This is a genomic window from Alteromonas sp. ABV2_168 (assembly GCF_056161165.1).
Map to the genome: position 1 here is coordinate 57,672 of NZ_JBSWYQ010000002.1, position 115,343 is coordinate 173,014.

Below are 115,343 nucleotides of genomic sequence, written 5' to 3' on the forward strand. Positions count from 1 at the left end.
TCTCCGGCATGTGGCGTTAAAATACAGTCATTAATGGTATACGCAGTGGCCTGACGGCTGAGCAAATTCAACGCATCGGCATCCAGCACCATCGGCTTCGGATGAGTCTGACAATGCTTCATCACCGTTTGAAATACGGTTTCTGCCCAGTCATCCTGCCCCAGACCGGGTCCGATCACCACGCAGGTCGCCCAGCTCAACGCATCTTCCAGATTTTCATCTGTCACCATCAGCTCCGGACGGCCGGCGCTGACCTGAATGGTTGACGCTTCATGGGTATAAACCCGCACCATGCCGGCACCGCTTCGCAGCGCAGCTTCACTTGACAGACGGATTGCCCCGGCAGTGCCTTTATTGCCGCCAACGCACAATAACCGGCCGTATGTACCTTTGTGACTGTGTACCGCACGTGGACCCATACCGCGAAACTGTTCGATATCCAGTAAGCTGGCTGACGAACGGGCGAGTTCAGAGAAGGCTTTACCGATTCCGAGGTCATCGTAAACTAACTTACCGCAGGACTGCTTGCCGGCACCGGTAGATAAACCGGGCTTAATACCCACGAATGTGACGGTGACATCAGCTTCAATACAGCGACCTAATGACTGACCGGTATTGGCATCGAGACCGGAGGGCACATCGATACTGACCACCGGAATAGCATGAGCATTGATAGCATCAATAATATCAGCAAATTCATTGCGGATATAACTGGTGATACCGGTTCCCAACATCGCGTCGACAACCAGTCCTGCTTTATCCAGCAAGCCTTTATCGAAGACTTCAATTTTTCCGCCGGCATCAAGCCAGCGTTTTTGTGCCCGGCCAGCATCGCCTTCAAGAATACGGTGAGGTTCGACGGCGCACACATGCACCTGCTTGCCTGCTTCTTTCGCTTTCAGTGCAGCGATATAACCATCGCCGGCATTGTTGCCCTGCCCTACCATCACAAGATAAACGTGGGTGTTTGGCAGCAGGCTCTGACACTGACGGAATACCGAAGCACCTGCACGCTCCATCAGGGTGGCCAGATCACAGCCGGACTGCTCCGCTGCGGCCTGTTCGTGTTCTCTTACCTGTTCGGCGCGAAAGAGTTTATGTGATAAGCTTGTCGCGAGTTTAGTATCCAGCATAGTTTCCATGTCCGCGTTGCAATCAATCGATCTCAATAGATTAACAAACGATATCAAGGCTTGGGGCCGCGCGCTAGGTTTTCAGCATGTGGGTATCAGTGATGTTGATCTCAGTCAGCATGAAGAGAAGTTGATGGCATGGCTGGAAAAGGGCTATCACGGTGATATGGAATATATGGCCGCGCACGGCACCAAAAGAGCCAGGCCCGCAGAGTTACTGCCCGGCACCGTGAGAGTAATCAGTGTGCGCATGGACTATCTTCCTCCGGATGCGTCTTTTGCCCGCCATCTTTCTGATGATCAGATTGGTTATGTCAGCCGGTACGCGCTTGGCCGTGACTACCACAAAGTACTGCGGCAACGTCTGAAACAACTGGGGGAAAAAATATCTGCGCAGTTTGAGGATGCGCAGTGGCGTCCTTTTGTCGACTCCGCACCGGTGCTGGAACACGCTATTGCTGAAAAGGCCGGTACCGGCTGGACAGGTAAACACTCCCTCACTATCAGTAAAGAAGCCGGCTCCTGGTTTTTTCTCGGCGAGTTGTTCATCAACCTGCCGCTGCCTGTAGACGAGCCGGTAGAAGAAGGATGCGGCAGTTGTACTGCCTGCCTGACGATTTGCCCCACACAAGCCATCGTCGCGCCTTATACCGTTGATGCCAGAAAGTGCATTTCTTACCTCACCATTGAGAATAACGGGCCGATTCCGGAAACATATCGCCCGCTGATGGGAAACCGCATATACGGCTGTGATGACTGTCAGTTGGTGTGTCCCTGGAACCGCTATGCAGCAATTACAGAAGAAACAGACTTCCACGCCCGCAAGCAATTGCACGGTCAGCCTCTGACCACCCTGTTTGCCTGGGATGAATCCACGTTCCTGAAAAATACTGAAGGCTCACCTATACGGCGGATAGGACACGAAAAATGGTTACGGAATCTTGCCGTCGCCATGGGCAATGCATCGGCCAGTGAAGCCATTGTGTCGGCTCTTGAAGGTCGTTCGGGAAGTGTGTCAGAGATGGTTCAGGAACACATTGACTGGGCGCTGGCCCAACAGGCAGGGAAGCAAGACAGGGAAACAGTCAGCAACCGGCAACAGCAGCGTCTCACCCGGGTAATAAAAAAAGGGCTGCCGCGTGATGCGTAGCCCTTTCCAAAAAGAAAAACAGCGTCGTTTTTATTTGTGGTACTGACGACTCAGACGGTGAACCGCATCAACAAAAACGCCGGCATGCTCAGGCGGCACGTCCAGATGGATACCATGGCCTAAATTAAACACATGCCCTGAGCCTTCACCGAAGCCGGCCAGAATGCCCGCCACTTCCTCTTCAATACGCGCAGGTGGCGCGTACAGCATGGACGGATCCATATTGCCCTGCAACGCGACTTTATCCCCCACGCGGGCTTTGGCATCTGCAATATCAATTGTCCAGTCCAGACCAACTGCATCACAACCTGTCGCAGCAATTGCTTCCAGCCACATGCCACCGTTTTTGGTAAACAGAGTCACCGGCACCCGGCGCCCTTCACTCTCACGGGTCAGCCCTTCGACAATACGTGCCATATACTGAAGAGAAAATTCCTTGTAATCCCGGGGAGAAAGTACACCACCCCAGGTATCGAAAATCATCACTGACTGCGCGCCCGCAGCAATCTGTGCATTCAGATAACTGGTGACAGAGTCGGCAAGCTTGCCCAGCAGCGCATGCAGTATCGCAGGCTCTGCGAATGCCATTTTCTTAATTTTCGTGAATGCCTTGCTTGATCCGCCTTCTACCATATAAGTAGCCAGCGTCCAGGGACTGCCTGAGAAACCGATAAGCGGTACTTCACCTTTTAATTCTCTGCGGATGGTGCGCACAGCATTCATCACATACTGAAGCTCCCCTTCGGGATCAGGGACACCAATTTTGTCCACATCCGCTTTTGACGTAACCGGATTTTTAAAACGCGGACCTTCTCCGGCTTCGAAATACAGACCTAATCCCATTGCATCAGGAATCGTCAGGATATCTGAAAATAAAATCGCAGCATCCAGAGGAAAGCGACGCAGGGGTTGTAAAGTCACTTCACAAGCCAGTTCTGCGTTTTTGCATAACGACATAAAGTCACCGGCTTCAGCCCGGGTTGCTTTATATTCAGGCAAATAACGACCGGCCTGTCGCATCATCCAAACCGGCGTTACATCAACAGGTTGCTTCAGCAATGCGCGTAGATATCTGTCATTTTTCAGCGCCGGACGCGCTGTGGAAGGGCTGTTAGCCGTCATGCATTTCCTCTGTTTTCAATACTGATTCTGGCGGGAGTATACCAATAAATAAGGTTGAAACGGCGGTCACAGATCAAGTAATCACAGTTTTTGACACCAAATGGCATAAAAATAACCAAAAGTATAAGACTTTAGTCTTGCTACTTAAGTACATGTCGATAATAATAGACACAACATAAAGAAGCCCTTTAATTTTGTTTAACATCATTAAAAGGGACCGACGCACAATCCTGAGGCCCCGCATCGCGGGGCTTTTTATTATCTGTTATCCTCCTTTGTGCTTATTCAACACTGCCTCAATAAGACGTCCTGCAATAGATAGTTTGGGCGGAATGTCCGGCAGTGCATCAATATCGAACCACTGCGCATCAACGATTTCTCCTTCTTCGGGCACAATGTCACCGCTTTCATATTCTGCCAGATAACCCATCATTAATGAGTGAGGAAATGGCCAGGGCTGACTGTCAAAGTAAGTGAGATTTTTCACCTTTACGCCCACTTCTTCTTCCACTTCCCTGTGTACCGCCTGCTCGAGGCTCTCACCACTTTCGACAAATCCGGCGATGGTGGAATACATATTGGTGTCCTTGTGCCTCACCCCTTTGGCCAGCAAAATCTGATTATGCCGGTAAATAGCAACAATAATACATGGCGAGATGCGTGGATAAACACGGTGCTTGCACTGATGGCACTGCATCGCCATTTCCCAGTCAACCTGTTCCATCTTAGCCCCGCACTGACCGCAATAGCGGTGTGTGCGCAGAAAATGCACATACTGCCAGGCTCTGGCCAGAACATTAAATTGCTCATCAGTACCAGCCGCCAGTAAGGTGCGCAGGGATGTCAGTTCCCAGTCATCCTGTTCAATGTGCTCTGCCCCCGTATCAATAATGTATACAGGCGCGCCCACAGCATGATGTTCTGAAAGCGGCGGCAGCTCCACAATGCTGGCCTGATGATGAGCAATAAATTCCAGTGCAGACCAGCCGCCCAGATAAAGTGAAGTAGTGGATTTAGGAACGAGTATTTTATCGCGGCTGAATATCAGCCAGTGTGCCTGAGCAGATTGCAACTGCCGGTCAGATACCGCTTTGATCATTGAACATACCCCGGTGAGAGCTGAGAATGCCGCCCAGTTTAGTTTTTTTACACAACAATTTACAGTAAATGCATTTCACTCAACGCGATATCATTGTTAAGGTACGGGCCAATGTTATACTGAGAATAGAAATCAGATGCATTGAACGCAGTCTGCTGTTTAATCGCATGATCACCAGACAAAAAAAAATCAGACGTTTGCCGGTAAAACATCATGAATAGTACTACCCTCATTAATAAAGCCCGTGCCTATTGTGAACAACGGGGAGCAAGATTCACCCCTCTGCGGGAAAAAGTATATGAAATCTTGTTGGGTAAACACGGGCCTATGGGGGCGTATGAATTACTTGATGCCCTCAAGGAAACGGAATCAAGCGCAAAACCGGCCACGGTGTACCGTGCACTGGATTTTCTACTGGAATTCGGTTTCATTCACCGGCTGGAATCGACCAATGCTTTTGTTGCATGTCATCATTTTGGTTGTCACCATCCGGTACAGTTCCTAATTTGCGACAGTTGCGGTGATGTTGCCGAGATACAGTCAGAAGGGCTGCAGGAAACGCTGGACAGTCAGGCAAAACAGCACGGATTCAAAGTATCAAAGCAAACAATTGAAGCTCACGGCCTTTGTGCAGATTGTCAGGATGCAGAAAGTGCGGAGCTTGAGGAAAAAAATCATGAATGTTGAGTTTGTTAATCCTTTCATCAATGGTTTACTGAATGTCATGGAAACCATGGCACAAACCACGTTAAAGCCCGGAAAACCCAAGAGAAAACAAAGTGATGTAGCTCAGGGTGATGTCTCAGGGTTAATTGGCATGGTGGGCCCGCAGGTAAAAGGGTCAATGTCGATTACGTTTGATGAAGGTCTCGCGCTGACCATTATGGAGCGTATGGTGGGTGAACGTCCGGAGAAACTGGATGCGGAAGTTGGCGACATGGTGGGTGAAGTAACCAACATGATTTGCGGCAACGCAAAACGGGATCTTGCTGAAAAGGGCTTTGATTTTGGTATGGCTACGCCTATCGTTGTATCCGGAAAGCAACATACCATCAGTCATCAGGTAGATGGTGCAAAGCTTATTATGCCGTTTATGTGTGATGCGGGTCTGGCGCATATGGAAATCTGCTTTGACAAGTAACTGGCATCAGCAGGAATTCTCTCTCCCCGCTTTCAGGCGGGGTTTTCATTTAATTACCTCCCACGTAGAGCGCGCCCTGCCTGAACTTCACAATGTAAAGATTGGGCAATTGCACCTCTGGCTACAGCACACCAGTGCTAGTCTGACCATTAATGAAAATGCAGATCCGTCGGTGAGAAGTGATCTGGAAGCGTGGTTTAACCATACTGTACAGGAAAGCACGGCATATTTTACACATACCTATGAAGGAAGTGATGATATGCCCGCACACATTAAGTCCAGTTTATTAGGATGTGAGGTAACAATTCCCGTTAAAAACGGGGAGTTACAACTTGGCACCTGGCAAGGCATAATTTTAGGCGAACATCGCAATTCTGGTGGCAACCGGCGCATCATAGCCACTTTGCAAGGAATTTGGCGATAATATTAGTTATTATCTATTTTATGCTCTTTTGTCTATTGGCACGGCGTGTGCTAAGAGCTATCATCCACTCGATTTTACTAATCACTCAACGTTATACAGGATGTGAAAATGAACAAAACTTTTAAATTTACTGCTCTTGCTTTTGCTGTTGCAGCATCTGCGAATGTAGCGGCTCAGGAAGACGGCAAGCCATTTGACAGCTGGTTAGGGCTGCATGGCATGTATTACAACACGGAAGAAACTAAGCCAGCACCGGATCTGATGGACGACGGTTTTGGTTTCGGTTTCGAATACGGCTGGCGTTTCGACGAGAGCTGGGCGGTGCGTGGTGAATATACTGTTTTGGATTTAGACTACCAACAAGTGCTGGGTTCAAAAGACAGCATATCTGGTCACATGTTCGGTGTTGACGCTTTATACTTCCTGCCAGACGACCTGTGGTACGTATTCGGTGGTGTTAAGCGCCAACTGTTAGACGAAAACTACAACCTTGCCAATGTTGGTATTGGTAAACACTGGGACATCAATGACGACGTTAAGCTGACAACTGAAATCGCTGCTTACCGTGATTTTGATGATTCTTACTACGATTACAGTGTAAAAGTAGGTCTGGCATTCCCGTTTGGCCAGTCTAAGACTTCAAGCTACAGCAAGCCAGCGCCTGTTGTAGACGGCGACAGCGACAATGACGGCGTACTGAACAGCATGGATCAGTGCCCTAACACGCCTGCCGGTACGCAAGTTGATTCTAAAGGTTGTGCTGTTATCGCGGACAGCGATAAAGACGGCGTAGCAGATGGTAAAGATCTGTGCCCTGACACACCAATGAACGACAAAGTTGATTCTGACGGTTGTACTGTATTTGATAAAGAAGAAGTAACCCACAACCTGCGTGTACTGTTCGCAAACGAAAGTGCTGAAGTTGCAGAACCTCACTCTGCTGACATCGAAGACTTCGTTGCTTTCTTCAAGCGCTACGGTAAAACTGAAGCGGTAATCGAAGGCCACGCATCTGCACCAGGTACCGAAAGCTACAACATGGAGCTGTCTGAGCGTCGTGCTGAAGCATTCAAAAATGTACTGGTTAACGAATATGGTATCGATGCATCACGTCTGAGCACTGAAGGTTTCGGTGAATCAGAACTGCTGATGGAAGGTAGCTCTGCAGAAGCTAACCGTGTAAACCGTCGTATCTCTATTCGCGTAACAGCGATTGTTGAAGTACCTGAAAAGCGTTAATTCAACAAATCAGATATGCAAAAGGCGCCTTACGGCGCCTTTTTTGTGTCTGTTTATCTGGCAAAGTAATTAAGCATTTCCGGTACGCACTCACCTTTCCCCGGGCTGATTAATACTCGTCATCAAATGCCGGACCGGCATAGTTATCAAAACGGGAGAACTGCCCCTGGAAGGTTAACCGGCTGGTACCGATTGGACCGTTCCTTTGCTTACCGATGATGATCTCAGCAATACCTTTATACTCACTGTTCTCGTGATACACCTCATCACGGTAAATAAACATGATTAAGTCGGCATCCTGCTCGATTGAACCGGATTCACGCAAGTCAGAGTTCACCGGTCGCTTATCAGCACGCTGCTCCAAACTACGGTTCAGCTGTGACAGCGCCACAACCGGCACTTCCAGTTCTTTTGCCAGCGCTTTCAGTGAGCGGGAGATTTCAGCAATCTCCAACGTACGGTTATCACTTAATGAAGGTACACGCATAAGCTGAAGGTAATCCACCATGATGAGACTGATCCCCCCGCGCTCTCTGGCCAGCTTACGGGCACGGGAACGCACGTCCATGGGCGTCAGACCGGAGGAGTCATCAATAAACAGGTTATCTTTATCTTTCAGCATAGCCATTGTATTGGATACCCTGGCCCACTCCTGATCGTCCAGCTGTGCTGTACGGATACGGGTTTGATCAACACGGCTGAGTGATGCGAGCATACGCATCATGATTTGTTCCGACGGCATCTCAAGACTGAAAACCAGTACAGGTTTTGTTTCAGCCATCATAGCGTTTTCACATAAGTTCATGGCAAATGTGGTTTTACCCATCGAAGGACGGGCCGCGACAATGATTAAGTCGGAGGGCTGTAATCCGCTGGTCTTCTTATCCAGATCACTGAAACCTGTGGTTACCCCGGTCACTTCTTTACTGGTTTCAATCAGCGACTCAAGCCGCTTGATAGTCTTATCCAGTACGGAGTCGACGTCACGGGGACCTTCATTTTCACCGGTACGCTTCTCGGCGATTTCAAATACTTTACTCTCGGCCATGTCGAGAATATCAGCACTGTCCCGGCCTTCGGGGTTGTATCCCACTTCTGCAATTTCGTGGGCTACACCAATGAGCTCCCGGGTAATTGCCCGTTCACTGACAATTTTCGCATAGGACGTCACGTTGGCAGAACTGGGGGTATTTTTGGCAAGCTCAGCCAGGTAAGCGAAACCACCGGCGTCTTCTAACTCATTGCGGTGTTCCAGGGCTTCTGAAACAGTGATCAAATCCACAGGCTGACTTTCGCCCAGCAATTTCAGAATAACTTTGAATATGACCTGGTGGGAATGATTATAAAAATCTGCGTCTGTGACCAGTTCTGCGACTTTATCCCAGCTCTCACGATCGATAAGCATACTGCCCAGCACCGCTTGTTCAGCTTCGATGCTGTGCGGCGGTACTTTCAGCTTTTCGACATTTTTGTCTTTTGAGGTGGAAACAGCTTTCACAATACGCACATCCAAAAATCAGGGATCTGATATTTTCCGTGAATCAGAGCGAAAAGCAATGCCTGAGGGCTTTTTATCCGGCGAATTGTTGCGGGTCAGGTCCGGCTTTTTCCATTTTAAAGAAAACTCCGTCCCACAGAGTAAACGCTTTGTCTTTACCGGCAACCAGTATTGACTGGCCGGGTACATGTTCGCCGTGGCAACTGACATCGAAACGGGCTACACGATTGGCAACAATGCCGAGTCTTTCAAACGACACATGATATTCGCGAAGAAAATCATCGCCGGACAGAGAGGTTTCTTTCCACTCAGCGGGACCACACTGCGTTTGTCCCAGGATCACGTTATCGGGGGTGTACTGAAATGACTGACCCAGCCACATTTCCGCCTGCTCAGGTAACATAGCACTAATGCCAGGTGTTACCGACGAGGTGATTACCCAGGTACCTTCCACGCTGGCAGGTTCCTTTACGGCACAACTCATCAGCACTGAGCCGGCAGTTAAGAATAAGGCTGCGAACCAGGCTACCGGTGACCATCCTCTTGCGCTTAATCGACGCGCTGTCATCTACTTCTCCATAATTTTCATACGTATACGAATATGGGGGTATAAAGTTCAACGACAAGCCGCATACCCTGCGGCTTATCGTCGTTTCCGGATAGTTAGTCTTTTAGCCAGAGGATTCGTTCAGTTTATTTACATAAAAATAACATCGTAGCCTTTACTCAACAATGAGTTCTCCATGAACCGTAGACATTTCTATTGTGGCTCTGCCCCCGTTTGCCGTAAATTCCAGCCATTCATTTGGACCATATTTCGCTGAAGATGGTTTATCTGCAGTGAGCCTGTTCACGATATCGCCACCGGCATGCGCCTGCATTTCTACCCTCGCTGACACACCTTTCTGCATTTTAAGATGCAGTGTTCCGCCAACTGACGAGGCATCCACATCCCCTTTCTCTGCCAGCGTTAAACTGGCAGTGATATCGCCGTTTACCGTAGTGAGAGAAAGCACGTCAATTTCAGACAGTTCCAGTTTGGCATCGCCGTTCACGGATTCCAGTTGCACATCAGGGCTGGACGTTTTCAGTTTGATATCACCGTTAACCGTGATGATCCGGGTGCTTTTATCCCCTTCATGATTGCCGGAAATGTTGCCATTGACGGTTTCGACCTGAAGCAGCCCTGAAATGTTATCCAGCTTAATATCTCCGTTTACTGATTCCAGTTTCACTTTACCGGCCAGATCCGACACATCGATATCGCCGTTGACCACATCGAACTGAACAGAATTAGTCAGCCTGCTGGCTTCCACATCCGCCACAACGGCGGTGTAAGACAAACCGGATTTAGCCGGTACAAAAATAGTTAAATCATCACCGTCGCCCGGATTTTTATCCCGCCAGTCAATTTTACGGTGGTTCGTTTCTACCTTCAGAATGACGTCATCGCCTTTTTTCTCGAAGATAAACGCTTCTGTCCGTTCGCCTAATTCGCCGGTCACTTTCACTTCGTTTTTATCCCAGCCGGTGATCGTTGCCTTGCCTGCCACATGCTCTATTTCAACAATAGGCGATGCGGAAGTGGTAAGCGTTTTATCCACCTTTTGTCCGGCCATTGCATTGAAACTGATTGCTGGTATTACCGCTAACAGAAATGTTTGTTTTATTGTGGGGTGTAAATGTTGAATTAACCGCATTGTCGGTCCTTTTATCAAATTTGTTGCCATTTGGGCGCGTGCACCCGCTCAATCAGTAACAGTTGTTGTTGATAAATATGCTGCAGCATACCCAGTAACGCTGTGTTGTCAGGATCCTGCTTCAGAGCAAGCTTTACTGCTGCTGCAGCATCTTCAAGTTCCTGAATTTGTGTCTGCCAGTCGTCAGTGACCGCTGTCTGGTCCTGAAAACGCACCAGCAGTTGTTGTTTTTGCTGTTCGTGTTGCCGGCTCAGTACATTCACCAGAGCCTGTCCCCGGGCATCTCCGGCGCCGCTGTCGCTGCCGAAATACTCAGAAGGCTTGATAAAGATAAACAGGGAGGTCACCAGTAAAAGGCTGGCAGCCATCGCCATATATCGCAACCGGTTCACCGGCGCCTTTCCGGAGGCTTCCTGCATTTCCATTTCTCCGGCTTCGATAGAAAGCGCAATGCCGGTCCACAGATCACGATCAGGTTTAATTTCCTGTGGCAGCCGCTTAAGCGCTTTATTAAGTTCAGACCCTTTATCAGACATCACTCTCTCCCATCCACGCTTCTAATAGCTGCCGCGCACGGTGAAACTGCGCTTTACTGGTGCCCTGTGCAATATTCAGCATTACGGCGATATCGTCGTGCCTGTAACCTTCTATGGCGTGCAACACAAACACTACCCGTGCCCGCTCCGGCAATTGCCGGATATATCGTTCCAGATCCACTTCGCTGCTGCATGATGTTACACCGGCCTCGTTGTCAATTTGCTCAATGGTATCGAATAGCCGCCGCATCCAGCTCTTTTGCTTACGCATATAACTGATAGTTACATTCGCGGTCACGCTGTGCAGCCAGGTACTGAACAGACTTTGTCCCTGATAATTACCGAGCTTCCGCCATACCTGTATAAAGACTTCCTGAGTCGCATCTTCAGCCAGCGACGTGTCTCCGGTTAGCCGGTAGCAAAGGGCGTAAACCCGGTTCACGTGTGTTTCGTAAATCTGACGATAGGCATCACGATCGCCGGCTACAGCCAATGCAACGAGTCTGTTTAATTGTTGTTGTTCTGAACGGGAGTGTGCTTCCGTTTCAGACTCTGCCATGTCCATATTCCGTTTTATCCGGTGTGTTTTCAGGTTAGTCGCAGACGACATGTAAAAGGTTTAAATACGCTGCAGTTTTTTTTAAAGTAACACGCTGACCCTTCTCTGTTGTGGAAACTATCATGCATATCGAAGCTTTATACGCAGCTAAACCGGTCCCCTTTGGTCCGCGGGGAGCGCCCAGCGCCATTCAGAAACAACCCGTTCCTTTTCTCACTGTACTGATGTCGGGTACTGAGGAAGACGAACAGGGTAATAAAAAGCTGCACGGTGGCCCGGAGAAAGTGCTCCATCAATTCAGTCACCGTGGTTATGAATGTTTATCAGAAGCGTTTCCTGAGGGTAACTTTGTCCCGGGCACCATTGGCGAAAACCTGATAGTTGAAGGCATGGACGACACTAACGTATTCATCGGAGACGTCTGGCAGATGGGTGAGATAGTTGTACAGGTTGGTGCACCCCGTGCCCCCTGTAATAAAATTTCCCAACGCTTCGATATAAAGAACCTTGATCGCTTCGTCGGAAATGAAGGCATTACCGGCTGGTATTTCCGAGTGATTGAAACAGGCACACTGAACACCGGCGATGAAGTAAAGCTGATTTCCAGAGCAGATAAAACGGTCAGCGTTGCTGATTTAATGACGGCCGTTTATGACAAGGGCAATCCTGAAAAAGCAGCAGAGTATATGCAACTGGATGTACTGGACGATGAGTGGAAGGGAAAATGCGAACGCGTAATTAAACGCGGACAATAGTATGAAGCAGGTTGTTCAGGGGAACGCCCCTGAACAACCTCTGGCAACATTAAGACTGAGATTTAATCCAGTCGTCTACCATCAGCTCCAGCGTGCTTAATGGCACGGCACCGCCCCCCAATACCAGGTCGTGGAATCCGCGGATGTCGAACTTATCACCCAGCGCAGTTTTTGCTTTTTCACGCAGCTCCAGAATTTTCAGCATACCGATTTTATAAGCGGTTGCCTGACCCGGCATGACAAAATAGCGCTGTACTTCTGATTTCGCCTGACCTTCAGAAATTGGCGAGTTATCAATGAAGTAATCTACAGCCTGTTGCTCTGTCCACTTTTTCGCGTGAATTCCGGTGTCCAGAACCAGACGGATTGCACGCCACATTTCAGAATGCAAACGGCCAAAGTTATTTACCGGTTCTTTGTAAGCGCCCATTTCGCTGGCAAGACGCTCTGCATAAAGTGCCCAGCCTTCCACATAACTGGTGAAGAACATTTGTGTGCGGAACGTGGGAATATCTTCCAGTTCCTGAGCAATGGCAATTTGCATGTGGTGGCCCGGTACACCCTCATGATAAGCAATCGCTTCCATTTCGCTTTTTGGCATCATGGTCATATCAATCAGGTGTACGTAGTAAACGCCCGGCGTCTTACCATCAGGAGAGCTGGGATAGTAATGCTGTGCAGCACCCGGTTGCTCGCGGAAAGGCTCAACCCGTTTCACCACAAGGTCCGCCTTAGGAAGACGGCCAAAGTAATCAGGCAGCATTTCTTTCATGTTGTTGATGTAGGTACGGGTATCACTCAGATAACCCTCACGGCCCTCATCGGTATTCGGGTAATAGAGACGTTCATCGGTTTTATCTTCACGGAAGTAATCAAACATCTCACGCAGAGAACCTTCAAATCCAAGCTCTGCTTTTACCTTTTCCATCTCCTTACGAATACGGGCGACTTCTTTTAACCCCAGTTCGTGAATTTCATCCGCAGTCATGTCTGTGGTAGTGGAGCGTGCAAGCATGGCATTGTAATAGGCTTCGCCGTCCGGCAGTGCCCAGACACCTTTAGCATTCTTATCCAGCGAAGGCAGATCAGCTTCAAACCAGTCAATCAGCGTTTGATATGCAGGCCCGAGCTTAGTGGTAAGCATGGTTTCGGCGTCTTTAAGGTAGCCGTCAGCCTGCTCCTCTGTCAGTTCACCGGCATCGACAAGAGATTGTGCTTTGGCTTTAAAATCTGCATACAGTGCGCTGTCGTTCTCAGAGTCATCAAAGGGCTTTCCGGAGATAATGCCCTTACTTTGTTCAATGACGCCCTGATAGGCAAAGTACGGTGATTTCACACCTTCATCGGCGTTGATGCGCGCGCGGTCGATTAACTGCTCCATCGCCCGACCGGTTTCACCCAGGCGGCTTACGTAGTCCTTTAAGTCCTGTTCGCTTTCCACTTTATGATAATTAATCAATACTGTAGGAAGAGACGTGTGCATACCGAACATCTGATTAAAGATATATTCACGGCGCTCAAAAGGCTTCATCAGCTTATCCTGTTCATAAGAGTAAACCAGGATATTCCATGAGATCTTTGCCGCATCATCCAGCTTGTCGTAATCGAAGGTGGATTTCATTTCTTCAACAGCGGCTTCCAGCATGGCAAAACGCTCTTCAGCAGCTTTTTCCGATGCATCATCAATTTCACCGTAGCGCTCTTTGCGGCCACGCATGGTTAAAGTGATGGGTGACATTTGCAGTTGCTTCTCATACTGCTCTTCAAACCAGGCATTAAGCCTTTCTGTTTCTGATTGCGCAGTTTGTTCCGCTGCAACAGGGGCAGTGGTTTCCTGCATCTTTTCGCTGGCAGGTGAACATCCGATGATAGATGCAGCTACCAGGCTCAGTGCAAAGCCTGCGAGGGTTTTCATATTGGGTTTCATTTCCGTCTCCGTGTTATTCATTATTATTTCTTATTGCGCTGTGAAGTCAGTGCAGATATGTGTTTTCGCACACGCACAGTAACACTATTTTAAAACACAAAGGATATCGTTAAACAGAGATTCGCGCCGGAAGAGTATGTAAGTAATTATGAATGGCAAATTGCAGGCACAAAAAAGCCCGGATTTACCGGGCTTTTTAAGAAAATAACGAGCAATTACATGCTAGCTTTTTCTACAACGTCAACCAGTGTCCAAGTCTTAGTCTTGGAAACAGGACGACACTCACGGATAGTGACTGTATCGCCTTCGTTAGCAACGTTGCTTTCGTCGTGGGCGTGAAGCTTAGTAGAACGCTTGATGAACTTCCCGTAGATAGGGTGTTTAACGAAACGCTCAACAACAACAGTGATAGACTTATCACCTTTGTTGCTAACCACACGACCTTGTACTGTACGAATTTTTTGCTCAGTCATTACGCATCAGCCTTTTGAGTCAGAATGGTTTTAACACGCGCGATGTTACGACGCACTTTCTTCAGCTGGTCTGTTTTTTCAAGCTGACCAGTTGAATGCTGCATGCGCAAGTTGAACTGTTCGCGTAGCAGGTTTAACAACTCTGCGTTCAGCTCTTCTACGCTTTTTTCTTTCAGTTCAGTCGCTTTCATTACATCACCGTCCGAGTTACAAAGGTTGTTTTAAATGGCAGTTTTGCCGCTGCCAGTTCAAACGCTTCGCGTGCCAGAGACTCAGGAACACCTTCCATCTCGTACAGAACACGGCCAGGTTGAATTTGGCATACCCAGTACTCAACGTTACCTTTACCTTTACCTTGACGCACTTCAAGAGGCTTCTCAGTAATTGGTTTGTCAGGGAAAACCCGAATCCAGATTTTACCTTGACGCTTAACGTGACGAGTCATAGCACGACGCGCTGCTTCGATTTGGCGTGCAGTCATACGACCACGGCCAACTGCTTTCAGGCCATAAGTACCGAAGCTTACTTTGCCACCAGCAATAGCAAGACCACGGTTACGACCTTTATGCATTTTACGAAATTTCATGCGTTTTGGTTGTAACATGATTTAGCCCTCTCGCTTAGCGTTGCGGCCTTTCTTCTTAGGTTGAGCTGGCGCAGCCGGCTCCTGGTTTGTAGGCAGACCGCCCAGAACCTCACCTTTGAAGATCCAAACTTTAGTACCGATGATACCGTAGGTAGTTAAAGCTTCAGAAGTCGCGTAATCGATGTCCGCACGGAAAGTGTGCAGAGGAACACGGCCTTCGCGGTACCATTCAGAACGTGCAATCTCTGCACCGCCCAGACGGCCGCTAACTTCAACTTTGATACCTTTGGCACCAAGGCGCATTGCATTTTGTACCGCACGCTTCATGGCGCGACGGAACATTACACGACGCTCCAGCTGGCTAGAGATGCTGTCAGCTACTAACTGTGCATCCAGCTCTGGCTTGCGTACTTCTGCAATGTTGATCTGAGCAGGCACACCGGCCAGCTTAGATACGTGATTACGCAGTTTTTCTACGTCTTCACCTTTCTTACCGATAACAACGCCCGGACGAGCAGTGTGAATAGTCACACGGATGCTCTTAGCAGGACGCTCGATCACGATTTTAGAAAGTGAAGCGTTTTTCAGCTGCTTAGTCAGATACTGACGTACCTGATGATCGTTATACAGGTTGTCTGCATAGTCTGCAGTATTAGCGTACCAGGTCGAAGTCCATGGTTTGCTGATACCCAGGCGTATACCTGTAGGATGTACCTTCTGTCCCATTTTCTACTCCTAGTTATCCGCTACAACTACAGTGATGTGGCTGCTGCGCTTAAAGATACGATCGGCACGGCCTTTGGCACGTGGCTTGATACGTTTCATCGTTGGACCTTCGTCAACGAAGATTTTCGCAACTTTCAGCTCGTCGATGTCAGCACCTTCGTTATGCTCTGCGTTAGCAATAGCAGACTCCAGTACTTTCTTAACTAATGCTGCGCTTTTCTTCGGGCTGTACGCTAAAACTTCAAGAGCTTTTTCAACGTGCAGGCCGCGAATTTGATCCGCAACCAAGCGTGCTTTTTGAGCCGACGTGCGGGCAAAGCGATGTTTAGCTAATGCTTCCATTTCCTACCCCTTAACGTTTAGCTTTCTTGTCCGCGACATGGCCGCGGTAAGTACGCGTTGGCGCAAATTCGCCCAACTTATGGCCGACCATTTCGTCACTTACGATGACAGGTACATGTTGGCGACCGTTATGGACCGCAATGGTCAACCCAATCATATCTGGGATGATCATCGAACGACGTGACCAGGTTTTAATTGGTTTACGGTCGTTCGCTTCCACTGCAGCCTCTACCTTCTTCAGCAAGTGAAGGTCGATAAATGGACCTTTCTTGAGAGAACGTGGCATGGTGAATCCTCGCTATTACTTGTTACGACGACGTACGATAAGCTTATCAGTACGCTTGTTGCTACGGGTTTTCTTACCTTTAGTAGGAACACCCCATGGAGTAACCGGGTGACGGCCACCTGATGTACGTCCTTCACCACCACCGTGCGGGTGATCAACCGGGTTCATTACAACACCACGGACTGTAGGACGAACACCACGCCAGCGAGTCGCACCAGCTTTACCCAGTGAACGCAGCATGTGTTCTGCATTGCCGACTTCACCGATTGTTGCACGGCAGTCAGACAATACTTTACGCATTTCACCTGAACGCAGACGTAAAGTAACGTAGTTACCTTCACGTGCCAGGATCTGAGCGTATTGACCAGCAGAGCGAGCGATTTGCGCGCCTTTGCCAGGCTTCATTTCGATAGCGTGTACTGTTGTACCTACAGGGATGTTGCGCATAGGCAGGGCGTTACCTGCTTTAATTGCAGCATCAGAACCAGACTGGATAGTGTCTCCAGCTTGCAGGCCCTTCGGTGCCAGGATGTACTTACGCTCACCGTCTGCATACAGTACCAGAGCAATGTTTGCAGAACGGTTAGGATCATATTCTAAGCGCTCAATTTTGGCAGGGATGCCGTCTTTGTTACGCTTGAAATCTACGATACGGTAGTGCTGTTTGTGACCACCGCCAATGTGACGTACGGTAATACGACCATTGTTGTTACGGCCGCCAGACTTGTTGTTCTTGTCTAACAGAGGCGCATAAGGAGCACCTTTGTGCAGATCAGGATTAACAACCTGAACAACGTGACGACGACCGGCAGAAGTTGGCTTAGCTTTCATTAATGGCATTTCTAATCCCCTTCTTATTCAGCGCCACCGACAAAGTCGATGTCCTGACCTTCTTTAAGCGATACATACGCTTTTTTCCAGTCGCTACGCTTACCGAAAGACATGCCGTGACGCTTGGTTTTACCCTTAACGTTCACAGTGCGTACGTCAGCTACTTCAACTTCAAACAGTTTTTCAACTGCTGCTTTGATTTCAGCTTTGTTCGCGTCTTTAGCTACTTTGAATACAACAGTGTTGCTGGCTTCAGCCGCCATTGTAGACTTTTCTGAAACGTGAGGTGCTTTCAGCACCTTCAGTAGACGTTCTTCGTTCATGCTAACGCCTCCTCAAGCTGTTTAACTGCATCAGCAGTAATCAGCACTTTTTCAAAAGCGATCAGGCTGACCGGGTCAATACCCGCAACGTCACGTACATCAACTTTGTACAGGTTGCGTGCAGACAGGAACAGGTTCTCATCAACTTCAGGAGTTACGATCAGAACGTCGTTCAGTTCCAGTTCGTTCAGCTTAGCTACCAGAGCCTTAGTTTTAGGCGCATCTACTGCGAACTTCTCAACAACAACCAGACGGTCTTGACGAATCAGTTCAGACAGGATGCTTTTGATAGCACCGCGGTACATTTTTTTGTTAACTTTTTGATCAAAGTCACGAGGCTTAGCAGCAAATGCGCGGCCACCACCAACCCAGATTGGGCTGCGGATTGTACCGGCACGTGCACGGCCAGTACCTTTTTGACGCCATGGCTTCTTACCACCACCACGTACTTCAGAACGCGTTTTTTGCGCTTTAGTACCCTGACGAGAACCTGCACCGTATGCTACAACTACCTGGTGAACCAGAGCTTCGTTGTATTCACGTCCAAAGGTCGCTTCGGATACTTCAAGAGCGCTTTGCGCATCTTTCAATGTTAATTCCATCACTTCACTCCCCAGACGTTACGCTTTAACAGCTGGCTTTACGATTACATCGTTGCCAGTTGCGCCAGGTACGGCACCTTTAACCAGGATCAGGTTATTTTCTACGTCAACACGTACTACTTCCAAAGATTGGGTAGTCACTTGCTTGTTACCAAGCTGACCAGCCATTTTCTTACCTTTGAAAACTTTACCAGGTGATTGGTTTTGACCAATTGAACCAGGTGCACGGTGAGACAAAGAGTTACCGTGAGTCATACGCTGAGAACTGAAGTTCCAACGTTTGATTGCACCTTGGAAACCTTTACCTTTAGAAGTACCAGTTACATCAATTTTTTTAGTGTCGTTGAAGATTTCAACAGTGATTTCACTGCCCACTTCAATTTCGGCACCTTCGTTATCTTCCAGGCGGAATTCTACCAGAGTGCGGCCTGCTTCAACGCCAGCTTTAGCAAAGTGACCTGCTTCAGCTTTGTTTACGCGGTTCGCTTTCTTAGTTCCAGCAGTAACCTGAAGAGCGCGATAACCGTCAGTTTCTTCAGTACGTAACTGAGTAACACGGTTTGGGGTCGCTTCAATAACAGTCACAGGGATAGACGTGCCATCTTCAGTGAAGATGCGGGTCATACCCACTTTACGACCGACTAGACCAATCGCCATTGTTAATACCCTCTCTTATTAGCCCAGGCTGATTTGAACATCAACGCCAGCAGCCAAGTCCAAACGCATCAGCGCGTCAACTGTTTTATCAGTTGGCTCGATGATGTCTACCAAACGCTTGTGAGTACGGATTTCGTATTGGTCACGCGCGTCTTTATTAACGTGCGGAGAAACCAGAACTGTATAGCGTTCTTTGCGAGTAGGCAGAGGAATAGGACCGCTTACCTGAGCACCAGTACGTTTCGCCGTTTCTACGATTTCAGCCGTAGACTGATCGATCAACTTGTGATCAAACGCTTTCAGACGAATACGAATTCTTTGATTTGGCATCGATTAAGCTCCAATCGAAAGAACAAAAAAATCATCTTCTCACTCCCTCTTTAGATGGGACGAAAAGATGTGCGTATAAACCAGTGATTCCCAATTGGAATCTTGTTCTTTGTTTCTGACACGCCCGCTACGTCACCGATTACTCGCTGTTGTAGCTTCGGCATCTACCCTAAAAGCAGTGTAGCTGCGGCCGAAACCATGCTCCTGTTACATGTTGTACAGGGCAAGTGGGCGCGAATTATACAGAATTATCGGTTAAGCGCAACTCACAAATGCGAAAAACTGATCTATTTTTATTCAACAGGGTGTGAACCGGAAAAGAATGGTGCGGCCCGGACTGTAATTAAGCGTAAATGTCGCTTCTGGTCTGACGGTCAAGTTGCCGCTTTGGTCATAAAGGGTTATTGTGAAACCTCTTTATATAGGTACCGGTTTTTTCTTTGTATACCGGTTCCGGGTTGTGCCGGGCAGCACTGCCTTTTTGTATTATAAGTCACAGACAGATACCTTATTTATGCTTGGAAATAGTAGTCAGCAGCTCGCTTTTGATAAAATTAATACGATTCTGGCGAAGCACTCGTCATTATTAGATGCTTTCAGTGAAATCGAACCCATCATTCTTGAGTTGTTCGATGCACAGCGAATGAGTATTTTCCAGCGCAGACGTCAGCACCAGGATCTGGTAGCACGGTTCAAAACCGGTAAAGCGACGCAGGAAATTAAAGTACCCATCTCGCCGCTGTCCATTGCCGGTTACGTGGCACTTGCCCAACGCCCCATCGTCATTGCAGATCCCTATAATAAAGAAGAACTCGAAGGCATTCATCCCCGCCTGCGCTTTGCAGATAAATTCGATAAGAGCAGTAACTTCCGGACCAACAACATTCTTTGTGTACCGGTATTAAATGCCGGCGTACTGCTCGGTGTCATGCAGCTTATAAATAAGCAGACCGGTCCGTTCAATGGCAGCGACCTTACCGTCGCGAAACAACTTACTGAGCTACTCGGCAATAAGTTCCGCTATGAGCTGGGTGGTACTAATCACCCCTTTGACTTATTACTGCATAAAAATCAGATAGCACCCGCTGCGCTCACAGACCTGTTGAACAGCACCAACGACCAGCGCACGATTGTGCAGCGTCTTATGTCTGAACACAGCATCCGTGAACACGATATCGGTAATACCCTTTCGGTGCATTATCAGGTTCCTTATATCTCTTATCTGCCGGAAAAGTACCATCTGTTTCAGAATGACAGCCGCCTGAACCTGTCTTATCTGAAACGTAACCTCGTTGCCGTGATTGCGGATGTTCATGAGCGCCCTATTGTTCTGATGGCAGAGCCGAATAACGCCGCCCTGCTCATGGAAATTGAAAGCGCCATGGGTATCGACAGTTACGAAATCGCCGTGGCGCTGCCTAATCAGGTTTTACAATACCTGGGTGAAGGCGGTGGCAATGGTGCGCCCGGCGAGATGAGTGAGATCCTCGATGAAATCAGCGCCGGTGATGACGAAGGCGAAGACCAGGTCGATGAGATGTCGGACGATGCGCCGGCTGTTGTCCGCCTTGTCAGCCGCGTACTGCACGACGCTAAACGACTGAATGCCTCCGATATTCACGTTGACCCCGAAAAAGGGGGCCCCACACGGGTCCGCATGCGCATAGACGGTGTGTGCCGGGATATGAGTCAGATACCTCAGTCTCACCACAGTGCGGTTATTGCGCGGATTAAAATCCTGTCCAATCTGAATATCGCAGAGAAACGTGTACCTCAGGATGGGAAACTGGCTTTCCGGATGAATGGTCAGCTGGTTGAAGTTCGGGTAGCAACCATTCCGACTGTGGCCGGTGAAGGCGTGGTAATGCGTATTCTTGCCTCCGGCGGCGCTATGCCCATCGATAAGATGAACCTGGCACCATCTAATATGAACCGGCTGGAGAGCATGATCCGCAAGCCTCACGGTATTCTGCTGGTAGTAGGCCCCACCGGTTCAGGTAAAACAACTACGTTGCACGCCGTACTCGGTTATCTGAACACCCCTGAAAAGAAAATCTGGACAGCAGAAGACCCGGTGGAAATTACCCAGGCCGGCCTGCAACAGGTGCAGGTGAGCCCGAAAATCGGATTTACGTTTGCTAATGCATTGCGGGCATTCTTACGGGCCGACCCGGATATTATTCTTATCGGTGAGATGCGTGATAAAGAAACGGCTCATGCCGGCATTGAAGCATCACTCACCGGTCACCTTGTCCTATCCACACTACACACCAACTCAGCCCCGGAAACGATAACCCGTCTGCTTGATTTGGGTCTTGACCCGGTGAACTTCTCTGATGCCTGTGTGGGAATTCTCGCCCAGCGTCTTATCCGCACCCTGTGTAAAAGCTGTAAGCAACAATATCCTGCATCGGAAAATGACATTGCGTTTATTAAACGTCAGTACGGTGAGAGTTATCTTAACGAATTGGATCTGCCCTCCCCTCTGATGCTGCATAAAGCGGACGGTTGTGAAGAGTGTGGCGGAACAGGTTACCGTGGCCGTACCGGCGTTCACGAACTGTTAGGGATGACGCCGGAACTTCGTGGCCTGATATATAAAGAAGGCAGTGTGTCTGATATGAAAGAACAGGCTATGAAAGATGGCATGCGCACGCTGGTGCAGGATGCCATTTATAAAGTCATTAAGGGCGACACCGATCTGGCGCAGGTCCAGATTGTCAGTGGTGCCGAATAATATTTCAGCAATTCCGGCAGACTTCACCGGCTAGCAATCAAAAATGCGGCAATCAGTTGCCGCTTTCTTCCGCCGCATCAGCATCAAATTGCCGTCTGGCAAACTGATAAGCTGAATGGGCAACAGCTTCTCCGCCTTCCCCGGCAACGGCTTCAGTTAAACTTTCATTACCACCGGTCACGTCACGGTTAAACAGCCAGTCGTAACCCAGTTCCCACAGGTTTGTGGTAATCGAACTGCCGGTAAACTCCTGCACGGTAAGGTTCGCTGCAGAGTACGCAAGGCCAGCCGGACCACCGTACATAAAGCTGCCAGCCAGATCAGATACCGCACTGATATTTGTTGACGATACCGACTGATACACATCGGCGACAATGGGTATATGATGCAGCAGATTCACCGCATCAAAGCCATCGTTCCAGTCGACCCCGTCCTCACCGAAAGCGGCATTCATGAAGCTGTCCCAGCCTGTTTCCCCGTCTGCCAGCGCAATACTTTCAGCCTCAGAATCTGAGGCCGCAGTCTCTCCGGTGTCTTCAGAGGATGCCTCAGATGAAGAGAGCAAATCAGCCTGCAACATAGCCAGAAATGCGTTCTGCATTTTTGCCAGCCCGGAGTCTGATGTCAGCGATGACAGCACGTCTTCATCCAGTCCCGGGATCCCCAGTGAAGAGGTGAACTGAGACTGAATATCCGCAATCGTCGCGTCCTGCGCCTGTGTTTGTGTGTCATCGTCAGCGGATGTGAGCATAGCCAGCATCGCAGTAAAGCCGTTACTGTCAGATACCACTTCCGCAGCGGTAGTTGCCACGTCTGAAACGGCCTGAGCGGACTCATCAGCTGTTGTAAAATAATCGCCAGTTGCATCGAAAATACGCATAAATCCCCCTACCCGGCAGGCATTTGTCAACATTGTAAAGGTTTCGCAAATCGCTCATGTTTGAGCGTGTTTTTACGAGTTTGTCAGTTAGTATTTGTTTCGAATCGCAAAGGACGGCGGCCATTTACTCCATATAAAACATAATAAATTTCGTGCACAGCAAGCACATTTGGTTAAACAGCTATGAAATTACAATGCCAGTATTTACTGATTTTCGCTTCTTTACATTTGGCTCTGGCAGGCTGCACATCAACCCTGTCTGAAGAAGAGGAAGTGGTGGCGTCCAGTCCGACAAATCCGAAAGTAAAACAGCGCGCCATTGATACCAGTCAGCAGGAAGTCTCCCAGGGGGAAGCCACTTTCCGTCCACCGCGCAGTCAGACTGTGTCAGTAGTCCGTGTTCCCACAGGTTCGCTGTTTGACCCGGACAATGCAGCGGGCTTGTACGAGCTGCATCACAACTTCCGTGTAGGCGATATGGTGCTGATAGAACTGGACGAACAAACATCTTCGCAAAAGTCTGTCGACTACAACGAAGACAAAAGCGCGAGCTTTCAGATCCAACCGCTTACTGTGAACGCAGGTCCGATACACATCAGCGATGACGATTTAAATGTTGACCATGAACAGGGCGGTGAATTTAACAGCTCTGCTAATGCCAGCCAGTCCAATACCCTGGAGGGCAAGATCACGGTTTACGTGGTAGAAGTACTCCCGAACAACAACCTGGTGGTGGCCGGTGAAAAGTGGATCACCATGAATCAGGGGAAGGAATTTATCCGTTTTTCCGGCGAGGTAAGGACTAAAGACATTGATGTGAACAATACCGTCAGCTCTGCAAAAGTCGGTAATGCGCTTATTGAATACAGCGGTAAAGGCGAGCTGCAGGATAATCAGAAACGCAGCCTGTTAAGCAAACTCTTTTCTATTTTCGGGTAGCTGTATGTATTTAATCCGCTGTTTACTTGCTGCCGCTACAATGGTTATGCTGTCTTGTCCCGTCTATGCAGAATGGGTTCAGGGCGAAGCAAAGCTGGCAGTTAAAAATGCACCGCTGGACGACGTTCGCATTATGGCCATCAAAAATGCTATCGCCGATGCATCGTTTAAATCAGGCAGTCTCATTACAGCTGAAGATGTGGTTTTAAACGGACTGCTCATCAGCAGCAAGGCCGAGATCCACTCTACCGGACGTATTCAGCGGGTCGAAATCATTGATGAAACATTAGAGGATGGCTACCTCACTGTTTCCGTGAAAGTGAATATCACACCTATATTTGCCTGTGACAGCGACAAATACAGCCGCTCAGTGCTGGTGACACAATTTCAGTTATTACGACCCAGACAGGCCGCCCACGGCGATATTTACGATTTTGGTCACCAAATCAGTAAACGGCTGGAGCAACAGCTAATCCGCCAGCAACAACAGCTCAATGTGCAGTTGCTGGACAAGGCGTTTGCCTCCACCAGCGCATTCAACTCACTGACGCCGCAGATTATTTATGACAAAGCCTCCTATCTGGCACAAACCCAGGGGCGGCAGTTCATTGTGTTTGGCTATATCCGCGACATCAGCCTGTTCGAACAAATCAACATTGAAGACGATGATGATGTATCAAGACGGCGAAATTTTACCCTGGATGTGTATGTTGTCGATGCCTTCAGAAACTCCCTGTTGTTTCAGGAAAGCTACCATGCCGAAGCGGACTGGAGCTACCCGGAAGGACAAAGTGTAGATACCAATAACAGCCTGTTCTGGCGCGGCGACTTTGGCCGTGTGGCACTGAACACTGTGAATGCTGCCGTGTCCGACATTACCAGTATTATCACCTGCGAGGCCACAGTAACGCAGGTTGTCGACAAGCTGTCAGGTGAACTGGTGATTGGTATGGGCAGTGCAGACGGCGTGGTCGTCGGAGACACCTTCGCCCTGCTGAAAAAGCGCACGTTAAGCAGAACAACCTACACCGGCCTTGCCATGCAAAATACACTGGGCGATGTGCTGTTTACCGTTGCAGAAGTGAACCCTCATGCGGCGCTGCTAAAGAGTGCTGCAGCGCAGTCTCCTGCGCTGGCGGACCTGTATGACCTTGTGATGCCCGCCCCTGCTCCGTAAACCATAATCCAACACCAGTTTTGATGGATCTCGTTAGACTAAATGATAAGATGAGGCCAATATTTCTTTATCTTCAAGTTGGTTAGATGCAATCTCCGTCACCTGAACAGCGTTATTTTTGGGTAGGTATTGGTGCCTCAGCGGGTGGACTGGAACCCATACAAAATCTGTGTGAGGAGCTCCCCGGCGATTCAAATATGATTTATATCATCGCCCAGCACCTGTCTCCTAAACACGAAAGTAAACTGACTGAACTGGTTCAGCGTAATACCCGGCTGAAAGTCAAAACCATTACCAACGGAATGCTTGCCCAACCCAACGTCATTCATGTCACGCCACCTAAATATGACGTCACCGTTCAGGGCGATAAACTGTATTTGTCAGATAAAGAAACTACTTCTCTGGCCAAGCCTTCGGTTAATGCACTTTTTGTCTCGCTGGCTGAAGCGAAAAAAGAGCATGCGGTTGGTGTGATTTTGTCAGGCACGGGGACTGACGGCGCTCATGGTATTAAGGTGATCAGAGCCAATGGTGGCATCACCTATGCGCAGGACGCAAGGTCCGCCGGTTATGATGGCATGCCCCGTTCGGCAATTGACACCGGATGCGTGGATTTTTGTCTTAGCCCTTCCGGGATCGGCAAACACCTTAAAGATCTCAGTACCAAGTTGCCACAGGAACTCAGAGTAAAAATTGAAGCCGACGAGGTACAGGATAAGTTCATCGACCTGGTCAATATTGTCAGGAAACAGTGCGGTGTATCATTCAAACACTATAAAAAGGCGACGCTACAGCGACGCATTGAGCGCAGAATGTTGGCCAGGAAGGTGGACGAGTTTAACGACTACGTGGAACTGCTGAGCCACGATTCAGAAGAAGTGCGGATGTTATACAAAGACATTCTCATCTCTGTGACCAACTTTTTCCGCGACCCCGCTACGTTCAGTCAACTGGCCCCTGTTCTTGAGGACATTACATCAGGTAAATCCTCCGGCGAACCGGTTCGCTTATGGGTGGTTGGCTGCGCTACCGGTGAAGAAGCTTACAGTCTGGCCATCATGCTGTCAGAAGCACTTGGCGGGCCGGATAAAATCAGTAGCGAAGAGCACCAGATATTTGCCTCAGACGTAGACACTGATGCACTGGCAGTAGCCAGACGCGGCCTGTACAGCGAAGCATCCATGGCGGATGTGCCGAAAGAATACAAAGAGAGATACTTCAAAAAGAAAGGAAATGCTTATGAGGTCATAGACGAACTCAAACGCATCATTCTCTTCTCCGGTCATAATATTATTGACGATCCTCCCTTCCTGCGCATCGACATGATCACTTGCCGCAACTTGCTGATTTACTTCGATCAGGAATTACAGAAGAAGGTGTACCGTATTTTCCATTACGCCTTGCGTGAACGCGGTCACCTGTTCTTAGGGAAATCTGAAAGTACATCACAGGTAACGGATATATTCCGTTCTGTGAACTCTCAGGACAAAATCTTCCAGAAGCGCAGCGTTACTTCGTTTAATCCGCAACGGTTCCATTTAAGCGGCAAATCTTCTGTATCTATCGGAGAGTTACCTCAGCGCGTTGCAGACACCTCCCGGCCGCCGAGCTTACCGGATGCACTGGTAGAGCAACTCGGCGATGCCTGTGTATTAATTAACGATAACCTGGATGTTGAGCACATATACGGTAACAGTGCCCACTATATTAAGTTTCCCAAAGGCAAACCCTCGTTTAACTTAAACGAGATTGTCATTGAAATGTTCCGCCATGAAATCCGGCCTCTGGTATATAAAGTGACCCGGACCAAAAAGCAGTCTGAAAGTCAGTTACGCCGCCTGACCATTGACGGTGAACCTTGCCAGGTGAGAATGAAGGTGATGCCGGTACAAATAGAAGAGCAGGATGAGAAGTTCCTGCTTGTCTGTTTTACCAGAACGGCTGATGTACAAAAGCCGGCAAGTCAGGAAATTCATGACGAATCGTCAGAGCGCATTAAAGAGTTGGAAGACGAACTTTCAATGGCGCGGGAGCACATCCAGACCGTAGTGGAAGAACTGGAGACATCTAACGAAGAATTGCAGTCCATGAACGAAGAATTGCAATCATCCAATGAAGAGCTGCAGTCCTCTAACGAGGAACTGGAAACCACTAACGAAGAGCTGCAGTCCACTAATGAAGAATTAGTGACGATGAACGACCAGTTAAATGACAAAACCACCTCACTGGAGCAGGTGACGAATCAACTGGTTAATATCAAGAATTCACTGCAGTTCCCGCTGGTATGTGTTGACAGTGATTCGAATGCTGTCAGGGCAAACCTGGCTGCCCGAAAGTTCTTCTCTTTAACAACGGATCTGGAACACTTCGCCGAACGTCTTCAGGAGCGGTTCGAGAGCTTTGATCTGCATAAAGTCATTAAACAAGTGGCGTCTACTGCCGGTACTCAAACCATCCAGGCAGAATATAAAGACAAACATTTCTGGGTGCACATCACCCCCTACTACGCAACCAACCAATCGATTGAAGGCGCGATCCTCAGTTTCATCGACAATACCGAACTGGTGCATCAGCAAAAAGAGCTGGATCTGAAACGGGAACAGGCTCAGAAAGCCAACCTGGCGAAGACAGAGTTTCTGGCTAATGTCAGCCACGAAATTCGTACACCTCTCAACGCTATTGTGGGTGTAAATGAAGTATTCGGCCTGCAAATTGATAATGAAGAAAAGCGGGCCAGGCTGCTCAAAATTCTCGATAACGCCACGAAGAAGTTACGGGATCTACTCAACGACTTGCTGGATTTTGCCAAGCTGGAATCCGGGCAGCTGTCACTGGAATATACGGAATTTTCGCCCAAAGCCATCATCCGCGATCTCATTGACTTGTATTCCATGGATAATGTGAACAGCAACCGCAAAATTTCGGCTGTTTTTGACAAAGATCTGCCAGACACATTTATCGGCGACCCGTTAAGAATACAGCAAATAGTCACTAACCTGCTGTCAAATGCCATTAAGTTCACTGAAAACGGCACAATAAAGATTATTGCTAAAGGTCACTGGGACAAACCGGTTTATCAACTGGTTCTGCAAGTTTCGGATACCGGAATTGGTATGTCTGAGCAACATATCAAACAAATATTCGATAAGTTCACGCAGGCAGATTCAAGCATTGCCAGACGCTTCGGCGGCTCCGGCCTCGGGCTGTCTATTGTCAAAGAACTGGTTAGTCTGATGGCCGGCAGCATCGACGTTGAAAGTGAAGAAGGCAAAGGCACTACCTTTACAATTAATCTGCCCTTGCAAACGCCCAAGGTGGTCAGGGAAGCCGTCACCAATGTACCGGTGAGCCAGCTTAAGCTTCGCAATACAGGCGACCATAGGGTACTCATTATCGAGGATAACGAAGCCAATATTTTCATTTTGTCGTCTTACCTGGATGAGCTGGGTGTGCAGTACGATGTAGCCCGCAATGGTAAAGAAGGCCTCAATGAAGTGAAAGACAGCACTTATGCACTTATTTTGCTGGATTTGCAGATGGACGAAATGGATGGCTTTACCTTTTTCGAAGAGTTTAAAAAACTCCCCGGTGACAAGCTTCAGAATACCCGGGTTGTAGCAGTATCCGCCCATGTTCATCAGGACATCATCAACCGCTGCAAACAGGCCGGAATGAGCGATTTTCTTCCCAAGCCCGTAGAAATAGCTAAACTTCATGGCTTGCTGGAGAAATATTTGGATGGAAAATCAAGTTGATAGCGTGGTCAGATACCCTGAGGTCAGTCCGGTATTTTTTATCGGCGCCTCATTAGGTGGCGTTAAGGCGTTTATTCATCTTGTGGAAAATCTGCCTGACGACTTTCCTGCTCCGGTTTTCCTGTTGTTACACCGGATAAAAAACAGCGATATCAAAGCCGGTGATATGCGCATGGTATTGCAGGCGAAAACCCTGCTGACCGTGGAAAACGCTGTTGAAGGAGAGGTTGTCAGATCAGGTCATATCTATCTGCCTCCGGATAATCTTCACATAGGGGTGGAGGACAACCGTATTAAGTTTTATGAAACCCCTGATGAGTCTTACTGGCGCCCAGCTATCGATGTGATGTTTAAATCTGCTGCGCGGGAGTATTCCGACAGAACGGTTGCCATATTGCTTACCGGGAATCTGGACGACGGTGTTCAGGGTTTACGGGAAACATCGGCACAGGGCGGTATCACCGTGGCACAGTCACCGGAAGATGCTTATGCTCCCTACCTGCCGCTGAATGCTGTGATGAACGACCATCCGTCACATGTGCTGCCGCTAAAAGACATCCCGAAACTAATGTGTGAGCTTACCCGTCATCCTCATTTTGACGATCAGGAAAGTGTAGCCTTTGAATCGGCAAAGGTTGCCAGGGAACTGAAAAAGAAAATGAAGTAGCAGTACGCCGCTGCTACTTCTTTTACCTGATTACTTCATCAGCGTAATTTTGCCAAACACCGATGCATCAATGAAACCCAGGTTCTTATCACCGTTAACCGGCGTAATTTCATGAGAACCCACAAAGTGTTCACGCTCAGGGCTGCCGTCGTTATCGCAGTAAGCCAGCATAAACCCCATTATCTTACCTTCTTCTAATGACAGCGGTTCGCCCGGCTTAGCGGTACTGAATGAATCATCATAAATATCAATCGCCACTTCCCAGGTAATGGTATACGGTGATGATTCATCGCGGTGCCACTCACTTTCCACATGATCGTTCAGCAACACCACGCCATTGCCATCATTTTCATCACCAAAGTCTGCAGCATTGCCATCCAGCGCAATATGATAGGCAAAGGCATTATAACTGTACTGGTGATTACCGCCTGATGCATCTTCGTCTATGAACACTTCCAGACAATCATCATCCCAGTATTTATCCTTTGGATCCGGATGGGTATCAATGAGAACATCATCCACAATTTCCACCAGCAGATAGAGCTTGCTTTCGTCCCATGCCAGTTTAAAACGACCGGAGAAATCCTCTTTAGATGGCATGCTTCCTACCATCAGATGCTCCAGCGGGTGCCATTGCGCTTCCTGCCACACAGCATCATCACCGGCACCATTTACAGTGACACCATTTTTGGCAAATGTGGCATCCATCGCCATGGCAACAGGAGAAAGTAAGCTGAAGCTTAACGCCCCCGCGGTGAGTAATCTTTTATACATACTGGTTCCTTGTGTGGAAAATACGCTTAACGTTACCGATAACATTCACAGAATTTTTACACGCTCCGCACAGAATGTGAACCCTGATCAGACGGTTTTATTCATTACGAATGAGCCGAATGATTGTAAGCAGCATTCTTTGTGAAGAAAAAACGCCGCGTGTCATAACGCGGCGTCTGTTCACAACAAAGCAGCGGGATTACAGATTATATCCGCGCTCTTCGTGGCTTGAGATATCCAGGCCTTTCTGCTCGGTTTCCATATCCACACGCAGACCGTTAGTCATGGCAGATACCACTTTAAGCAGTAACCAGGATATCACGGCTGTGTAAGCAAATACCGCCACAATACCAATCACCTGCACGGTTAACTGCTCAGAAATACTGGTGTTGCCGCCACCGAAACCAAAGCCACTGAACAGCCCTAAATCTGGTGAGCAGAAGATCCCGGCAAGGAACGTTCCCAGAATACCGCCAACACCGTGCACAGGGAAAACGTCAAGAGAATCGTCGATTTTCCATTTCTGTTTGATCAGGTTGGTGCAGTAGAAACAAATCACACCGGCAGATAAACCGATAACCAGACCGGCCGCAGGGCCAACAAACCCCGAAGCTGGCGTAATTGTACCCAGTCCGGCAACCATACCGGTGACAATACCCAGTACAGAAGGCTTACCGTATTTTTTCCATTCCAGTGTCATCCATGCCAGCGAACCTGCTGCCGCACTGATATGAGTCACCAGCATCGCCATTGCAGCATCACCGTTTGCAGCCACAGCACTGCCACCATTAAAGCCGAACCAGCCTACCCATAACATACCAGCGCCGCCGACGGTCATCGTCAGGTTATGAGGGATCATGGAAGCACTGCCGTAGCCGGTACGGTTTCCAATCACCAGTGCTGCCACCAGAGCCCCCACACCTGCAGTAATGTGGACGACGGTACCACCGGCAAAGTCCAGCAGTCCCATTTCAGCCAGCCAGCCGCCGCCCCATACCCAGTGACAAACTGGCAGATAAACCAGTACCAGCCACACCAGCGCAAATATCAGCACGGAAGAGAACTTCATACGCTCGGCAAAGCCGCCCACCATCAGCGCAGGTGTAATAACCGCAAATGTGAGCTGGAACATAAAAAATAATGCTTCAGGGATGGTGCCGGACAAACTGTCCTTCGTCACGCCATCTAAGAACATTTTTGAAAAGTCGCCGATGAAGCTGTTTCCTTCACCAAACGCCAGGCTGTAACCGGCAATCAGCCAGATAAGCGATGCGCCGCAGGCAATAGCAAAACATTGCATCAGTACCGACAGCACGTTTTTACTGCGTACCAGGCCAGCATAGAAGAAGGATAACCCCGGTAATGTCATAAACAGTACCAGTGCAGTTGAAGTGAGGATCCAGGCGGTATCGCCCGTATCGGCAGACGCCTGAGCAAATACCGGGCACGGCAAGAGTAAAGCAACAGCTAAAAGCCAGTTACGCATAATGTTGTCCTGATTTTTTAATGAGTTTGGATTTATCGCGCCTTTGTGGCGTCTTTTATTTCCATATCGTAGGTTGCAACCCCGTGCCGGATTACCGGATCGGAAACGCCTCCTTGTCGCGCTTATTGCTTTTATTTTTTGCGAGACGCATTTTTATCAAAAATATACCTGACCTTCGTATTAGTAAAAAGTCTAAATTAATGAATATTTATGCACTGTTAAGCAATTATTTATGGTTTGCTGTGTTTTCGTTCAATAATCAGGCAGGACATCAGAAAATGATACTGCACCTTCTGACAGGCGCAGCATGACAGCTGGGAATTATTCAACACCAGGCATAGGTTCAAACCCCGGCAATTCTTTGATACGTGCAATCCATCGGTTCACAGCAGGGTAATCTGATAAACTCACGCCACCTTCAGGGGCCAGCGCCACGTAAGGCATTACCGCGCAATCGGCTATTGTCGGACGCTCCAGCGCCAGCCAGTCGTGCACTGACAAACGCTGCTCAAGTAACATTAATATACGTTCAGAGGTACCCAGCGTGGTGACTTTATCCAGCGCATAACCAAATTTATCTACCAGCCGTGCGGCGTTCGGACCATGCTGTATTTCGTTCGACGCCACTGACAACCATTGCTGCACTTCTGCCATACCCTGAGCATCTGCCGGCAACCAGCTTTCAAGGTCGTGCTTGCGGGCGAGATAAATAAGGATGGCCTGAGCATCTCTGAGCGTAATATCGCCATCTGTCAGCACCGGAATTTCGCCCCAGGGGTTCAGGGCAAGCATGGCATCACTTTTGTGTTCACCATTAATGAAATCCACCGGCACAATATCCAGCTCAATGTTCGCCAGAGCCGCGAATAATCTCACTTTGTAACAGTTTCCTGATAATTCCAAATCATAAAGCTTCATGTATTTTCCACCACGTTGTTAACGATTTGTTTCACGTTAAACCGTATGCATATCGCAATAAAGATGCGATAGTTAATTTCAGTAAACCGTTTTTCGCACTAATAGAAGGGTTATGGACAAGTTTAAAGCCATGCAGGTGTTTGTGACCATCGCAGACAAGGGCAGCCTGACCGGGGCAGCAGAGCATCTGAACACATCTCTGACATCCGTAGTACGCACTCTGGCGGCCCTTGAAAATCATCTCGAAGTGCGGTTATTTCACCGCACTACACGCAGTATTGTCATTACTGATGAGGGGCGCGAATACTACACCCGCTGTCAGACAATACTGGCCGAAGTTACAGAAGCTGAGAGTCGCCTGACAGACCGGCAAACGGAACCTCAGGGAAAAGTCACAGTGACGGCACCGGTCACCTTCGGCAAACGCCATGTCATGCCTAAGATCAGCCAGTACCTGTCACGGTATCCGAAAATGCAGGTAGATTTGTTACTGCTGGACCGGCCGGTGGATATGCTCAGTGAAGGCGTGGACGTAGCGGTAAGGATAGGACGCATCGGTAATCATAATCTGGTTGCCAGACAACTGGGCACCATGCGCCATGTGCTTTGTGCCAGCCCTGTATTTCTGTCTGCTCACCAGTCAGTGTTGTCACCGGATTCACTCAACGGCTTGCCGGCAATTCATTTAAGCGTACTGGAAAGCCCGTCAGAGTGGATGTTCACAAAAGGCGGGAAGAGTCAGAAGATTGCCCTCAGCAGTCGTCTTACCACCAATCAGGTGGATGCAGCGTTAGAAGCTTGTGTCAGTGGCGTGGGATTTTGTCGTTTTTTGCACTATCAGGTAGCGGAACTGGTGCAGGCAGGCAAACTGGTTATCGTACTTCCGGATTATGAGCCTCACCCGCTGCCGGTACACTTACTCTATGCGCCGGTAAAGCTGCAAACGAAACGACTGCGGACGATGACGGACTGGCTGACAAGGCCGTTGCAACAGGATTTGATTCAAATAGCTGAATCCGGGGCAGAACGATAAAAAGACCGTGTGCGTAGCTTAGCCCGCTTCTACGCCTTTCGTTTGAAGTGATAGTGCTCTTTCTGATATTTCGACGGCGTTGTATGGTAAACGTCTTTGAAAGCCCTGCTGAAGTGGGAAGGTGAAGCAAACCCTGTATCGTAAGAAATCTGAGTGATTTGCATCCCCTCTTCCAGCATGCCTCTGGCCTTTTCAAGTCTGAATTCTCTGATCACGGCATTGAATGGCTTGTCAAAAGACGACAGGAACAAACGCTGAAGATGCCTGTCACTGACCGCCATCATTTCAGCGAACACAGGTTTTGTGAAATCTTCATCTCCATAGTGTTTTTCCATTAATTCCAGTGCTTTAAAATAGAACCGCTGCCCCTGCTCATTTTCAAATTCGGGTAATTCGTCCTCTGGTTCTTCTGTGACATGTTCAGTCACCTCCGGCTCCACAGGTTGATAGCGTTCAAATAAATTACTTATTCTGGATAGCAACAGCGGTTTCTCTAACGGCTTGGTCATATAGCTGTCGGCACCGGCTTCAAGTGCCAGCCGTATACTTTTAGGATCGCCAAAGGCAGACATGAAAATTAGCGGCACTTTCGCCAGAGAGTCATCTCTGCGCAGGGCTTTTGCGAAAGCCAGACCATCCATATCCGGCATTTTATAGTCAGTCAGAACAAGGTCAGGCTTTGCTCTGGCAATGATATCCAGCGCTTCTTTGCCATTCGATGCCATCAGACAACGATAAACGCCTCCCAGTAAGTCCCGGATATAGGTGCGCAATTCCTCGTTATCATCCACTACCAGAATGACTTTTCCTTCACCCACCAGTTCACGATCGATGTTGTAATGACGTGCCGGGTTCTCTTTCACTTCCTTCGCTATGGCCTGCGACTTTGTTGTTGATCCCGTCATAGGCAAAAATACGGTAAAACAGGAACCGGCTCCGGGCTCAGATTCCACTTTAATATGCCCGCCGTTAGCAATAACAAGTTCCTTCACCAGCGCCAGCCCCACACCTGTACCTTCGGCTTCATTTTCCAGACGGGTGTAACGGTCGAAAATCTTATCCACCTGCTCTTCAGTCATGCCGGCTCCGTTGTCACTGACTTCGATGACCAGCTGCAACTGCCGCTGTTTTACCGATACGCCGATCTTTCCGCCTTCAGGTGTATATTTCACTGCGTTGGAGACCAGGTTACTGAGAATTTTTTCGAGACTGTCAGTGAATAACGTAATTCGCTTCTGGCCAGAGCACTGCCATGTTAATTGGTGTTTTTTCAGCGCCGCGTATGCTTTTAAGTCAAACATGATGCGGGGCATATCATGATCCAGCTCATAATGCTGGGGAGGCAGAGTCTTGATGTATTCCAGTTTTTCCAGTTCCAGCATCTGGTCAACCAGCACACTGATCCGGTCTGCATTTCGCGTAGCGAGCTCAACCCGCTCCACCGTTTTGTCTGAATCCGGCGCTTCCAGCACTTCCTTCAAGGGCCCGAGTATAAGCGTAAGTGGTGTACGGATTTCGTGTGACAAATTCGCCATGGCACGTTGTTTATTCCGCAGCATCCGCTGCATAAACTGGTTGGTATCCTGAATGACACTATTTTTCTCTTCCACCAGCGTTGTAAGCATAGCCCCCTGTTCATCAACCCGTTTCAAATAGCTTCTGTAAGCGAGATAAAGACCAATAATGACTATCAACAGATAGACCATCATTGCCTGCCACGTGCGCCACCACGGTGGAAGTACGTTCAATGGGATAGTAGTAACAGGCTGCTCTACATGGCTTCTGGGGTCGTGAATGCGGATCTTCAGCGAGTAACTATCGACAGGAAGCTCGCTTAAAGTAATTATTCTTTCTTCCGGAGCTAATTTGATCCAGTCGGAATCTCTGCCCGTCAATTTGTATTCGTAGCTGAGTAAACCTCTGGCAACATAATTTGTCGAAGGAAGACCAATTGTAAAACTGTCTTCTACAGTGGAGATCCCCTTTTCGCTACCCAGCATTTCCACAGAACTATCAGCAACTTCAATTTTAATCTTTGATGTATCGATGTTGTGCTTATTCTGACTGAGTTGCTTCAGATTTCCCAAAAAGCTATTTTTTTCAAGCAAATTGCTTTGCTTGTCACCCCTTACCAAGATGAAGTTCTTCGTAACCTCGATCCCGTCAAACTGAAAGTCTGAATCGGTAATTCCAAAGCTCTTTCCTATAAAAATGTTTTCTCCATGCTCTTTACCAATAGCGAATAATCCGTTGTTTGCAGCTACAAGCCAGTATTTATCCAAAGAAACAACATCACGAATGAATCCGGGGCCGGAATTTTTTATCCCGGCGTCGCCTGATATTAAATCTTTAAAGAGGAATCCGTTACCTGATGTACCGATCAGTAAACTTTCATTATCAGAATAAATAGATGTATATACCTGATATTGGTGAGATATTCCGAAGTCAATTTGCTTTATTCCGGAGTTACCTGCAATCTCGAAAATCCCCACTCCGTCAACGGTCAGGATTAAAGAATCATTTGTCGTTCTTCGTATATTTGAAATGAAATAAGGTAATACTTCTTTGTAGCCATGGCTGAGATTAAGCAACTTGTTCCCTTCTGAATCCTGAACCAGCGCGTAGATTATCCCGCCTACCTCAAATGCCTCTAAAACACTCTTAAAAACTACTTCGTCGATTTTTACTGATATGCCGGAAGGGGAATGGCTTTCAGTTACTTCTTTATCTAACGGATAAAGGTTAACTTCATCATCAAACAGATATACAGCCTCATGACCATAGAGCACCCTTCTTCCTTCAACCTGGAAAATAGTATTCTCCATTTCGCTATCTTCCGAAATGCTCGTAACAGCAACTTGAGAATTATTTCTTAAAAGCAGAGTATCTGAATTAGCCATGGATTCTACAGACATTACCTCCTGCCCGGTGAATGGCAGGTTCGTAGCGGAGATGGATGTGATTAAATCAGAAAGGACAACCAGGCCATGGGTTGTATCAACTGCAAATAAATTCCCATATCTGTCTTCAGCCATATCTGTGACTATAAGAAGTTCATTTTCAGCTTGCAAAAATTCGTGTGCTATCAGTTGTTCCTGTTTCAAATCCAGATAATATAAATTTTCTGCTGCCACCCATACCTTCTCATTCTGATCGATGAAAATTGAACGGACTGGTTGTGAGTCCTCGTCGGGAATATTTCTGGAACTGACTAATCTCACACCTTTTGTCATCTTATTAAAAATAAGCACACCACTATCTGCGCCAATGTACAGGTGTTCTTCGTCAATGGTCAGTGTATGCAGTTTTTGAGAAGGCTCGATTGAGAGATTAAATTGTGCCCACGATTCGTTAGCAAAAGAATAGAAGAAAAGTCCTTCATCTCTGTCAATCCACCAAATTCCGTCTGATGAATCGTCAACTGCCAAATCAACGACCTGGTCACCAATGACAATTCCTTTACCCCTTAAATTTGAACTCTCCTGCATTGTCGCAATATCATAAATGTGGATGTTAGAGAGCGTACTAACGATGATTTTGTCGCGGCCGATATCTGTTTTCCAAAAACCTCTGTTCTTAATACCTGATGTGTTAACAGGCCTTACTTCGTTGCTACTTGTATCCATTAAGTACAAGCCATTCCCATAAACACTTATAAGCAAATAGCGATTATTCAGGCGGTCGATATCAGTTACCCATGTCGATATTCCTGCACTATTTTTTGCCTTTGAGAATTTTAATAATTCTCCGGCCCTTATATCCATTAACCCATTCTCACCGCCGGTCCAGACACCGTCTTCCGATACAATTATCGCAGAGGGGATACCTATGGTCAGGTCAGGAGATTCGTAGGAATAGTCAAGTTCAGACTGGAAACCGGAGGCAATTACACTCAATGAGACATTTAATATACAAAATAGGACAAATACACCAAAAAACTTCATTTTGGACACTCCATGACCTTTTAAGACAATCCATTGCTTTGAAAAACGAGATAATCATCACGCTTTTAATGAGTTCTTATTTATATTAATCATAAACATGGAGAAGATTACAATGGAAATATTGTATAAAATTAACGCATCGGATGAGTTGGGTAATGCCGATATTTTGGAGGTAATCAGTGGAGGAACGTTACCGGAGACAAATACGATTGAGCAGACTTCGGCCGTAATACCAAAGGCTCCTCCTAAGTTACCTGTTTATCCTTCAAGTTTAGATTAAACCAACAACCACTGCATGCCCGCATTTTCTGCGGCTTGCTGATCGTAGATATAGTCTCCCACATAAAGGATATGTGCGGGGGCTATTTGCCATTGTCCGGCAATCATAAGTAGTGCCGTGGGATCGGGCTTGGCAGGGGCGCATTCGCGGGTGAGCACGGTTGAAATGGGGATTTGGTTGTTGCTGATTTTAAGCGCTGTGGCCTGTTTGCAGTTGCGGGTAACAATAGCAACGGGCAAATCAGCGTTGATGACGGCATCTACCATGGATTTTCCTGCCGGCAACCATTTCGCATTCTCTGCATCGGCCATTTCATGATCAAGAATGACCTGATGTGCCGATGCTCTTGAGGTTTCATCAGGCAGGTTATCGATAAAGGTAAGGATATCTTCGCTGGCAGGGCAACCAATTTCGCGGCGCATTTGAGAAAAGTCGAGGACAGACTCCACCAGCGTACCGTCTAAATCAAATATCACTCCGCTGACATTCGTCAAATCTAACTTCATCTCTGTTCTCCCCTTTTGTTGCCAGGCATTTGGTGCACCCCTAGTGTAGCGAACCATGTCGCTTTTGAATCTAACATTTATGTCATCAACACTGACATTGGGGTAAATGCCGCCAGTTAGTTGTGTACTGAGGAGACAAATACGCCCGCTTCATACGCCAGGGTTGATGGTCACCTTTCGCCGCGATGCCGATGGTACTGCTGCCGTATTTTCTGTTAATGGCATCCATGCATGCCATCAGCTTTGTATTCCCTTCGCTTTGTGCGAACAAATCCGGCTGCTTTACATCTTCATCCTGAATTTCAATTGCTCCCACGCCGCACTTATGAAACAAAACCCCTTCCTTATACAAGGTATCAGCTGCATTCCCGGCGGCTTCTGACAGCATTCGCGTATCCGCCGTGGCAATGGCAAAACGGTGCTGTACAGCTTTATGATAATGCCCGCTGGCGGCAAAGGGGTTCGCATGGGCAAACAGGGTAAGGGTTTTCACGGTACAATTTTGCTTCCTGAGCTTTTCAGCTACCCGCTCAGCATGCCAGCAAAGTGCCTGCCGTAAACTCTGATGGTCCGTAACCGGGTGGCCAAAAGCGCGGGTAGCATAGATTTGCTGTTTTTTAGGACGATGACTTTCCCATTCAATGCAGGTAACACCGTTAAGCTCCCGCACGGTACGTTCTATCTCTACAGAGAATTGCTTACGGATACTTTTAGGCGCTGCGCAGGCAAGCTCCCACGCAGAGCGCACACCACTGTTTTCCAGCTTTTCCGCAATACGCCGGCCAATCCCCCACACATCCTGCGGCGACATTTCCTGTAAGGTTCGCCGGATCTGTGTCTTCTCAGCAAGTACCGCAATGCCGGATTTATCTCCCAGTCTTTTACCCGCATGGCTGGCTACCTTCGCCAGCGTCGGCGTAAGCCCGAAACCCACTCCTACAGGCAGACGTAACTGCTGCCAGACAGCACGCCTGATAGTTTCACCGTAGGTGTGCCATCCTTCCGGCGGTTGCCAGTTATCAAAATACAAAAAGCACTCGTCGATAGAATACACATGCTGGTGAGGTGCAAAACCGCCAACAATATTCATCATCTGATTGGACAAATAGTCGTACAGCTCATAGTTAGACGACCTGATCACTGCCCCTTTTTGTTCCAGCAGTTTCTGTACCTTGTAGTACGGGCCGAATTTCTTTACGCCGAGGGCTTTCGCCTTGTCGCACAATGCACAAATGCAGCCATCGTTGTTTGTCAGTACCACCACGGGTTTGTCACGGATAGCGGGGTCAAACACCTTTTCGGCGGACGCATAAAAGCCGTTGGCATCGACTAACGCAAACATTGTCTTAACTGCCTGGTATAGCGATGCATTCTGACAGAACGGACAACAATGCCTTCTTCTTCGAAGGTATCTCCCTCCCCCAACACGTAAGGCTGCTGGTGTTTGCCGGGCGATACCAGAACCATGGCTTTGCGATCGAACAGCTTACACACAAACACACCATTCAAATTGGCCACCACCACATCCAGCGAAGTGGGTGCAGCAGCGCGGTCGACAATGAGTAAATCACCATCAAAAATGCCCACGCCGGTCATCGACTCTCCCTGTGCCTGGCCAATAAACGTAGCAGTGGGATGGTCGATAAGCAGCTCGTCGAGATCAAGCCCAAGCTGACGGTATTCGGCTGCCGGGGACTCGAAGCCGGTGATACCAGCCTGTGCAATAACCGGAATAATTCTCAACATAGTACAAAAAACAGTTGCCTCAGATACTGTTTATTTATACAGTAATTATGAATCAGGTTAAAATTAAATTTCATTTTACGTTCGACATCGGAGAACCATCATGGCTATTACAGTGCAATATGTTGTTTCGCATAAAGGGGTAGAAAAGTTGGTCACTACAGACAAGAAGGAAGCTGATCAGTATGACAAAATGCTGGATGCGGCAGACAATCTGGCTGCTTACATCGGTGCGAAAGGTATCAAGCTGGATGACGACGTGATTGAGAATCTGTCTGTCATGCTGGCAAAGAATAAAGATGCCGTAGGCAAATTGCTCAAAGGCGCTTCTGCTGATGACGTCCTCGACGCCGAATCAGCAGAAGTGGTAAAGCTACAGGCAAACAGTAAAAACTAAAAGCGGGTTACACTACATTCCGCTTATTGGTAAAGCGGGTGATAACCGAGTGTACTTCGTTAACGGTTTTACGCAGACGCTGGCTGGCATCTAATGATGATTCTGATGCCCGCTGGGTATCTTTGGCACCATCGGCAATTTCTACGACTTGCTGATTGATGTGTTCTGCCACAGAACTTTGCTGCTCTACAGCGGAGGCCATTTCGAAGGTTTGATCGGCAATAACACTCACGGCCTGATTAATGTCTGCCAGTGTTTTGCGGGTATCTTCAACAATGGCCGTGCCCTGCTCGGCTGATGCCATACCGTCATTTGATACTCTGACAGCCCGTTCTGACCGCTCAGCCAGCACATGGATAATATTATGAATTTTATCTGTGGACTCTCTGGTTTTTGATGCCAGTGACCGTACTTCATCAGCAACTACAGCGAAGCCTCGTCCCTGCTCGCCGGCGCGGGCAGCTTCAATGGCGGCGTTCAGAGCCAGCAGGTTTGTCTGTTCAGCAATGGTCGATATTAAACTGGCAGCTTCACCAATATCATTCGTGGACTGCGCCAGTTCCTGCACGGTGACCGAAATAGAACTGACCGCTTCTTTAAGCGCCATGATGGCAGATAACGCCTCATCCGCTTTCTGATTACCGGCCTCCACATTTTTAGAAGCAGAGCGGGCGCTGTCGGCATTCATATCAACCCGCTCAGATACACTTTGAATAGCCTGGGACATCTCGTTCACGGCTGAAGCAATGTTTTGCGTTGCCTCGTTTTGCTGCACGACAGCTGTACTGGTGATTTCAGCCTGCTGATGAGTGGTGTTAGCAATCGTATCCAACCCCGCGGCGGCATCCTGAATGCGGGCAAGAGCTGTACGGCTGCGCGCAAGTTCGCATCCCAGAGCCAGTTTGGCACGTGACCGGTTACCGAAGTCGGCAAAATAGGTTTGCGATACCACCGGATTCGAATAGCTGTCAGGAGAAATATCAATAAGCGCCTGCCAGTCACCTTTAATTTTAGAGGCCATCCAGAAACTGCACACCGCAAAACCTGCGGCAGCGATACCGGCCGGCAGCACACCTGCCGTGGCGAATAAAGCCGCCACGGTAATAAGACCCATCACTATAAATGGCAGGTAATTCTTCATGTAGTGAACGGCCAGTTCACCGGCTGACGTACTGGACTTACCTTCACGTAGCCGCTCGTAACGGTATTCTGCACGGGCAATTTCGTCCGGCAAGGCCGGCACACGTACTGATTCATAACCCGTGATCTGAGAATTTTCAAAAACCGGGGTCACGAACGCTGAAACCCAATAATGGTCTCCGTTCTTGCGCCGGTTTTTTACCAGTCCCATCCAAATATTCCCAGCGGACAAGGTATCCCACATTTCACGAAACACACCCGGCGGCATGTCCGGATGGCGTACAATATTATGGTTTTTTCCAATCAGTTCATCACGGCTGAAACCACTGACTTCAATGAATTCATCATTGCAGTGCGTGATCACACCACGTTTATCGGTAGATGAAATGAGCCGGTAGTGCTGAGGAATGTTGTAAAGCTTCCGGGTAACCGGTTGATTATTTCGCATATAATTGACTCACATCCCTGTGTTCTCAGAAATTGGTTAAGGGTCACGTTAACCTTAGCCTATATTTAGACTTTCGAGTAATTGACCTTTAAAAAAATAGAGAGGAAGGAGTTTACAGTCCGAAACAGGGTTTGAAAAGTCAGCATTTACTAATGTAAATACATAGAGTTATCACGGCAGAGGGAAATTGAGGGTCACAGTGGTTCCGGAACCGGTATCGCTCTGAATATCTATCCAGCCATTATGAGATTCCATCAAAGCCTGCGCCACAGAAAGGCCAAGGCCTGTGCCGCTGCCGGGAGGACGGGTAGTGAAGAAAGGCGTAAAAATTAATGGCATGTGCTCGGGCTTTATTCCTTCACCATTGTCTTTTATAAACACTTTAACTGCGCCAGGCAGATCAGCAACAGCGATACTGATTGTGCCGCCGGATACACAGGCATCAATTGCGTTTTCAACTACTGCCTCAAGCACCTGCCTGATCTGCTTCCTGTTAACCAGTACCTGCGAGCGGGAATCCGACGCATCGAAATTAAGAGAAACATTTGCAGGAATTCGCTTGATGATATCCTCCAGACCAAACTCAAGAAGATCATCTACATCTTCCCAGTTACGTTCCACGGTAACCGGAGAAGAAAAAATCTGCAGTGAGGAGACAATTTCAGCAATGCGGTTAGCGCCTTCCAGAGATGATTTTTGCATGTCTGAAAGCATTTCTCTCACATCCCGCAGTAAGTATTTCAACTCCATGTCAGCGGGTAATGTAGCTGCAGAGGTGCCGCCCTTTTTTAACTCATCCTTAAGTTCATCCCAGGCATCGAACACATCCTTCAGCATATATTCCTGAATTTCACAGTTACTTTTGATAAAGCCGATGGGATTATTAATTTCATGAGCAATACCCGCAGCAAGCTGACTAAGCAGTGTCATACGGTCCACCATGGCTATGCTGTCAGAGGAAGGTTTGGCTGATTGTTTAAATGCATCAGCTTCACTGTCAGGAAGTTGAGACAGCAACTGATGATAAATCGCGCGGGTTTCGCTGAGAGCACGGCGCAGGTTTTGATTTGCCAGATAGGCATCGCGGGAATAATTATTGAGCATGTCTTCAGCCGCCGTACGCGCCAGCTGCTCACGACTCAATTTTCTCTGCAACAATGCAATTTGCTGCTGCAACTTCTGAATATCTGAACTCACATTAATCTCCGGCAGCCGGACGCCAAATCCGCTCATTCAACGGATTTCACAGTCTGCTCTGAAATCATATACAAACCCTGAACTAAAGCATAGCTCCGGGTTATCCAAACTACACGGCCTGAACCCCGAATTTATTCCAAAGTACACACCGGGATCACAATCAGCCGCGAAAACACTTGTCCTCCGGTTTGATCCGGGGATCGCCTTGATCATTTTTACCCGCAAATCAAGTCTTTTTTATGCACAAGGCTGTGGATAACTTTGTGCATTGTTTGTATACATGGCGTTGATGACTGTAATATCAGTCCCCTCCGGCGCCAACAGATTAAAGCCTTTGATACCATCGCAGCGCAGAAACCATACGGTGTCTATCAATTCGACAATAATAAATAGTCAACGCTTTTTTGATTGCTTCCCACAAATACCACAAAAGTTTGGCTTGTGGAAATAATCCTACTACATCGTGATCTGAAGGGGCAGTCTCAATGTCTCAACGTGCAGCTACAGATCAGATCGCGATCCAATACGCACAAAAAAGCCCGGCGAACCGGGCTTTTTCAATCTGCGGAAAGAAAGGCTTATTCGCCTTCTTCGTAACGCTTGGCGCTGGATACGATTTCAGCTTTCGCGGCTTCAGCATCTGCCCAACCGTCGATCTTAACCCACTTGCCAGGCTCCAGATCTTTATAGTGAGAGAAGAAGTGCTCGATTTGCTGTTTAGTCAGCTCTGGCACATCGTTGATGTCTTTCACGTCGCGGTAAATCGTAGACAGCTTGTCTACCGGCACTGCCAGAACTTTCGCGTCAGTACCTGACTCGTCAGTCATGTTCAGAACGCCAACAGGACGACACTTGATCACAGAGCCGCTGATGATCGGGAACGGCGTCATAACCAGTACGTCAACCGGGTCACCGTCTAAAGACAGTGTGTTATTCACGTAGCCGTAGTTTACCGGATAGTGCATGCAGGTAGCCATGAAACGGTCAACAAACATTGCACCGGTGTCTTTGTCTACTTCATATTTTACCGGGTCAGCGTGAGCTGGGATTTCGATGATGACATTCACCACTTCTGGCATATCTTTACCAGCAGGAACGTTGTTAAGGCTCATGAAATAATCCTTTGATTTGTTAAATTAAAAACGGGATTTGTCCGGGAAAACAAACACACTGTATTCCCTTTCACGGCAAAATCGCGCCTAAGTATACGGTGACTACCGTAAAATAAAAACTGCTTAAGACCCAAGTCTTAAGCAGTCTTCAGTATTTTTGTGCTGAATGTGCGCTATTCCGCTTTAGCGTGATAGCTCAGGCACGTTTCCACTTCTTCTTTGGAACCTAAAATTACCGGTACACGTTGATGAATTTCGGTGGGCATCACTTCCATGATACGACCTGTACCCGTGTCGGCCAGACCACCGGCCTGTTCCATCAGAAATGCCATCGGGTTGGCTTCGTATAATAAACGCAGTTTACCGGCTTTAGACGGGTTACGGTTGTCATAGGGATACATAAAAATACCGCCCCGGCAAAGCAGACGGTGAATATCCCCCACCATCGCCGCCACCCAGCGCATGTTGAAGTTCTTTTCACGGGGACCGTCTGTGCCCGCCAGCAAGTCAGCAATATAAGCTTTCATCGGCGCTTCCCAATGGCGCTGATTAGACGCGTTGATTGAAAACTCGGATGTTTGCTCAGGCACCTGCACATTAGGGTGCGTTAACAGGAAACCACCGTGGGTTTTATCCAGAGTATAAATGTGTGTGCCACGGCCGGTAGTCAGCGCCATCATGGTTGACGGACCGTACAGAACATAACCGGCAGCAACCATTTGTGTACCGGGCTGTAAAAACGCAGACGGGTCGTCGGGCTCCATCCACTGCGGTGCATGAGCGATAGAGAAAATAGTACCAATCAGACTGTTGATTTCAGTATTCGACGAGCCATCCAGCGGGTCAAAACTTACCAGGTAGTTACCTTCAGGGTTACACGGTACCACCGTGTCTTCTTCTTCAGAAGAAATGGCTTTTACATAGCCGGAATCCCGTAAAGTATCTTTCAAAATCTGGTTAGAAATCACGTCCAGCTTCTTTTGGGTTTCCCCCTGAACGTTTTCACTCAACGTCGAACCTAATACCCCCGCCAAAGCGCCCTGACTGACACGGAAAGAAATTTCCTTACAGCCCGCCAGCAATGTACGGATAAGCAAAATAAGCTCAAGAGGAGCGCCGTCTTGTTGTAGTTGAGAATTTAAACGTTTCATTGTGTGCAATAGCCTTGTTTATTGATGTAGGGTAATGATTCGCTTTGCGCTGGCATTCCCGCCAGTGTCCAAAAGCCAACCTGAATCACTTTGCTTTATTATTGTATGCCGGTGTTTTCGTTCACACGGGCTGGTAGCAAATGTAATTAAAACGATTGTAACCGCGAATGGACCACAGGGAAACGGCTTATTCTTACATTGCCGCGTACTCTGGTATTGGCGTGCACACCGGGTGTTCTGCTAAAGTAGCCACCTTAATCGTACACAGGATTCTTATGCACGTTCACATTCTCGGCATTTGCGGCAGCTTTATGGGTGGTATCGCCGCAATCGCCAAATCGCTAGGCCACAAGGTGACCGGTTCCGACCGCAATGTTTATCCGCCAATGAGCACTCAGCTGGAAGCGCTGGGCATCGAGTTAACAGAGGGCTATGACCCCGCTCAGTTCGAACCGGCACCGGATATGGTTATCATCGGCAATGCCATGTCCCGGGGCAATCCTGCTGTTGAGTATGTTTTAAACCGCAATCTTCCCTATACCAGCGGTCCTCAATGGCTGTTAGACAACCTGCTTACCTCCCGGTGGGTGATCGGTATCGCCGGCACCCATGGTAAAACCACCACCTCCAGCATGGTAGCGTGGATCCTTGAGCATGCCGGCCTGGCGCCCGGTTTTCTGATTGGTGGTATTCCGGAGAACTTCGGTGTGTCTGCCCGCATTGGCGAAAGTCCATTCTTTGTCATCGAAGCAGACGAATACGACAGTGCCTTTTTCGATAAACGCTCTAAGTTTGTTCACTACCGTCCGCGTACGCTGATCCTGAACAACCTTGAGTTCGATCATGCAGATATTTTCCCTGATCTTGCAGCTATTCAAACCCAGTTTCATCACTTAGTTCGCATGGTGCCGGAAAATGGTTTGATCCTGTCACCGCAAAAAGACAAACCGCTAAAGGCCACACTGGAAAAAGGTTGCTGGTCTGAACAGCAATTTACCGGAAAAGACTGGGAAGCCAATCTGCTGACTCCTGATGGCAGTGCTTTTGATGTACTTTTCCGCGGAGAGAAAGCCGGTACGGTTAACTGGTCACTGGTGGGCCAGCACAACGTGAATAACGCCCTGATGGCTATTGCAGCAGCGCATCATGCCGGAGTGGCAACTGCGCAGGCTATCGAAGCCCTCGCCACATTTAAAAACGTGAAGCGCCGTATGGAAACCAAAGGCACCGTGAATGACATTACGGTGTACGATGACTTTGCCCATCACCCCACGGCCATTGCCACCACCATTCAGGGTTTACGGAACAAAGTGGGTAAAGCCCGCATTATCGCTATTCTGGAACCCCGTTCGAACACGATGAAAATGGGTGTACACGAACATACGCTGGGCAACAGCTGGCAACAGGCTGACGAAGTGCTGCTGTTTGAACCTGCCGGGATGAAATGGTCACTGGCAGAGACCGCCAAACACAGTGACACACCGGCTTACTGCTATCATGACGTAGAGAGTATTGTGCAGCAGGTGAAATCCATCAGTCGTCCGGGCGACCATGTACTGGTGATGAGCAACGGTGGTTTTGAAGGCATTCACCAACGGTTGCTGGAAGCACTGGCCAGTGCTGAAGTCACACATTCCTGAGGAAGCAGAAAACGCTATGACAAATAAAACCATCACTCTGGCGATTACTGGTGCGTCCGGTGCACCGTATGCCATGCGCCTGCTGGAAATACTGGTCAAAGCCGAATACGACATTTTTGTGCTGATTTCTTCAGCCGCGAAAGTTGTTTTTGCTACCGAAGAAGAAGTGAAAATTCCTTCGAAGCCGGATGCCGCCAGTGCGTTTTTCAGTGAACGCTTCGGTGCCCGTGAAAACCAGATCCGCGTGTGTGGCAAGGAAGAATGGTTTTCACCAGTGGCGTCAGGTTCTGCAGCACCCAAACAGATGGTGGTGTGCCCGTGTTCAACCGGCACACTGTCAGCAATAGCAACAGGTGCCAGCGACAATCTTATCGAACGAGCTGCCGACGTGGTGTTAAAAGAACGGGGACAACTTATTCTTGTTACCCGTGAGATGCCGCTCTCGTCTATCCATCTGGAAAATATGCTAAAACTGTCACAAACCGGTGCGACAATCATGCCCGCTTCGCCCGGCTTCTATCATAATCCCAAACAAATCAGCGACCTGGTTGACTTCGTGGTAGCCAGAATTCTGGACCACCTGGGCGTCGATCAGACATTAATGATGCGCTGGGGCTATCAACACCATAACGACAAATAAAAGAGGAACTTTCATGCAGGCGTTTGCTAAACGGACTATTGCACTTTCTTTCTGCCTGGCATCGACCATGATGACGAGCCTGCCCGCCTTTGGCTGGGGACAAACCGGTCACCGTGTTACCGGCGCAATTGCAGAAAAACATCTGACTCCCGCTGCCAAAGCGGCCATTGTTAAGCTTCTGCCAAATGAATCTCTGGCTGAAGCGTCTACGTATCCTGACGAAATGCGTTCAGACCCCGGTGAATTCTGGCGTAAAACTTCGCCCCCGTGGCACTATGTTACTGTGCCGGAAGGTCATGAATATCATGAAGTGGGAGCACCTGAACAGGGAGATGCGTACACGGCACTTCAGCATTTCACCACGGTACTGAAAGACACCAAAGCCAGCAGAGAAGACCGCCAGGTCGCGCTGCGCTTTATTGTGCATATCATTGGCGATCTCCATCAGCCCTTGCACGCCGGTAACGGGACTGACAGAGGCGGCAATTCGGTTAAGGTACGCTTCTTCTGGCAGGACAGTAACCTGCATACCGTGTGGGACTCAAAAATGCTGGACTCAAAGCAGTTGTCCTACACTGAGTGGACAGACTGGCTGGATAAGAAAATCACCACGAAGAACCTGAAAGACTGGCATGCGCTTGATGCCAATGTGTGGATAAAGGAAAGCACGGAAATCCGCGATACTATTTATCCTGAAGACGCCAACGACATGTCTTATGACTATGTGTACGACTTTCTGCCCGTAGCAAAAACCCGTTTGCAGCAGGCCGGTGTCCGCATTGCCGCGTACCTGAACAACGTGTTTGCAAACACGAAATAAGTCCATAAAAAAACCTTCCCGGTCAAACCGGGAAGGTTTCTTTTGAAAACTCAGTGAAGCCAGCAGGCTTAGTCTAGATCCAGCGGCTCCGGCGACAAAATAACGCCTGTGCTGTCAGCATAAAGATGATCTTCCGGCAGGAAGGTTACACCACCGAAATTAACCGGCACATCCACCTCACCGGTACTTTCCGTTTCCGCGTTCACCGGGATTGACGCCACAGCCAGAATACCGATGTCTAAATCTGCCAGAGTATCCACTTCACGGACACTGCCGTAACAAACGATGCCTTCCCAGTCGTTATCGATTGCAAGCTGGGCTGAAGCGGCATCAAGTAATGCACGGCGGGTAGAACCGCCACCATCAATCAGCAATACTTTTCCTGCACCTGGCTGCGCCAGTACGCGGTCTATCAACCCGCGATCTTCAAAACACTTAATGGTTGTGACTTCACCACCAAACGAATAACGTCCGCCATAACTGACAAACATGGGGTCGACCACATCTACGCTGTCTGCAAATAAATCGCATAATTCAGAAGTGTTATAGTCCATCACTGTGCCTTAATTACCGGAAAAGAAACACTGACCCGCGATTCCGCCAACACCCTCACTGCATCCGTTTTTAAAACGGCATGGAAGTTTACTAAGGTGATTGATTGGAAAGAGAAGATGCGTTGTCAGAACTGTTGTTAGCATAGCACTAATTACCATAATAAAAATACCTCGCTTCCGCTTATTTCGGTAAATCTCTGCGGCCTGTCATAAAGGTTTCTTTTTTTTGTCACGGCAGATTCACACATGCTGATTAGCTTATATTGTAATCAATTGTAATGAGGCCAGGGCCGTGCTGAACCGGAAATCCTTGACCAAAGCTGATACTGATTTGTTTTTTTGGCTTTACCGACTCACACAAAAGCGTAACTGTACCGGCGTTATCTGGTTGTCAAAAACCGGAGACGGCTATCTGTACTTCATCATCGGTATGCTGCTGTGGGCTTTCGAGCCTGAACACGGCGAACTGTTCCTGTATACCGCACTGATGGCCTACGGACTCGAACTGCCGGTGTATGTGGTGCTGAAACGTATGTTCAAGCGTCCCCGCCCCTGCGATTTACTGAATAACTTCACGGCTCACGTTACGCCGTCAGATAAATTCAGTCTGCCATCCGGCCACACCGCCGCGGCCTGGCTGATGGCCAGCATCGTAGCGCATTTTTATCCGCCTTTTGCCATTCTGGCTTACAGCTGGGCTGCGCTGATTGGACTATCCCGTATTTTGCTGGGTGTGCACTACCCTACCGACGTGATAGCCGGTGCACTTCTGGGCTTAACCATTGCTTCTGCGAGCTTAATGATACTGGGGTAGTATGAGAATTCTTTACGGCGTGCAGGGGACCGGCAACGGTCATATTGCCCGCGCACGCATCATGGCTGCAGCTTTTGCACAGCGCGACGACTTCACCGTTGATTTTGTATTTTCCGGACGGGATGAAGACAAGTACTTCGACATGGAGGTATTTGGTCCGTACCGCACCTTCCGTGGTCTTACTTTTATTACCAGTCACGGTCAGGTAGACCGCATTGCAACACTCAAAGCAAACCGCCCCGGTAAGTTCTGGCAGGATGTGCGTAACTTTGATGTCACCGGCTATGACCTTCTGATCAACGACTTTGAACCGGTCACCGCCTGGGCCGCAAAACGTGCGGGACTGCCGTCTATCTCTATCAGCCATCAGGCATGTTTCACTTATACCGTCCCGAAAGCCGGCGACGGTATTATCAACAAGCTCATCCTGAAGTACTTTGCTCCCACGCAGGTACAGCTGGGCGTACACTGGTTTCACTTTAATCAGCCTATCGTGCCGCCGTTTGTCGCAGATGAACGCCTTGCCTCACCGTCAAAGAGTCATGTTCTGGTTTATCTGCCTTTTGAACACGTGGATGACATCCGCCTGATGCTGGAACCGTTAACCGACCAGCAATTTGTGTGCTATCACCCGTCAATCAAGGGCCATTACGAAAGCGGCCATATCAGCTGGAATCCTCCTTCCAAGGCTGGCTTTCAGCATCACTTACAGCATTGCAACGGTGTGATCGCCAACGGCGGCTTTGAGCTGTCCAGTGAAGCATTACATCTGGGTAAAAAGCTGCTGATTAAGCCGTTACACGGCCAGTTTGAACAATTATCGAACGTACTCACGTTAGATAAAATGGGACTATGTCATTCCCTTTTTCAGCTCGACACTGACATTGTGGAAGAGTGGCTGGATGCACCTGAAAATGAGGCCATTCAGTTCCCTCATGACCCGTCACTGCTGCTCAACTGGCTGAAACAGGGTGACCTCAGTGACACCCGTTCTCTGTGCAATGCACTGTGGGAACAAGTGGAATATGGCGATAAAACGAAAGAGCGTTTATTGACGCTTGCAATTTAGCACCGCAGTGCCATCATAGCAGCAATTTTAGTCTTTCTATGCGGGTTCGTTGTGCGCAGAAAACCCTTCTTTTTAATCGTGCTGCTGATATTCATTAGTGGTCTGTCAGCATGCGGCTATCGCGGGGCACTCTATCTTCCAGAAGAGTCTCAGGACAACCACCAAACTCCAGCCGGAACACCCGCCGACCAATCCGGAGACACTCAGTAATGGATTTTTTCGCTTTTCAAAACGGGCGACTGTTTGCTGAAGATGTAGCAGTATCTGACATCGCTAAAGCACACGGTACACCTGCGTATATTTATTCCCGCGCCACCCTTGAGCGTCACTGGCATGCATTTGACCAGGCACTGGGCGGACACCCTCACCTGATTTGTTACGCCGTAAAAGCCAATTCAAACTTAGGCGTGCTGAGCGTCCTGGCAAAATTAGGTTCAGGCTTTGACATCGTATCCGGCGGGGAACTGGCACGGGTACTGGAAGCCGGTGGTGATGCAAAGAAAGTGGTATTTTCCGGTGTAGGCAAAAAGCCTGAAGAAATTCGTTATGCGCTGAAGAAAGGCATTCTGTGTTTCAACGTTGAGTCTGAACCGGAACTGGAGCGCATTAACAGCGTTGCCGCAGAAATGGGCGTAAAAGCTCCTATTTCATTGCGTATTAATCCGGATGTGGACGCCAAAACTCACCCGTATATCTCCACGGGACTGAAAGCGAATAAATTTGGTATTCCCCGCGAACGTGCCGTTGCGACTTACGAACTGGCCGCCAGTCTGTCAAACCTTGAAGTAAAGGGCATGGACTGCCACATTGGTTCTCAGCTGACCTCTATTGAGCCATTTGTTGATGCCCTTGAAAGATTATTAAAGCTCATTGATGAGCTTGCCGCTAAAGGTATTACCATTTCCCACCTTGACGTGGGTGGTGGCCTGGGCGTGACATACAATAATGAAACACCGCCTCATCCGAAAGAATACGCCGCCGCCATGGTAGAAAAGATGGCTGGCCGCGAAAATTTAAAGATGATCATGGAACCCGGCCGCGCTATTGCTGCGAATGCCGGCATTATGATCACTGAAGTTGAATTCGTGAAAGAAGGCGATGAAAAGCACTTCGCCATCGTTGACGCTGCGATGAATGATTTAATCCGCCCGTCGTTATATTCAGCCTGGCAGAACATCGTACGTGTTGAGCAGGAAACCGATGCTACACCACGTATTTACGATGTGGTGGGACCGATTTGTGAAACCGGTGATTTCATCGGTAAAGACCGTGAACTGGCAATAAAACCGGGAGACTTACTGGCGGTTCGCAGCGCCGGCGCCTATGGTTTTGTTATGGCCTCGAACTACAACAGCCGCTGCCGCCCGCCGGAAATTATGGTGGATGGTGAGCAGGTAATTGTGGTGCGTGAACGAGAAAATCAAAAAGATCTCTGGAAAGGTGAGTGCAAACTTACGTAAACTAGAGAAATACAAATAAGAAAGATGTGCGCTTAATGCAAGTTCAATTTTCCAAAATGCACGGGCTGGGCAACGACTTCGTTGTCATCGATAACGTTACCCAGAACGTTTTCTTTTCAAAGGAGAAGATTCAGCAACTCGCTGATCGGCACTTTGGTATTGGCTTTGACCAGCTGTTGCTGGTAGAACCTCCCTATGATCCTGAACAGGATTTTCATTACCGCATCTTCAATGCAGACGGCTCGGAAGTTTCTCAGTGTGGAAACGGAGCCCGTTGTTTTGCCCGTTTCGTCAAAATGAAAGGGTTAATCAACCGCAATAAAATTAAGGTCAGCACCAAGGCAGGAAAAATGGTGTTGTACCTGGAAAAAGACGGACAGGTCACCGTGAACATGGGTGTACCTGACTTTGAACCAGCCAGAGTACCTCTGGTCGCCAATAAACAGGAAAAGACCTACATTTTCCGTGTTGAGGAACGTACAGTATTTTTAGGCGCCGTTTCCATGGGTAACCCCCATTGTGTAATGGAAGTCGACGATGTCGATACCGCCGGTGTGCATGAAGTCGGCCCGTTACTGGAACGTCACGAACGTTTTCCGGAAGGGGTGAACGTTGGCTTTATGCAAATACTGTCGAAAGACCATGTGAAGCTCAGGGTATTCGAACGTGGCGCAGGGGAAACCCTGGCGTGCGGCAGCGGCGCATGTGCCGCTGTAGCGGTCGGACAGGTTCAGGGAAAATTGGATAAGGAAGTCAGGGTAGATTTACCCGGCGGCAATTTACGTATTCGCTGGCAGGGCGAGGACTCGGCACTCAAGATGACCGGGCCCGCTGAGCACATTTACGACGGACAGATTAATCTATGAGTGATGCTTCAGGTCAAAGTAAAAGACCGGTAACACTGGAACCCAATTACGACGAAGCGTTCGGACTGACAGCAGAAGAAGTGCGTGCTTTTTTATTAAAGCATCCCGACTTTTTCGCCAATAATCCGGACATTCTTGAACGGTTGGTGATTCCCCATGAGGAAAAAGGGGCTGTATCGTTAGTTGAACGCCAGAGCGAACAGCTTCGCAAGAAGGTACGTCAGCTAAATTATAAACTCAACCAGCTCATCGGCGTGGCCAAACAAAACGAGAAAATTTACCGCGTTTATACGGATCTGAATGTCGAACTGTTACGCTGTAAATCTGTATCGGAAATCCAGTACAAACTGGAATCTGTTCTGCAGGAACGTCTTAATCTTCACTCAGTAGTGTTGCAACTGTTTAAAGGCCCTCATGCCATGCAGGAGCTGCAACGCAGACTCATCATCGAAAAACGCTTTAAAGACAGCACCTTCTTCTTCGGCCGTTTAAGCCAGCACGAAAGACAAGTGATCTTCGGTGAAGAAACCGCTGAATCTGTCGCACTGATTTTACTGGGAGACAATCACGATATGGGTATTCTGGCTGTAGGCTCTGACGATGCCTCCCACTTTACGCCAGATATGGATACTCTGCTGCTGAAACAGTTGCAGGAAGTGCTGAACATTACCATGCCGGGCATGCTGGGATATTAATGCAACCTGCGGCGCCCGAACCTCGCCTCAGTGATGCATGCCAGCAATGGCTCGACAAATTTCTTTTGCATCTCGATATCGAGCGGGGATTATCAGAGCATACCGTTTCCAATTATCGCCGCCAGCTTACCGCCATTGCCACTGAACTGGCCCTTGAAGACTGGTCAGGACTGACCCCTTCAGATGTTAAGCGGGTCATGGCCATCGCCAAACGACAGGGCAAGCACGCCCGCTCCATCGCGTTACAGCTTTCTGCCCTGCGAACATTCTGTCATTATTTGATGCGACACGAACAACTGTTCAGCAACCCCGTTGAGGGTATTCAGGCGCCGAAACAGGGCAAGCCTCTGCCAAAGCAAATCAGCGTGGATGACATGCAACAGTTATTGTCTTCGCCACAGGATGAAGGCATAGAATGTCGCGATATGGCAATGGCCGAATTACTTTACGGATGCGGGTTACGCCTGAATGAACTGACCGGCCTGCGCCTGGCTGATTGTCAGGGCGACGGGACGCTTAAAGTCACCGGTAAGGGAAATAAGCAGCGCATCCTGCCACTTGGACGCACGGCGACTAAAGCCCTGAACGCCTGGTTAAAAGTACGGGGCCAGTATGCATCGCCCTATGAGCCGGCCGTGTTTGTGAGCAAACGGGGGACAAGGATCTCAAACCGTCAGGTGGCAAACCGTCTAAATCAGTTAGCTCAGTCTCAGAATATGAATCAGACTGTACATCCTCATAAACTGCGCCATTCCTTTGCTACCCACGTATTAGAATCAAGCGGTGATCTGCGGGCAGTGCAGGAATTGCTTGGTCATGCGAACTTATCGACCACGCAGGTTTATACGCATCTGGATTTTCAGCACCTGGCAAAGGTGTACGATAACGCGCACCCCCGCGCCCGGAAGAAATAACTTATTAATAAAACTGAGGTTCCATGCGATTTTACCGGCCTGTAGCACCAGTGAAAGCCATGACTTTCGATCTGGACGATACCCTTTATAACAATGACCCCATTATCAAACGGGCAGAAGCAACCCTTAAGCATTTTATTGCTGTGGAGTATCCGCAAACGGCAAAGCTTTCGCCGCAGGAATGGACAGATATAAAGCGGGGTCTGATCAAGGCACAGCCCGCGCTGGCTTCAGATATGGGCCAGTTGCGTATGCACACACTCAGGCAGGCGCTGGAACAGGATATTCAGGATCCTGAAGCACTGGAGGCAGCCGCGAAAGCCTGTTTTGACTGCTTTTATGACGCCCGCAGCGATTTCACGCTGGATGACAGCGTTCACAGCGTACTGGCTCAACTGGCAAAGAAAATGCCGCTGATTGCGATAACCAATGGCAATGTTGACCCGCATAAAACTGGACTGTCAGCGTACTTTAATGTGGTGTTGCACGCCAGTGTAACCCGTCCGGCCAAGCCGTCTGCTCATATGTTCGATGAAGCGGCCACGATGCTGTCGTTAGCGCCGGGTCAGATTTTACACGTAGGTGATAACCTGGAAAAAGACGTTATGGGTGCAGTGAAAGCGGGATATCAGGCGGCATGGCTTGCAGCAAACCGCGACATGCTCCTGAACCGTGAGGCAGCCACATTGCTTCCTCATGTGGAATTGTCGTCGCTGGATGAATTGCTGGCGTTTACCTGACAGTAAACGCCTTTAACAGCACAGCAAACGACTTCAGGAAGGCAATGCTGTGCACCGGGCAGGTAAACTATTTACCGGTTGCAGCTTCGCTGTCTTCGAGGAAATTCTGGCGCATGGAATCGCAGGGACGCTGACAGGCTGGTTTACCCACAACTTTAGCGGGCACACCTACCACAGTCACATGCGGCGGCACATCGTTCAGCACCACACTGCCGGCTCCCACTTTTGACCCTTCACCAATTTCAATATTGCCAAGAATTTTTGCACCGGCACCTACCAGCACACCCTGGCGCACTTTCGGATGACGGTCGCCGGATTCATTACCCGTCCCGCCCAGCGTTACACTCTGCAAAATACTGACATTGTCTTCTACCACTGCGGTTTCACCCACCACAATGCCGGTAGCGTGATCAAACATCACCCCTTTCCCAATTTTTGCAGCGGGATGAATGTCGACACCGAATGTTTCTGAATTCCGGCTTTGTAAAAACAATGCCAGCTGATGACGGCCCCGCTGCCACAGGTAATGCGCCATACGGTGAGTCTGCACGGCGTGAAAGCCCTTGAAATATAACAAAGGTGTTAAGTAATCTTTCACCGCAGCATCACGGTTAAACACGGCTTTGATGTCTTCAATGGCCGCTTCCGTAATAGACGGGTCAAGCAGGTAGGCTTCATCAAACACTTCACGGATAGCAATGGCCGGCATCACATCGTCAGCCATTTTATTCGCCAGAATAAAGCTCAGTGAAGACTCAAAATTATGATGGGTCAGAATACATGCATGTATATAACTCGCCAACAAAGGTTCGTTGTCAGCAATGTGCTGCGCTTCGCTTTTAAGCGTAAGCCAGAAGCCGGCGTTTCTTGTTGATACTTGCATAGGTGTTCCTGGTTTGGCGTAAGTGCGTGAAAGCTTAAAGGCCCCGAAATAAGCCTGAAAGATAAGGGCTGAACGTCACAGATCAAGCATCATGTTATCAACCGGTGAGGATTATCGTTCAACGACATCAATTTCTACTCACATCACCGGCAAACCGATCGCACATTACAAAATTTCAATATCACCGCAGACCGTGAAATCACTGGCCGGCACCGTGAAAGTTCTACATCCTACGCCTGCCCGCTCTCTCCGGCTATAGCGAAAAGGAATATAAAATAACAACCGTAATTCAGAGACTTATTCTCAGCACCAGAAAACTGGAATAAGAGTTGATTGTGTATGGGTAACTGCCGGCGTAAGACTTCGCAATAAGTTGATTGCACAGTGCGTCAGACAGGTCATGCCCGGACCCGTTAAACCGGTCCAGACAGAATTTTGTAACATCATTAAACTTTGAAACAGGAGAAAGATATGAACAGCGATCGTATCGAAGGTAACTGGAAAGAGTTAAAAGGTAAAGTTCAGCAACAGTGGGGAAAACTCACCGACGATGATGTAGATAAAATTGATGGCCGCCGTGAAGAACTGGTAGGCAAAATTCAGAAAGCTTATGGCAAAAGCCGCGATGAAGCTGAAAAAGAAGTGGACCGTTACTTCAACTAGTAGCAATCATCCCCTCTTAATACCTCACATGGAGCGCTCAATGCGCTCCATTTTTTGTCCGCGTGCTGATCACTTCGTCTGACTATCGGAAGGTGAATGGTCAGCCACGTAAGCCCCACGCTCTCCTTTCGGTTTTTCCTCGCCGGCAGTGCTGTCTTTATCGGTCTGGTATTCGGTAGCTGAATTGAGTTCCGCGCCGAGCAAAATGATGTAAGCACTCAGATAGAACCACATCAGCAGGATAACAATCCCTCCCAGCGATCCGTAGGTTTTGTTATACGAAGCAAATTCGTTCAGATACACAGAAAACGCAAAAGACGCAATCACCCACACCAGCGAAGCAAACGCCGAGCCTACGGTTACCCAGCGCCATTTTGCCGGTCTCCGGTGGGGTCCGTACCGGTATAGTGCTGCCAGTGCGACATTAAACAGGAATATAAGTACAGGCCATGTGAGCCAGGTTGCCGCCTTTTCGTTCAGTACAGAACCGGCTAAGTAGCTTATCCACTCGGGCAACACAGAAATACACAGTAATGCGGCGATCACGAAGGCGATAATACCAATGGTCAGTACCAGCCGCGCCAGCAAACCTTTCAGAAACATCCTGCCGTGAGGTTCGTTGTACGTAATGTTGCACGCCGTGATTAACGCATTCGCACCTTTACTGCTGCTCCAGATTGTCAGCAGCAAGCTCAGAGAGACCCCCCAACTGAGCACAAAGTCAGAATTTCCGGTGAGTTTGGTCAGTTGCTCCTCAACAATGTAACGGCTGTCAGCAGGCACCACATCCACCAGATGTGCCATGTGGCTTTGCAACTGTTCCGGTGTGACCAGCAAACCATACAGAGAAATAACGGCAGTAAGCAACGGGAATACGGCGAGCAGGAAATAGAAAGCCACTCCGGCGGCCACCAGCGATAAATTATGAGCATTTTGTTTGCTGTATGTGCGTTTAAGGATTTGCCACCACGCCAGCAAAGAAAAATCTGTCAGGGATGTGGCATCGGTGGAAGATGCCTCGCGGGATTTGAAAAGTTGCACTGCTCGCACGCTCCGGAGTCGAAGATATGCATTTCATACGTACTTTACAGCAGATGGTGCAAACCAGTGTCCGAAAACACCATGCAAGGCGATAGCGGTTACTCCTCTTACGACAAGCACCACGACAACAGATTTAAGAACAGGCAGACAGATTAAGCGAACTTCGGTGCGGTACCGGAAAACATGGCCAGCTTATCAATAAGGTTTTCTTCATTTTTAACGCCCATGGCTTTTATCAGACGTTGTACCTGAATATCCACCTCACCGGTAGTCAGTCCCGCAGCCGCTGCAATATCACGGTAGGAAGCGCACTTATACAACATGCGCGCAATCAATACTTCCCGCTTGTTAAGCGCGTAGCAAGACTGAATGTTCTGCCAGTCCGGTTTTCCTCTGGATACAATATTTACAACGGCTAACGGCTCACGCCGCTCCTCTTCTGCCTGAGAGGCAAGCCGGTGAATATGGAAGATTTCAATCACGTCCACGTTATCATCAACAACGTGCACCACTTCGTCCTTCTCAGCGCCTGATAGGCAAGCTTGAACTTTGTCGCAAAAACGGGTGTGCTGATGTGGCATGGCAAAAACAAGGCGTTTTTTGTTGAGCGCAACGGCTTTACCTGAATTCAGGTATTGCTCTGCCTGACTGTTACAGGCCTGCACCCTTAACTGGCTGTCACACACCACAAATGCCGTTTTAATGTGTTCGTAAACGCCCTGCGCCAGTTGTCTTTGCTGACGAAATATTTCTTCATCACGGAAGAAACGGGCTGCGCGGACAAAGTGCGGCACTAAACGTTTGAAAGCAACTTCTTCGTATTTTGAAAAATCGTCATCCTGCTCCGGACGGCATACACCAAGATATGCTTCGTAGCGTTCGTCCCGCAACACCAGTGCTGCCAGTGTTTTTTCTGCATCCAGCGGGGTCAGTACTTTCCCTGCAATAGAGGTAAAATGTTCTGAACTTCGAAATGCGGGTGAACAGGTATCAAAGATATCCCCCTCATGGAGCCGGAAGAAAAAAGGTTTCAGGGCGGAAAGTGAAGATAAATCCACTTCAGGTGGAAAAGACGGGCAACCCTCACCGGCGGTCTTCATACGCCAGGCAACTTCTCTGTCGTTGATCACATCGCGAAGTACGAGAAATGTTTTGTTGGCCAGAAACACTTTATTGCACTGCGCCAGCACCCTGCCCCATTTACGGGTGAGTGCTGCGTCATAAATTTCGATAATCAGTTTATCGAAATCAATGGTTTCGTTATCTACGTTGTAATCCATGACTATCCCGTCATTTAAGGCGCAAAAAGGGCAAGGTTTCCTACCCTCCGCGCATAGCCATTTTATTTACGCTACGCACCCGACACCTTGAATACTATTTCCTGTGTGAATAGCACTGTACAGGTAAACTCTAACAAAGTGTATATTTTCCACACACTTAGCCTTTAGTCTAATTTTAAGACTTCTTTTTAACATCAGTCACATGGCACGGTAGAATAATGATTCCCTTTGCCTTACTGTATAAATTCACAGCCTGCTCTGGCATAATCTGCCGGTCTGAAATTAATTACGCTGGTGATCTGCCCGATGGATGTATCTTTACTTCTCGACGACCTAAATGACAAACAACGCGAAGCCGTTGCTGCCCCTCAGTCGAACATGCTGGTGCTTGCAGGCGCCGGTAGTGGCAAAACACGGGTACTGGTTCACCGCATCGCCTGGCTGATGGAAGTAGAGAACATCGCGCCATTTTCAATTCTGGCGGTAACCTTCACGAATAAAGCAGCCAAGGAAATGCGCGGCCGGATTGAACATCTGATGAAGCGCAGCATGCACACCATGTGGATGGGTACCTTCCACGGCCTGGCGCATCGTCTACTCAGAGCACATCACGCCGAAGCCGGCTTGCCGGAAAATTTCCAAATTCTGGATTCTGACGACCAGTACCGGCTGATCCGCCGTATTCTGAAAGCGCTGAATCTGGATGAGAAACACTGGCCGCCAAGACAGGTACAGTGGTACATCAATGGCAATAAAGATGAAGGCTTAAGACCCCAGCACATCGATACCCATAACGATCATACCCAGCAGAAGATGCGCGATATTTATGCGGCCTACCAGGAGTCCTGTGACCGCTCCGGGCTGGTTGATTTTGCCGAACTGCTTTTGCGGGCGCATGAGTTGTGGGCCCGTAATCCGGAGATTCTGGCTCACTATCAAAAACGTTTCCGTGCGGTACTGGTCGACGAATTCCAGGACACCAATAACATTCAGTATGCCTGGCTTCGCATGCTGTGCAGCACCGGCGAAAACACCATCATGATCGTGGGCGACGACGATCAGTCAATTTATGGCTGGCGGGGTGCAAATGTCGATAATATACATAAGTTTCTGAAGGACTTCCCGAAGCCGGAAACCATCCGTCTTGAACAGAATTACCGCTCCACCAGCACAATTCTGAAAGCCGCAAACGCGGTGATCGACAACAACACCGGCCGGCTCGGCAAAGAGCTCTGGACTGACGGTGCTGACGGTGAACTGGTATCTGTATATGCCGGTTTCAACGAACTGGATGAAGCCCGCTTTATTGTGTCGCAAATTAAGAGCTGGCTGCAGCAGGGTAATGCCCTCAGTGAAAGTGCCATTCTATACCGCAATAATGCTCAGTCCCGTGTACTGGAAGAAGCGCTGTTGCATGAAGGACTGGCTTACCGGATTTACGGTGGTCTGCGATTCTTCGAACGCCAGGAAATTAAAGACGCGCTGGGTTATCTGCGCATGGTTAATCACCCTCATGATGACGCTGCCTATGAGCGGGTAGTTAATACACCCAGCCGCGGCATGGGTGAGAAAACGCTGTCAGCTATCCGTGAGACGGCCAGAACGCACAACTGCTCGTTGTGGCAGGCCAGTAATTTGTTACTTACCGACGGTTCCCTGAAAGGACGTGCAGCTAACGCCTTGCAGAGTTTTATTGTACTGATAACCGATCTTGAACAGGCAATGGCAGATTTACCACTGGAAGAACAGGCCGACAAAGCTATCAAACATTCCGGCTTATATGCCATGTATCAGGCTGAAAAAGGTGAAAAAGCACAGGCACGCCTGGAAAACCTTGAGGAACTGGTCACAGCCTGTAAGCAGTTTATCGTGCCGGAAGAAGCCGATGAAATGACGCCGCTGAGTGCATTTCTGGCTCATGCCTCGCTGGAAGCCGGTGAAACACAGGCAGATACTGACCAGGACGCGGTTCAGATGATGACCATTCACACCGCCAAAGGCCTGGAGTTTCCGCTGGTCTTTATGGCCGGCGTTGAAGAAGGCATGTTCCCCAGCCAGATGACCAATGATGAGCCCGGCCGTATGGAAGAGGAACGCCGTCTGGCCTACGTGGGTATGACACGGGCCATGAAAAAGCTCTTTATTACCTATGCGGAAAGCCGCCGGCTTTATGGTCAGGACAAGTATCACACGGCGTCACGGTTTATCCGCGAAATTCCTTCGGAATGCGTGGAAGAAGTACGGCTAAAATCAACGGTATCCCGCCCTGTTCATAACCGCTTTTCAAGGGCAACGTCTCACGAAAGTTTTGAACAAACCGGGTTTCAGTTGGGTCAGCGTGTCATGCACCGCAAATTCGGTGAGGGCGTGGTACTGAACTATGAAGGTTCCGGCGATCACGCCAGAGTGCAGGTGAATTTCGACGAATTCGGCAGCAAATGGCTGGTACTGGCCTATGCTAAATTGCAGCCACTCTAAATTTCACCTGCGGTCAGCCGATATTATTTAATTAACCGCTAAAGCAGCGATTTCATTCAACTGAGGCACGATATGCAAAGAAAAGTACTGGTCATTGAAAATAGCCAGAAAAGCTTGCAGCTCGTGTCCAAACTGGTGAAAAAGGCCGGTTTAATTCCCGAAGGGGCAAATTCCCTCAGCGAAGCACAGATGCGCTTTTCTGCGTCTATGCCTGAAGAGTATCTTTGTGCCGTCGTAGCCTATGCGCTGCCTGATGCTCCTCACGGAGAAGCCATTGATTTCACCATCAATGCTTTTGTGCCCACCATTGTCGTTACCGACAACGCCAGCGACGATACCCGCAAAGCGATACTCAGCAGAGAAATTGTTGATTATCTGGTGAAGGAAAATCATCAGATCTATGACTATCTGAGCCGCCTTCTGGCCAGACTCGATAAAAACAAAAGTGTGGGTGTACTGGTGGTGGACGACAAGCGCAGCAGTCGTCAGGCCATGGTATCCCTGCTCCGCCGACATAACTTCCTGGTTTACTCAGCCAGCGGACAAGCGCAGGCGCAGGAGCACCTTGCTGAACACCCCTACATTCAGTTGATGCTCATCGACTATAGCATTGATGATGACCAGGGCGTCCAGTACATTGCGGAATTACGCCGCGCATATGCTAAAGAAGAAATGGCGATTATCGGTATTGCGTCAGGAAAATCCGGTATTTTGCCGGCAACATTCCTCAAAAGCGGTGCCAATGACTTTCTGCGCAGCCCCTTCTGTCACGAAGAGTTTCTGTGCAGGGTGATGCAAAACCTTGAATTGCTGGAAAGCGTGGAAACCATCCGCCGGGTCGCCAATTCTGACTATCTGACAGGCCTGCCGAACCGCCGTCACTTTTTCTACACGGTAGCCACCCGCTACCGCCAGCATGTGGAACGCCAGTCACTGGCCCTTGTAGACCTTGACCATTTCAAACGCATTAATGACACCTACGGCCACGATGCCGGTGATGCCGTGCTGAAAACGGTGGCAGAGTTAATCAGCTCGCTGTTTAACGATGTACCGGCAGCACGATTCGGCGGTGAAGAGTTCTGTATTTATCTGCCGGATATGGCTTCTGAAGATGCCCTCAGGCGGATGGAAAATTTCCGCGCGGTAGTTGCAGAAACTCCGGTACTCTACAAAGATAAGTTGCTTAGTGTGACAGCGAGTATCGGATTAATCAGTGCTTTCGATGACAACCTTGAAACCCTGCTCGGCGATGCAGACAAACTGCTTTACACCGCCAAATCTCAGGGTCGTAATCAGGTTTGCTCCCGCGCAATCTGAAGCTTTTTCCGCTGCTGACGGTAGGCCCGTAACGAATCGGTACTGAATACCACCAAAGCCAGCCACACAAAAACAAATGTAACCATTTTGGTCATATCAAAGGGCTCGCCGTAAACAAACAGCGCCAGCATAAACATGATTGACGGTCCGATATACTGGAAGAACCCCAGCGTGGAATACATGATACGGCGGGCTGCGGCAGTAAAGCACAGCAATGGCGCAGTGGTTACAATACCCGCCGCAAACAGCAGTGCATTAAGTTGCCAGTCATTATGCAACATATTGCTGTGTTCACTGGCAAACCCTACCCAGTAAATCAGCGCGAAAGGTAACAACAGGGTTGTTTCAATGAAGAGTCCGGGCAATGAGTCCACCGCCACTTTCTTTCTCAACAAACCATACACACTGAAAGTCATCGCCAGCACCAGCGCAATCCAGGGAAGTTGACCATAAGTCACAATGAGAATAGTGACGCCGGTTGCAGCCAGACCAACCGCCACTTTCTGCGCCGGACGCAATACTTCACCCAGGAACAAACGGCCGAAGAACACATTGATCAGCGGATTGATATAGTAACCCAGACTGGCATCAAGCAAATGGTCATTGTTAATCGCCCAGATAAAAAGCAGCCAGTTTGCTCCCAGTAGTAAACCCGCAAAAAACAGCACCTGCATCACTTTGCGGCTGCGCAGTGCTGCCATCACCTTTGGCCCCTGCTTCAGTGCCAGCACTAACACCAGCAGAATGACCGCAGACCAGATAATTCTGTGCATCAGCACATCCATGGCCGGCAGAACCTGAAGCTGTTTAAAGTAAACCGGCGCTACGCCCCACATAATGTAGGCCGCGATGGCACAAATTACACCGGTACGGGTAGCGCGGGATGCTGCAAGGCTTTGCAAGTCGTTCAATGACGTTCCTTGTTAGAAGAGAAAGTTGCATTGTCTCCTGCCGGTACAAACCGAAGCAAGTCTGTACCGGTAAAATGCCGGGCACTTATGATGGTCTGCCGGCGCTAGAGCAGAAACAGGGTACCCAGACCAAGAAAGGCAACAAATCCTACAATATCGGTCACGGTGGTGAGGATCACCGAGCCGCTGAGCGCAGGGTCGATATTCAGTTTTTCCAGCAACACAGGCAGAAATACACCGGCCAGGGCTGCTGACACGATGTTCACCAGAATTGCCAGACAAATCACCACGCCCAGCGCCGCACTTGAGAACCAGAAAGAGGCCACTATGCCAATAATGATGGCCCAGATCACGCCGTTCAGGCCGCCAACTTTAAGCTCTTTCATCATCAGGGCACGGAAGTTAGCTTTGGTTACCTGCCCAAGTGCCAGACCACGGACAATCAGTGTGAGTGTCTGGCTGCCGGCAATGCCGCCCATACTGGCAACCACCGGCATCAGCACCGCCAGTGCCACAACCTGTTGTAACGTGCCTTCAAACATACCGATAAACCAGGACGCCAGAAACGCTGTGAGTAGGTTGATACCCAACCAGAGTGCACGGTTGCGGGCACTCTTCGCGACAGGCGAGAATAAATCCTCGTCTTCATCCATACCGGCAGATGCCATCACCTGACGTTCATAATTTTCATTCACCAGCTCACTGGCGGACGTTACATCCAGCCGTCCCAGTAACTTATTGCAGTCATCCACCACAGGTAATGATGCAAAGCCCGAACGTTGTAATTGCAAAGACGCCGCGGTGGTATCGTCGGTCCCCTTAAGCACAGGCATATTCTCAACCGTCAACTCCACCAGAGGCACATGCTCCGGCGCGCCGAACACTTTGGTTAGCTTTACCGCTGCTGAAAACTGACCGGAGCGGTTGGTCAGAAAAAGGGTGTCACAGTGCCCCGGCACATTACGGCGGATAAGCCGCAATGCATCACGCACTTTTGCGTTGATAGGCAATACCAGTTGTTCGTGGGAGAGCCAGTGACCGATTTCGTCATCACTGAACTGTGTCGCTTCACGGAAGAATGCCTGTTGCTGGGTATCCAGTGCTTTAAATGCGAGGTCAATCAACCGTGACGGCAGTGAATCCATCAGTTCCAGCAGTGATTCAGCTTCGATGTCGGCAAACATCAGTGACCATTCACTGTCAGGCGTGGCGTCGATGAGGATTTCCCGCGGATCGCTACGCATCTCTACCAGCACGTCGATTTTTCTGTCCCGGGGCAAGCCTTCCCAGGTGGCAATCCGGTGCTCTACCGGTAACGATTCAAGGACTGTTGCAACAGAAACATCGTCTTCACTGGCCAGTGTGGTTAATACGGCAGCGGGATCGTCGTTTTGCGCCTCTGATACGAGTTCTTCAATCAGATCGGGTAACGGTTCAGCCATATTACTCTCCTTCACATTCGATGCTGCTGATGTTAGCTTTTTTTTCCGCTAACACAACAACATATAGCAAACTGTACTGCAAATGCCGTGAACACTTGCGCGAAAACACGTAAAATCCCCCGGCAATGACGATTATCGAATCCCCCACCCCTGAAAAATTGCCGGAAAGCGATACTGCGACACCTCTTGAAGTGCTGTCGAAGGTATTCGGCTACAACAAATTCAGAGACGGCCAGGAAGCCGTTATCAATGCGGTGGTTGATGGCCGGGATGCTCTGGTGTTATTACCCACAGGCGGCGGTAAATCCCTTTGTTACCAAATTCCTGCGCTTGTTAGAGAAGGGGTTGCGGTAGTAGTTTCTCCATTGATTTCACTGATGCAGGATCAGGTCGAACAACTGCGGGAAGCCGGGGTGAGTGCTGCGTACATCAACTCCACACAGGATCAGGAACAGCAGCAATCAGTACTCAGCCGCATTACCGGTGGCACGTTGCAACTGTTATACGTCTCGCCGGAAAAATTGCTCACTTCCTGGCTGATGTCTTTTCTGCAGTCGCAAACGGTTTCACTGTTTGCCGTGGATGAAGCGCACTGTGTGTCTCACTGGGGTCATGACTTCAGACAGGATTACCGTGCTCTCGGTCTGCTGAAACAACGTTTTCCCTCTATTCCGGTAATCGGATTAACCGCCACGGCAGATGCAGCCACACAAGCCGATATTCTGGTGCAGCTTAATCTTCAGGATCCGTTTGTATACAAAGGCAGCTTCGACCGGCCGAATATCCGCTACCGTGTCATGCCCAAATATAAAGCCTTTGACCAGGTACGGGATTACGTAAAACAGCAGGATGGCAGCGGTATTATTTATTGCAACAGCCGCGCGAAAGTGGACGACCTTCATGCAAAACTACACCGCGAAGGCATCAGCTGTGCCGCCTATCATGCCGGTAAAGATGCAGACGAGCGGGAATATGTTCAGCGCCGTTTTCTGAATGATCAGGTGGACATTGTCATTGCCACCGTGGCTTTCGGTATGGGCATTAACAAATCTAACGTGCGGTACGTGGTGCATCATGATGTACCGCGAAGTATTGAAAATTACTATCAGGAAACAGGCCGGGCCGGACGTGACGGGCTGGAGTCTGAAGCCATGCTGTTGTTCGATGAAAAAGATGCCGCCAGGGTACGCCAGTGGATTGACCAGGGAGAAGCAACGGACCGGCTGGATGTGGAGATTCAAAAGTTTGCGTCAATGGAAGCATTTGCCGAAGCGCAAACCTGTCGCCGTCAGGTGCTGCTGAATTACTTTTCTCAGTACAGTGATACCGCCTGTGGCAACTGCGATATATGCATTGACCCGCCGAAGCTGATTGACGGGCTGGTTATCGCCCAGAAGATCCTGTCTTGTATTTTACGCCTGAATCAACAGGCCGGTTCGCAATATGTTATCGACGTGATACGGGGCAAGGCACTGAAGCGCATTCAGGAAGCCGGCCACCACCAGCTCAGCACCTATGGTATTGGTAAAGAAAAGCCTGACGGATACTGGCACAGTATGATTAACCAGTTAATCCACAAAGGTCTGGTGAGAGTCGATTTAACCGCCGGTGCCATGCTCAGACTAAACGAGAATGCCCGTTCTGTACTTAAAGGGGAAGTCCCTCTTGAACTGGCAGTGCCAAGGCTCAGCTTTAAACCTGATGCACGGGTAAGTAAAGCGCCCGCTGTTTACGATAAAGCACTGTTCAAGCGCCTTAAGCATTTGCGTAAGTCACTGGCTGAAGAGCACAGCGTACCGCCTTACGTTATTTTCAGTGATGCAACGCTGGCAGATATGGCGGCGAAAACCCCGACTACGGTTAACGATTTCCTGGATATCAGCGGCGTGGGTAAAACCAAACTGGAACGCTATGGTGAAGCGTTCCTGCAGATGATAAACGATTATCTCGAAAGTACTCTGAACGACTGAGCCGGCACACCGTTACCTCTGAAATCTCAGGCATAATCGTACTCACCGCCTTTTTCCAGCGCCCGCTGATAGGCAGGCCGGTCATGAATTTTTTTCACCCACGCCTTAATCGCCGGATAATCATCAGCCTGCCCCATGGCAACCAGTGTTTCCAGCGGAAACAGCATCTGCACATCAGCGCCGGTGGGTTCCGTACCTGCGAACCAGGCATGATTCTGCAGATGGGACTCGGTGAATTTTAAACTCTGGATAAGATTCGGCTTGTAGTAAGCGTCCATAATGCCGTCGAGGATTTTTTTCGCCAGTGGTCTTAACAGCGCCGGTACTTTCTGTTTTGCTTTTGAGAACACCAGCATCGCCACTCTGGGAGGCATCAGCGATCCCTCAGCAAAATGCAGCCAGAACAGATATTGCTGGTAGCTACTTTCTTCCTCCGGCACAGCAAATGCGCCATTTCCGTAATGCCGCACCACGTATTCAACAATGGCGCCGGACTCTGCCAGAGACACATTCTCAGTGGTCAGAACCGGAGAACGGCCAAGTGGATGTACCGCTTTCAGCTCCACCGGCGCAAGACCCGTCTTCGCATCCCGCTGGTATTTCTCCAATTTGTACTCAACATTCAGCTCCTCCAGTAACCAGAGTAACCGTTGCGACCGCGAATTATTTAAATGATGAATCGTTAACACGTCTCAATACTCCTTGTTGAGTGGGATTGCCGTGGTTAGTGGGATTATTATTGATTACGCTCTCTTCCGGGGCTGAGTTTATAATTAATTTTTAGTAATCTACATAGCCTGATGTTAACTGGAAATCAGTATCAAAACACATCAGACTAATTTTCCCGAATTTCTTAAGGCCCCCATGAAGCTTACTCACAGTTATGCCAGCGCACTGTCATCCATGGTTTCCCCTGTAAAACCGGCAGTGCTTAAGCAACAACAATTGCGCCTGGTGAACCGGCCACTGGCGGCACAATTGGGCCTGCCTGAGGCATGGTGGACAGATAATCACATTACCACGTTACTGGCGGATGAAAGCTCAGCACTTTGCGAAAGCGCAGTGGCTCAGAAATATGGTGGTCATCAGTTTGGCCAGTGGAACCCTTTTCTTGGCGACGGCCGCGGCTTACTGCTGGCAGAAGCGGTGGATACAGAAGGCAAAGTAACAGACCTGCACCTCAAAGGCGCCGGTCCGACACCTTATTCCAGAGGCGCAGACGGCCGCGCGGTATTACGCTCAACGATCCGCGAATACATTGGCGGCGAAGCATTGCATGCCCTTGGTATTCCCTCATCACGAAGTTTGTGCCTCTTCAGCAGCGCAGAAACCGTTTTCCGGGAGCAGCCGGAACAGGGAGCGATGATGATCCGCACCTGCCCAAGTCACATACGCTTCGGGCATTTTGAATACTTCTTCCACAGCGGCGAAAAAGACAAGCTCAATGCACTGTTTGACTACACGTTGGCTACCCACTTCCCGGAATGCCTCGATGCTGCAAATCCTCATCTGGCCCTGCTCACGGCCATCACTTTACGTACCGCACGGCTGATTGCGTTGTGGCAAACTCACGGTTTTGCCCATGGCGTGATGAATACCGACAATATGTCTGTGCACGGGATTACCTTTGATTACGGGCCTTACGCATTTATGGACGGGTTTAAGGCTGATGCCGTCTTTAACCACTCTGATCATCAGGGACGCTACGCATTTGATCAGCAACCTGGTATTGGCCTGTGGAATCTGAACGTACTGGCGCACTGCTTTTCTGACCACTGCTCCGTAGACGAAATCCGCTCTGCTCTGCAACGCTACGAACCGGCGTTTATCAGTCAGTTCGGCAATGCGATGTGCCGGCGGATGGGACTGGAAAGCACCTCTCCCTCTTCCATGCCTGTGGTTAATCAGTGGCTTAATATGCTGGAACAACAACTGTCAGACTACACATATTCTTTCAGAAAGTTAGCACTTACAAATCTCTCAGACATTAGCTGTCAGCTACGTGATGATTTTATTGATCGTGAGACATTTGATAACTGGTGGCAAAATTACCGCTCATTACGGTTTGAACAGTCGACGCAGCCTGAGGATATCCGCCCGTTTAATCCGGCGGTGATCCCGCGAACCCATCTTCTACAACAAGCCATTGAAGATGCAGAAAGCGGCGACTTTACAACCTGTGAGCAATTGCTGGAGGCATGTATTTCGCCCTTCGATACGCGATGGGACAGCCACCCTTTCAGTACACCATCAAAACAAACCCGCGGAGGTATGCTGTCGTGCAGCAGTTAACAGCAGAAGCTCTGAAACAACAAGCCAAAAGGCAGGACGAACTTATTTTACTGGCGTTTCCCCTGCCTGATACACCGGCCAGAGCAACCCAATTTGCTAACCGGTTAGGTGCACTACTGGATGCTGTGCCTCAGCCTCCTGAATGGGGCGCTGATCGTATGCAGGTTATTTATTCTGCCGGAGAATTACGTTTTCTCCTTTGCATTGAATGGTTATGTGATGCCATGTGGCTGGAGCCCGCTGGCGGCGTCGCGAGTAATACAGACACTTTATGGCAGCACATCAACTCAAAATAGGATTCGTGATCCTGCAAGGTTTGTATTAGTATAAAAAACAATCAAAACAAGATGGTGCGAGCAGGGAATGAGACGTGCTGAGCGGGCGGGAGCCGGCAATTTTTTTGTCACAGTGTTACTGATAATAACCGGGCTGTTGTTCAGTCCGCTGTGCAGTATTGCCGCCGATAAACTTCTATCCCGCGATTTTGTGTCAGTCAACCTGAATGCCGAAGTACCGGTTTATGTTGCCGGCGACAACCTCACCCCCTCAGAAGCCCTGAAGAACCGCTCAAACCTGCCTGTCAGCGATTCATTAATGCCCCTTGAGGATGGCGAGGCGTTATGGCAGTTCATTGATGTCCATTCCGTTCTCGACCGTGCGTCGTCACTGGTAGTCAGTATTGAAAAGCCCGGCGTTGATGAGGCCGGTGTTTACACGCTGGACGCCCGTGGCAACCTGCTAAGCGCCACGGTTCTAACCGCTTCTGAACCGGTAGCAGAGTATTACCGGCAGGGCGCACTGGTTGTTCCTGTTACGTTACAGGCTGGCGTCACCACCACACTGGCCGTCAGGTTGAAAGATCATGGCTTCCGCGCATTTCCGGTGTATTTGTGGGACACCCAAAAGCTGGCGGAGCGGCAACAAAATAATTTACTTCTTTTCGGCCTTACCACAGGTTCACTGACCGTGCTGTTCGGCTATTTCTTGCTGACCTGGTTGTATAAACAGACCCGCAGCAGATTCTGGCTGTCAGCACTGGCCGCAAATTGCCTGTTAATTCTGGTCTGGGTACAAGGGGAACTGGTTACTACCAGCGGCCTGCAACAACACTTTGAAATTATATTCACTCTGTTGATGCTGATGGTATGCTTTGTTCTTTTGAAACTGACCCGCCACTTCTTCACCCGTGTGCCTCAGCGCGTCCATCTTCTGCAAAGTATCGCCCTTGGCGCACTGGCTATTGCCGCACTGGCATTAGGTAATCCGTTATTCACGTTCAGTACAGGCTGCTTTGTAATGCCTGCATTTACCACTCTGTTTGCCCTTGAAGCACTGATATATCGCGATCGCCGTATTCCGTCCCTCACCTTCATATACCTGCTCGCCTGGGGGCTGTTCATGGTGGCGTTTACCCATTGTTTTTCTAACATGGTAAACGGGATATCTTTTGACGATGTTTCACCGGTCATGGAAATCCTTATCGTGGTGCTGTCGGTGATGGCACTGGGAATTGGTGCTGAAATACAGGAGCGCACGGTAAGTGATGATCAGCTCTCTACCCAGCGCCGCCGGATATCTGATCTCCAGCGCTTTTACGATCTGTTCCGCACTGCCGCAGAAGGGCTGTATACCTCTACCCTTGATGGCAAGCTCAAAACGGTCAACCCTGCTATGTGTGCCGTATTTGGCTATGACAGTGAAGGCGATATGCTCAAATCTGTCACCAACACAGCCACCTTCTATGCAGATGAAAATGACCGTAAGGCGCTGGTCGCCGAGTTGCTTGAGAAAAATGTGATTCTGGGAAAAGAAATCCGCGGTACCCGGGCTGATGGCAGTGAGTTCTGGTTTTCACTCTCCTGTCAGTTAAAACGGGAAAGTGATGATATTTACCTTTACGGTTCGGTATTTGACATCACCAGCCGCAAAGAAATGGACTTAAGCCTGCAATACCTCGCCAGCCACGATTCCCTCACCGGCGCGATGAACCGCAGAGAATTTGAATTGCAACTGGCCAGCGCGATGCAGGCACGTACAGAAAACTCTCCGCCGGTTATCCTGCAATACCTCGACCTGGACAGATTTAAAACAGTGAACGATACCTGTGGTCATAAAGCAGGTGACAGACTCATTAAAGAAATTGCCAGCTTGCTGAAATCCACATTAGGCAACCGGGGTCTGCTGGCCAGGCTGGGAGGCGATGAATTTGCGGCTTTATACACAACTGAAACAGAAGAATCAGCATTCTTGTGTGGTAACAAGATGCTGAATGCGGTGCAGGCTTACCGGTTTGTATGGGATAACCAGGTATTTAACCTGGGTGTCAGTATCGGCATGGTGAACAGTGATCAAATCGATGCCAGTGCGGAGCATCTGTTAAGTCTGGCAGATAATGCCTGTTATATGGCCAAGCGGAACGGCAGAAATTGCATACATCAGTTAAAAGGCAATGATGAAGCGCTGCAACGTTACACCGAAGAACTCGACTGGGTAAAACGCATTCAGTCTGCCCTGCAATCCGGCGGCTTTGAACTTTATTACCAGCCGCTCATGCCTCTGCAAACGGAAGCCGGCGGTGATTACTTTGAAATTCTTGTACGTATGAAGGGGGACCGGGGCCAGATCTACGAACCGGCGGCATTTCTGCCAACAGCAGAAAGATACGATCTTTCTCCCCTCATCGACCAGTGGGTTGTTACCCATACGCTCAGCTGGCTGGGAGCGCATCCCGTTCAACTGGCTAACCTTGCCCAGTGCAATATTAATTTGTGCGGCACGGCACTGGCAGATGAAAATCTGAAACTGCAAATCCTGAAAGCCTTTGAGCAATACAATGTGCCTTACAGTAAAATTTGTTTTGAAATTACTGAAACTGCCGCCATTGTGCAGATGGACAGAACATTAGAATTTATCCGCACCTTTAAACAGTTAGGCTGTAAATTTGCCCTTGATGATTTTGGTACCGGATTCTCGTCCTACGGCTATTTACGGGATTTGCCTGTTAATTGCGTGAAAATTGATGGCAGCTTTGTTCAGGACATGCATACCAGTCCGGTGAATAAGGTACTGGTGTCGTCTATCAATGATGTGGCCAAGGCCATTGGCATGTCGACAGTCGGCGAATACGTAGAAAGCGCGCTGGCGATGGAATCCCTGCGTGCCATTGGTGTGGATTTCGCTCAGGGTTTTGCAATTGCTCACCCCGCTCCGCTGGATAATTTTGTCAGGTTGTGATACTCAGCACTAATCCATAAACAATTGCTATAATGCTCAGGCGCTAATCTTGTAAAATAGCGCATCATCCCCACATTATCGTGGATGTAACAGCAGGCATAGAAGTGCAATGACCAGTAAGCAACCGAAGTACGAATATATCAGTTCCGCCAAACTCCCTACCCGTATGGGTGAATTCCGCATTCACGGCTTTGTTGAATTAAGCGGACAGGAACATGTGGCATTATCTTACGGCTCGTGGAAAGAAAGCGACACCGTACCGATTCGTATTCATTCAGAATGCCTTACCGGTGATGCTTTATTCAGTACACGTTGCGATTGTGGCTTCCAACTGGAAAAGGCCATGCAAAATATTGTCGACCACGGTTTCGGTGTGATTCTGTATTTGCGCCAGGAAGGCCGGGGTATTGGCCTATTGAATAAAATCCGCGCTTACAACCTGCAGGACAGCGGCATGGATACCGTAGAAGCGAATGAGCATCTGGGTTTTGATGCAGATTTACGCAGCTACGATATCTGTAAACTCATGCTGGATACACTGAAAATCGGCAAAGTAGAGCTGATGACGAATAATCCCCGCAAACTGAAAGCGCTGGAAGACTTAGGCGTTGAAATTGTTGCCAGAAAGCCCATCGATCACGGCATGACAAAAGACAACAAACATTACCTGAAAACAAAAACCGAAAAGCTCGGCCACGTTTTCGACCCTCACATGTTCAAATAATTCTGACAAACCTGAACCACCCGTAACGGGTTGGTTCAGGTTTGGTTAATGTATAACCGGCTATAACGTTTCATATACTGATTACATTCCGTGACATTTTGCGGAATAACGGAGTGACTATGAAACCTGTTACCTTTGCCGTTATCGCTTCTCTGGCTGCCGGAACCCTGGTACTGCCATCCACAGCACTCAGTGCTGAAACACAGCAGATACAGCAGCAGAATGCGACCTATACCGACGCTGAACTCGACAGTTTGCTGGCGCCGGTTGCCCTCTATCCGGACACCATTCTTACTCACATTCTCATTGCATCCACTTACCCTCTGGAAGTGGTGGCTGCTGACCGCTGGCGTCAGTCTCATGCCGAAATGAACAGTGAGGAAGTGGAAGACGCAATTGAAGATTTCAACTGGGATCCCAGCGTTAAAGCAATCGTACCTTTCAGCGACATACTGCATACTTTAAGCAATGATCTCGACTGGCTACAGGCCCTTGGCGACAATGTACTAATCAGTCAAAGCCGTGTACTGGCCAGAGTTCAGGTATTGCGTCAGCACGCACTGAATGCCGGCACATTGACGGACAATGAATATCAGCGCATTGAGCGTGATCGTGAAGTGATTGTTATTGAACCGGTACGCAAAGAAATTGTGTATGTTCCCTACTACGATACGCGGGTAGTTTACGGCAGCTGGTGGCATCCGGCCATCGCCCCTGTGTACTGGCATCACCCTGTTCACTACCATCAAACCGCGTCTTTCTACTGGAATCCCGGGATCCGGCTGTCTACTACCTTCTATTTCGGTGGTATCAGCTGGCACGATCGCCATGTGATTGTTACTCGCCGGCCGGTGAAGCGCTTTTACTATGGTAGTGACATCAAGCGCTCTTACAGCCGTGATTATCAGCCATGGCAACATAGTGCGGAGCATCGCCGGGTGCGCTATTCAGACCGCGTCGTCAGCACGAAAAACACCCGTTACATCAATGACGCCCGGCCTGTGAGGCATAAAGTGGACTACAACAGCTCTTCCCGCAGCGCGCCCACTGTTGTAAGCCGCTCTGTTGTTAACAGACAGGAACCGGTCAGCCAGAAACATGTGAAACGGTATACCGGCAATGAAACAGATAAGCGCAGTACTCCGGACAAACAATACCGTCAGATTGAGCCACGGGCCAAAGGACCGGAGACTAACAACATTGTACGCCAGTCGCCGGACGTAAAGCGCTACACGCAGCCGGTACAGCAGGAACGTCAGGTTAAACAGTACAGGGCTCAGAACAGCTACGCCGCACAGGGAAATGGCAGAGACGCAGCCGTGAGCAGAAATCAGTATGCGGGGAAAAATAATGTCTCCCGCCAACAACCGGCTCCACGGCCGCAATATCATCAGCAAAGCCGGGAGAAAGTAAGTAACGGCGCGAGAATGCGGGACAAAGATTAACGCCGCGTTTTATTAATAAGGGCTCAGTCCGGCTGCAGCCCTTTTTTGTTTTCTTCAGCCTTCACCGTGACGGCTTACAAACACATCAACAAAACGGGCGGCGGAGGATTCATCGATATTAAAATAGAGCGATGGCTCAATGAGTTCCAGCTCCATAATTGCCCAGCCTGAATCAGTCCGGATGAGGTCGACTCTCGCATACAGATAGCTGTCAGGCATAGCATTGAGTGCCGCTTCACAGACACTTAGCATGCCAGCATCAGGGGTAAAAGCGGATAACCTGCCACCGTGCTCTTCCTGCACCCTGAAGTCGCCCGCCTTTGGTTGCTTCAACAAAGTGTGGCTGTACTGCCCGCCAAAGTAAAAGAGTGAGTACTCACCCTCGCCGGTAACACTTTGTAAAAAAGGCTGCACCATTAACTTACGGTTATGAAAAAGCTCACTCAGTTGAGCGGTGTAGTTTGCTGCATCACGACGATGAATGCGAAACGTATCGTCAGCATTGGCGCTCAGCGCCGGTTTGATCACCAGCTCGTCTGTTTCGAATACTTCAAATTGCTTAACAAACCAGTCTGCCGAAAAAGAGTCTGCCCAACTTGTAGGCACTACCGGTACGCCCTGACTTTCCAGCGACTGCAGATACGTTTTTTCAATGTTCCACTTCATGAGAGACAAGGGGTTGTGAAGCGTGGCCTGTGAAGCTTCAATGCGCTCAAGGCACGCAATAAATCCATCAGGATCCTGCTGATAATCCCAGGGACTTCGCACAATCACATGGCTAAATCTGTTCCAGTCCACGGATCCATCCCGCCAGGCAACGGTTTCAACATCGTAGCCATGTGCGTTGAAATGAGGGATAAGCATTTCATCGTAAACGAAGAAATCTTCAAGGGCCGACGTATCCATTGAAAGAAAAGCAATCACAGACATAACTACTCCGTCCGGACAGATTAAAATTCGATAACCAACTGACCACTTTCCACACGCATATCCCGTGGCAAACGGTTACCCAGTATAGACAGGTTCAGATCTTTAAAATTCACCAGCAGGATCACCGGTGCAGACTGCCCTTTAAGCTGTTCAGCCCAGCGCAGGATGTCCTTCTCATTTTCCAGTGTGCTGCTCAGCACGTTAAAATCATCCAGTTTGGGGCGGATGATCTGCAACTCGCCTTTACTGCCGTCATAAAACAGTTCACCACTTAATCTGGCTGCCGCTTCCATCTTCTGACCGCCCTGCGTACCCAGCAAATTCACTTCTACAGCCACGTTATTATCAGCTTGCAGAAACAATGACGGGTCGCTGATAACAACCTTCATATCCTGGTAATACTGCGTTTGCGGAAAGGTCATCCGCACAACCTGATTCAGGTCCTGCTGAGACAAACGAAACGTAAATGCCTGTGCCTGCGTAACAAAAAACATCATTGCTACAGTTAACGCAAAGGTGAAACGGGTTAGATTACGCATAAGACCTCGTGGTAAATTTAGCTCGCGCTACTTTAACACAGACACAAAAATTAACGCAGCACAGGGATCCCATATTATGACGGGTACAGCATTTTTAACCGCCTACATTATTTCAGCTGACGGCAATGCCCGGGCGCTTGAGCAGAACGAACTGACAAAGCCCTGCCAGCCTGATGAATACAAATGGGTGCACGTACAAAGTGACGCACTTGACTCTGCAGCTATTCTGGCAGATTTATCAGTAACCAGCGCCATCAGTGATGCGCTGTGTGCGCCTGAAACCCGCCCGAGGGCTATGCAGCTGGATCATGGCGTGCTGTCGTCCTGCAAGACGAGTTGAGAAACCGGATTGCTGACCAGCAAGGAATGCGAATGTATGTACTGTCCATGGTCACCGCCATCTTCCTGCCACTGTCTTTTCTTACCGGCGTATTCGGCATGAATGTAGCCGGACTGCCGGGGACAGAATCTCCGGGCGCGTTTACCCTATTGATGAGTGCAATGGGCGGACTGGCCGTGGTTATGCTGATTGCGATGCTGTGGAAGCGGTGGCTGTAATACGAACAATTTAAGCGACAATTGCGCCTGATTAGACAAAAGTGCCATGGAGCAGTACACATATGCGTACTATGCTATGCAATACTTTGATCTGGCGCACATCGTTGACAGAAAGTTGTCCTATACTCAGTGCGTAGATATTTACATTGAGGACGCCCCATGCAATATCCCTGGATTCTTGACGGTCACAGAATCTTTCGCATTATATTGCCCGTACAGTTTGCGCTTGCTGTAGCAATCGGTTTTTACACCGGCGAACTGTTACCCGCCTTTATCTTCGGTATTCCTATTGTCGCACTGCCGCTGTTTTTCAGTTTTACCCAACCGGGCTCTCTGCTAAGCAGGGCGACAATCGCCATTGCCGTGCAGTTGATGGCAGCACTGCACATTAACCAGACCTTTGGCCTCATTGAGTGGCACTTCGAAATATTCGTTCTTCTGGCCATCCTTGTTGTATTCCGCGACTGGCTGGTAATTGGCATTTCTACCGCCGTTGTTGCGGTTCATCACATCGGCTTTTTCGTACTGCAGACTCAGGGAGCGGGTGTTTTCATCTTTGAAGAAGGGCACATCACTTTCTTCATTCTGGTTTTACATGCCCTGTTCGCTATTGCTGAATGTGTGGCGCTTATGTATGTTGCCAAACGCTCCCACGACGAAGGCGTCAATGCGTTTGCCCTCAGTAATACGGTATCTCAGGTACTCGCACAACGGGACCGCATTGACCTGACTATTAAAATCCCGCAGGACAACAAAGGCATCAGTCAGTTTGCTGATTTGCTCATGCAAATTAAGTCTCTGGTGGCCAACGCCCGCCAGTTAACTGACAAAGTGGCCTCGTCCAGTGAAGTCATAAAGTCAGCCACGGTAGAACTGAGCCGTACCAGTGCCGAAAGTGCCAATGAGGTCAGCAGCGTTTCATCCGCCTCTGAAGAAATTGCAGTGTCGATGCAGCTGACGACAGAAAGAACCCAGCTTGCCAACGATAAAACCAGTCAGGCTTCCTCACTCACCGGCGATTCAAAGCAAGCCATAGATGCAACGGCAAGCTCCATCGCTTCACTTAAGAGTGTGCTGACTCAGGCAGCAAAAACCAATGCCGAACTCAATGAACGGTGCAGTAACATTTCAGATGCCATGCGCTCTATCACCGCGGTAGCCGAGCAAACAAACCTGCTGGCACTGAACGCGGCAATTGAGTCCGCCCGTGCCGGCGAACATGGTCGCGGCTTCGCGGTGGTAGCAGACGAAGTTCGCACGCTGGCAATCCGCTCGAAAGAAAGTGCGGATGAAATCACCACCATTACCGAACAGTTAGTTGCCAGCACCGCCAGCTCCGTGGAGCAGATGCAGACCTGTATTACTCTGGTAGACAAGGCAGTAGAAGATTCCTCCAATGCCAGCTCAGCCATGTCTGAAATTGAAGGACAAATTTCGTCGGCCTCTGAGCACATGACTGAAGTGGCAAGTTCTGCCGTTGAACAGGAAGCCGCTTCCCAGTCTATTGCGGAAAGTACGGCGAAAATGCACGAGCTGTCTCAGGAAGAAGCCGCCACAGCAGCGCAACTTGAGCAACAGGTAGTACAACTTTCTTCACTGTGCAGGGACATGCAGGCAGCCATACAGAAATTCAGCGTATGATGAAGGGCAAAGCCAGCTGGCTGTTGATGATTGTCTGGCTTTGCTTATTAATGACCGGTCTGTGGGTGTACGGCGGGAATCAGACAGTCCCTTTTGATCCCGACCTTACCCTCACATCCGCTTCTCAGGACAAAGACTTCGATACACGTTTTGTTTCTGAAATGGCAAAGGCCGGCATCACTCCCGGCACCATCGTTCACCTTGAAGCAGACACGCCTTGTTTCTGCAATTCCCTGAGCCGGCAGCATCAGAAAGAGCTGACAAACCTGCTGCAGGATGGCGGCTACAATTTTAAAACACTGAACATCAACGAATATTCTTCGCTCGTTGCTGAAATCCCCAGCTTTCCAGCCGTTGCCGTCATCGACAGTAAAAACCAGCTCCGGTATCTGGGTGCTTATGCAACAGGACTCGGCTGCTATACCGGCGATGATCTTGTCACCACTATCGCCGCAGAAGTACAAAAACCGGATTTCAACGGCGCCATGCTGAACATAGCCGGCGAAGGCTGCTATTGCGCAGTTAAAAGTTGACGGCTGGGAGGTTCGCAGAGCGGGGAGCAAAGTACCCCGCAAAACTCGCTGTAAATCCATCCCTGGAAGCTCGGCAGCCGCATCCATGCGGCTGACGGTTTTGCAGGTTACTTTGCTCCCTGCGGCTCTTTACGAACACCAGGCAGACTAAGTTTCTGTAACGAGTTTTGCAGGCAACATCTCTCTCCCACCGATGCTAATCAGAATCACGCGCCGCCGGTTTCGTTGGCGTCGCCCTGTAAGCCTTTAATGTGAGCGACAACGGAGCGGGCCAGGGCACTGTGGTTGTAGCCACCTTCCAGTGTGCTCACGATTCTGCCGTGGCAACAGGCATCAGCGACTTTTCGCAGTTCTGCGGAGATCCACTTGTAATCGTCTTCCCGCAAGCGTAAATGCGCCATGTGGTCTTCTGCATGGGCATCGAACCCTGCAGAAATCAGGATCAGCTCGGGTTTATAGTTCTTCAGTGCATCAAACCAGTAAGACACTTTTTCCCGGAATGCTTCACCTGTCGCTCCGGCGTCCAGTGGCACTCCGAAAATGTTGCTGGCAGAAACCGGTGCGCCGCTATGGGGATAGAACGGGTGCTGGAACGATGAGCACATCATAATGCGCTCATCACCGGCAATAATATTCTCCGTGCCATTACCGTGGTGTACGTCAAAATCCACAATGGCTACCCGGCTTAAATCATATTGTTTCAATGCATAACGGGCAGCGACAGTAATATTGTTAAACAGGCAGAACCCCATGGCCGAGGCGTATTCTGCGTGGTGACCCGGCGGGCGCACGGCACAAAATGCCTGCCGGTCCTCTCCGTCCATTACCCAGTCAACAGCATCAATACCGGCTCCTGCAGCATACAGCGCAGCGCTCAGCGTAATGGGGGTCATACCGGTATCGTCTTCCACCCACACCAGACCCGTTTTCGGCGAGCGTTCAAAAATACTGTCGACATAGTAGGGGTCATGGGCTAAGACCAGATGTTCCTTTTTACAAGGTTTTGCATCGGCATGCTGGCAGGTCATTTCCAGGCCTGACGCCAGTAACTGATCGTCGATGGCGTACAAGCGGTCCGGGGATTCCGGATGGTCATGCCCCACATCATGATGCAGGCAGTCCTTGCCGCGAAATATCCTCACTGTCACGCTTCATCCTCCAGTTTCAATTCCAGTTCAACATCGCTGGGATCACTGGAAAACAGGCGCTTAAAATTAGCATTCTCGAAAATCGCAATCATCGGCTTATTTTCAGCCCGCACATAGGCCAGCATGCGGCGCATCTTTCTGGCTTTGGCGATATCAATCAGTCGGGACAACAGTAACTTGGCCATGCCCTTCCCTTGCTGATTTTCACGGGTAACAAATGCTGCTTCGCAGGAATTATCTTCAGGATTAAAGTAGAACCGGCCCACCGCGTGAATCGTGATCCGCGAACCTTCCTGACGCACAATACACAAGGCCGCATCAGTGCGCTGATCCACACTCACCAGATTACAGGATTTCTCCCGTGACATTTGTTTAGGGTCATAGTTGTAACGCAGGCGCAGCGTCTCTTTCGTATGGGAATAGAAAAACTCCTGAAGACGGCGTTCATCTGCCGGATTCAGCGGCCGCAGATAATAGGTCTCCCCCTGAATCACCAGTTTTTGTAACTGAATTGCGCCCAGTTCAGGAATATCCGTCGGGTACTTTTCCTGATAATGGGGCACCCAATAATTCTTGCGGACTTCTTCCAGCAACTGCCCCCTGAATTTCGGGTGCGCCACACGGATAAGCTCCATGGCGCGCTCGCGGATACTCTTGCCCCGCAAAGACGCCACGCCGTATTCAGTTACCACGTAGTGTACATTCCCGCGGCTGGTCACCACGCCCGCCCCTTCTGTGATACAGGGCTTTATGCGGGATACCGTTTCGTTTTTTGCCGTAGAAGGCAAAGCAATGATGGGTTTACCGCCTTTACTCATAGACGCGCCGCTGACAAAATCAACCTGCCCGCCAATGCCGCTGTAAAAATCGTAACCAATGGAATCAGCCACCACCTGTCCGGTGAGATCCACTTCAAGAGCACTGTTTATGGCTACCATTTTGTCGTTTTTGGCGATGTTGGTAGGCTTATTCACATAACTGCTGGGATAAAACTCAATATGCGGGTTGTTATCAATGAAGTCATATAGTTTGCGGGTACCGATAGCAAAACTGGTCACCACTTTTCCAGGGTGAAAAGTCTTCTTCCGGTTGGAAATCGCACCGGATTCAATCACTTCAATAATACTGTCTGTGAGCATTTCACTGTGAATGCCCAGGTCTTTATGGTGAAGTAAATACTTTAACGTGGCGCTGGGAATTTTACCGATGCCGAATTGCAGGGTTGAGCCGTCTTCCACCAGCATCGCCACATATTGCCCAATCCTTTCAGTAATACTGTCTATGGGTGGCGGGGCTACCTCAACCAGCTCCTGGTCCGCCTGAATACATGCTGTAATTTCGCTGATATGAATATAGGAATGTCCTGATGTGCGCGGAACAGATTCATTGATTTGCGCAATCACAATATCGCAATGCCGGACTGCCGACATGCATATATCCACCGATGCACCCAACGAGCAGTAACCGTGCTCATCCGGCGGACTCACGTTTACCAGCACCGCATCCAGTTGCAGTGTGCCGTCAGTAAACAGGCTGGATATTTCAGATAAGAACACTGGCGTGTAGTCGGCCCTTCCTTCATCTACAGCACGGCGCACTTCTTCGCCACCGATAAAAAAGGTGTTTACCTTAAACAGCTGCCGGTGTTGCTCCTTTGCCCAGCGCGTGTCGCCCAACGCCAGCATGTGCACCATTTCAATGTCACTGAAGCCTGTACTGTGATCGATAAGATCCTGAATGAGAGCATAAGGTACAGAGGCATTACCGCCTACAAATACACGACAGCCCGATTTGATGAGTTGGTTCCATACCGGTTTTGGAGGTAAAACCACAGCCATGTCAGCATTCTCCGCATCAATACGTTTTACAGCATGACCGGCATCTTGCCATATTCTGCTCTGAAGGTATTGATCGGAATTAATTTTTAAGACTAAAAGCGGACACGGAACAGACACGCAAGACGTTTAAAAGGCGGGAAATAAAAACGCCGCCCTGCAAGCTGCAGGGCGGCGTCATTCAGAAGTGCTACGGATTACTCTTCTTCAGTGGCTTTCTTTGCGCCAAACCACTTCACGACCATTACATAGAACATAGGTACGAAGAAGATAGCCAGGAAGGTTGCGGCGAACATACCACCCATTACAGCGATACCGATAGCGTTCTGGCTTTCAGAGCCCGCGCCGGAGGAAATAGCCAGCGGCGTTACACCCAGAATGAAGGCCATTGACGTCATCAGGATAGGACGAAAACGTTGCCTGGCGGCAGTCGATACCGCTTCCATCAAGTCCATACCGTGCTCGTACTGTTCCTTAGCGAATTCCACAATCAGAATGGCGTTTTTCGCTGCCAGACCCACTGTGGTTAAGAACGCTACCTGCAGGTAAACATCGTTCGGCAAACCGAATAACCACGCGGCGACTACCGAACCTAATATACCTAACGGTACTACCAGCATAACGGCGAATGGTACAGACCAGCTTTCATAAAGTGCAGCAAGACACAGGAATACCACCAGAATAGACAATGCATAAAGCATAGGCGCCTGTGAGCCGGCGGCCTGTTCTTCATAAGACAAGCCGGACCATTCCAGACCGAAGCCCGGTGGTAACTGCTTCACCAGTTCCTGTGCCACGGCCATTGCTTCACCAGACGATACGCCCGGTGCAGGACTACCCTGAATATTCACAGCAGACACACCGTTGAAACGTTCCAGTTTAGGTGAGCCGTAATTCCACTCTACTGTAGAGAACGCACTGAACGCTACCATGTCACCATCGCTGTTGCGCACGAACCATTTTTCCAGATCTTCAGGATCCATACGGTAAGCGGCATCAGCCTGCATATACACACGCTTGATACGTCCGGCGTCAATGAAGTCATTCACGTAAGTAGAACCCCAGGCGATGCTGAGCGTGCTGTTAATATCACTGAGTGACAAGCCAAGTGCAGACGCTTTTTCACTGTCGATGTTAATCTTGAACTGAGGTACATCGCTCAGGCCATTCGGACGTACACCGACCAGCTTCGGATTCTGCGCCGCCATGCCCAGGAACTGGTTACGGGCATTCATCAAAGCTTCGTGGCCGTTACCGGCGCGATCGACCAGTTGGAAGTCAAAGCCTGTTGCGTTACCCAGTTCACGGATTGGTGGCGGTAAAATCGGGAATGCCATGGCATCTTCGATTTGCCCCAGAGCACCGTAGGCCTGGTTAATAACGGTAAACGCACTGCTGGACTCGTCCCGTTTCTCCCAGTCGACCAGGTGAGCAAAGGCCATCCCTGAGTTCTGCGCAGCACCGGTGAAACTGAAGCCGACAATGGTAAACATGTCTTTCACCACATCGCCTTTGGTGTCCAGGAAGAAATCTTCCACCGTCTTCATCGATTCCAGCGTACGGCCGGCTGTTGCGCCCGGAGGAGCATTAACCAGTACCATTACCCGCCCCTGATCTTCATCCGGTAAGAACGAGCCTGCCAGTTGACTGAAAATAAATGCCATGCCGCCAACCAGTACCACGTAAATCAGCAGGAAGCGTTTGATTTTACCCGCCATACCCACAGCCGCGCGCTCGTAGCCGTCACGACCTTTGTTGAAGTTACGGTTAAACCAGCCGAAGAAGCCTGTTTCACGCTTGTTCATCACATCTTTTTTGCGCAGCAGTACGGCACATAAAGACGGGGACAAGATAATTGCCACCAGTACCGAGAAGGTCATGGCTGCAACAATAGTGATTGAGAACTGACGGTAAATCGAACCGGCAGAGCCGCTGAAGAAAGCCATCGGGATAAACACTGTGGAAAGCACCACAGCAATACCCACCAGCGCGCTGGTGATCTGTCCCATGGATTTACGGGTTGCTTCCCTGGCAGAAAGCCCCTCTTCTTCCATGATACGTTCAACGTTCTCTACCACAACGATGGCATCATCCACCAGCAGACCGATGGCCAGAACCATGGCAAACATGGTCAGTACGTTAATGCTGTAGCCGAAGGCAAATAGAACCGCGAATGTTCCCATCAGTACAACAGGTACGGCAATGGTGGGTACCAGTGTCGCCCGCCAGTTTTGCAGAAACAGCAGCATCACGAAGAATACCAGAACAATGGCTTCCAGCAGGGTTTTAACCACTGATTCAATGGAAAGTTTGATGAACGGCGAGCTGTCAACCGGATACACCACTTCAACACCGTCAGGCAGGTTCACTGCCATTTCTTCTACTTTGGCTTTTACCCTTTCAATGGTGTCCAGTGCATTTGCGCCTGTTGCCAGCGATACTGCCATACCGGACGCCGGCTGACGGTTATAACGGGCAATGTAGCTGTAGTTTTCAGAGCCCAGTTCAACCCGTGCCACGTCTTTCACGCGCACCTGTGAACCGTCAGTGTTAACCCGCAATACAATATTTTCGAAATCTTCCACGGTACGCAGGATAGACTGCGCCGTGATAGTGGCATTGATTTGCTGACCTTCAATGGCCGGCAGACCACCCAGTTGTCCCGCTGAAATGTCTGTATTCTGAGTTTGTACTGCGCCCTGAACATCCACAGGCGTCATGTTGTAGCTGTACAGTTTGTCAGGGTCCAGCCAGATACGCATAGAACGCTGGGCACCGAATACACGGGTTGTACCCACGCCGTTCACACGGGAAATGGGATCCTGATATTCTGATACCAGCAGGTCACTCAAATCAAACTGAGACAAGCGCCCGTCTTTTGAGTAGAAACCGATAACCACAGCAAAAGTATCGTTTGATTTAGTCACGGTTACGCCCTGCTGCTGAACCTGTGTAGGTAACAGGGAGACGGAGCTTTGTACCTTGTTCTGAGTCTGAACCTGCGCGGTGTCCGGGTCAGTGCCAGGCTCGAAGGTCAGGGTAATCGTCATCCTGGTATTTTCACTGCTTGATGTGAAATAACGCAGATTGTCGATACCCGACAGGCTTTGCTCAATGATTTGGGTGACGGTATTTTCGATAGTTTCCGCAGAGGCGCCGGGATAAGACGCACTGATAGTTACCGAGGGAGGGGCAACCTTGGGATACTGTTCGATGGGAAGACCTTGTATAGACAAGAGGCCGGCCATGATTGTGATCAGAGCCAGCACCCATGCAAACACAGGGCGATCAATAAAAAAACGTGCCATAAAGAATGTGTTCCTGCCTGAAAATTAGTCGCGCTTACTGTCCGTTTTTCGCCTGAGCGTTACCGGCCTGCCAGGGTTTAGCATTCACCTGCATACCCGGCTGCACTTTCTGATAACCGGTCACAATGACTCTGTCACCAGCCTGCACGCCACCTTTCACCATGTACTGATCCTGCCATGCACCTGATACAGTGATCTGGCGGGGCTCAACTTTGTCCGACGCATTCACCGTCATGACCACCATCGAACCGTCTGGCTGACGTGTGGTCGCACGTTGCGGTACCAGTAACTCATCGGTGTTAGACAGCACCACGGTGGCTTTCACGAAAAGACCCGGCATCAACAGTGAATCAGGGTTAGGCAGTTCTGCACGCAGTGCAACTGCACCGGTTGTTTCATCTACCGTCACTTCAGAGAATTTCAGTTCACCCTGATGTTCATACGCTTCACCTGTGGTTTCATCCAGAATCAGCTTCACCGGCAGAGTGCCACTTTGCTGCATCGCTTTACGCAGTGTCAGAACACCTTTGCCGCTTTGCTGCATATCAACATAAACCGGATTCAACTGGGTAATGGTAGCCAGTTGTTGTTCCTGATTGGCTGTTACCAGCGAACCGACGGTGACATAGCTTCGGCTAATCTGACCGCTGATAGGGGCATACACTTTGGTGTAGTCTAAATCCACTTTGGCTAAATCTACCGCGGCCTGGGCGACACTGATTTGCGCTTCTGCCTGCTCGGCCTCAGCCAGTGCATCATCATACTCCTGACGGCTGACGGCGTTGCGGCTGAGCAAATCTTTATAACGGGCTGAGCGGGCTTCCAGCGTTTTCAAACTCGCCTGCGCGCTTTTCAGATCAGCTTTCGCACTGGCGAGCTGCGCAGCAAAACGAGCGTCATCGATTTGGTAAAGTTGCTGGCCTTTTTCCACCAGTGCACCTTCTTCAAACAAGCGTTCGGTAAGCACACCCTCTACCTGCGGACGCACCTGCGACTGGCGCATCGGGCTTACACGTCCGGGCAGTGTAACCGTGTGCTCTACCTGCTGACTGGCAATTGTCACTACAGACACAGAAGGTGCGGGTTGCTGACCACCCTGGCTTGCCTGAGCGGCCTGTTGCCCATTTTGGTCAGAACAGCCACCGGCAACGGCCAGCGCTATCGCTGTGACGGCAGTTAAAAACAGTTTTTTCATAACAATAAGTCTTCCTGATACAGCCACGGGGGCTGGACAATTGCACATTAAAGGTTTACCTTCTAAAGATACGTTCTTGTATGTATGTTGTCAATCTCGCGGAGAATACGATGCGCAGAACAAAAGAAGATGCTGAGCTCACAAAACAGACCATATTAAAGGCCGCTGTCGATGTTTTTACAGAGCGCGGTGTCGCCAAAGCATCCCTTGAAGAAATCGCCCGCAAGGCAGATGTGACAAGGGGTGCCGTGTACTGGCACTTTAAAAACAAAATGGAGATCTTCGATGCGCTCCATGAGAACCTGCATACTCCTTTTATCGAACGGATCATGGAAGGACTGGAAGCTGAACACCCCAATCCTGTCGGTCAGTTACAGGAGTTATGTACGAACATATTCCTCGATCTCGATCAAGATGAGCAACTACGTAAAACACTTACACTTTTCATGTTAAAATGTGATTACAGTGGTGACTTAAAGTGTAGTCAGGAAAAGCACACTACGGCAAAATACGAAAAGATTCAGGCGTTCTCTGCCTACTACAAACGGGCTATTAAATTAGGCCAGCTGTCTGCAGATATCACACCGGAAGATTACACCCTGGCGATGAACTGTTTTATGCGTGGTATTTTGTCAGAATATCTGGAAGCGCCGGAAGCCTTCGACATCACCACGAAAGCCCCCATCCTGATGAAAATCTATTTCGGCGGATTACGTACCGGTAATGTTTAGGCCAGCGGTTCCTGCTTAACCGCACTCAGTAATACTTCACAGGCCCTAACCAGTTCAGCAGCAACCGGATTCTCCCCGCCTTTGTCAGGATGGTGCCTGTGAAGTAAATGACGATACTGTTTCTTTATCAGGCTGCGGGTCAGTCGTATATCCGGTGCGATCTCCAGCACATTGCGTGCTTCGTTAATCGTGTTTTCGTCTGCAGGCATGTGAAAGCCGCTACCCATTTTGACCCAGAAACTGTCTATCAGCGCATCCACATCTTCTTTGCCGGTGCTGTCAAAATTATCCCAGTTCAGATAATAATCCCGCAGCGGATCCGCCAGTGCCGGGGTTTTTGTTGATTCCGCTAAGGGTTCCAGCCGGATGGCCGTCGTGTGGATGTTCAGTAAGCCCTGCTTTTCCGCCAGCCACTCATCCTGAAGACGGTAAAGACAATGGAACAGAATAAAGTGACAACGGAAAAGCGCCAGGCTGTCGCGCAAAGCGGTTTCATCGAAAAGCGAATACGGTGGTTTTTGTAACAGGCTGATAAGCTCAAATTCGCTGATCCCCGCTTCAAACCGGCTTTGCATCGCATAGAGTGTCAGTTGTAAGTGTCTGAGTGTTGCTTCATGACCAGCGGAGAGTGTCATGTCAGGCTTTGCCATCCGGCAACTCAGGTTCCGGCAGACGCCACAACCAGATAAGCACACACAACATCATGATGTCCGTACCGGCCATCACCCAAACCGGCGTAGCTGTTACTGCCATGATCACCGCTGACAATGACATACCTGCCGTGGCAGCATATTTTGCACTGCGCGGCATACAGCGTCCGTTTCGCCAGTGATGAATTATCGGCCCGGTGACTTTGTGATTGTCCAGCCATAAAGCCAGCGACGGTGAACTGCGGGCCGCCAGCCAGGCAGCAATCAGCACGAAGACCGTTGTCGGCATACCCGGCACGACCACTCCAATAAACCCAAGCGTCAGACTCACACAGGCACCCAGCATTAAACACCACCGGTAAGGTGCTGTTAACATGCTGTTTCTACGGCTAGTCCGGTGCGACATAGATAACTCAGAACCGTGTTGCTGTGTGTAGAGGATTATCTTTCACTTTACTCCATAATTCGCCTGAATTCATTGCTTCTTCGCCACATATCCTCCGCAAGCTTGCCAGATTACGGTGCTGAAATAATCCTACACACCGTAACGGAAGACGCTCATGCTCACGAACCCCAGCCGCCGCTGCCCTGCCCGCAGCCACTTTAATTTGTTGCTGTTGATACTCTTCATGTGGCCGGCTTTTGCTTCGTTTGCTGACACACTACCCCGCTATCAGTCCGGTAATATGATGTTACAAAGCAACAACGCAAACGGGCAGGCCGCTTTACATGTACTCACGGATGCAGATGTTCAGATCAACGGTGTACTGGTGAACGTGACGTACCGGCAGATTTTTAAAAACCAGAGCGACGGGCCGGCCAATGGTGTGTACACCTTTCCGCTGCCGGACAAGGCGGCTGTTACTCATATGACCATCCGTACCGGCTCACGGGTGATTGAAGGCATCATCAAGCCACGGCAGGAAGCCCGGCGCCTTTACCGCGACGCAGTGGTACAGGGAAAACGGGCTGCACTGACAGAACAGCAGCGCCCCAATTTATTTACGCAGCAAGTCAGTCATATCGCACCGGGAGAAACCATCGAGGTTACACTGCAATTTCTTGATATCGCAGAGTTTCGCCGGGGCGAATTTTCGTGGAGGCTGCCAACAACACTGACACCCAGGTACATGCCGGGTATGAACATGAGCAGCCGTGAAACGGAGGCCCCGGCAACCACCGGGTATGCAGAGCCTGCAGCTCTGTTTCCGCCGTTTATTCTGCCGGACAGTGGAAAAACGAATCCTCTGGCACTCACTATTTCTCTGAACGGTGGTATGCCACTTACCTCGGTGTATGCGCTGTATCATGACATCGATCTGACAAGGCAAAACGACAAGTTCACTATCACCCTTAAAGAGGGTCACAGTGAAATGGACCGTGATTTTGTGCTTCGCTGGCTCCCTGCCCCTTCTGCAGAACCGGTCGCAGCCCTTTTTACCGGGCAATCCGGTGATGATTACTTTTCCCTGTTAATGGTGATGCCTCCGGCCATCACACAGCCGAAAACACTGCCCCGCGACATCACATTTGTCATCGACACATCAGGCTCGATGCAGGGACAGTCAATTATTCAGGCTAAATCCAGTCTGATTACAGCCATTGATAAACTTAAGGATACCGACCGTTTTAATGTCATCGCGTTTAGTGACCGTTTTTCGCTGATGTTCGCAGAGGCAAATTTTGCAACGCCTCCCGCCAGACAAGCGGCGCGGCAATGGGTAAATCAGTTGCAGGCCGATGGCGGCACTCAAATGGTACCTGCGCTGACTGCAGCCTTTGCACAGAATCCGCGGAATGAACGCCTCCACCAGGTGGTATTCATCACTGACGGAGCTGTGGGTAACGAGGCAGAGCTGTTCAGCCTGATCAGTAACTTTGCAGGCACATCGCGGTTATTCACAGTGGGGATTGGCTCTGCTCCCAACAGTTACTTCATGCACAAAGCAGCGCAGGCTGGCCGTGGCACCTATGAATTCATTGCCAGCCCGCAGGATATTGCCCCGCAGATGAACAGCCTGTTCGCAAAGCTTAATCACAGTGTAGCCAAAAATATCCAGCCGGGCTGGCCGGAAGATGCAGAGGTATATCCTGCAAATACACCGGATTTGTATCTTAACGAACCCCTGCTGTCTTTTGCCTCCACAAAAGCACCTGTCAGCAGTGTCACTGTAAGCGGTGAAACCGCCAGTCAGCTCTGGTCGCAAACGCTCACGTCATCGGATATGCCGGAGGGTAGCGGCGCCGGCGCACGCTGGGCCAGACAGAAAATTGCCCATATTGAAGATGAAGGGCGAAGCGGCTCGCTTAGTGAAGAAGACGTTAAAGACCAAGTGACAGCGGTGGCGTTGCAACACAGTCTGTTGTCCCGCTTTACCTCATTTGTTGCCATCGATCAGTCACCGGTGACTTATGAAAACAGCCCCCGTCCACCGCTCCGTCTGCGGGTAGCGAATCAACTGCCGCAGGGCATGTCACATCAGCTACTGCAATATCCGAAAACCGCCACCACAGCGGAACTGACACTCTGGCTGGGTATACTGTGTATTGTTGCCGGCCTCGCCTTACTGTTCTGGCAACGGATAAAAGTAAGATAAGGTGGCCGTGCAATGAGGATAAAAGCAAACTATCTGAAGACAGCACTCCCCGCTCTGCTTCTGGTAACCGGCATCCTGTGTTTTGGCAATACATTATGGATTGCGGCAAAAGCAGTATTAGCGCAACGGCTTATTGCAGATGCCTGGGAGGAAACCCTGGCAACCGGCCACAGCGTTAAACCATGGTCATGGTCAGACACCTGGCCCGTGGCCGTACTGACCTTTCCCGGCCACAACCAGCGCCTGTATATGTTGTCGGGGAGTCATGGCAGCAGCCTCGCCTTTGGCCCCGGCCACATAGACGGTACAGCACTGCCCGGGGAAAGCGGCACGCAGGTGTACTCCGGTCACCGTGACACCCATTTCAATTTTCTGCAGCATGTGCAGACAGGAGACACCTTTCAGATCCAGGGCAGTCACGGACAATGGCGTACCTACCGGGTAAGTAAGACCAATATTGTCGATTCACACAACCACCGCTGGTTCATCGAACGGCACAAAGACGAAATCCAGCTTATTACCTGTTATCCGTTTAATGATATGACGCCCAATCCCCGTTTGCGCTTGATTGTACTGGCAGTTCCTGTTTAATACGCTACGATTCCCATATTCTTTCGTGTCGATAAAAATTCCGGTTAACACAATTTGCTTTACCGGTTTACACTCGCCACCCGTTTACTATCAGGCAGTATTTATTTATGGATTTTGCGTTAAGCAATCAGGAACTTTACGTATGGCTCGGGATCCTCTTTTGTATCTCACAGTCGGCCATGTTCTCCGGACTTAACCTGGCGTTCTTTTCAGTCAGCCGTTTGCAACTGGAAATGGAAGTCAGCCACGGAGATAAAACTGCGGCGAAAATTCTTAAGCTGAGACAGGATTCTAACTTCCTGCTCACCACTATTCTGTGGGGTAACGTAGGGATCAACGTGTTGCTGGCATTGCTGTCAGACTCTGTGCTAACGGGCGCAGCCTCGTTCCTGTTTTCTACCGGTTTTATTACCATTTTCGGTGAAATCATGCCGCAGGCTTATTTCTCCAGAAATGCCATGCGCATGGCGTCAGTATTATCACCGGTAATGCGTTTCTATCAGATCATTCTGTACCCCGTTTCCAAGCCCTCCGCCTTATTGCTTGATGGCTGGCTGGGCCGCGAAGGCGTTGAATACATGCGGGATAACGATCTGCGTAAGGTGATTAAGCAGCACGTGGACGCCGAAGAAGCAGAGGTTGACCATGTGGAAGGTACCGGCGCACTTAACTTCCTTGCCATCGATGAAGTATCGGTGATGCAGGAGGGTGAATTACTGGAGCCGGAGTCCATTATTCAGCTACCCGCCAAACTGGACTTTCCCATTGTGCCGGAATTCGTGCGCAACAGCTCAGATGAACTTCTGAAGAAAATTAACCAGAGCGGGCACAAATGGGTGGTACTCGCCGATGAGAAAAATAACCCGTTGCTCATTCTTGATGCTGACGGTGCTTTGCGGGCCGCCCTTTTTGATACCGACAAACCGTTTGATATCTATGATTTCTGTCACCGCCCGTTAATCGTGCGGGATGAATCTCTGATGTTATCCGAAGTGCTGTGGCACCTGAAAGCGCAGGAAACACTGGATGCCCACGATGATGGCACCATCGATGTTGACGTGGTGCTGGTTTGGGGCGCACAACCCCGCATCATCACCGGAGCGGACATTCTTGGCCGCCTGTTGAAAGGCATCAGCGCCGTAACCCCGGCCAGCGTTACAAAGAATGCGGTTCAGGGCAGCACTGCCGTTGAAGTTGAGATAGAAACCAAAGCCGAACAGCTCACCACCAACATCAACGAGCCCAAGGCCTGATCGGGTAAAGTCACCATCCCATATCCGGGATGGTGAAAACATTCATCCACTCAAATATCATAAAACGACTAGAGCAATAGACTGAAGTCCAAGCTGATATCGAGATAAAAAAGTGACTTTTAATTTAAAAGTCACTTTTTAAAATGAACACATTATTTCTTGCACAATGATGTGAAAATATTATCTTGAGAGAGTTTATTAAAACCCTACTTGCAATTCAGTTAACCACCAAAGAAAAAATAGTCAACTAACATCAAAGAAATAAAGATAAGAATAAACCAAAAACCTATATTTTCAATTTTTGAATATTTTTTCCACATCGATTTCCCTCTAAATTGACTATTTTTATTAGAGTTAAGTAACTCATGGAATGTTATGAGTTAAGTCGTAGACTTCTGAACCAAGCCAGCTTCCAAATTGGTTCAAACCTCTTATTCCACTTCCTATACCATAACCTACATAGTAGAAAAGACCTTCGCCACCGGATACGACCAGAATTTCTTCGTTAGTTAAATCTTTCATATTTTAAGGCACCTTATGTAAGCCATCATAAAGTCCTGCGCCAATTTCACTACCGATTCGATCAAAGGCTCCAGATCCATAACCTGTAATTAATAATGCCCACAGAGCTACGACAATACCTCCGGACACTTCTTCAATTTCAACTTGATTCAATTCAATCATAATAAATTTCCCTATAGTTATCTAACTGAGTATCACTTTGGCATATTCCGAAAGTTGCCCGGATACGTGATTAACATACCGCAGCAACTTATTATGTGTAAGCTGTACCAAAGCCTATATTTTTACTCCCAATATAAAAAGTTAGAACATGCTAAAAAAGAATCATGAACTTTTTTAACTGTAACGAAGACAAAGTTGTCTTATATACCTTTCAATAAACCCCATTCGATTTCTATAAATATCAAATTAAAACGAAGACATTCTAGTATGAATTAATTTTACTGAATCTCACATGGACTTTGCAAAACCCGTATTTCATCGAGATGTTTTTGATGTCTCGCGATACTTAACTACTGAAAAATTCGTGGTTGAGCCAATCATCTGGAAAGCCCATAGGAAATTTTGGCACTTCGGGATGAAGTGTAACTAGCGCTTTTACTTTATTATGCCATTGACTATCTGGACTAACCTGCCTCATTAGGTGACCTAACATAAGTAACACCATATAAATACGACGCTTAGGCTGAACTTGGCTGGGCTCAAGTCTGTCTGGCAACTGCCAATTATCACCATTTGGAATCTTAGGCTGAACAGACAATTCTCGATTCCAAAGTCGACTATGATGTGCGCAACAATTCCTCACAAAGTTTAGCGTATGTAACCAACTTTCAAGAACCTCTTGAGGTAAGTCAAATCTTCTAGCGATGTCTTTACGGTCATTATCTTTTGCTAGCCCTCGATATAGGTGAGATATACTCCCAAGTGTTAATTCTTCCACCATCGCCCAACCTGGCATTAACTTTGGAGAATCATATGTATGTTGGTAGAAGCGGGCATAATTCTCTCGGGCTCTTCTTTCAATCCGCTGATCTTTAACTTCGGCAGAAACGGAAGTTCGTTCAATCTTTTTTACATCTCTCTGAAGATCGTTGGATTCTTTTGATTGCTTGTCTTCGATTTCTTTCAACAGTCGTTTGTGCTGGTATGAGGATTTAAATAATGATTCATTCAAGTACCAGTGGGAGCCACTACATATATAATCAGTTTGATGCTTGTTAGCCATAACGTTATTCAAGGTAGCTCGGGTTGCAACTTCTACTCTCTCAATAGCGTCCATAATGAGCAGCCGCAATTCTCTATCAAAAGCGTACAAGTCCACTATTTGTTTAAATTCAGTTCCATCTTTGAATTGATGATCTACAACTTGTTCGTTTATATTCTTTTGGAATGGGCGCATATATGCGCTAAGGCGAAAATAGCTTATTACTTCTAAATATCTTTCCGCACGCTCTGGATTTTGGATGGCTAGACCGCGTTGCTGAAGAATGCCGATTTGTTCTGTAATACTAACCGCGGGTTTGTTGAATTGATTCATTATGCCTTATCTTCCATGACGTAAAATTCAGGCATAAAAAAGCCCGCACAATTTGAGCATTGTTAAGAGGCTTGGCGGGCGTGTTGCTTATAATAGTAGTGATATGCATGCCGCCCGTCAACCACATTCATCTATTATCTTCAAAGTATTAACTCACAACACAACGAAAATTTCAAACATAACCTCATGTATATTAAAGCAAAATAGTAATCCCTATTCAGCAAAAAATTCATCCTGATACAACGGTCACACCTGCAAACACAACACCGTCCCGATCACACCATGTTCTTGTAGCTCCACCTTCTCTCCTCTGATAACTCGTCAGTCGATCAACATCAAAAGCGAAGACAAAGTCAAATTTAAAATGAAATTCAAAAACCTAGTTAATAACTCTTGCTAAAAAGCCCTGCTTCGTCTTCGCTCTAATTTCATCTGTCTTCGTTTTAATTACTTCAGATCATCAAACATACTGCCCGGCGGCCCAGGCGCTGCTCCAGGCCCACTGGAAGTTGTAGCCGCCGAGCCAGCCAGTGACGTCTACCACTTCGCCAATGAAGAATAAGCCTTCGGCTTTCTTACTCATCATGGTTTTCGACGACAGTTCGTCTGTATCTACGCCGCCCAGCGTCACCTCTGCGGTGCGGTAGCCTTCTGTGCCATTGGGCGTGACTTGCCAGTCAGATAAGGTGTTATCGATTTCCGCTATCTGGCTGTGGGTCAGGCGTTTCACCGGTTCATTAGGCCACTGCCGGATGTCGATAAAGGTTTGTGCCAGCCGTTTGGGATAGAACTTACTGAGTACCGTGGAAAGCTGCGCGTCGGGCGTATCCTGTTGAGCGGCTGTCAGATATTCAGCGGCGCTCATGGCAGGTTGTAAGTCGATTTGCAGGGTGTCCCCCGGATGCCAGTAAGACGATATCTGTAGCATAGACGGGCCGCTTAACCCCCGGTGAGTAAACAGCATCGCTTCGCGGAAGGATGTGTCGTTACAACTAGCTGACGTATCGACAGCGATGCCACTTAATGCTTCCAGCGCCTGCTTGTCTTTGTCGTGCAATGTAAAGGGCACCAGGCCGGCTCGTGTTGGCAGGACCTTCAGGCCGAACTGTTCTGCAATTTTGTAGCCGAATGGCGTAGCGCCAATTTTCGGCATACTCAGACCGCCGGTAGCGATAACCAGGGATTCGCAAACATAATCGCCCAGTGAAGTGCTCAGCGCATAGCCGGTCTCTGTTTTCTCCACACTCAGAATCTCACAGCGGGTAACGATTTCAGCACCGGCTTTATCACATTCTTTTACCAGCATATCTACGATGTCTGATGCGCTGTTATCACAGAACAACTGGCCCAGGGTCTTCTCATGATAGGGAATGCCGTATTCGCTCACCAGTGAAATGAAGTCCCACTGGGTATAGCGGCTCAGAGCAGATTTACAGAAATGAGGATTCGCAGACAGAAAATTGGCCGGTTCAGCGTACATGTTGGTGAAATTACACCGTCCGCCGCCGGACATGAGTATTTTACGCCCGACTTTCTTTCCGTGATCCAGTACAGCGACAGCGCGGCCGCGCTTACCCGCCTGCGCTGCGCAGAACAATCCGGCAGCGCCCGCACCGATTACAATGACATCTTTCTGGATCACAAACGGACTCCGGCAAATTCAAAAGCCGGATTATAGTGTGCCCGGTAAGATTCTTGAAGCGTCAGGAGTACTCGCTGACGAATTGCTGTGACCAGGAGAGCAACTCAATCCGGTTTCTCGAATGGGTTTTACGGAAAATACTATATATATGCGTTTTTACCGTATTCACACTGATATGCAGCTGATCAGCGATTTCCTGATTCTGCGAACCCTGTGCCACCAGCTCGATAATGGTCACTTCCCGCTTGGTAAGCTTGGGATGCAGTGCCATTTTATTTAACTCTTTGGGACGGGCAATAGCCGCATTGGCTTTACGGGTTTGTTGCCGTAACCGGCGTAATGCCTCGTTAATAGAGTTGCGTTTAAACCATACATCCATTTTGGCCAGCCGGCGCACACCTTTCAGTAATAATTCAGGTGAGTCAGAGGTATAGAAGGTTCCCTCCACACCTGCAATGATAGCCTCACATTCATCAATATCGCCATGTTCCAGATTAAACAGAATCCAGCGGGCAAAGCCCTGATAACGGTAAAACGCTTCCATTTTTTCTTCAGCCTTAGCGGCATCGTAAAAAATGAGGTCCTGGTTGGAGGTGGTTTCTAGCTGTTCTATAGATGTGAGTTCTGTGATTTCATAACCACAGGTTTGCAAAAGATGCTTGAACAGGATGACCTGTTCGTCGCTAGCTTCATCTGAAGATAAGGATTTGGATATCAGATAGACACCAAACTTCTGGTTTTTGCTCAACATACTTTCCCTCCATGGTTCCGTTTGAGCTGCTCAACTTACCCTGTGAGCATGAGCGCACGGATGATTAATGGTTTTCTTCGTGAAGTACCAAATAATCTCCACCTGCATAGGTATACCGCTCTATTCTTTAAGAATAGCAGAATGGCGCATACTGTACATTAAATGTTGTAAAAAACGCATAAATAGATAGCGCTTACTAAACATTTATAAAAATCAATGAATTTCTGGTAGTTACAGAACAATAAAGGGAGGGAGATAAGTCATGGAATCGACTAAAGTATTAGTCAATTCCATCATTTGAATGCATTAAGACTATTTACAGGCTGTTAAGCATTGTTTCTGCGTCAGACACCTCAAAACGACCCGGATCTTCAACATTCAGTTTTACTACTTCACCATCTTCAACCAGCATGGAATAACGCATACTGCGCACACCACCAAAGTCACTGGTATTCATATCAAGACCAATTGTACGGGTGAAAAACGCATTGCCATCAGCCAGCATGGTGATTTCTTCTGCGTTCGCTGATTTTCCCCACGCATCCATTACAAAAGCATCGTTTACTGAGATGCAGACAATATCATCGACCCCTTTGGCTTTAATCTTGTCAGCAAGGGCGACATAGCCGGGCAGGTGCGCCGCAGAACAGGTCGGGGTGAAAGCGCCGGGTACGGCGAATACTACAACGCGTTTGCCGCCAAATATATCATTGGTGTGCGGGTTGGTTGTCTTGCCATCCTTTAACAAACCAAAGGTTACTTCAGGCAATGTACTGCCAACGTTAATCATACTTCTCTCCTAGTGAGTGGAAATGTACACGTCAAAACGGTGCTTTTTACTGGTGATGGCCATAGCAGGCGGCACATCAGCCAGCGGTTCTGCATACGCGGGACGTTTTACAACAACACGTTTTCCGGCGAGTTCCCTTGCCGGCGCTAACAAACTGTCAGCATCGTCGTCACTGCCCAGTAACTGTTGAAAGACCCGCATCTCTTTCTTTACTAAAGCAGATTTTTTGCGATGTGGAAACATTGGATCCAGATAAACTACATCTATTTGCTCATCCAATGTATTCATACCTTCAATACTGTTGCCATGAATCAGCCTGAATTTTTCTTCCATTTCAGGTGCTTGCATAGCAAGACGGTGTAAGCCGTCGGCCAGTAATGCCGCGACTACAGGAGAGCGTTCCATCATCACTACACGACAGCCCAGCGACGCCAGCACGAAGGCATCCCTCCCGAGTCCCGGCGTTGCATCCAGAACAACAGGCACTTCCTGACCTTTCACGCCCACCGCTTTGGCAATGGGTTCCTTTTTACCGCCGCCATGTTGCTGGCGATACACGCTGCTGCCAGACAGGAAATCCACAAATACGCCCTGCTGTTTTGCTTCGGAAAAATCTTTCACTGCCAGCTTGCCGTCTTCGAGGGTGAGTGCCAGCCCGGCTGGCAGCGTACTCTGCACACTGAACTGCCAGTGCTCTGCCACCCTTTTTAACTGTTTCTGTTGTTCTTCGCTTTGCGTTTCGTCAATAAACACCGGAATGTTATGCATTACCGTATTGTTCCTTAAAACCAATCCACCGGTTAATTATCGCCTGAGCATGACTTGGGTAGTCCTGCCACAACTCTTCAGCGATAGATTGCACCTGAGGCACTAACTGCGCGTCGCGGACGAGATCGGCAATACGCATTTCTGCGATACCGGTTTGCTTTGTCCCCATTAATTCTCCAGGGCCCCGGATTTCTAAATCTTTCTGGGCAATGTAAAAGCCGTCGTTTGATTCACGGAGCACGCCCAGACGCTGCGTCGCTGTTTTGGATAACGGGCCTGAGTACATCAGCACACACTGACTCTCTACCGCGCCGCGCCCCACCCTGCCGCGAAGCTGGTGCAATTGTGCCAGACCAAGGCGCTCAGGGTTCTCGATAATCATAATACTGGCATTGGGCACATCCACGCCCACTTCAATAACCGTGGTTGCCACCAGCAAATCCAGCTCACCGCGTTTGAATTCATCCATGACCGCCTGTTTTTCTGCCGGCTTGAGGCGACCGTGTACCAGTCCGACCCGTAAATCCGGCAAAGCGGTTCTCAGGGTAATGGCAGCGTCCTCAGCCGCCTGACACTGCAACACTTCAGACTCGTCAATGAGTGTACACACCCAGTAAGCCTGACGCCCCTGGTTGTGGCACGCTTCATAAACTCTGGCGATCACGTCCCCTCTTCGGGTATCAGGAAGCACAACCGTGGTTACCGGTGAACGGCCGGGGGGCAGCTCATCAATCACGGAGGTATCAAGATCTGCATAGGCTGTCATCGCCAGCGTTCTGGGAATAGGCGTAGCCGTCATAATCAACTGATGGGGGAAGCGCCCCTGCTTTTCACCTTTCTCCCTTAACGCCAGACGCTGATGCACACCAAAGCGGTGTTGTTCATCCACGATGACCAGTGCCAGTTGCTGATATTCCACCTGCTCCTGGAATATGGCATGGGTGCCCACCAGCATTTGTATTTCTCCGGACGCCAGCCGTGTCAGTACTTCCTGCCGTGCCTTACCTTTCAATTTACCGGCCAGCCAGCCCACTTCAATGCCCAGTGGTGACAGCCAGTCACGGAAATTGCTGGCATGCTGCTCAGCCAGCAGTTCTGTAGGTGCCATCAGGGCAACCTGATAACCGGCACCGATAGCGGATAATGCAGCAAGTGCTGCCACCAGGGTTTTCCCTGAGCCCACATCTCCCTGAACCAGCCGCATCATCGGGCAATTCATGGCCATGTCTTTCTGAATGTCGCTGACTACCCGCTGCTGTGCGCCTGTGGGCGAAAACGGCAAGTTACCCAGTAACTGGTCAATCAAAGACTGATTAATCTGAATGGCAATACCCGGCTGGGCTTGGGCCTGCTGACGCACCTTCAGTACGCTCAGGTGATGTGCCAGTAATTCCTCGAGAATAAGACGCTTCTGCGCGGGGTGCCGGCCTTCTTCCATCATTTCCAGCGGAACATCCGGTGGCGGGCGGTGAACGAGCTTCAGAGCATCTGCCAGCAACACCTGTCCTTCATACATGCCTTGCGGGAGCAGATCGCTTAATGCGCCTTTCTCCAGCAGTTTAAGTGCCTGATCGGTGAGGCTGCGCAGCGTGAGCTGCTTAACACCTTCTGTGGTGGGATAAACCGGGGTCAGAGTATCTTCTGTTTCGCCGTCGTCTTCGCCGATGAGAGCAAATTCAGGGTGCATCATCTCCAGCCCCCATTTACCCGTTCGGATTTCGCCAAAACAACGCACTTCGTTGCCAGGCGTCATCATGGTGCGCTGAACCGCGCCGAAATGGAAAAAACGCAGCGTGATGGTGCCGGTACCGTCAGACACCTTCACCACAAACATACGTTTTTTGCCGTACTGAATGTCGGCGGTTTTTACCTCACCCTGAATACTCACGTGAGTAAACGGCTTACAATCTTCAATCTCGTAAACCCGGGTGCGGTCTTCATAACGGGATGGCAGATGGAAAAGGACATCCTGTACGGTGTGCAGACCTATTTTTGTTAACTTCTCAGCCACCTTTGCGCCGACGCCTTTCAACGTGGTAATGGGTGTTTGAGCGAGTGACTGCATGATAATTAAGGCATATTTATTTGCGGATAGGCGCAGTGTAAGCCATTCATAGCAGGTTTGCGAGGGGCTGCCGGTTCAGGTTTGGCAGCCCTTGTCAGAAAAGACAGGTTTATTTGGCAATTGCCTCTGCTGCAGCGAGGATCAATGCCGGAGATGGCCGTACTTTATAATCAGGGTTAACGTAGCTGAACTGAATTTTACCTTCAGTATCGACAATGAACACAGCCGGTGCCGGCAGGACGGGCTTTCCTGTCTCATCGGTTGTCAGGGCGATGCCATGGCCTTTGTAACGCTTTGCTGTTTCATCATCCACATAGTAGCTGATCCCGAACGCATTCAGGGCATTGAGCTTTGCATCAGACAACAGCCTTGCAGCAAATTCGCTCTCCAGCTTTTGTGACGTTAACTGCTCTAATGACTGGGGTGAAATTGCCAGGATCTGATAGCCAAGATCTGACAATGGCTTTTCGATATCCTTCAGACCAGCCAGTTGACGGTTACAATACGGGCACCAGCCGCCGCGATAGAACAACACCACTGATGGCTTTTGCATCAACAGCGCTTTTAAACTGAACGGCGCACCATCTGTATCAGATACCACGACATCGGGCACTGTCATGCCTTCCAGTAAAGGACGAACTTCATCGGGGGCCTTTGACGGCATTGCTGCCGCGAACACCTGCCCGCCGGCAACGATAAGTAACAACATAAAAATTAAGCGCATAACACTCTCCTCAGGATTTGAATTTAAAGAGACCTGCGCCTGTACCGTTATCTTTCATACTATTTTCATTTCCGGAGATAAACAGTGAAATCGTCCGTCCTTCAGGCATAAAAAAACCGCAACTACGTGCGGTTTTCATATTTATACCTGTGAAATCACTCAGGCAATTCCATGATGCCGTCGATTTCAATTTGCGATGCTTTTGGCAGTTCTTTCACGCCAATGGCGGCACGGGCCGGATAAGGCTTAGTGAAATATTGCGCCATGATTTCGTTTACCGTGGCGAAATGAGACAGATCCGGCAGGAAGATATTTACCTTAACCAAATCGTTGATAGTACCGCCAGCAGCTTCACAAACCGCTTTTACGTTTTCGAAAACCTGTTTAGCCTGTTCGGAAAAATCGTCAGATACGATTTCCATGGTTTCCGGGTTCAGCGGGATCTGGCCAGACAAATAAACGGTGGTGCCTGCTTTAACTGCCTGACTGTATGTGCCGATCGCCTGTGGCGCTTTATCGGTCTGAATAATTGCTTTAGCCATGTTGAATCCTGTGTAAATTAGTGTCGGGATTGACTGTGACGCGAGACCTTCTGCACTTCTGACATGGTTCTGATCTTCTTCATAATTCGCGCCAGATGCACGCGGTTATGTGTCGTTAATTCAATATCGATGAAATAAATATTACTTTCTTTTTCTTCTGTCTGGAGCCCAATAATGTTGGAATCGCAGCTGGAAATCATATTGGTCAGATTCGCCAGTGTACCCTGGTGATTGTACAGTTCAATACGCAGCGAAGCCTTAAATTCGCCCTGTGGCGTATCGTCCCACTGCATGGGAAGCACACGCTGAGGCTCTTCTTTAGCCAGTTTACGGATATTTTTACAACCTGTCTGGTGAATCGTCATGCCACGGCCCGGGCTGAGTACCGCCACAATTTCATCATCAGGAATAGGATGGCAGCAGCGGGCATAGTGCACCAGCAGGCCTTCTGTACCGCGGATAGCCACATTGCCTTTCTTATCAGGGATCTCTGCCGATTCACCCAGCAGGCGCCGGGCAACAATGGCGCTCAGTTCATTACCCAGACCAATATCTGTCAGCAAATCTTCGAAGGTTTGATGTTTGGTTTCCGCAACCACACGGTCGATATCTTCCTGACTGATATCATCCAGTTTCACTGTACCGAGCGCATGACGAAGCAGACGGTTACCCATATTCACCGCTTCCTGCGAATGCTGTCTGCGCAGATACTGGCGGATGCGGGTACGGGCTCGGGCGCTGACCACAAAGTTCAGCCAGTTAGCATTCGGCTTGGCTTTCGGCGAGGTAATAATTTCTACCGTCTGGCCGTTTTCCAGCGGCTTACTCAGGCTGTAGTTACGACGCTCTACCCGCACACCCACGCAAGTGTTACCAATGTCCGAGTGAACAGCATAGGCAAAATCTACGGCAGTGGCGCCCATGGGCAGCTCGATAATACGGCCGTCCGGCGTGAATACGTAAATCTCTTCAGGGAACAAGTCTGTTTTCACCGACTCGATAAATTCAAAACTGGAACTGGCGCTCTGCTGCAGTTCAAGTAGTGACTGCATCCATTTACGGGCACGAAGCTGGGCAGTTGTGTCACTGTCACCCGGTTCTTTGTACAGCCAGTGGGCTGCGACCCCTTTATCTGCCATCTGATCCATGGCCAGCGTGCGTATCTGTACTTCCACCGGAATACCGTGAGGACCAATTAACGACGTGTGCAGCGACTGATAACCGTTGGTGCGCGGAATCGCGATGTAATCTTTGAAGCGTGTTTCGATGGGCTTGTACAGGCTGTGCATGGCACCCAGCGAGCGATAACAGTTGTCCACACTTTCAACCACAATACGGAAGGCATAGATGTCCATTACTTCGTTGAACATCAGCTCCTTGTTCTTCATTTTGCGGTAAATTGAATACAGATGCTTTTCGCGGCCGATGACATCGCCTTCAATTTTGTGCTCGCCGAGACGGGTAGCCAGTTCCTGACGGATGTTATCGATAATTTCTTTGCGGTTACCGCGGGCTTGTTTCACCGCAGACTTCAGGGCACGGTGACGCATGGGATACATGGCCTGAAAACCAAGATCTTCCAGCTCGTTCTTAATATCGTGGATACCCAGACGATGGGCAATCGGCGCATAGATTTCCAGCGTCTCACGGGCAATACGGCGTCGCTTATCGGGACGCAGCGCCCCTAACGTACGCATATTGTGAGTGCGATCGGCCAGCTTGATGAGGATCACGCGGATGTCCTGCACCATCGCCATCATCATCTTACGGAAGTTCTCTGCCTGTGCTTCCTGCTTGCTGCTGAACGCAATTTTGTCCAGCTTACTTACCCCTTCCACCAGCTCGGCAACAGTATCGCCAAAGGCTTCAGCCAGATCTTCCTGGTTGTAGTGGGTGTCCTCAATCACGTCGTGCAGCAGCGCAGCCATCAGCGTTTCGTGATCAAGATGCATATCAGCCAGAATACCGGCCACAGCAACAGGGTGAGTAATGTAGGGATCGCCACTGGATCGCATCTGTCCGTCATGGGCTTCATGAGCTAAAACAAAGCTGTCCTGTACCAGCTGAACCCGTTCTGCTGACAGATACTCAGAGATTTTTTGTTTTAAACCCTCGAATAAATACACGTGTAGACAACTTTCCTGCGAATAAAGCCAATAGAAACAGAATAATGAAGTATTGTAGGGAATGCCAATAGCAAAACGCCAGTGAACCCGATTAAAAGCTCACTGGCGTTTGTATAGTCTGAATGACAGCAGCGATCCGCTGATTATTGCTCAGACAGGATGTTCGCTACAGAAGCGAAATCCGCGCTTTCTTGTCTTTCCTGATCACGCAGATCATCTTGATCCAGCGTATCGGCAGTAACCAGGCCTTCTTCGATTTCGCGTAAAGCGGTAACCGTCGGCTTATCGTTTTGCACATCAACCTGTGCTTCTTTACCTTCGGTTGCCAGCTGGCGAGCACGTCGTGCTGCAACCAGTACGAGGTCAAAGCGGTTACCAACTTTATCAACGGCGTCTTCTACGGTTACGCGTGCCATGTATCTCTCCGAAAATGAATAAAAGCGTAAAACTCAAAATGGCCGCGCAGTATACAACACATGCCTTTCAAGTCCTAGTATTTTGTAGGTTTAATCAGCAAGATCTTTTACGATCCCACCAGATCTGCAATCAGTGCTTTGTGACGTAGTTGCTGCTTAACAGTACGCTGGCGCCTGGAACACACAATGGCTTCTAATTCTGCCAGCGCCACAGAGAAATCATCATTCACCAGTACGTAGTCAAATTCAGCATAATGAGACATCTCAGATACCGCTTCCTGCATGCGTCCTTCAATAACGCTGTCTGAGTCCTGCCCGCGGTTTGTCAGCCGTTGGCGCAGCACTTCTGTAGAAGGCGGCAGGATGAAAATGCCACAGGTATCCGGCATGATTTTTTTCACCTGACGGGCACCCTGCCAGTCGATATCTAAGAACACATCAATACCGCGGTGCAAAGTTTGCTCAATGGTCACACGGGACGTGCCGTAGTAGTTACCGAACACCTCAGCATATTCGAAGAACACGCCCTGCTCGATGAGTGCTTCAAACTGCTCATGACTGACAAAATGATAATGTACGCCGTCGACTTCTCCGGGCCGTGGCTTACGGGTGGTGTGAGAAACTGACACCTGCATGGGATATTGTTGATTTCCGTCATGCTTTTCCAGCAATGCTTTAATTAAACTGGACTTTCCCGCACCAGAAGGGGCTGCGAGAATAAACAAATTACCAAGTAGAGAAGCCATAATCTTGCTTTTTGTCATCATGTTGTGGTGATTTCAGACGGCAATGGTAGCATAGCGCTAAGAATTGAGTAACAGAAGCGACATTATGAAAGAAGCCTTATTACCCTACGTAGAAGCAAATACGGGTGACAACCCGCAGGCTTGTGTTATCTGGCTGCACGGTTTAGGTGACTCCGGACACGGCTTTGCCCCTATTGTCCCCGAACTGCAGATACCGGCGGCTTTACCAGTACGTTTTCTGTTTCCTCATGCGCCGGAGCGTCCGGTAACCATCAACGGCGGTATGCGTATGCGTGCCTGGTACGACATTAAAACCATGGATCTCGATAACCGCGCTGATGAAGCCGGCGTCATCGAATCTGCAGAGAGGGTAAATGCACTACTTGAAGCCCAGCATGCAGCCGGCTTCCCGTATGAAAAAATGGTGCTGGCCGGCTTTTCTCAGGGCGGTGTGATTGCGCTGCATCTGGGCACCCGTCTTCGGCATAAAATAGCAGGCATCATGGCGCTGTCTACCTACATGTGCAAACCGGGCAAGCTTGCAGAAGAAGCCAGTGACGTCAACAAGTCTACGCCGGTGATGATGGCCCATGGCACCCATGACGAAGTGGTACCGGCAGCGCTGGGCAAAATGGCCCATACCGCACTTGAAGACAATGGTTTTTCAGCGACTTGGCAAACCTATCCTATGCAACATAATGTATGTGTACAGGAAATTCAGGATATCAGCCGCTGGCTGCAAACTGTGCTCGACTAAGCTTTTCAGGATTTACCCATGAGTGAACAACCCGTTTCCCGAACTACCGTCCGTATTGCCACCCGCAAAAGTGCGCTGGCCTTATGGCAGGCAGATTATGTCAAAGAACAACTGCTGATGGCCCACCCCGGCCTGCACGTAGAACTGGTGCCCATGAGCACCCAGGGCGATAAAATTCTCGATACGCCGCTGGCCAAAATTGGCGGTAAAGGCCTGTTTATCAAAGAGCTGGAAGTGGCCATGCTGGAAGGCCGTGCAGATATTGCGGTACACAGCATGAAAGATGTGCCGGTGGAATTTCCCGAAGGCTTTGGTTTACACGCTATTTGTCCCAGGGAGAATCCCTTCGATGCTTTTGTGTCGAATACCGCTACCAGCATTGATGATTTGCCTCAGGGTGCGGTCGTGGGCACGTCCAGCCTGCGCCGTCAGTGCCAGTTACGTAAATATCGTCCTGACATAAAGATTAAAGACTTACGGGGCAACGTGAATACCCGCCTCGCGAAGCTGGATAACGGCGAATACGATGCCATCATTCTCGCCGCCGCCGGACTTATCCGCCTGGGGATGCAGGACCGCATCAACCATGAATTGTCTCCCGAGCTATCTTTACCGGCGGTAGGCCAGGGCGCTGTCGGCATAGAATGCCGCAACGACGACATCGAACTGATTGCCCTGCTCGGTGCGCTCAACCACGCAGATACCGCAGACCGGGTTTTCGCCGAGCGTGCCATGAATACCCGTCTGGAAGGCGGCTGTCAGGTACCCATCGGCAGTTATGCCACGCTGGCCAACGACACCATCACACTGACCGGTATGGTCGGCAGCGTCGACGGCGCAACCTTACTGTATGCATCTGCAACCGGACATCGCGAACGGGCAGAAGCGCTGGGTGTGGAAGTGGCAGAATCGTTACTGTCACAGGGTGCCGGCGAGATCTTAAGCGCCCTGCACGACTAATCATTTAAACCTATGATATTGATTACCCGCCCTGAGCAGAAGCTGGCGAAAAGTGTCGCAGCCTTTCGCCTGGCGGGTATTTCATGTTCTGGTGTCGCCCCGCTGACCATCACTTCATGCGAAGAAGAACTTAGCCGTCTTGCACATCATCTTGCAACGCAGCCTGCAGATTACATCATCGTTACCAGTGCCTTTGCCGCGCAATTGTTATCTGCGTTGCCACTGTCAGCATTGCCCTCCCGCTGGTTTGCGGTAGGCACATCAACCGCCAGGATGATTGAGGAATATGGCCTGTCTGTAGCAGTGCCGGAGCAGCAAAATTCAGAAGGTTTATTGGCGTTATCACAACTCAATAGTGCAAACCGGCGACAAATCGTTATTATTAAAGGGCAAGGTGGTCGAACCACTTTACGGGACACGCTCTTATTGCAGCAAAACCACGTAGAAGAATTTGCGGTCTACCAGCGCCTGTTGCTGGAAAAACCTATACAAACAGATAATTGGCAGTGGCCACAGATTACAGGCATAGTGGCAACCAGCGGCGAAATGGCAGAGCAGCTGTTTCGCGTTTATGATACTAACATGTTGCGAAAGCAACGCTGGCTGACCGTCAGCGACAGAGTAGCAGCACAAATCAGCGCCTCAGGTGCAACGCAGGTTGCCGTTTGCAGTGACGCCAGTGACAACACGCTATGTGCGTGGATAAAGGAAAATTGGGAGTAAACCATGGCTGACAACGATAAACACAATACGGATTCCACACTGGTGTTGCCTGAAGAAAAAGACATCACGCCGTCGTCAACGGCATCCGGCAAAGACAAGGCCTGCGATGAAACTACTTCCAAACATCCGTCCCACGCCGGCTTATGGATTGTCATTATCCTCACCTTGTTGATTGCAGCCGGTACAGCAGCGGCGGGCTACTGGTTTTTGTGGCAAAAAGACAGTGGTCAGAGCGCACTGGCAGACGAGCAGTCGGCGCAAAAGGCAATACTGGGCAACCTGAACGATGAGAACGCACAACTCCAGCGTCAGCTCATCGAACTGGAAAAAAGTAAGCAAGCACTTGCCGGCACGGTGAACAGCCTGACGGAAAAAACAGAGTCCCTGCAACTGCAAACCGAACAACTGTTATCACAGTTAGGTGAAATGGAAGGCCGCCGCCCGTCAGACTGGTTGCTGGCTGAAGCGGATTATCTGGTACGCATGGCCGGCCGTAAAGTGTGGCTTGAACATGATACAGATACCGCAGTACTGCTGCTTGAAAATGCCGACCAGCGTTTAAAAGAGCTTTCCGATCCGTCAGTGATCCCGGTGCGCGGGCTGATTGCACAGGACATTCAGACACTGCGTCAGGTTAACCGCACGGACACCGTTAAACTTGCATTAACCCTGTCAGGTTTCCTGTCTCAGGTAGACGCGCTGCCGTTAAAAACCTTCACCCGTCCGGATGAAAATACAGGCAAGGAAGCGCTGTCTGAATCGGTAGACGACTGGAAAAGTAATCTGGCGAAAGTCTGGCATTCTATTGTTGACGATTTTATTTCAGTACGACGCACTGATGCGCCTGTTGCACCTATGATGACTGCTGAAGAAATGTGGCTGTACAAAGAGCAGCTTAAACTGCAAATCATGCAGGCACAGTCTGCTGCTATGAGCGGTGAAGACAATCTGTATCAACAGTCGGTTGCAAACGCTAAAGCCCTGCTGAATGATAAATTTGATACTGATGCACCGGAAATTAATGGCGCACTGTCTACCCTGGATGCCCTTGGTGAAGCCAACGTTCAGGAAAACCTGCCGGAAGAACTCAGTGCTATGGCACCGCTTCAACGCTTGCTGGAATCCCGCGTTAAAGCCGCTTACGGCAAAGGAGAGGCAGCACAATGAAACGGTTAGTTTATGCAATTCTGCTGGTTATAGCGGTACTTGCCGCAATGTTAATTGCGCCGCAGGTTATTGGCGACAAAGGCTATGTGCTGATTTCCATGGGTCAGTTACACATTGAAATGTCAGTTGTCAGCCTGTGTATTACCGTTTTTTTCAGTCTGCTGGCTTTGTGGATCATCTGGCGGTTACTTTCCCGCACTCTCGGGTTATTTAAAGGCTCAAGACAATGGTTTGGCGGACTTTCCCGCCGTAAGCGCCAGCGACGCTTTTACAATGGTCTTCAGTTAATGGTTGAAGGCGATTTCATCGCGGCGAAAAAAGCACTGCAGGATACCACTGACGGCGATTTCGACGGCGTGAATTTTCTGGCTGCTGCACAGGTGGCCAAGGCGCTGAACGAACCGGAACGGGTACGATATTTACTGGACCGCGCTGCAGAGTTTAACAACGCTAAAGTAGCCGCCCATGTTGCGCTGGCAAGACTCGACCTCGAACAGGGACACCAGCAGGATGCACTGGACAAGCTGAACGGACTGGATGAAAAAGCGCAGAAGAATCCGCAGGTTATCCGGCTTAAGGCCCGTGCTATGGGCGAACTGGGTCAGTGGCAGTCACTGGAAGAAGTTTTGCCCCAATGGCGCAAACCATTAAAAGACGATTACGTACTGTGGGCGCAGAAAATAGCGAAAGGAAAGTTTGCTGAAATTGCCAGTAAGCAAGGTGCCAATGCACTGAAGCAACACTGGGAAAACATGCCCCGCAAAGCCCGTGCAGACAACGCGTACCGTGCTGCTTACGCACAGCAATTGCTGGAACAGGGCATGCACAAAGAAGCAGAAACCTGCCTGGTTGAGTGGCAGAAGAAGGGCCCTGATCCGATCTTGCTTCCCTACATGGCACAAATCAGTATTCCTAATCCGGCAAATGCAATCCGCGCACTGGAACAGTGGATAAAACACGACGACACCAACCCTGTTCTGTTTTCCTGCCTGGGTCAGTTAGCACTGAACGCCGGCGACGACATACTTGCAGAGAAAGTGCTGCTAAAAGCCATCAAACTACATGAAAACCAGCAGGATCTTATCGCACTGGCAGAAATCCGTGAGCGCAAGCAGGATGCCACCGGCGCCCTTGCCATGTACAAACGTAGTATGGAAGTCAGTCAGAACGCGCTGGTGTAAATAATTCGTAGCGGAAAATAAAAGCCCCGCGCAGTCTTGCGATTCCGGCGGGGCAACATAAGAGAAGTAAACAGAAGCCTGCAATCTATAAAACAGGCTTATTCTGTGCCTTTAAAGCCTGCTTTATTTTGTTGCTAAATTCAGTTGCTCTTTTAACGATATCGCGCTCGTCTACAGTGAGAACATTCCTGTCTTTCATCAGCAGTTTGCCTTCCACAATGCTGTGCCTTACATTTGTCGCGTAAGCTGAATACACAAGCACAGAGTAAGGATTATAAACAGGCGTCATATTAGGCGATTTGGTATCAATCACGATGATATCTGCCCGTTTGCTTTTCTCCAGAGAGCCAATCTCATTTTCCATATTCAGCACTTTCGCACTGCCTGAGGTTGCCATTTTTATCACTTCGACGGCTGGCATATTAGTCCGGTCATTCGTCCACAACTTGTGAAGTTTAGCTACCTGATTAAACTCATCAATTAAGCTCAGTGTGTTGCCTGACATCGGGCCGTCAGTGCCCAGACCAACATCAACGCCCTGTTTCAGCATTTCTGTCACCGGCGCCACGCCTTTTGCTGATTTGATGTTTGCACTCATATTATGCGCTACACCAACATGATGCTTTTTAAGAAGGGCAATATCCTGATTGCTCACTCTGATGACGTGGGCCCCTATCAGATTATTGTTAAGCACACCGATACTTTCTAAATAGGCCACCGGAGATAATCCGCCACTGCGCTCAGCAATCACCTCCTCCTCCCTTTCAGACTCAGCAAGATGCGTCAGTACAGGCACACCGAACTCTTCAGAAAGTGCTGAAATTTTCTGCAAAGTGCCGGTGGTATTCGTGTATGGAGCGTGAGGCGCAAAAGCGGGAGTAATTCGCGGATGATCCGCATAGCTTTTAATGAATTTAACCGCATAATCAATCCCTTCTTCTGCGGTTTTAGCATCGGCCTGAGGGTATTGAATCACGGTTTGTCCTAAAACAGCGCGCAAACCAATTTCGTCCACAGCCTTTGCGACTTCATCTTCAAAATAGTACATATCCGCATAAGTGGTCACGCCACCTTTAAGCATTTCAACATTACCGAGCTCAGCACCTAACCTTACCATTTCACGGGAAACGAATTGCTTCTCAAGAGGAAACATATACTTATGCAGCCGGTCAGGCACATCATCACCCAGTGAACGCAATAAGGACATCGAGGCATGAGTATGTGTGTTGATAAACCCTGGCAAAACCAGATCACCGTCCACATCCAGGACAGTGCCGGCACGGTAATCTGATGCTTTTTCTTGTGGACCGACCGCCACGATACGCCCGTCTTTAACAGCCACAAAACCGGATTCATACTCTGTCAAAGCACTGTCCATAGAGAGGATATGCCCACGGGTAATAAGAATATCGACTGATTGCGCCGCTGATGCAGACAATGAAGCGCCGATAAGTGAGACAAGTGTAATAACGCGGGTAAATTTCATAAGAAAACACCTTACGGGGAGATGAAAAAGGTTGTACTGCTACGGGGGCTGACCCGGCAGTACAACCATCAGAGAGTGATCAACAGATTAGAATTTCACCTTAACGTCGGCTCCCCAGGTTCTGCCCTGATTCACCACACCGGCAAGGTTATTTATCGTCACGCCACCAATTAACGCTGTTTCATCTGTGATGTTACGGCCGTAACCTGCAACTTCCACATCATAATTGTCGACCATGAACAGGTAGCCAACCCGCACGCCGCCTTCAAGGTAAGGGTCCTGTCTCATTTCCAGTGCATCAATAAGTGAGAACCGCACTTCACTGGCATAGGACCAGTCGGTGTAGAGGTATAACTCACCATCGCCAAGTTCGGTGCTGTAGCGCATAGTGAAATTACCAATCCACTCAGGTGCCCGCGGAAGAGAAAGACCGTCAACGCTAATCAGCCCATTTTCATCCACCGGGTTCAACACTGTACAGAAACTACAGGTTGAGATAGCTACGTTCTCATCCTTAATTTCAGTGTTGTTGTAGCTGACCCCTAACGTTGTAAGCAGGTCAGAAGTGATAGCGTATTCGCCCTCAAATTCAAACCCGTAGCCTACTGTCTTATCAACATTAACTAACTCTTTGGCAGCCCCTTCATCAAAAGATGATTGAGCCGTTAACTGTTGATCGTTCATCTGGAAGTAAAACAGATTGAAGTTTACCCGTGCTGCATTGTCCAGCAGGTCTGATTTAGCACCCACTTCTACCGAGTGAATAACTTCTGAGTCTGCAACACTGAGTTTAGGGTCGCTGCCACTGACAACACGGCCCTGAATACTTGGTGCTCTGAACCCCTTTGCCAGCCTGGTATACAGATTAGTGTCATCCGAATACTGATACATTGCGCTCAAGTCCCAGCTGATAGCAGAATCTTTCGTGTCAGCATACATAGGGTCGAAAAACTCACCGTCGCTGGCGGTAGAAATGATTCGCTGAGAGAAATAGTCTTTTTTATCTTTAGAGTACCGGATACCCGCAGTCACACTGGTTCTGTCATTGACTTCGTAATCACCGGAGGCGAACACAGCCCATGCATCAGTTTTCTGGTTCTGGGTCAGATACCGCTTTAAGCTGCCGTCTTCGTTGTAGTGGAAGGTGTCGATATCCAGATCTTCTGTGAAGAAAAACACGCCAGCCTGATAATCAAACGCACCCAACTCGTTTGAAGCCATTCTCAACTCCTGAGTGAACTGGCTGTGGTCAGGAATACCGTCGGCACTTTCAACTGAGAAAGAAGGAACAGTGCCCAATTCGCCGGTGTAACCGGAAGGATCAGCAAAACTACTGACCCGGTAACCACCATCGACATCGGCCTGTGAGTACATTTCCACAGTTTCATAGCCCGTTACAGAGGTAAACGTGTAATCAGTCGTGAAATATTCCAATTTCATACTTCCGCCCTCGGTTTTCACCGTTTGCGTAGCACGTTGCGCGGCATCGTGATAAACCACATTGCGGTCGAAACCATCAACGAAGTCGTTGGTTCCGGGCTTTATTGCACTGGCTCTGAACACCGTGGGCGTACCATCCAAATCACGGGTGTGGTAGTTAAATAACGCCGAGAACTGACTGTTTGGCTCGTAGAGCACCTGCACTTTGGCAGCTCGATCGTCATAACCGCCCAGAATATCGTTTTGTTCAAAACCCGGCGCACGGGTATCAATATAGTCTGAACGCGTCTGGTTAAGTAAAGACACACGCACAGACACAGTGTCTGTCAGGCCACCGCTAATAGCACCATGGGTAGACAATGTGTCCAGAGACGAATAGGACGCGCTGATATAACCTTCGAAATCCTGCGTAGGACGGTTCGAAGTGAACTTTACCAATCCTGCAGGTGTGTTACGGCCAAACAACGTTCCCTGAGGGCCCCGTAACACTTCAACACTCTCCACATCAAAGACGGGGAAACCTTTTAAAAGCGGGTTCTCCTGAACCACATCATCAGTGATCAATGATACCGGCTGAGAGGCATTTACATCATAATCCTGATTGCCCAGACCGCGAATATAAAAGCGGGGGAAAGAACGGCCAAACGAAGATTCAATTTTCAGACTTGGAATGCGGGCTGACATAAAACGGATATCGTCACCGGCGGTCGACGCACTTTCAAGCAGGTCACGCTTCATGACAGAAACGGAAACCGGTACTTCCTGTAAATTTTGAGTACGGCGTTGTGCGGTAACGGTAATGTTCTCAACCTTTCCCTTACTTGTTTTGCTAACGGCCCCGCTATTCGCTTCGGCTGACTGCGCAGAGGCGTCAGTAGACGCTGCGGGCTTTTTTCCCTCAACGGTTTCATCCACATTTTTCTTTTCAATAGCGATGGTTTTCTTATTGATATAGCGATAACTAAGCGCAGTCCCTTCCAGGAGCTTATTAAAAGCAGCTTCTTCGCTATACGTTCCGGAAAACGCTTCAGTTGTCAGGCCGTCTGCAACATTGGAGAAGAAAACAATCTGCTTTCCATATTGTTTTGCGATGCTCTGCAAAGCCCGGTCCAGCGGAACCTGCCCCACCGTAACCTGCAACTGCTCCTGATTTTCAATATTCTCTGCAGCAACGCCAAAGCTGCCGGCCAGTGACAGCATCACTGACAAGACGACTGGCTTCTTCTTAAATTTGGGGACACGAGTTCTCATGCTTGTATTTCCTATATCCGTACTACATATAATTATCATTGGCTTCGTTGCGAGCCTTTATTTATGCGGGCAGAAAACCCACTAATAAATAAAGAGTGTGAAAGTGCTGGATTTAGGTACTTATTTTTTTTATCTTGAAACTTCCGCGAAGTTTTAATCTGATTTTGATAAGTATTAATTCATCTTCCCCTCTTAATTCCGGCACAAGACATCTCTCTCTATGGGCAACCACACTGCGACGAATAAAAAGAGTAAATGCAGCAGCTTTGTAAAAGGGCTCTACGACAGTTCTTATAAGGAACTGTTTGCCTTCTTCATGCGTCGTTCGAATAACAATCAGCAGGCTCAGGATTTTTCGCAAGAGACTTACCTGCGGCTGATGAATGTAGAAAGAAAAGATCTCATAGAACAACCCAAAGCCTACTTGTTTCGTATTGCCGCAAATCTTGTGCATGAAATGCGTTCAAAGAATGAGCGGATTGCTCAAAATGAAACACCTCTTACTGATGGTCTGGAAAATTTTCCCGGCAATGAAGACCCTCACCTGCAACTTGAGCGGCAGAAAGCTATACAAGAACTGGAGAAAATACTAGTTACACTTCCACCTGTTTATCAGTCAGTATTA

108 protein-coding genes and 1 pseudogene (2 of these 109 cut by a window edge) are annotated in these 115,343 nt (G+C 49.2%); 47 read left to right on the plus strand and 62 right to left on the minus strand.

Annotated features, from left to right (window positions below; genetic code table 11):
* Window positions 1-1,133: the 5' portion of an NAD(P)H-hydrate dehydratase gene (locus tag ACXAH4_RS03150; RefSeq protein ID WP_474843554.1), read on the minus strand. It extends 367 nt beyond the left edge of the window; the window shows 1,133 of its 1,500 coding nt (coding positions 1-1,133); the start codon lies at window positions 1,131-1,133; its stop codon lies off the left edge, out of view.
* 7 nt (window positions 1,134-1,140) lie between these two features.
* Here ACXAH4_RS03150 and queG point away from each other — a divergent pair, with 7 nt between their 5' ends.
* Window positions 1,141-2,283, plus strand: coding sequence for a tRNA epoxyqueuosine(34) reductase QueG (gene queG, locus ACXAH4_RS03155; RefSeq protein ID WP_474843556.1), 1,143 nt, complete (start codon window positions 1,141-1,143; stop codon window positions 2,281-2,283).
* A 30-nt stretch (window positions 2,284-2,313) separates the two neighbouring features.
* On the opposite strand, the gene hemE is transcribed toward queG, so the two are convergent.
* Both hemE and nudC read right to left on the minus strand, forming a co-directional pair.
* Complete coding sequence (gene hemE / locus ACXAH4_RS03160) at window positions 2,314-3,405, minus strand: uroporphyrinogen decarboxylase (RefSeq protein ID WP_474843558.1); 1,092 nt, start codon at window positions 3,403-3,405, stop codon at window positions 2,314-2,316.
* A gap of 265 nt (window positions 3,406-3,670) precedes the next feature.
* On the minus strand, window positions 3,671-4,504 hold the full coding sequence (gene nudC, locus ACXAH4_RS03165) for an NAD(+) diphosphatase (protein WP_474843560.1): 834 nt from the start codon (window positions 4,502-4,504) through the stop codon (window positions 3,671-3,673).
* 213 nt (window positions 4,505-4,717) lie between these two features.
* Here nudC and ACXAH4_RS03170 point away from each other — a divergent pair, with 213 nt between their 5' ends.
* The 4 genes from ACXAH4_RS03170 to ACXAH4_RS03185 all read left to right on the plus strand — a co-directional run bounded on the left by ACXAH4_RS03170 (window position 4,718) and on the right by ACXAH4_RS03185 (window position 7,308).
* A complete protein-coding gene (locus ACXAH4_RS03170; protein ID WP_119499844.1) occupies window positions 4,718-5,191 on the plus strand; it encodes a transcriptional repressor in 474 nt (157 codons plus the stop codon).
* On the plus strand, window positions 5,181-5,645 hold the full coding sequence (locus ACXAH4_RS03175) for a chemotaxis protein CheX (RefSeq protein WP_119499843.1): 465 nt from the start codon (window positions 5,181-5,183) through the stop codon (window positions 5,643-5,645). The genes ACXAH4_RS03170 and ACXAH4_RS03175 overlap by 11 nt, the downstream gene beginning before the upstream one ends.
* On the plus strand, window positions 5,635-6,069 hold the full coding sequence (locus ACXAH4_RS03180; protein WP_474843563.1) for a secondary thiamine-phosphate synthase enzyme YjbQ: 435 nt from the start codon (window positions 5,635-5,637) through the stop codon (window positions 6,067-6,069). Before ACXAH4_RS03175 ends, ACXAH4_RS03180 begins: the two co-directional genes overlap by 11 nt.
* 108 nt (window positions 6,070-6,177) lie before the next feature.
* Window positions 6,178-7,308, plus strand: coding sequence for an OmpA family protein (locus tag ACXAH4_RS03185; RefSeq protein WP_349583555.1), 1,131 nt, complete (start codon window positions 6,178-6,180; stop codon window positions 7,306-7,308).
* Between the two features lie 109 nt (window positions 7,309-7,417).
* On the opposite strand, the gene dnaB is transcribed toward ACXAH4_RS03185, so the two are convergent.
* The 5 genes from dnaB to ACXAH4_RS03210 all read right to left on the minus strand — a co-directional run bounded on the left by dnaB (window position 7,418) and on the right by ACXAH4_RS03210 (window position 11,601).
* Entirely contained in the window at window positions 7,418-8,806 is a 1,389-nt protein-coding gene (gene dnaB, locus ACXAH4_RS03190; RefSeq protein WP_119503267.1) for a replicative DNA helicase, read from the minus strand.
* Between the two features lie 73 nt (window positions 8,807-8,879).
* On the minus strand, window positions 8,880-9,374 hold the full coding sequence (locus tag ACXAH4_RS03195) for a hypothetical protein (protein ID WP_474843565.1): 495 nt from the start codon (window positions 9,372-9,374) through the stop codon (window positions 8,880-8,882).
* 154 nt (window positions 9,375-9,528) lie between these two features.
* Complete coding sequence (locus ACXAH4_RS03200; protein ID WP_474843567.1) at window positions 9,529-10,410, minus strand: DUF4097 family beta strand repeat-containing protein; 882 nt, start codon at window positions 10,408-10,410, stop codon at window positions 9,529-9,531.
* Between the two features lie 110 nt (window positions 10,411-10,520).
* Window positions 10,521-11,042, minus strand: coding sequence for a hypothetical protein (locus tag ACXAH4_RS03205; RefSeq protein WP_474843569.1), 522 nt, complete (start codon window positions 11,040-11,042; stop codon window positions 10,521-10,523).
* Window positions 11,035-11,601 carry an RNA polymerase sigma factor gene (locus tag ACXAH4_RS03210; protein WP_474843571.1) on the minus strand — a complete coding sequence of 189 codons (567 nt, stop codon included), beginning with the start codon at window positions 11,599-11,601 and terminating at the stop codon, window positions 11,035-11,037. Before ACXAH4_RS03210 ends, ACXAH4_RS03205 begins: the two co-directional genes overlap by 8 nt.
* A gap of 122 nt (window positions 11,602-11,723) precedes the next feature.
* Here ACXAH4_RS03210 and ACXAH4_RS03215 point away from each other — a divergent pair, with 122 nt between their 5' ends.
* A complete protein-coding gene (locus ACXAH4_RS03215; protein ID WP_474843573.1) occupies window positions 11,724-12,356 on the plus strand; it encodes an MOSC domain-containing protein in 633 nt (210 codons plus the stop codon).
* Window positions 12,357-12,405: 49 nt separating this feature from the next.
* On the opposite strand, the gene ACXAH4_RS03220 is transcribed toward ACXAH4_RS03215, so the two are convergent.
* The 12 genes from ACXAH4_RS03220 to rpsJ form a co-directional block, all read right to left on the minus strand.
* Window positions 12,406-14,283 carry a DUF885 domain-containing protein gene (locus ACXAH4_RS03220; RefSeq protein WP_474880685.1) on the minus strand — a complete coding sequence of 626 codons (1,878 nt, stop codon included), beginning with the start codon at window positions 14,281-14,283 and terminating at the stop codon, window positions 12,406-12,408.
* A gap of 215 nt (window positions 14,284-14,498) precedes the next feature.
* Entirely contained in the window at window positions 14,499-14,756 is a 258-nt protein-coding gene (gene rpsQ / locus ACXAH4_RS03225; protein WP_119499836.1) for a 30S ribosomal protein S17, read from the minus strand.
* Window positions 14,756-14,947: a 50S ribosomal protein L29 gene (gene rpmC / locus ACXAH4_RS03230; protein ID WP_119499835.1), complete on the minus strand. Its 192-nt coding sequence runs from the start codon at window positions 14,945-14,947 to the stop codon at window positions 14,756-14,758. Before rpmC ends, rpsQ begins: the two co-directional genes overlap by 1 nt.
* Window positions 14,947-15,360, minus strand: coding sequence for a 50S ribosomal protein L16 (rplP, locus tag ACXAH4_RS03235; RefSeq protein WP_070125803.1), 414 nt, complete (start codon window positions 15,358-15,360; stop codon window positions 14,947-14,949). Before rplP ends, rpmC begins: the two co-directional genes overlap by 1 nt.
* Before the next feature lie 3 nt (window positions 15,361-15,363).
* Window positions 15,364-16,068, minus strand: coding sequence for a 30S ribosomal protein S3 (gene rpsC, locus ACXAH4_RS03240; RefSeq protein ID WP_119499834.1), 705 nt, complete (start codon window positions 16,066-16,068; stop codon window positions 15,364-15,366).
* A 9-nt stretch (window positions 16,069-16,077) separates the two neighbouring features.
* Window positions 16,078-16,410, minus strand: a complete 333-nt coding sequence (gene rplV, locus ACXAH4_RS03245; RefSeq protein WP_119499833.1) for a 50S ribosomal protein L22 — start codon at window positions 16,408-16,410, stop codon at window positions 16,078-16,080.
* Between the two features lie 10 nt (window positions 16,411-16,420).
* A complete protein-coding gene (gene rpsS, locus ACXAH4_RS03250) occupies window positions 16,421-16,696 on the minus strand; it encodes a 30S ribosomal protein S19 (protein WP_119499832.1) in 276 nt (91 codons plus the stop codon).
* A gap of 15 nt (window positions 16,697-16,711) precedes the next feature.
* Complete coding sequence (gene rplB / locus ACXAH4_RS03255) at window positions 16,712-17,536, minus strand: 50S ribosomal protein L2 (protein WP_119499831.1); 825 nt, start codon at window positions 17,534-17,536, stop codon at window positions 16,712-16,714.
* A 14-nt stretch (window positions 17,537-17,550) separates the two neighbouring features.
* Window positions 17,551-17,850, minus strand: coding sequence for a 50S ribosomal protein L23 (gene rplW, locus ACXAH4_RS03260; RefSeq protein ID WP_119499830.1), 300 nt, complete (start codon window positions 17,848-17,850; stop codon window positions 17,551-17,553).
* Window positions 17,847-18,452 (minus strand): 50S ribosomal protein L4, encoded by a 606-nt coding sequence (gene rplD / locus ACXAH4_RS03265; RefSeq protein WP_119499829.1) that lies wholly within the window; start codon window positions 18,450-18,452, stop codon window positions 17,847-17,849. Before rplD ends, rplW begins: the two co-directional genes overlap by 4 nt.
* Before the next feature lie 18 nt (window positions 18,453-18,470).
* Window positions 18,471-19,109 carry a 50S ribosomal protein L3 gene (rplC, locus tag ACXAH4_RS03270; protein ID WP_119499828.1) on the minus strand — a complete coding sequence of 213 codons (639 nt, stop codon included), beginning with the start codon at window positions 19,107-19,109 and terminating at the stop codon, window positions 18,471-18,473.
* 18 nt (window positions 19,110-19,127) lie between these two features.
* The gene (rpsJ, locus tag ACXAH4_RS03275) at window positions 19,128-19,439 is read right to left on the minus strand and encodes a 30S ribosomal protein S10 (RefSeq protein WP_008845776.1); all 312 of its coding nucleotides are present in this window, start codon (window positions 19,437-19,439) and stop codon (window positions 19,128-19,130) included.
* Window positions 19,440-19,953: 514 nt separating this feature from the next.
* Between rpsJ and ACXAH4_RS03280 the strand changes: the two genes are divergently transcribed.
* Entirely contained in the window at window positions 19,954-22,176 is a 2,223-nt protein-coding gene (locus ACXAH4_RS03280; protein WP_474843581.1) for an ATPase, T2SS/T4P/T4SS family, read from the plus strand.
* A 52-nt stretch (window positions 22,177-22,228) separates the two neighbouring features.
* Here the strand turns inward: ACXAH4_RS03280 and ACXAH4_RS03285 are convergent, their stop codons facing one another.
* On the minus strand, window positions 22,229-23,056 hold the full coding sequence (locus ACXAH4_RS03285; RefSeq protein ID WP_474843583.1) for a hypothetical protein: 828 nt from the start codon (window positions 23,054-23,056) through the stop codon (window positions 22,229-22,231).
* A 183-nt stretch (window positions 23,057-23,239) separates the two neighbouring features.
* Here ACXAH4_RS03285 and ACXAH4_RS03290 point away from each other — a divergent pair, with 183 nt between their 5' ends.
* From ACXAH4_RS03290 to ACXAH4_RS03305, 4 genes are all read left to right on the plus strand, one after another.
* Window positions 23,240-23,995 carry a flagellar basal body L-ring protein FlgH gene (locus ACXAH4_RS03290; protein WP_474843585.1) on the plus strand — a complete coding sequence of 252 codons (756 nt, stop codon included), beginning with the start codon at window positions 23,240-23,242 and terminating at the stop codon, window positions 23,993-23,995.
* 4 nt (window positions 23,996-23,999) lie between these two features.
* The gene (locus ACXAH4_RS03295) at window positions 24,000-25,172 is read left to right on the plus strand and encodes a flagellar assembly protein T N-terminal domain-containing protein (RefSeq protein WP_474843587.1); all 1,173 of its coding nucleotides are present in this window, start codon (window positions 24,000-24,002) and stop codon (window positions 25,170-25,172) included.
* 86 nt (window positions 25,173-25,258) lie between these two features.
* Window positions 25,259-28,927, plus strand: coding sequence for a CheR family methyltransferase (locus ACXAH4_RS03300; RefSeq protein WP_474843589.1), 3,669 nt, complete (start codon window positions 25,259-25,261; stop codon window positions 28,925-28,927).
* A complete protein-coding gene (locus ACXAH4_RS03305; RefSeq protein WP_474843591.1) occupies window positions 28,911-29,594 on the plus strand; it encodes a chemotaxis protein CheB in 684 nt (227 codons plus the stop codon). Before ACXAH4_RS03300 ends, ACXAH4_RS03305 begins: the two co-directional genes overlap by 17 nt.
* Before the next feature lie 30 nt (window positions 29,595-29,624).
* Here ACXAH4_RS03305 and ACXAH4_RS03310 read toward each other — a convergent pair whose 3' ends face one another.
* From ACXAH4_RS03310 to ACXAH4_RS03320, 3 genes are all read right to left on the minus strand, one after another.
* Window positions 29,625-30,368: a CBM9 family sugar-binding protein gene (locus ACXAH4_RS03310; protein WP_474843593.1), complete on the minus strand. Its 744-nt coding sequence runs from the start codon at window positions 30,366-30,368 to the stop codon at window positions 29,625-29,627.
* 199 nt (window positions 30,369-30,567) lie between these two features.
* Complete coding sequence (locus tag ACXAH4_RS03315; protein WP_474880687.1) at window positions 30,568-31,854, minus strand: ammonium transporter; 1,287 nt, start codon at window positions 31,852-31,854, stop codon at window positions 30,568-30,570.
* Between the two features lie 321 nt (window positions 31,855-32,175).
* A complete protein-coding gene (locus ACXAH4_RS03320; RefSeq protein WP_474843599.1) occupies window positions 32,176-32,772 on the minus strand; it encodes a glutathione S-transferase family protein in 597 nt (198 codons plus the stop codon).
* A gap of 112 nt (window positions 32,773-32,884) precedes the next feature.
* Here ACXAH4_RS03320 and ACXAH4_RS03325 point away from each other — a divergent pair, with 112 nt between their 5' ends.
* Window positions 32,885-33,805, plus strand: coding sequence for a LysR family transcriptional regulator (locus ACXAH4_RS03325; protein ID WP_474843601.1), 921 nt, complete (start codon window positions 32,885-32,887; stop codon window positions 33,803-33,805).
* A 29-nt stretch (window positions 33,806-33,834) separates the two neighbouring features.
* Here ACXAH4_RS03325 and ACXAH4_RS03330 read toward each other — a convergent pair whose 3' ends face one another.
* From ACXAH4_RS03330 to ACXAH4_RS03345, 4 genes are all read right to left on the minus strand, one after another.
* Window positions 33,835-37,749: an ATP-binding protein gene (locus ACXAH4_RS03330; RefSeq protein WP_474880689.1), complete on the minus strand. Its 3,915-nt coding sequence runs from the start codon at window positions 37,747-37,749 to the stop codon at window positions 33,835-33,837.
* A 276-nt stretch (window positions 37,750-38,025) separates the two neighbouring features.
* On the minus strand, window positions 38,026-38,535 hold the full coding sequence (locus tag ACXAH4_RS03335) for an HAD family hydrolase (protein WP_474880691.1): 510 nt from the start codon (window positions 38,533-38,535) through the stop codon (window positions 38,026-38,028).
* A gap of 85 nt (window positions 38,536-38,620) precedes the next feature.
* On the minus strand, window positions 38,621-39,877 hold the full coding sequence (locus ACXAH4_RS03340; protein WP_474880693.1) for a Y-family DNA polymerase: 1,257 nt from the start codon (window positions 39,875-39,877) through the stop codon (window positions 38,621-38,623).
* Window positions 39,865-40,281, minus strand: a complete 417-nt coding sequence (locus ACXAH4_RS03345) for a S24 family peptidase (RefSeq protein ID WP_119499814.1) — start codon at window positions 40,279-40,281, stop codon at window positions 39,865-39,867. Before ACXAH4_RS03345 ends, ACXAH4_RS03340 begins: the two co-directional genes overlap by 13 nt.
* Window positions 40,282-40,381: 100 nt before the next feature.
* Here ACXAH4_RS03345 and ACXAH4_RS03350 point away from each other — a divergent pair, with 100 nt between their 5' ends.
* Window positions 40,382-40,675: a YebG family protein gene (locus tag ACXAH4_RS03350; protein WP_474880695.1), complete on the plus strand. Its 294-nt coding sequence runs from the start codon at window positions 40,382-40,384 to the stop codon at window positions 40,673-40,675.
* 7 nt (window positions 40,676-40,682) lie between these two features.
* Here the strand turns inward: ACXAH4_RS03350 and ACXAH4_RS03355 are convergent, their stop codons facing one another.
* From ACXAH4_RS03355 to ACXAH4_RS03370, 4 genes are all read right to left on the minus strand, one after another.
* Entirely contained in the window at window positions 40,683-42,263 is a 1,581-nt protein-coding gene (locus ACXAH4_RS03355) for a methyl-accepting chemotaxis protein (RefSeq protein ID WP_474880696.1), read from the minus strand.
* A gap of 171 nt (window positions 42,264-42,434) precedes the next feature.
* Window positions 42,435-43,460, minus strand: a complete 1,026-nt coding sequence (locus ACXAH4_RS03360) for a sensor histidine kinase (RefSeq protein ID WP_474880698.1) — start codon at window positions 43,458-43,460, stop codon at window positions 42,435-42,437.
* A 578-nt stretch (window positions 43,461-44,038) separates the two neighbouring features.
* Window positions 44,039-44,572, minus strand: coding sequence for an inorganic diphosphatase (gene ppa, locus ACXAH4_RS03365; protein WP_303573571.1), 534 nt, complete (start codon window positions 44,570-44,572; stop codon window positions 44,039-44,041).
* Between the two features lie 173 nt (window positions 44,573-44,745).
* On the minus strand, window positions 44,746-45,723 hold the full coding sequence (locus ACXAH4_RS03370; protein ID WP_119499809.1) for a class 1 fructose-bisphosphatase: 978 nt from the start codon (window positions 45,721-45,723) through the stop codon (window positions 44,746-44,748).
* Between the two features lie 275 nt (window positions 45,724-45,998).
* Here ACXAH4_RS03370 and mpl point away from each other — a divergent pair, with 275 nt between their 5' ends.
* Genes mpl through ACXAH4_RS03385 form a run of 3 tightly spaced genes read left to right on the plus strand, consistent with a single transcriptional unit; the run spans window position 45,999 to window position 48,823 of the window.
* Window positions 45,999-47,363, plus strand: a complete 1,365-nt coding sequence (mpl, locus tag ACXAH4_RS03375) for a UDP-N-acetylmuramate:L-alanyl-gamma-D-glutamyl-meso-diaminopimelate ligase (RefSeq protein WP_474880700.1) — start codon at window positions 45,999-46,001, stop codon at window positions 47,361-47,363.
* 16 nt (window positions 47,364-47,379) lie between these two features.
* Window positions 47,380-48,003 carry a flavin prenyltransferase UbiX gene (locus ACXAH4_RS03380; protein WP_303573568.1) on the plus strand — a complete coding sequence of 208 codons (624 nt, stop codon included), beginning with the start codon at window positions 47,380-47,382 and terminating at the stop codon, window positions 48,001-48,003.
* Between the two features lie 13 nt (window positions 48,004-48,016).
* Window positions 48,017-48,823, plus strand: coding sequence for a S1/P1 nuclease (locus tag ACXAH4_RS03385; protein ID WP_474880702.1), 807 nt, complete (start codon window positions 48,017-48,019; stop codon window positions 48,821-48,823).
* A 68-nt stretch (window positions 48,824-48,891) separates the two neighbouring features.
* Here ACXAH4_RS03385 and rraA read toward each other — a convergent pair whose 3' ends face one another.
* Complete coding sequence (gene rraA, locus ACXAH4_RS03390) at window positions 48,892-49,377, minus strand: ribonuclease E activity regulator RraA (protein ID WP_119499806.1); 486 nt, start codon at window positions 49,375-49,377, stop codon at window positions 48,892-48,894.
* A 310-nt stretch (window positions 49,378-49,687) separates the two neighbouring features.
* Between rraA and ACXAH4_RS03395 the strand changes: the two genes are divergently transcribed.
* The 8 genes from ACXAH4_RS03395 to ACXAH4_RS03430 are packed head-to-tail and all read left to right on the plus strand — an operon-like array spanning window position 49,688 to window position 55,935.
* Window positions 49,688-50,191, plus strand: a complete 504-nt coding sequence (locus ACXAH4_RS03395) for a phosphatase PAP2 family protein (RefSeq protein WP_442858437.1) — start codon at window positions 49,688-49,690, stop codon at window positions 50,189-50,191.
* A gap of 1 nt (window position 50,192) precedes the next feature.
* Window positions 50,193-51,260: an MJ1255/VC2487 family glycosyltransferase gene (locus ACXAH4_RS03400; RefSeq protein ID WP_474848952.1), complete on the plus strand. Its 1,068-nt coding sequence runs from the start codon at window positions 50,193-50,195 to the stop codon at window positions 51,258-51,260.
* Window positions 51,261-51,311: 51 nt separating this feature from the next.
* Window positions 51,312-51,470: an LPS translocon maturation chaperone LptM gene (lptM, locus tag ACXAH4_RS03405; protein WP_474880704.1), complete on the plus strand. Its 159-nt coding sequence runs from the start codon at window positions 51,312-51,314 to the stop codon at window positions 51,468-51,470.
* Window positions 51,470-52,720: a diaminopimelate decarboxylase gene (gene lysA, locus ACXAH4_RS03410; RefSeq protein WP_474880706.1), complete on the plus strand. Its 1,251-nt coding sequence runs from the start codon at window positions 51,470-51,472 to the stop codon at window positions 52,718-52,720. The genes lptM and lysA overlap by 1 nt, the downstream gene beginning before the upstream one ends.
* 35 nt (window positions 52,721-52,755) lie before the next feature.
* A complete protein-coding gene (dapF, locus tag ACXAH4_RS03415; RefSeq protein ID WP_474880708.1) occupies window positions 52,756-53,586 on the plus strand; it encodes a diaminopimelate epimerase in 831 nt (276 codons plus the stop codon).
* Window positions 53,583-54,281: a DUF484 family protein gene (locus tag ACXAH4_RS03420; protein WP_119499801.1), complete on the plus strand. Its 699-nt coding sequence runs from the start codon at window positions 53,583-53,585 to the stop codon at window positions 54,279-54,281. Before dapF ends, ACXAH4_RS03420 begins: the two co-directional genes overlap by 4 nt.
* Window positions 54,281-55,195 (plus strand): tyrosine recombinase XerC, encoded by a 915-nt coding sequence (gene xerC, locus ACXAH4_RS03425; protein WP_474880709.1) that lies wholly within the window; start codon window positions 54,281-54,283, stop codon window positions 55,193-55,195. Before ACXAH4_RS03420 ends, xerC begins: the two co-directional genes overlap by 1 nt.
* Window positions 55,196-55,218: 23 nt before the next feature.
* Window positions 55,219-55,935, plus strand: a complete 717-nt coding sequence (locus ACXAH4_RS03430; RefSeq protein WP_474880711.1) for an HAD-IA family hydrolase — start codon at window positions 55,219-55,221, stop codon at window positions 55,933-55,935.
* Between the two features lie 67 nt (window positions 55,936-56,002).
* On the opposite strand, the gene cysE is transcribed toward ACXAH4_RS03430, so the two are convergent.
* Window positions 56,003-56,818, minus strand: coding sequence for a serine O-acetyltransferase (gene cysE / locus ACXAH4_RS03435; RefSeq protein ID WP_303573561.1), 816 nt, complete (start codon window positions 56,816-56,818; stop codon window positions 56,003-56,005).
* A 471-nt stretch (window positions 56,819-57,289) separates the two neighbouring features.
* Between cysE and ACXAH4_RS03440 the strand changes: the two genes are divergently transcribed.
* Window positions 57,290-57,481 (plus strand): CsbD family protein, encoded by a 192-nt coding sequence (locus ACXAH4_RS03440; protein WP_119499797.1) that lies wholly within the window; start codon window positions 57,290-57,292, stop codon window positions 57,479-57,481.
* A 69-nt stretch (window positions 57,482-57,550) separates the two neighbouring features.
* On the opposite strand, the gene ACXAH4_RS03445 is transcribed toward ACXAH4_RS03440, so the two are convergent.
* Both ACXAH4_RS03445 and ACXAH4_RS03450 read right to left on the minus strand, forming a co-directional pair.
* The gene (locus ACXAH4_RS03445) at window positions 57,551-58,522 is read right to left on the minus strand and encodes a YihY/virulence factor BrkB family protein (RefSeq protein WP_474880713.1); all 972 of its coding nucleotides are present in this window, start codon (window positions 58,520-58,522) and stop codon (window positions 57,551-57,553) included.
* Between the two features lie 152 nt (window positions 58,523-58,674).
* Window positions 58,675-59,802: a helix-turn-helix transcriptional regulator gene (locus ACXAH4_RS03450; RefSeq protein WP_474843634.1), complete on the minus strand. Its 1,128-nt coding sequence runs from the start codon at window positions 59,800-59,802 to the stop codon at window positions 58,675-58,677.
* Window positions 59,803-60,108: 306 nt separating this feature from the next.
* Here ACXAH4_RS03450 and uvrD point away from each other — a divergent pair, with 306 nt between their 5' ends.
* Window positions 60,109-62,280, plus strand: coding sequence for a DNA helicase II (gene uvrD, locus ACXAH4_RS03455; protein ID WP_474880715.1), 2,172 nt, complete (start codon window positions 60,109-60,111; stop codon window positions 62,278-62,280).
* A gap of 72 nt (window positions 62,281-62,352) precedes the next feature.
* Window positions 62,353-63,597 carry a GGDEF domain-containing response regulator gene (locus ACXAH4_RS03460; protein ID WP_474843638.1) on the plus strand — a complete coding sequence of 415 codons (1,245 nt, stop codon included), beginning with the start codon at window positions 62,353-62,355 and terminating at the stop codon, window positions 63,595-63,597.
* Here the strand turns inward: ACXAH4_RS03460 and rarD are convergent.
* A complete protein-coding gene (gene rarD, locus ACXAH4_RS03465) occupies window positions 63,573-64,499 on the minus strand; it encodes an EamA family transporter RarD (RefSeq protein WP_474844147.1) in 927 nt (308 codons plus the stop codon). The genes ACXAH4_RS03460 and rarD overlap by 25 nt on opposite strands.
* Before the next feature lie 113 nt (window positions 64,500-64,612).
* Entirely contained in the window at window positions 64,613-65,950 is a 1,338-nt protein-coding gene (locus ACXAH4_RS03470) for a magnesium transporter (RefSeq protein ID WP_474843640.1), read from the minus strand.
* A 125-nt stretch (window positions 65,951-66,075) separates the two neighbouring features.
* Here ACXAH4_RS03470 and recQ point away from each other — a divergent pair, with 125 nt between their 5' ends.
* Complete coding sequence (recQ, locus tag ACXAH4_RS03475) at window positions 66,076-67,920, plus strand: DNA helicase RecQ (RefSeq protein ID WP_474843642.1); 1,845 nt, start codon at window positions 66,076-66,078, stop codon at window positions 67,918-67,920.
* Between the two features lie 26 nt (window positions 67,921-67,946).
* On the opposite strand, the gene ACXAH4_RS03480 is transcribed toward recQ, so the two are convergent.
* Window positions 67,947-68,609 carry a glutathione S-transferase gene (locus tag ACXAH4_RS03480; RefSeq protein ID WP_303573555.1) on the minus strand — a complete coding sequence of 221 codons (663 nt, stop codon included), beginning with the start codon at window positions 68,607-68,609 and terminating at the stop codon, window positions 67,947-67,949.
* 175 nt (window positions 68,610-68,784) lie between these two features.
* Here ACXAH4_RS03480 and ACXAH4_RS03485 point away from each other — a divergent pair, with 175 nt between their 5' ends.
* The 5 genes from ACXAH4_RS03485 to ACXAH4_RS03505 all read left to right on the plus strand — a co-directional run bounded on the left by ACXAH4_RS03485 (window position 68,785) and on the right by ACXAH4_RS03505 (window position 75,615).
* Complete coding sequence (locus tag ACXAH4_RS03485) at window positions 68,785-70,212, plus strand: protein adenylyltransferase SelO (protein WP_474843645.1); 1,428 nt, start codon at window positions 68,785-68,787, stop codon at window positions 70,210-70,212.
* Window positions 70,200-70,508: a hypothetical protein gene (locus ACXAH4_RS03490; RefSeq protein ID WP_474843646.1), complete on the plus strand. Its 309-nt coding sequence runs from the start codon at window positions 70,200-70,202 to the stop codon at window positions 70,506-70,508. Before ACXAH4_RS03485 ends, ACXAH4_RS03490 begins: the two co-directional genes overlap by 13 nt.
* Before the next feature lie 67 nt (window positions 70,509-70,575).
* Window positions 70,576-73,446: an EAL domain-containing protein gene (locus ACXAH4_RS03495; protein WP_474843648.1), complete on the plus strand. Its 2,871-nt coding sequence runs from the start codon at window positions 70,576-70,578 to the stop codon at window positions 73,444-73,446.
* 109 nt (window positions 73,447-73,555) lie between these two features.
* Window positions 73,556-74,170 carry a GTP cyclohydrolase II gene (gene ribA / locus ACXAH4_RS03500; RefSeq protein ID WP_474848971.1) on the plus strand — a complete coding sequence of 205 codons (615 nt, stop codon included), beginning with the start codon at window positions 73,556-73,558 and terminating at the stop codon, window positions 74,168-74,170.
* Window positions 74,171-74,289: 119 nt separating this feature from the next.
* Window positions 74,290-75,615 carry a DUF3300 domain-containing protein gene (locus tag ACXAH4_RS03505; protein ID WP_474880717.1) on the plus strand — a complete coding sequence of 442 codons (1,326 nt, stop codon included), beginning with the start codon at window positions 74,290-74,292 and terminating at the stop codon, window positions 75,613-75,615.
* Between the two features lie 54 nt (window positions 75,616-75,669).
* Here the strand turns inward: ACXAH4_RS03505 and ACXAH4_RS03510 are convergent, their stop codons facing one another.
* Entirely contained in the window at window positions 75,670-76,545 is an 876-nt protein-coding gene (locus tag ACXAH4_RS03510) for an ATP-grasp domain-containing protein (RefSeq protein WP_474880718.1), read from the minus strand.
* 20 nt (window positions 76,546-76,565) lie between these two features.
* Window positions 76,566-77,084: a YceB family lipoprotein gene (locus ACXAH4_RS03515; RefSeq protein WP_474843656.1), complete on the minus strand. Its 519-nt coding sequence runs from the start codon at window positions 77,082-77,084 to the stop codon at window positions 76,566-76,568.
* A gap of 76 nt (window positions 77,085-77,160) precedes the next feature.
* Between ACXAH4_RS03515 and ACXAH4_RS03520 the strand changes: the two genes are divergently transcribed.
* The 4 genes and pseudogenes from ACXAH4_RS03520 to ACXAH4_RS03535 all read left to right on the plus strand — a co-directional run bounded on the left by ACXAH4_RS03520 (window position 77,161) and on the right by ACXAH4_RS03535 (window position 79,816).
* A complete protein-coding gene (locus tag ACXAH4_RS03520; protein WP_474848975.1) occupies window positions 77,161-77,424 on the plus strand; it encodes a hypothetical protein in 264 nt (87 codons plus the stop codon).
* Window positions 77,397-77,642: pseudogene (locus ACXAH4_RS03525) on the plus strand (CorA family divalent cation transporter); the annotation flags it as partial. The gene ACXAH4_RS03520 and the pseudogene ACXAH4_RS03525, both read left to right, overlap by 28 nt.
* Window positions 77,643-77,801: 159 nt before the next feature.
* Complete coding sequence (locus tag ACXAH4_RS03530) at window positions 77,802-79,283, plus strand: methyl-accepting chemotaxis protein (protein WP_474848977.1); 1,482 nt, start codon at window positions 77,802-77,804, stop codon at window positions 79,281-79,283.
* On the plus strand, window positions 79,280-79,816 hold the full coding sequence (locus ACXAH4_RS03535) for a DUF6436 domain-containing protein (RefSeq protein ID WP_474880720.1): 537 nt from the start codon (window positions 79,280-79,282) through the stop codon (window positions 79,814-79,816). The genes ACXAH4_RS03530 and ACXAH4_RS03535 overlap by 4 nt, the downstream gene beginning before the upstream one ends.
* A gap of 206 nt (window positions 79,817-80,022) precedes the next feature.
* On the opposite strand, the gene ACXAH4_RS03540 is transcribed toward ACXAH4_RS03535, so the two are convergent.
* The 4 genes from ACXAH4_RS03540 to ACXAH4_RS03555 all read right to left on the minus strand — a co-directional run bounded on the left by ACXAH4_RS03540 (window position 80,023) and on the right by ACXAH4_RS03555 (window position 87,302).
* On the minus strand, window positions 80,023-80,964 hold the full coding sequence (locus ACXAH4_RS03540; RefSeq protein ID WP_474880722.1) for a histone deacetylase family protein: 942 nt from the start codon (window positions 80,962-80,964) through the stop codon (window positions 80,023-80,025).
* Window positions 80,961-82,802, minus strand: a complete 1,842-nt coding sequence (locus tag ACXAH4_RS03545) for a GNAT family N-acetyltransferase (protein WP_119503259.1) — start codon at window positions 82,800-82,802, stop codon at window positions 80,961-80,963. Before ACXAH4_RS03545 ends, ACXAH4_RS03540 begins: the two co-directional genes overlap by 4 nt.
* Window positions 82,803-82,996: 194 nt before the next feature.
* Window positions 82,997-86,107 (minus strand): efflux RND transporter permease subunit, encoded by a 3,111-nt coding sequence (locus ACXAH4_RS03550; protein WP_474843665.1) that lies wholly within the window; start codon window positions 86,105-86,107, stop codon window positions 82,997-82,999.
* Window positions 86,108-86,141: 34 nt separating this feature from the next.
* Window positions 86,142-87,302, minus strand: a complete 1,161-nt coding sequence (locus ACXAH4_RS03555) for an efflux RND transporter periplasmic adaptor subunit (protein WP_474843666.1) — start codon at window positions 87,300-87,302, stop codon at window positions 86,142-86,144.
* 110 nt (window positions 87,303-87,412) lie between these two features.
* On the opposite strand from ACXAH4_RS03555, the gene ACXAH4_RS03560 reads away from it, so the two are divergent.
* Window positions 87,413-88,033 (plus strand): TetR family transcriptional regulator, encoded by a 621-nt coding sequence (locus ACXAH4_RS03560; RefSeq protein WP_474843668.1) that lies wholly within the window; start codon window positions 87,413-87,415, stop codon window positions 88,031-88,033.
* Here the strand turns inward: ACXAH4_RS03560 and ACXAH4_RS03565 are convergent.
* Both ACXAH4_RS03565 and ACXAH4_RS03570 read right to left on the minus strand, forming a co-directional pair.
* Window positions 88,030-88,683: a DNA-J related domain-containing protein gene (locus tag ACXAH4_RS03565; protein ID WP_474843670.1), complete on the minus strand. Its 654-nt coding sequence runs from the start codon at window positions 88,681-88,683 to the stop codon at window positions 88,030-88,032. The genes ACXAH4_RS03560 and ACXAH4_RS03565 overlap by 4 nt on opposite strands.
* Window positions 88,670-89,059, minus strand: coding sequence for a YbaN family protein (locus tag ACXAH4_RS03570; RefSeq protein ID WP_474843672.1), 390 nt, complete (start codon window positions 89,057-89,059; stop codon window positions 88,670-88,672). Before ACXAH4_RS03570 ends, ACXAH4_RS03565 begins: the two co-directional genes overlap by 14 nt.
* Before the next feature lie 184 nt (window positions 89,060-89,243).
* Between ACXAH4_RS03570 and ACXAH4_RS03575 the strand changes: the two genes are divergently transcribed.
* The 3 genes from ACXAH4_RS03575 (at window position 89,244) to ACXAH4_RS03585 (ending at window position 93,124) form a co-directional block, all read left to right on the plus strand.
* Window positions 89,244-91,280: a marine proteobacterial sortase target protein gene (locus ACXAH4_RS03575; RefSeq protein ID WP_474843674.1), complete on the plus strand. Its 2,037-nt coding sequence runs from the start codon at window positions 89,244-89,246 to the stop codon at window positions 91,278-91,280.
* 12 nt (window positions 91,281-91,292) lie between these two features.
* A complete protein-coding gene (locus ACXAH4_RS03580) occupies window positions 91,293-91,871 on the plus strand; it encodes a class GN sortase (protein ID WP_474843675.1) in 579 nt (192 codons plus the stop codon).
* A gap of 107 nt (window positions 91,872-91,978) precedes the next feature.
* Entirely contained in the window at window positions 91,979-93,124 is a 1,146-nt protein-coding gene (locus tag ACXAH4_RS03585; protein WP_474843677.1) for a DUF21 domain-containing protein, read from the plus strand.
* A 363-nt stretch (window positions 93,125-93,487) separates the two neighbouring features.
* Here the strand turns inward: ACXAH4_RS03585 and ACXAH4_RS03590 are convergent, their stop codons facing one another.
* The 13 genes from ACXAH4_RS03590 to gmk form a co-directional block, all read right to left on the minus strand.
* Entirely contained in the window at window positions 93,488-93,646 is a 159-nt protein-coding gene (locus tag ACXAH4_RS03590; RefSeq protein WP_349583327.1) for a hypothetical protein, read from the minus strand.
* Between the two features lie 3 nt (window positions 93,647-93,649).
* Window positions 93,650-93,808: a hypothetical protein gene (locus ACXAH4_RS03595; protein ID WP_349583324.1), complete on the minus strand. Its 159-nt coding sequence runs from the start codon at window positions 93,806-93,808 to the stop codon at window positions 93,650-93,652.
* A gap of 346 nt (window positions 93,809-94,154) precedes the next feature.
* A complete protein-coding gene (locus ACXAH4_RS03600; RefSeq protein WP_474843680.1) occupies window positions 94,155-95,183 on the minus strand; it encodes an Abi family protein in 1,029 nt (342 codons plus the stop codon).
* Window positions 95,184-95,643: 460 nt separating this feature from the next.
* Window positions 95,644-96,825: a BaiN/RdsA family NAD(P)/FAD-dependent oxidoreductase gene (locus ACXAH4_RS03605; protein ID WP_474880724.1), complete on the minus strand. Its 1,182-nt coding sequence runs from the start codon at window positions 96,823-96,825 to the stop codon at window positions 95,644-95,646.
* 61 nt (window positions 96,826-96,886) lie between these two features.
* Window positions 96,887-97,576: a helix-turn-helix transcriptional regulator gene (locus ACXAH4_RS03610; RefSeq protein ID WP_474843684.1), complete on the minus strand. Its 690-nt coding sequence runs from the start codon at window positions 97,574-97,576 to the stop codon at window positions 96,887-96,889.
* Between the two features lie 316 nt (window positions 97,577-97,892).
* Window positions 97,893-98,366: a peroxiredoxin gene (locus ACXAH4_RS03615; RefSeq protein ID WP_119499769.1), complete on the minus strand. Its 474-nt coding sequence runs from the start codon at window positions 98,364-98,366 to the stop codon at window positions 97,893-97,895.
* Window positions 98,367-98,375: 9 nt separating this feature from the next.
* Window positions 98,376-99,134 carry a class I SAM-dependent methyltransferase gene (locus ACXAH4_RS03620; protein ID WP_474880726.1) on the minus strand — a complete coding sequence of 253 codons (759 nt, stop codon included), beginning with the start codon at window positions 99,132-99,134 and terminating at the stop codon, window positions 98,376-98,378.
* Window positions 99,127-101,199: an ATP-dependent DNA helicase RecG gene (gene recG / locus ACXAH4_RS03625; protein ID WP_474880728.1), complete on the minus strand. Its 2,073-nt coding sequence runs from the start codon at window positions 101,197-101,199 to the stop codon at window positions 99,127-99,129. The genes ACXAH4_RS03620 and recG overlap by 8 nt, the downstream gene beginning before the upstream one ends.
* A gap of 109 nt (window positions 101,200-101,308) precedes the next feature.
* A complete protein-coding gene (locus tag ACXAH4_RS03630; protein ID WP_303573533.1) occupies window positions 101,309-101,923 on the minus strand; it encodes a peroxiredoxin-like family protein in 615 nt (204 codons plus the stop codon).
* A 155-nt stretch (window positions 101,924-102,078) separates the two neighbouring features.
* Window positions 102,079-102,465: a RidA family protein gene (locus ACXAH4_RS03635; protein WP_119499765.1), complete on the minus strand. Its 387-nt coding sequence runs from the start codon at window positions 102,463-102,465 to the stop codon at window positions 102,079-102,081.
* Between the two features lie 17 nt (window positions 102,466-102,482).
* Entirely contained in the window at window positions 102,483-104,591 is a 2,109-nt protein-coding gene (gene spoT / locus ACXAH4_RS03640; protein WP_474849004.1) for a bifunctional GTP diphosphokinase/guanosine-3',5'-bis pyrophosphate 3'-pyrophosphohydrolase, read from the minus strand.
* 143 nt (window positions 104,592-104,734) lie between these two features.
* Window positions 104,735-105,007: a DNA-directed RNA polymerase subunit omega gene (gene rpoZ, locus ACXAH4_RS03645; RefSeq protein WP_119499763.1), complete on the minus strand. Its 273-nt coding sequence runs from the start codon at window positions 105,005-105,007 to the stop codon at window positions 104,735-104,737.
* A gap of 107 nt (window positions 105,008-105,114) precedes the next feature.
* Window positions 105,115-105,753: a guanylate kinase gene (gene gmk, locus ACXAH4_RS03650; protein WP_474843695.1), complete on the minus strand. Its 639-nt coding sequence runs from the start codon at window positions 105,751-105,753 to the stop codon at window positions 105,115-105,117.
* Between the two features lie 85 nt (window positions 105,754-105,838).
* On the opposite strand from gmk, the gene ACXAH4_RS03655 reads away from it, so the two are divergent.
* From ACXAH4_RS03655 to ACXAH4_RS03675, 5 genes are read left to right on the plus strand one after another with little or no spacing between them, the layout of a single operon-like run.
* Window positions 105,839-106,510, plus strand: a complete 672-nt coding sequence (locus ACXAH4_RS03655; RefSeq protein WP_474880729.1) for an alpha/beta hydrolase — start codon at window positions 105,839-105,841, stop codon at window positions 106,508-106,510.
* An 18-nt stretch (window positions 106,511-106,528) separates the two neighbouring features.
* Window positions 106,529-107,470, plus strand: a complete 942-nt coding sequence (gene hemC / locus ACXAH4_RS03660) for a hydroxymethylbilane synthase (RefSeq protein ID WP_474843699.1) — start codon at window positions 106,529-106,531, stop codon at window positions 107,468-107,470.
* 12 nt (window positions 107,471-107,482) lie between these two features.
* Window positions 107,483-108,193, plus strand: a complete 711-nt coding sequence (locus ACXAH4_RS03665) for a uroporphyrinogen-III synthase (protein WP_474843701.1) — start codon at window positions 107,483-107,485, stop codon at window positions 108,191-108,193.
* A gap of 3 nt (window positions 108,194-108,196) precedes the next feature.
* Window positions 108,197-109,360 carry a uroporphyrinogen-III C-methyltransferase gene (locus ACXAH4_RS03670; protein WP_474843703.1) on the plus strand — a complete coding sequence of 388 codons (1,164 nt, stop codon included), beginning with the start codon at window positions 108,197-108,199 and terminating at the stop codon, window positions 109,358-109,360.
* On the plus strand, window positions 109,357-110,541 hold the full coding sequence (locus ACXAH4_RS03675) for a heme biosynthesis HemY N-terminal domain-containing protein (protein ID WP_474843705.1): 1,185 nt from the start codon (window positions 109,357-109,359) through the stop codon (window positions 110,539-110,541). The genes ACXAH4_RS03670 and ACXAH4_RS03675 overlap by 4 nt, the downstream gene beginning before the upstream one ends.
* An 85-nt stretch (window positions 110,542-110,626) precedes the next feature.
* On the opposite strand, the gene ACXAH4_RS03680 is transcribed toward ACXAH4_RS03675, so the two are convergent.
* Both ACXAH4_RS03680 and ACXAH4_RS03685 read right to left on the minus strand, forming a co-directional pair.
* Complete coding sequence (locus tag ACXAH4_RS03680; protein WP_474843707.1) at window positions 110,627-112,027, minus strand: amidohydrolase; 1,401 nt, start codon at window positions 112,025-112,027, stop codon at window positions 110,627-110,629.
* An 87-nt stretch (window positions 112,028-112,114) separates the two neighbouring features.
* Window positions 112,115-114,718: a TonB-dependent receptor gene (locus ACXAH4_RS03685; RefSeq protein ID WP_474880731.1), complete on the minus strand. Its 2,604-nt coding sequence runs from the start codon at window positions 114,716-114,718 to the stop codon at window positions 112,115-112,117.
* Between the two features lie 220 nt (window positions 114,719-114,938).
* On the opposite strand from ACXAH4_RS03685, the gene ACXAH4_RS03690 reads away from it, so the two are divergent.
* On the plus strand, window positions 114,939-115,343 hold the 5' portion of the coding sequence (locus tag ACXAH4_RS03690) for an RNA polymerase sigma factor (protein ID WP_119499754.1). It continues 138 nt past the right edge of the window; the window shows 405 of its 543 coding nt (coding positions 1-405); its start codon is at window positions 114,939-114,941; its stop codon lies beyond the right edge, outside the window.

What these genes read in the sequence shown, in the direction of transcription:
- queG (WP_474843556.1), top strand. Translation starts at nt 1,141, where the DNA reads ATGTCCGCGTTGCAATCAATCGATCTCAATAGATTAACAAACGATATC.
- hemE (WP_474843558.1), bottom strand. Translation starts at nt 3,405, where the DNA reads ATGACGGCTAACAGCCCTTCCACAGCGCGTCCGGCGCTGAAAAATGAC.
- nudC (WP_474843560.1), bottom strand. Translation starts at nt 4,504, where the DNA reads ATGATCAAAGCGGTATCTGACCGGCAGTTGCAATCTGCTCAGGCACAC.
- ACXAH4_RS03170 (WP_119499844.1), top strand. Translation starts at nt 4,718, where the DNA reads ATGAATAGTACTACCCTCATTAATAAAGCCCGTGCCTATTGTGAACAA.
- ACXAH4_RS03175 (WP_119499843.1), top strand. Translation starts at nt 5,181, where the DNA reads ATGAATGTTGAGTTTGTTAATCCTTTCATCAATGGTTTACTGAATGTC.
- ACXAH4_RS03185 (WP_349583555.1), top strand. Translation starts at nt 6,178, where the DNA reads ATGAACAAAACTTTTAAATTTACTGCTCTTGCTTTTGCTGTTGCAGCA.
- ACXAH4_RS03195 (WP_474843565.1), bottom strand. Translation starts at nt 9,374, where the DNA reads ATGACAGCGCGTCGATTAAGCGCAAGAGGATGGTCACCGGTAGCCTGG.
- ACXAH4_RS03205 (WP_474843569.1), bottom strand. Translation starts at nt 11,042, where the DNA reads ATGTCTGATAAAGGGTCTGAACTTAATAAAGCGCTTAAGCGGCTGCCA.
- ACXAH4_RS03210 (WP_474843571.1), bottom strand. Translation starts at nt 11,601, where the DNA reads ATGGCAGAGTCTGAAACGGAAGCACACTCCCGTTCAGAACAACAACAA.
- ACXAH4_RS03215 (WP_474843573.1), top strand. Translation starts at nt 11,724, where the DNA reads ATGCATATCGAAGCTTTATACGCAGCTAAACCGGTCCCCTTTGGTCCG.
- ACXAH4_RS03220 (WP_474880685.1), bottom strand. Translation starts at nt 14,283, where the DNA reads ATGAAACCCAATATGAAAACCCTCGCAGGCTTTGCACTGAGCCTGGTA.
- rpsQ (WP_119499836.1), bottom strand. Translation starts at nt 14,756, where the DNA reads ATGACTGAGCAAAAAATTCGTACAGTACAAGGTCGTGTGGTTAGCAAC.
- rpmC (WP_119499835.1), bottom strand. Translation starts at nt 14,947, where the DNA reads ATGAAAGCGACTGAACTGAAAGAAAAAAGCGTAGAAGAGCTGAACGCA.
- rplP (WP_070125803.1), bottom strand. Translation starts at nt 15,360, where the DNA reads ATGTTACAACCAAAACGCATGAAATTTCGTAAAATGCATAAAGGTCGT.
- rpsC (WP_119499834.1), bottom strand. Translation starts at nt 16,068, where the DNA reads ATGGGACAGAAGGTACATCCTACAGGTATACGCCTGGGTATCAGCAAA.
- rplV (WP_119499833.1), bottom strand. Translation starts at nt 16,410, where the DNA reads ATGGAAGCATTAGCTAAACATCGCTTTGCCCGCACGTCGGCTCAAAAA.
- rpsS (WP_119499832.1), bottom strand. Translation starts at nt 16,696, where the DNA reads ATGCCACGTTCTCTCAAGAAAGGTCCATTTATCGACCTTCACTTGCTG.
- rplB (WP_119499831.1), bottom strand. Translation starts at nt 17,536, where the DNA reads ATGCCATTAATGAAAGCTAAGCCAACTTCTGCCGGTCGTCGTCACGTT.
- rplW (WP_119499830.1), bottom strand. Translation starts at nt 17,850, where the DNA reads ATGAACGAAGAACGTCTACTGAAGGTGCTGAAAGCACCTCACGTTTCA.
- rplD (WP_119499829.1), bottom strand. Translation starts at nt 18,452, where the DNA reads ATGGAATTAACATTGAAAGATGCGCAAAGCGCTCTTGAAGTATCCGAA.
- rplC (WP_119499828.1), bottom strand. Translation starts at nt 19,109, where the DNA reads ATGGCGATTGGTCTAGTCGGTCGTAAAGTGGGTATGACCCGCATCTTC.
- rpsJ (WP_008845776.1), bottom strand. Translation starts at nt 19,439, where the DNA reads ATGCCAAATCAAAGAATTCGTATTCGTCTGAAAGCGTTTGATCACAAG.
- ACXAH4_RS03280 (WP_474843581.1), top strand. Translation starts at nt 19,954, where the DNA reads ATGCTTGGAAATAGTAGTCAGCAGCTCGCTTTTGATAAAATTAATACG.
- ACXAH4_RS03285 (WP_474843583.1), bottom strand. Translation starts at nt 23,056, where the DNA reads ATGCGTATTTTCGATGCAACTGGCGATTATTTTACAACAGCTGATGAG.
- ACXAH4_RS03290 (WP_474843585.1), top strand. Translation starts at nt 23,240, where the DNA reads ATGAAATTACAATGCCAGTATTTACTGATTTTCGCTTCTTTACATTTG.
- ACXAH4_RS03295 (WP_474843587.1), top strand. Translation starts at nt 24,000, where the DNA reads ATGTATTTAATCCGCTGTTTACTTGCTGCCGCTACAATGGTTATGCTG.
- ACXAH4_RS03300 (WP_474843589.1), top strand. Translation starts at nt 25,259, where the DNA reads ATGCAATCTCCGTCACCTGAACAGCGTTATTTTTGGGTAGGTATTGGT.
- ACXAH4_RS03305 (WP_474843591.1), top strand. Translation starts at nt 28,911, where the DNA reads ATGGAAAATCAAGTTGATAGCGTGGTCAGATACCCTGAGGTCAGTCCG.
- ACXAH4_RS03310 (WP_474843593.1), bottom strand. Translation starts at nt 30,368, where the DNA reads ATGTATAAAAGATTACTCACCGCGGGGGCGTTAAGCTTCAGCTTACTT.
- ACXAH4_RS03315 (WP_474880687.1), bottom strand. Translation starts at nt 31,854, where the DNA reads ATGCGTAACTGGCTTTTAGCTGTTGCTTTACTCTTGCCGTGCCCGGTA.
- ACXAH4_RS03320 (WP_474843599.1), bottom strand. Translation starts at nt 32,772, where the DNA reads ATGAAGCTTTATGATTTGGAATTATCAGGAAACTGTTACAAAGTGAGA.
- ACXAH4_RS03325 (WP_474843601.1), top strand. Translation starts at nt 32,885, where the DNA reads ATGGACAAGTTTAAAGCCATGCAGGTGTTTGTGACCATCGCAGACAAG.
- ACXAH4_RS03330 (WP_474880689.1), bottom strand. Translation starts at nt 37,749, where the DNA reads ATGAAGTTTTTTGGTGTATTTGTCCTATTTTGTATATTAAATGTCTCA.
- ACXAH4_RS03335 (WP_474880691.1), bottom strand. Translation starts at nt 38,535, where the DNA reads ATGAAGTTAGATTTGACGAATGTCAGCGGAGTGATATTTGATTTAGAC.
- ACXAH4_RS03340 (WP_474880693.1), bottom strand. Translation starts at nt 39,877, where the DNA reads ATGTTTGCGTTAGTCGATGCCAACGGCTTTTATGCGTCCGCCGAAAAG.
- ACXAH4_RS03345 (WP_119499814.1), bottom strand. Translation starts at nt 40,281, where the DNA reads ATGTTGAGAATTATTCCGGTTATTGCACAGGCTGGTATCACCGGCTTC.
- ACXAH4_RS03350 (WP_474880695.1), top strand. Translation starts at nt 40,382, where the DNA reads ATGGCTATTACAGTGCAATATGTTGTTTCGCATAAAGGGGTAGAAAAG.
- ACXAH4_RS03355 (WP_474880696.1), bottom strand. Translation starts at nt 42,263, where the DNA reads ATGCGAAATAATCAACCGGTTACCCGGAAGCTTTACAACATTCCTCAG.
- ppa (WP_303573571.1), bottom strand. Translation starts at nt 44,572, where the DNA reads ATGAGCCTTAACAACGTTCCTGCTGGTAAAGATATGCCAGAAGTGGTG.
- ACXAH4_RS03370 (WP_119499809.1), bottom strand. Translation starts at nt 45,723, where the DNA reads ATGAAACGTTTAAATTCTCAACTACAACAAGACGGCGCTCCTCTTGAG.
- mpl (WP_474880700.1), top strand. Translation starts at nt 45,999, where the DNA reads ATGCACGTTCACATTCTCGGCATTTGCGGCAGCTTTATGGGTGGTATC.
- ACXAH4_RS03380 (WP_303573568.1), top strand. Translation starts at nt 47,380, where the DNA reads ATGACAAATAAAACCATCACTCTGGCGATTACTGGTGCGTCCGGTGCA.
- ACXAH4_RS03385 (WP_474880702.1), top strand. Translation starts at nt 48,017, where the DNA reads ATGCAGGCGTTTGCTAAACGGACTATTGCACTTTCTTTCTGCCTGGCA.
- rraA (WP_119499806.1), bottom strand. Translation starts at nt 49,377, where the DNA reads ATGGACTATAACACTTCTGAATTATGCGATTTATTTGCAGACAGCGTA.
- ACXAH4_RS03400 (WP_474848952.1), top strand. Translation starts at nt 50,193, where the DNA reads ATGAGAATTCTTTACGGCGTGCAGGGGACCGGCAACGGTCATATTGCC.
- lysA (WP_474880706.1), top strand. Translation starts at nt 51,470, where the DNA reads ATGGATTTTTTCGCTTTTCAAAACGGGCGACTGTTTGCTGAAGATGTA.
- dapF (WP_474880708.1), top strand. Translation starts at nt 52,756, where the DNA reads ATGCAAGTTCAATTTTCCAAAATGCACGGGCTGGGCAACGACTTCGTT.
- ACXAH4_RS03420 (WP_119499801.1), top strand. Translation starts at nt 53,583, where the DNA reads ATGAGTGATGCTTCAGGTCAAAGTAAAAGACCGGTAACACTGGAACCC.
- xerC (WP_474880709.1), top strand. Translation starts at nt 54,281, where the DNA reads ATGCAACCTGCGGCGCCCGAACCTCGCCTCAGTGATGCATGCCAGCAA.
- ACXAH4_RS03430 (WP_474880711.1), top strand. Translation starts at nt 55,219, where the DNA reads ATGCGATTTTACCGGCCTGTAGCACCAGTGAAAGCCATGACTTTCGAT.
- cysE (WP_303573561.1), bottom strand. Translation starts at nt 56,818, where the DNA reads ATGCAAGTATCAACAAGAAACGCCGGCTTCTGGCTTACGCTTAAAAGC.
- ACXAH4_RS03440 (WP_119499797.1), top strand. Translation starts at nt 57,290, where the DNA reads ATGAACAGCGATCGTATCGAAGGTAACTGGAAAGAGTTAAAAGGTAAA.
- ACXAH4_RS03450 (WP_474843634.1), bottom strand. Translation starts at nt 59,802, where the DNA reads ATGGATTACAACGTAGATAACGAAACCATTGATTTCGATAAACTGATT.
- uvrD (WP_474880715.1), top strand. Translation starts at nt 60,109, where the DNA reads ATGGATGTATCTTTACTTCTCGACGACCTAAATGACAAACAACGCGAA.
- ACXAH4_RS03460 (WP_474843638.1), top strand. Translation starts at nt 62,353, where the DNA reads ATGCAAAGAAAAGTACTGGTCATTGAAAATAGCCAGAAAAGCTTGCAG.
- ACXAH4_RS03470 (WP_474843640.1), bottom strand. Translation starts at nt 65,950, where the DNA reads ATGGCTGAACCGTTACCCGATCTGATTGAAGAACTCGTATCAGAGGCG.
- recQ (WP_474843642.1), top strand. Translation starts at nt 66,076, where the DNA reads ATGACGATTATCGAATCCCCCACCCCTGAAAAATTGCCGGAAAGCGAT.
- ACXAH4_RS03485 (WP_474843645.1), top strand. Translation starts at nt 68,785, where the DNA reads ATGAAGCTTACTCACAGTTATGCCAGCGCACTGTCATCCATGGTTTCC.
- ACXAH4_RS03495 (WP_474843648.1), top strand. Translation starts at nt 70,576, where the DNA reads ATGAGACGTGCTGAGCGGGCGGGAGCCGGCAATTTTTTTGTCACAGTG.
- ribA (WP_474848971.1), top strand. Translation starts at nt 73,556, where the DNA reads ATGACCAGTAAGCAACCGAAGTACGAATATATCAGTTCCGCCAAACTC.
- ACXAH4_RS03505 (WP_474880717.1), top strand. Translation starts at nt 74,290, where the DNA reads ATGAAACCTGTTACCTTTGCCGTTATCGCTTCTCTGGCTGCCGGAACC.
- ACXAH4_RS03510 (WP_474880718.1), bottom strand. Translation starts at nt 76,545, where the DNA reads ATGTCTGTGATTGCTTTTCTTTCAATGGATACGTCGGCCCTTGAAGAT.
- ACXAH4_RS03515 (WP_474843656.1), bottom strand. Translation starts at nt 77,084, where the DNA reads ATGCGTAATCTAACCCGTTTCACCTTTGCGTTAACTGTAGCAATGATG.
- ACXAH4_RS03520 (WP_474848975.1), top strand. Translation starts at nt 77,161, where the DNA reads ATGACGGGTACAGCATTTTTAACCGCCTACATTATTTCAGCTGACGGC.
- ACXAH4_RS03530 (WP_474848977.1), top strand. Translation starts at nt 77,802, where the DNA reads ATGCAATATCCCTGGATTCTTGACGGTCACAGAATCTTTCGCATTATA.
- ACXAH4_RS03535 (WP_474880720.1), top strand. Translation starts at nt 79,280, where the DNA reads ATGATGAAGGGCAAAGCCAGCTGGCTGTTGATGATTGTCTGGCTTTGC.
- ACXAH4_RS03545 (WP_119503259.1), bottom strand. Translation starts at nt 82,802, where the DNA reads ATGGCTGTGGTTTTACCTCCAAAACCGGTATGGAACCAACTCATCAAA.
- ACXAH4_RS03550 (WP_474843665.1), bottom strand. Translation starts at nt 86,107, where the DNA reads ATGGCACGTTTTTTTATTGATCGCCCTGTGTTTGCATGGGTGCTGGCT.
- ACXAH4_RS03555 (WP_474843666.1), bottom strand. Translation starts at nt 87,302, where the DNA reads ATGAAAAAACTGTTTTTAACTGCCGTCACAGCGATAGCGCTGGCCGTT.
- ACXAH4_RS03560 (WP_474843668.1), top strand. Translation starts at nt 87,413, where the DNA reads ATGCGCAGAACAAAAGAAGATGCTGAGCTCACAAAACAGACCATATTA.
- ACXAH4_RS03565 (WP_474843670.1), bottom strand. Translation starts at nt 88,683, where the DNA reads ATGGCAAAGCCTGACATGACACTCTCCGCTGGTCATGAAGCAACACTC.
- ACXAH4_RS03570 (WP_474843672.1), bottom strand. Translation starts at nt 89,059, where the DNA reads ATGTTAACAGCACCTTACCGGTGGTGTTTAATGCTGGGTGCCTGTGTG.
- ACXAH4_RS03575 (WP_474843674.1), top strand. Translation starts at nt 89,244, where the DNA reads ATGCTCACGAACCCCAGCCGCCGCTGCCCTGCCCGCAGCCACTTTAAT.
- ACXAH4_RS03580 (WP_474843675.1), top strand. Translation starts at nt 91,293, where the DNA reads ATGAGGATAAAAGCAAACTATCTGAAGACAGCACTCCCCGCTCTGCTT.
- ACXAH4_RS03585 (WP_474843677.1), top strand. Translation starts at nt 91,979, where the DNA reads ATGGATTTTGCGTTAAGCAATCAGGAACTTTACGTATGGCTCGGGATC.
- ACXAH4_RS03590 (WP_349583327.1), bottom strand. Translation starts at nt 93,646, where the DNA reads ATGAAAGATTTAACTAACGAAGAAATTCTGGTCGTATCCGGTGGCGAA.
- ACXAH4_RS03595 (WP_349583324.1), bottom strand. Translation starts at nt 93,808, where the DNA reads ATGATTGAATTGAATCAAGTTGAAATTGAAGAAGTGTCCGGAGGTATT.
- ACXAH4_RS03600 (WP_474843680.1), bottom strand. Translation starts at nt 95,183, where the DNA reads ATGAATCAATTCAACAAACCCGCGGTTAGTATTACAGAACAAATCGGC.
- ACXAH4_RS03610 (WP_474843684.1), bottom strand. Translation starts at nt 97,576, where the DNA reads ATGTTGAGCAAAAACCAGAAGTTTGGTGTCTATCTGATATCCAAATCC.
- ACXAH4_RS03615 (WP_119499769.1), bottom strand. Translation starts at nt 98,366, where the DNA reads ATGATTAACGTTGGCAGTACATTGCCTGAAGTAACCTTTGGTTTGTTA.
- ACXAH4_RS03620 (WP_474880726.1), bottom strand. Translation starts at nt 99,134, where the DNA reads ATGCATAACATTCCGGTGTTTATTGACGAAACGCAAAGCGAAGAACAA.
- recG (WP_474880728.1), bottom strand. Translation starts at nt 101,199, where the DNA reads ATGCAGTCACTCGCTCAAACACCCATTACCACGTTGAAAGGCGTCGGC.
- ACXAH4_RS03630 (WP_303573533.1), bottom strand. Translation starts at nt 101,923, where the DNA reads ATGCGCTTAATTTTTATGTTGTTACTTATCGTTGCCGGCGGGCAGGTG.
- ACXAH4_RS03635 (WP_119499765.1), bottom strand. Translation starts at nt 102,465, where the DNA reads ATGGCTAAAGCAATTATTCAGACCGATAAAGCGCCACAGGCGATCGGC.
- rpoZ (WP_119499763.1), bottom strand. Translation starts at nt 105,007, where the DNA reads ATGGCACGCGTAACCGTAGAAGACGCCGTTGATAAAGTTGGTAACCGC.
- gmk (WP_474843695.1), bottom strand. Translation starts at nt 105,753, where the DNA reads ATGGCTTCTCTACTTGGTAATTTGTTTATTCTCGCAGCCCCTTCTGGT.
- ACXAH4_RS03655 (WP_474880729.1), top strand. Translation starts at nt 105,839, where the DNA reads ATGAAAGAAGCCTTATTACCCTACGTAGAAGCAAATACGGGTGACAAC.
- hemC (WP_474843699.1), top strand. Translation starts at nt 106,529, where the DNA reads ATGAGTGAACAACCCGTTTCCCGAACTACCGTCCGTATTGCCACCCGC.
- ACXAH4_RS03665 (WP_474843701.1), top strand. Translation starts at nt 107,483, where the DNA reads ATGATATTGATTACCCGCCCTGAGCAGAAGCTGGCGAAAAGTGTCGCA.
- ACXAH4_RS03670 (WP_474843703.1), top strand. Translation starts at nt 108,197, where the DNA reads ATGGCTGACAACGATAAACACAATACGGATTCCACACTGGTGTTGCCT.
- ACXAH4_RS03675 (WP_474843705.1), top strand. Translation starts at nt 109,357, where the DNA reads ATGAAACGGTTAGTTTATGCAATTCTGCTGGTTATAGCGGTACTTGCC.
- ACXAH4_RS03680 (WP_474843707.1), bottom strand. Translation starts at nt 112,027, where the DNA reads ATGAAATTTACCCGCGTTATTACACTTGTCTCACTTATCGGCGCTTCA.
- ACXAH4_RS03685 (WP_474880731.1), bottom strand. Translation starts at nt 114,718, where the DNA reads ATGAGAACTCGTGTCCCCAAATTTAAGAAGAAGCCAGTCGTCTTGTCA.